122 protein-coding genes, 1 tRNA gene and 1 pseudogene (1 of these 124 running past the window's edge) are annotated in these 112,703 nt (G+C 52.4%); 59 read left to right on the top strand and 65 right to left on the bottom strand.

The genetic code is table 11. The features are described 5' to 3' along the window. Both ilvC and cbiB read left to right on the top strand, forming a co-directional pair. On the top strand, positions 1-332 hold the final stretch of the coding sequence (gene ilvC / locus BL107_RS05980; RefSeq protein WP_009789382.1) for a ketol-acid reductoisomerase. Its footprint begins 664 nt before the window's first position; only the last 332 of its 996 coding nucleotides appear in the window; the start codon falls outside the window, past its left edge; its stop codon occupies positions 330-332. Position 333: 1 nt separating this feature from the next. Beyond that, positions 334-1,341 carry an adenosylcobinamide-phosphate synthase CbiB gene (gene cbiB, locus BL107_RS05975; RefSeq protein ID WP_009789381.1) on the top strand — a complete coding sequence of 336 codons (1,008 nt, stop codon included), beginning with the start codon at positions 334-336 and terminating at the stop codon, positions 1,339-1,341. Between the two features lie 27 nt (positions 1,342-1,368). Here cbiB and BL107_RS05970 read toward each other — a convergent pair whose 3' ends face one another. Together BL107_RS05970 and BL107_RS05965 are read right to left on the bottom strand one after the other, a co-directional pair. Then, positions 1,369-2,127, bottom strand: coding sequence for a sugar transferase (locus BL107_RS05970; protein ID WP_009789380.1), 759 nt, complete (start codon positions 2,125-2,127; stop codon positions 1,369-1,371). Between the two features lie 31 nt (positions 2,128-2,158). Further along, positions 2,159-3,388 (bottom strand): glycosyltransferase, encoded by a 1,230-nt coding sequence (locus tag BL107_RS05965; RefSeq protein WP_009789379.1) that lies wholly within the window; start codon positions 3,386-3,388, stop codon positions 2,159-2,161. A 63-nt stretch (positions 3,389-3,451) separates the two neighbouring features. Between BL107_RS05965 and BL107_RS05960 the strand changes: the two genes are divergently transcribed. Continuing rightward, positions 3,452-3,721 (top strand): hypothetical protein, encoded by a 270-nt coding sequence (locus BL107_RS05960; RefSeq protein WP_009789378.1) that lies wholly within the window; start codon positions 3,452-3,454, stop codon positions 3,719-3,721. Between the two features lie 220 nt (positions 3,722-3,941). Here BL107_RS05960 and BL107_RS12610 read toward each other — a convergent pair whose 3' ends face one another. The 3 genes from BL107_RS12610 to BL107_RS05940 all read right to left on the bottom strand — a co-directional run bounded on the left by BL107_RS12610 (position 3,942) and on the right by BL107_RS05940 (position 6,074). After that, positions 3,942-4,106 carry a hypothetical protein gene (locus tag BL107_RS12610; protein WP_232192801.1) on the bottom strand — a complete coding sequence of 55 codons (165 nt, stop codon included), beginning with the start codon at positions 4,104-4,106 and terminating at the stop codon, positions 3,942-3,944. Positions 4,107-4,561: 455 nt separating this feature from the next. Further along, positions 4,562-4,840: a hypothetical protein gene (locus BL107_RS05945; protein ID WP_232192799.1), complete on the bottom strand. Its 279-nt coding sequence runs from the start codon at positions 4,838-4,840 to the stop codon at positions 4,562-4,564. A gap of 193 nt (positions 4,841-5,033) precedes the next feature. Continuing rightward, positions 5,034-6,074 carry a transcriptional regulator gene (locus tag BL107_RS05940; protein ID WP_232192796.1) on the bottom strand — a complete coding sequence of 347 codons (1,041 nt, stop codon included), beginning with the start codon at positions 6,072-6,074 and terminating at the stop codon, positions 5,034-5,036. Between the two features lie 552 nt (positions 6,075-6,626). Here BL107_RS05940 and BL107_RS05935 point away from each other — a divergent pair. Further along, the gene (locus BL107_RS05935; RefSeq protein ID WP_009789373.1) at positions 6,627-7,166 is read left to right on the top strand and encodes a YqhA family protein; all 540 of its coding nucleotides are present in this window, start codon (positions 6,627-6,629) and stop codon (positions 7,164-7,166) included. A 303-nt stretch (positions 7,167-7,469) separates the two neighbouring features. Next, the gene (locus tag BL107_RS05930; RefSeq protein ID WP_009789372.1) at positions 7,470-8,231 is read left to right on the top strand and encodes a GAF domain-containing protein; all 762 of its coding nucleotides are present in this window, start codon (positions 7,470-7,472) and stop codon (positions 8,229-8,231) included. 99 nt (positions 8,232-8,330) lie between these two features. Here BL107_RS05930 and BL107_RS05925 read toward each other — a convergent pair. From BL107_RS05925 to glyQ, 3 genes are all read right to left on the bottom strand, one after another. Continuing rightward, positions 8,331-8,417, bottom strand: a tRNA-Ser gene (locus BL107_RS05925). 27 nt (positions 8,418-8,444) lie between these two features. After that, the gene (locus tag BL107_RS05920) at positions 8,445-10,277 is read right to left on the bottom strand and encodes a ComEC/Rec2 family competence protein (RefSeq protein WP_232192793.1); all 1,833 of its coding nucleotides are present in this window, start codon (positions 10,275-10,277) and stop codon (positions 8,445-8,447) included. A 96-nt stretch (positions 10,278-10,373) separates the two neighbouring features. Beyond that, positions 10,374-11,246: a glycine--tRNA ligase subunit alpha gene (gene glyQ, locus BL107_RS05915; RefSeq protein WP_009789370.1), complete on the bottom strand. Its 873-nt coding sequence runs from the start codon at positions 11,244-11,246 to the stop codon at positions 10,374-10,376. Positions 11,247-11,598: 352 nt separating this feature from the next. On the opposite strand from glyQ, the gene BL107_RS05910 reads away from it, so the two are divergent. The 3 genes from BL107_RS05910 (at position 11,599) to BL107_RS12195 (ending at position 13,336) form a co-directional block, all read left to right on the top strand. Further along, complete coding sequence (locus tag BL107_RS05910) at positions 11,599-12,111, top strand: hypothetical protein (protein ID WP_232192790.1); 513 nt, start codon at positions 11,599-11,601, stop codon at positions 12,109-12,111. 131 nt (positions 12,112-12,242) lie between these two features. Continuing rightward, positions 12,243-12,758, top strand: a complete 516-nt coding sequence (locus BL107_RS05905) for a hypothetical protein (protein ID WP_009789368.1) — start codon at positions 12,243-12,245, stop codon at positions 12,756-12,758. A 212-nt stretch (positions 12,759-12,970) separates the two neighbouring features. Continuing rightward, on the top strand, positions 12,971-13,336 hold the full coding sequence (locus tag BL107_RS12195) for a DUF2237 family protein (protein WP_009789367.1): 366 nt from the start codon (positions 12,971-12,973) through the stop codon (positions 13,334-13,336). On the opposite strand, the gene BL107_RS05900 is transcribed toward BL107_RS12195, so the two are convergent. Further along, on the bottom strand, positions 13,333-13,656 hold the full coding sequence (locus BL107_RS05900; RefSeq protein WP_009789366.1) for a Nif11-like leader peptide family RiPP precursor: 324 nt from the start codon (positions 13,654-13,656) through the stop codon (positions 13,333-13,335). The two genes, BL107_RS12195 and BL107_RS05900, sit on opposite strands and share 4 nt — an antisense overlap. A 313-nt stretch (positions 13,657-13,969) precedes the next feature. On the opposite strand from BL107_RS05900, the gene BL107_RS05895 reads away from it, so the two are divergent. The 4 genes and pseudogenes from BL107_RS05895 to BL107_RS05885 all read left to right on the top strand — a co-directional run bounded on the left by BL107_RS05895 (position 13,970) and on the right by BL107_RS05885 (position 17,912). Further along, positions 13,970-14,998, top strand: a complete 1,029-nt coding sequence (locus tag BL107_RS05895; protein WP_006169724.1) for a hypothetical protein — start codon at positions 13,970-13,972, stop codon at positions 14,996-14,998. Then, positions 14,998-15,954, top strand: coding sequence for a helix-turn-helix domain-containing protein (locus BL107_RS05890; protein ID WP_009789365.1), 957 nt, complete (start codon positions 14,998-15,000; stop codon positions 15,952-15,954). Before BL107_RS05895 ends, BL107_RS05890 begins: the two co-directional genes overlap by 1 nt. 208 nt (positions 15,955-16,162) lie before the next feature. After that, positions 16,163-16,342 (top strand): annotated as a pseudogene (locus BL107_RS12605) (hypothetical protein); the annotation flags it as partial. 340 nt (positions 16,343-16,682) lie between these two features. Further along, complete coding sequence (locus tag BL107_RS05885) at positions 16,683-17,912, top strand: HEAT repeat domain-containing protein (RefSeq protein WP_009789363.1); 1,230 nt, start codon at positions 16,683-16,685, stop codon at positions 17,910-17,912. A 4-nt stretch (positions 17,913-17,916) separates the two neighbouring features. Here the strand turns inward: BL107_RS05885 and BL107_RS05880 are convergent, their stop codons facing one another. From BL107_RS05880 to hisF, 4 genes are all read right to left on the bottom strand, one after another. Then, the gene (locus tag BL107_RS05880; RefSeq protein ID WP_009789362.1) at positions 17,917-18,786 is read right to left on the bottom strand and encodes a hypothetical protein; all 870 of its coding nucleotides are present in this window, start codon (positions 18,784-18,786) and stop codon (positions 17,917-17,919) included. 34 nt (positions 18,787-18,820) lie between these two features. Beyond that, complete coding sequence (locus BL107_RS05875; protein ID WP_037988164.1) at positions 18,821-19,171, bottom strand: hypothetical protein; 351 nt, start codon at positions 19,169-19,171, stop codon at positions 18,821-18,823. Between the two features lie 94 nt (positions 19,172-19,265). Continuing rightward, entirely contained in the window at positions 19,266-19,967 is a 702-nt protein-coding gene (gene ubiE, locus BL107_RS05870; RefSeq protein ID WP_009789360.1) for a bifunctional demethylmenaquinone methyltransferase/2-methoxy-6-polyprenyl-1,4-benzoquinol methylase UbiE, read from the bottom strand. Further along, positions 19,964-20,740 (bottom strand): imidazole glycerol phosphate synthase subunit HisF, encoded by a 777-nt coding sequence (gene hisF, locus BL107_RS05865; RefSeq protein WP_009789359.1) that lies wholly within the window; start codon positions 20,738-20,740, stop codon positions 19,964-19,966. Before hisF ends, ubiE begins: the two co-directional genes overlap by 4 nt. Positions 20,741-20,797: 57 nt before the next feature. On the opposite strand from hisF, the gene BL107_RS05860 reads away from it, so the two are divergent. Genes BL107_RS05860 through BL107_RS05850 form a run of 3 tightly spaced genes read left to right on the top strand, consistent with a single transcriptional unit; the run spans position 20,798 to position 24,053 of the window. Beyond that, positions 20,798-21,013 carry a DUF2862 domain-containing protein gene (locus BL107_RS05860; RefSeq protein ID WP_009789358.1) on the top strand — a complete coding sequence of 72 codons (216 nt, stop codon included), beginning with the start codon at positions 20,798-20,800 and terminating at the stop codon, positions 21,011-21,013. A gap of 11 nt (positions 21,014-21,024) precedes the next feature. After that, positions 21,025-21,978, top strand: coding sequence for a chlorophyll synthase ChlG (chlG, locus tag BL107_RS05855; protein ID WP_009789357.1), 954 nt, complete (start codon positions 21,025-21,027; stop codon positions 21,976-21,978). Next, on the top strand, positions 21,975-24,053 hold the full coding sequence (locus BL107_RS05850) for a transglycosylase domain-containing protein (protein ID WP_009789356.1): 2,079 nt from the start codon (positions 21,975-21,977) through the stop codon (positions 24,051-24,053). The genes chlG and BL107_RS05850 overlap by 4 nt, the downstream gene beginning before the upstream one ends. Here the strand turns inward: BL107_RS05850 and BL107_RS05845 are convergent. Together BL107_RS05845 and BL107_RS05840 are read right to left on the bottom strand one after the other, a co-directional pair. Next, a complete protein-coding gene (locus tag BL107_RS05845) occupies positions 24,029-25,366 on the bottom strand; it encodes a 16S rRNA (cytosine(967)-C(5))-methyltransferase (protein WP_009789355.1) in 1,338 nt (445 codons plus the stop codon). The genes BL107_RS05850 and BL107_RS05845 overlap by 25 nt on opposite strands. Positions 25,367-25,369: 3 nt before the next feature. Further along, a complete protein-coding gene (locus BL107_RS05840; protein WP_009789354.1) occupies positions 25,370-25,735 on the bottom strand; it encodes an MGMT family protein in 366 nt (121 codons plus the stop codon). Between the two features lie 119 nt (positions 25,736-25,854). Between BL107_RS05840 and trmH the strand changes: the two genes are divergently transcribed. Both trmH and BL107_RS12905 read left to right on the top strand, forming a co-directional pair. Beyond that, entirely contained in the window at positions 25,855-26,544 is a 690-nt protein-coding gene (gene trmH, locus BL107_RS05835; RefSeq protein ID WP_009789353.1) for a tRNA (guanosine(18)-2'-O)-methyltransferase TrmH, read from the top strand. Positions 26,545-26,609: 65 nt separating this feature from the next. After that, positions 26,610-26,783, top strand: coding sequence for a hypothetical protein (locus tag BL107_RS12905; protein ID WP_009789352.1), 174 nt, complete (start codon positions 26,610-26,612; stop codon positions 26,781-26,783). A 10-nt stretch (positions 26,784-26,793) separates the two neighbouring features. Here the strand turns inward: BL107_RS12905 and BL107_RS05830 are convergent, their stop codons facing one another. Beyond that, a complete protein-coding gene (locus tag BL107_RS05830) occupies positions 26,794-27,009 on the bottom strand; it encodes a hypothetical protein (RefSeq protein ID WP_009789351.1) in 216 nt (71 codons plus the stop codon). 31 nt (positions 27,010-27,040) lie between these two features. After that, a complete protein-coding gene (locus BL107_RS05825; protein WP_009789350.1) occupies positions 27,041-27,862 on the bottom strand; it encodes an ABC transporter permease in 822 nt (273 codons plus the stop codon). A gap of 81 nt (positions 27,863-27,943) precedes the next feature. On the opposite strand from BL107_RS05825, the gene BL107_RS05820 reads away from it, so the two are divergent. Next, positions 27,944-28,699 carry a HAMP domain-containing protein gene (locus tag BL107_RS05820; RefSeq protein ID WP_037988162.1) on the top strand — a complete coding sequence of 252 codons (756 nt, stop codon included), beginning with the start codon at positions 27,944-27,946 and terminating at the stop codon, positions 28,697-28,699. Between the two features lie 54 nt (positions 28,700-28,753). On the opposite strand, the gene lepA is transcribed toward BL107_RS05820, so the two are convergent. After that, positions 28,754-30,562 carry a translation elongation factor 4 gene (gene lepA / locus BL107_RS05815; RefSeq protein ID WP_009789348.1) on the bottom strand — a complete coding sequence of 603 codons (1,809 nt, stop codon included), beginning with the start codon at positions 30,560-30,562 and terminating at the stop codon, positions 28,754-28,756. Between the two features lie 67 nt (positions 30,563-30,629). Here lepA and BL107_RS05810 point away from each other — a divergent pair, with 67 nt between their 5' ends. Continuing rightward, a complete protein-coding gene (locus BL107_RS05810) occupies positions 30,630-30,956 on the top strand; it encodes a multidrug efflux SMR transporter (RefSeq protein WP_009789347.1) in 327 nt (108 codons plus the stop codon). Positions 30,957-30,971: 15 nt separating this feature from the next. On the opposite strand, the gene BL107_RS05805 is transcribed toward BL107_RS05810, so the two are convergent. Further along, positions 30,972-32,480 carry a malate:quinone oxidoreductase gene (locus BL107_RS05805; RefSeq protein ID WP_009789346.1) on the bottom strand — a complete coding sequence of 503 codons (1,509 nt, stop codon included), beginning with the start codon at positions 32,478-32,480 and terminating at the stop codon, positions 30,972-30,974. An 80-nt stretch (positions 32,481-32,560) separates the two neighbouring features. Between BL107_RS05805 and BL107_RS05800 the strand changes: the two genes are divergently transcribed. Together BL107_RS05800 and BL107_RS05795 are read left to right on the top strand one after the other, a co-directional pair. Next, positions 32,561-32,806, top strand: a complete 246-nt coding sequence (locus BL107_RS05800) for a NifU family protein (protein ID WP_009789345.1) — start codon at positions 32,561-32,563, stop codon at positions 32,804-32,806. A gap of 164 nt (positions 32,807-32,970) precedes the next feature. Next, positions 32,971-34,149: an aminotransferase class V-fold PLP-dependent enzyme gene (locus BL107_RS05795; RefSeq protein WP_037988795.1), complete on the top strand. Its 1,179-nt coding sequence runs from the start codon at positions 32,971-32,973 to the stop codon at positions 34,147-34,149. On the opposite strand, the gene BL107_RS05790 is transcribed toward BL107_RS05795, so the two are convergent. The 3 genes from BL107_RS05790 to yidD form a co-directional block, all read right to left on the bottom strand. Beyond that, on the bottom strand, positions 34,140-35,648 hold the full coding sequence (locus tag BL107_RS05790; protein ID WP_009789343.1) for a UDP-N-acetylmuramoyl-L-alanyl-D-glutamate--2,6-diaminopimelate ligase: 1,509 nt from the start codon (positions 35,646-35,648) through the stop codon (positions 34,140-34,142). The genes BL107_RS05795 and BL107_RS05790 overlap by 10 nt on opposite strands. A 246-nt stretch (positions 35,649-35,894) precedes the next feature. Further along, positions 35,895-36,170 carry a glutaredoxin family protein gene (locus BL107_RS05785; RefSeq protein ID WP_009789342.1) on the bottom strand — a complete coding sequence of 92 codons (276 nt, stop codon included), beginning with the start codon at positions 36,168-36,170 and terminating at the stop codon, positions 35,895-35,897. Continuing rightward, complete coding sequence (gene yidD / locus BL107_RS05780; protein ID WP_009789341.1) at positions 36,170-36,448, bottom strand: membrane protein insertion efficiency factor YidD; 279 nt, start codon at positions 36,446-36,448, stop codon at positions 36,170-36,172. Before yidD ends, BL107_RS05785 begins: the two co-directional genes overlap by 1 nt. Positions 36,449-36,523: 75 nt before the next feature. Here yidD and rpsD point away from each other — a divergent pair, with 75 nt between their 5' ends. From rpsD to BL107_RS05765, 3 genes are all read left to right on the top strand, one after another. Beyond that, a complete protein-coding gene (gene rpsD, locus BL107_RS05775; protein ID WP_009789340.1) occupies positions 36,524-37,132 on the top strand; it encodes a 30S ribosomal protein S4 in 609 nt (202 codons plus the stop codon). 102 nt (positions 37,133-37,234) lie between these two features. Continuing rightward, positions 37,235-38,620, top strand: a complete 1,386-nt coding sequence (locus BL107_RS05770) for a site-specific integrase (RefSeq protein WP_009789339.1) — start codon at positions 37,235-37,237, stop codon at positions 38,618-38,620. Positions 38,621-38,631: 11 nt separating this feature from the next. Continuing rightward, complete coding sequence (locus BL107_RS05765; protein WP_009789338.1) at positions 38,632-41,061, top strand: DNA-directed RNA polymerase; 2,430 nt, start codon at positions 38,632-38,634, stop codon at positions 41,059-41,061. A gap of 63 nt (positions 41,062-41,124) precedes the next feature. On the opposite strand, the gene BL107_RS12190 is transcribed toward BL107_RS05765, so the two are convergent. Continuing rightward, a complete protein-coding gene (locus BL107_RS12190; protein WP_071984231.1) occupies positions 41,125-42,462 on the bottom strand; it encodes a trypsin-like peptidase domain-containing protein in 1,338 nt (445 codons plus the stop codon). Between the two features lie 374 nt (positions 42,463-42,836). Here BL107_RS12190 and BL107_RS05755 point away from each other — a divergent pair, with 374 nt between their 5' ends. The 3 genes from BL107_RS05755 (at position 42,837) to BL107_RS05745 (ending at position 45,325) form a co-directional block, all read left to right on the top strand. After that, entirely contained in the window at positions 42,837-43,295 is a 459-nt protein-coding gene (locus BL107_RS05755) for a COP23 domain-containing protein (protein WP_050749832.1), read from the top strand. Positions 43,296-43,303: 8 nt separating this feature from the next. Further along, on the top strand, positions 43,304-44,074 hold the full coding sequence (locus BL107_RS05750; RefSeq protein ID WP_009789336.1) for a hypothetical protein: 771 nt from the start codon (positions 43,304-43,306) through the stop codon (positions 44,072-44,074). A 75-nt stretch (positions 44,075-44,149) separates the two neighbouring features. Next, on the top strand, positions 44,150-45,325 hold the full coding sequence (locus BL107_RS05745; protein WP_232192778.1) for a trypsin-like peptidase domain-containing protein: 1,176 nt from the start codon (positions 44,150-44,152) through the stop codon (positions 45,323-45,325). Between the two features lie 282 nt (positions 45,326-45,607). On the opposite strand, the gene BL107_RS12460 is transcribed toward BL107_RS05745, so the two are convergent. Next, the gene (locus BL107_RS12460) at positions 45,608-46,297 is read right to left on the bottom strand and encodes a J domain-containing protein (RefSeq protein WP_198002327.1); all 690 of its coding nucleotides are present in this window, start codon (positions 46,295-46,297) and stop codon (positions 45,608-45,610) included. A 452-nt stretch (positions 46,298-46,749) separates the two neighbouring features. Between BL107_RS12460 and BL107_RS05735 the strand changes: the two genes are divergently transcribed. Then, positions 46,750-47,187, top strand: coding sequence for a thermonuclease family protein (locus tag BL107_RS05735; RefSeq protein WP_083772468.1), 438 nt, complete (start codon positions 46,750-46,752; stop codon positions 47,185-47,187). Positions 47,188-47,203: 16 nt separating this feature from the next. Here the strand turns inward: BL107_RS05735 and BL107_RS12900 are convergent, their stop codons facing one another. The 7 genes from BL107_RS12900 to BL107_RS05700 all read right to left on the bottom strand — a co-directional run bounded on the left by BL107_RS12900 (position 47,204) and on the right by BL107_RS05700 (position 53,574). After that, positions 47,204-47,362 (bottom strand): hypothetical protein, encoded by a 159-nt coding sequence (locus tag BL107_RS12900; protein WP_006169881.1) that lies wholly within the window; start codon positions 47,360-47,362, stop codon positions 47,204-47,206. 131 nt (positions 47,363-47,493) lie between these two features. Beyond that, positions 47,494-50,232 carry a DEAD/DEAH box helicase gene (locus tag BL107_RS05730; protein WP_009789332.1) on the bottom strand — a complete coding sequence of 913 codons (2,739 nt, stop codon included), beginning with the start codon at positions 50,230-50,232 and terminating at the stop codon, positions 47,494-47,496. A 12-nt stretch (positions 50,233-50,244) separates the two neighbouring features. Further along, positions 50,245-51,087 (bottom strand): PD-(D/E)XK nuclease family protein, encoded by an 843-nt coding sequence (locus BL107_RS05725; protein WP_232192776.1) that lies wholly within the window; start codon positions 51,085-51,087, stop codon positions 50,245-50,247. A gap of 321 nt (positions 51,088-51,408) precedes the next feature. After that, positions 51,409-51,858: a hypothetical protein gene (locus tag BL107_RS05720; protein ID WP_009789330.1), complete on the bottom strand. Its 450-nt coding sequence runs from the start codon at positions 51,856-51,858 to the stop codon at positions 51,409-51,411. Positions 51,859-51,867: 9 nt separating this feature from the next. Continuing rightward, positions 51,868-52,479, bottom strand: a complete 612-nt coding sequence (locus tag BL107_RS05715; RefSeq protein ID WP_156779398.1) for a PD-(D/E)XK nuclease family protein — start codon at positions 52,477-52,479, stop codon at positions 51,868-51,870. A 252-nt stretch (positions 52,480-52,731) separates the two neighbouring features. Next, positions 52,732-53,013 (bottom strand): hypothetical protein, encoded by a 282-nt coding sequence (locus BL107_RS05710; RefSeq protein WP_009789328.1) that lies wholly within the window; start codon positions 53,011-53,013, stop codon positions 52,732-52,734. Between the two features lie 297 nt (positions 53,014-53,310). Beyond that, the gene (locus BL107_RS05700) at positions 53,311-53,574 is read right to left on the bottom strand and encodes a hypothetical protein (protein ID WP_009789326.1); all 264 of its coding nucleotides are present in this window, start codon (positions 53,572-53,574) and stop codon (positions 53,311-53,313) included. A 289-nt stretch (positions 53,575-53,863) separates the two neighbouring features. Between BL107_RS05700 and BL107_RS05695 the strand changes: the two genes are divergently transcribed. From BL107_RS05695 to BL107_RS12600, 5 genes are all read left to right on the top strand, one after another. After that, entirely contained in the window at positions 53,864-54,976 is a 1,113-nt protein-coding gene (locus tag BL107_RS05695) for a hypothetical protein (protein WP_009789325.1), read from the top strand. A 410-nt stretch (positions 54,977-55,386) separates the two neighbouring features. Beyond that, on the top strand, positions 55,387-55,539 hold the full coding sequence (locus tag BL107_RS13070; RefSeq protein WP_009789324.1) for a hypothetical protein: 153 nt from the start codon (positions 55,387-55,389) through the stop codon (positions 55,537-55,539). Next, complete coding sequence (locus tag BL107_RS05690) at positions 55,536-56,402, top strand: hypothetical protein (protein WP_009789323.1); 867 nt, start codon at positions 55,536-55,538, stop codon at positions 56,400-56,402. The genes BL107_RS13070 and BL107_RS05690 overlap by 4 nt, the downstream gene beginning before the upstream one ends. A 776-nt stretch (positions 56,403-57,178) precedes the next feature. Beyond that, complete coding sequence (locus BL107_RS05685; RefSeq protein ID WP_009789321.1) at positions 57,179-57,373, top strand: hypothetical protein; 195 nt, start codon at positions 57,179-57,181, stop codon at positions 57,371-57,373. Continuing rightward, positions 57,366-57,725 (top strand): hypothetical protein, encoded by a 360-nt coding sequence (locus BL107_RS12600; protein ID WP_156779396.1) that lies wholly within the window; start codon positions 57,366-57,368, stop codon positions 57,723-57,725. The genes BL107_RS05685 and BL107_RS12600 overlap by 8 nt, the downstream gene beginning before the upstream one ends. A gap of 3 nt (positions 57,726-57,728) precedes the next feature. Here the strand turns inward: BL107_RS12600 and BL107_RS12595 are convergent, their stop codons facing one another. Continuing rightward, positions 57,729-58,460 (bottom strand): hypothetical protein, encoded by a 732-nt coding sequence (locus BL107_RS12595; protein WP_156779395.1) that lies wholly within the window; start codon positions 58,458-58,460, stop codon positions 57,729-57,731. Positions 58,461-58,677: 217 nt separating this feature from the next. Between BL107_RS12595 and BL107_RS05680 the strand changes: the two genes are divergently transcribed. Beyond that, positions 58,678-59,163 carry a hypothetical protein gene (locus BL107_RS05680; protein WP_198002326.1) on the top strand — a complete coding sequence of 162 codons (486 nt, stop codon included), beginning with the start codon at positions 58,678-58,680 and terminating at the stop codon, positions 59,161-59,163. Positions 59,164-59,810: 647 nt separating this feature from the next. Then, complete coding sequence (locus tag BL107_RS05675; protein ID WP_009789319.1) at positions 59,811-60,416, top strand: DUF4079 domain-containing protein; 606 nt, start codon at positions 59,811-59,813, stop codon at positions 60,414-60,416. Positions 60,417-60,480: 64 nt separating this feature from the next. Here BL107_RS05675 and BL107_RS05670 read toward each other — a convergent pair whose 3' ends face one another. Beyond that, positions 60,481-61,077 (bottom strand): nucleoside triphosphate pyrophosphatase, encoded by a 597-nt coding sequence (locus BL107_RS05670; RefSeq protein ID WP_009789318.1) that lies wholly within the window; start codon positions 61,075-61,077, stop codon positions 60,481-60,483. Between the two features lie 112 nt (positions 61,078-61,189). Here BL107_RS05670 and BL107_RS05665 point away from each other — a divergent pair, with 112 nt between their 5' ends. The 4 genes from BL107_RS05665 to BL107_RS05650 all read left to right on the top strand — a co-directional run bounded on the left by BL107_RS05665 (position 61,190) and on the right by BL107_RS05650 (position 64,797). Next, the gene (locus tag BL107_RS05665) at positions 61,190-61,510 is read left to right on the top strand and encodes an Npun_F0494 family protein (protein ID WP_009789317.1); all 321 of its coding nucleotides are present in this window, start codon (positions 61,190-61,192) and stop codon (positions 61,508-61,510) included. Between the two features lie 13 nt (positions 61,511-61,523). Then, positions 61,524-63,014, top strand: coding sequence for a cobyric acid synthase (locus tag BL107_RS05660; RefSeq protein WP_232192774.1), 1,491 nt, complete (start codon positions 61,524-61,526; stop codon positions 63,012-63,014). Between the two features lie 219 nt (positions 63,015-63,233). Then, entirely contained in the window at positions 63,234-63,473 is a 240-nt protein-coding gene (locus BL107_RS05655) for a 2Fe-2S iron-sulfur cluster-binding protein (RefSeq protein ID WP_009789315.1), read from the top strand. A 499-nt stretch (positions 63,474-63,972) separates the two neighbouring features. Further along, positions 63,973-64,797 (top strand): DUF3598 family protein, encoded by an 825-nt coding sequence (locus tag BL107_RS05650; RefSeq protein ID WP_071984229.1) that lies wholly within the window; start codon positions 63,973-63,975, stop codon positions 64,795-64,797. A 13-nt stretch (positions 64,798-64,810) separates the two neighbouring features. Here BL107_RS05650 and BL107_RS05645 read toward each other — a convergent pair whose 3' ends face one another. Continuing rightward, complete coding sequence (locus BL107_RS05645; RefSeq protein WP_009789312.1) at positions 64,811-65,494, bottom strand: response regulator transcription factor; 684 nt, start codon at positions 65,492-65,494, stop codon at positions 64,811-64,813. Between the two features lie 55 nt (positions 65,495-65,549). Between BL107_RS05645 and BL107_RS12590 the strand changes: the two genes are divergently transcribed. From BL107_RS12590 to BL107_RS05635, 3 genes are all read left to right on the top strand, one after another. Next, a complete protein-coding gene (locus tag BL107_RS12590) occupies positions 65,550-65,807 on the top strand; it encodes a hypothetical protein (RefSeq protein ID WP_156779393.1) in 258 nt (85 codons plus the stop codon). Further along, entirely contained in the window at positions 65,807-66,949 is a 1,143-nt protein-coding gene (locus BL107_RS05640) for an acyltransferase (protein ID WP_071984228.1), read from the top strand. Before BL107_RS12590 ends, BL107_RS05640 begins: the two co-directional genes overlap by 1 nt. Before the next feature lie 129 nt (positions 66,950-67,078). Further along, on the top strand, positions 67,079-68,374 hold the full coding sequence (locus BL107_RS05635) for a chloride channel protein (protein ID WP_009789310.1): 1,296 nt from the start codon (positions 67,079-67,081) through the stop codon (positions 68,372-68,374). Here the strand turns inward: BL107_RS05635 and cbbX are convergent. The 13 genes from cbbX to BL107_RS05570 all read right to left on the bottom strand — a co-directional run bounded on the left by cbbX (position 68,271) and on the right by BL107_RS05570 (position 81,638). Continuing rightward, complete coding sequence (gene cbbX / locus BL107_RS05630) at positions 68,271-69,176, bottom strand: CbbX protein (protein WP_009789309.1); 906 nt, start codon at positions 69,174-69,176, stop codon at positions 68,271-68,273. The two genes, BL107_RS05635 and cbbX, sit on opposite strands and share 104 nt — an antisense overlap. Next, positions 69,160-69,411: a 4a-hydroxytetrahydrobiopterin dehydratase gene (locus BL107_RS05625; RefSeq protein ID WP_009789308.1), complete on the bottom strand. Its 252-nt coding sequence runs from the start codon at positions 69,409-69,411 to the stop codon at positions 69,160-69,162. Before BL107_RS05625 ends, cbbX begins: the two co-directional genes overlap by 17 nt. A gap of 32 nt (positions 69,412-69,443) precedes the next feature. Then, positions 69,444-70,580 carry a CO2 hydration protein gene (locus BL107_RS05620; RefSeq protein WP_009789307.1) on the bottom strand — a complete coding sequence of 379 codons (1,137 nt, stop codon included), beginning with the start codon at positions 70,578-70,580 and terminating at the stop codon, positions 69,444-69,446. Further along, entirely contained in the window at positions 70,577-72,067 is a 1,491-nt protein-coding gene (locus BL107_RS05615) for an NADH-quinone oxidoreductase subunit M (RefSeq protein WP_009789306.1), read from the bottom strand. The genes BL107_RS05620 and BL107_RS05615 overlap by 4 nt, the downstream gene beginning before the upstream one ends. An 8-nt stretch (positions 72,068-72,075) precedes the next feature. After that, positions 72,076-73,920, bottom strand: a complete 1,845-nt coding sequence (locus BL107_RS05610) for an NAD(P)H-quinone oxidoreductase subunit F (RefSeq protein WP_009789305.1) — start codon at positions 73,918-73,920, stop codon at positions 72,076-72,078. Between the two features lie 112 nt (positions 73,921-74,032). Further along, positions 74,033-74,557, bottom strand: a complete 525-nt coding sequence (locus BL107_RS13295) for a BMC domain-containing protein (protein ID WP_009789304.1) — start codon at positions 74,555-74,557, stop codon at positions 74,033-74,035. Between the two features lie 52 nt (positions 74,558-74,609). Beyond that, on the bottom strand, positions 74,610-74,861 hold the full coding sequence (locus tag BL107_RS05600; protein ID WP_009789303.1) for a carboxysome peptide B: 252 nt from the start codon (positions 74,859-74,861) through the stop codon (positions 74,610-74,612). Next, complete coding sequence (locus BL107_RS05595) at positions 74,861-75,175, bottom strand: carboxysome peptide A (RefSeq protein WP_009789302.1); 315 nt, start codon at positions 75,173-75,175, stop codon at positions 74,861-74,863. The genes BL107_RS05600 and BL107_RS05595 overlap by 1 nt, the downstream gene beginning before the upstream one ends. Positions 75,176-75,177: 2 nt before the next feature. Further along, entirely contained in the window at positions 75,178-76,926 is a 1,749-nt protein-coding gene (locus BL107_RS05590) for a carboxysome shell carbonic anhydrase (protein ID WP_037988152.1), read from the bottom strand. Positions 76,927-76,933: 7 nt separating this feature from the next. Continuing rightward, positions 76,934-79,279, bottom strand: a complete 2,346-nt coding sequence (locus BL107_RS05585; RefSeq protein WP_009789300.1) for a CsoS2 family carboxysome shell protein — start codon at positions 79,277-79,279, stop codon at positions 76,934-76,936. Positions 79,280-79,383: 104 nt separating this feature from the next. Further along, positions 79,384-79,725: a ribulose bisphosphate carboxylase small subunit gene (locus BL107_RS05580; protein WP_006853347.1), complete on the bottom strand. Its 342-nt coding sequence runs from the start codon at positions 79,723-79,725 to the stop codon at positions 79,384-79,386. A 119-nt stretch (positions 79,726-79,844) separates the two neighbouring features. Then, positions 79,845-81,257 carry a form I ribulose bisphosphate carboxylase large subunit gene (locus BL107_RS05575; protein ID WP_009789299.1) on the bottom strand — a complete coding sequence of 471 codons (1,413 nt, stop codon included), beginning with the start codon at positions 81,255-81,257 and terminating at the stop codon, positions 79,845-79,847. A gap of 69 nt (positions 81,258-81,326) precedes the next feature. After that, entirely contained in the window at positions 81,327-81,638 is a 312-nt protein-coding gene (locus tag BL107_RS05570; protein ID WP_006169870.1) for a BMC domain-containing protein, read from the bottom strand. Between the two features lie 346 nt (positions 81,639-81,984). Between BL107_RS05570 and BL107_RS05565 the strand changes: the two genes are divergently transcribed. Further along, a complete protein-coding gene (locus BL107_RS05565; RefSeq protein ID WP_006169869.1) occupies positions 81,985-82,566 on the top strand; it encodes a non-canonical purine NTP pyrophosphatase in 582 nt (193 codons plus the stop codon). A gap of 5 nt (positions 82,567-82,571) precedes the next feature. Here the strand turns inward: BL107_RS05565 and BL107_RS05560 are convergent, their stop codons facing one another. Next, positions 82,572-83,360: a hypothetical protein gene (locus tag BL107_RS05560; RefSeq protein WP_009789298.1), complete on the bottom strand. Its 789-nt coding sequence runs from the start codon at positions 83,358-83,360 to the stop codon at positions 82,572-82,574. 113 nt (positions 83,361-83,473) lie between these two features. Here BL107_RS05560 and BL107_RS05555 point away from each other — a divergent pair, with 113 nt between their 5' ends. The 4 genes from BL107_RS05555 (at position 83,474) to bchL (ending at position 88,491) form a co-directional block, all read left to right on the top strand. Beyond that, positions 83,474-83,863, top strand: a complete 390-nt coding sequence (locus BL107_RS05555; RefSeq protein ID WP_006169802.1) for a hypothetical protein — start codon at positions 83,474-83,476, stop codon at positions 83,861-83,863. A 660-nt stretch (positions 83,864-84,523) separates the two neighbouring features. After that, the gene (locus BL107_RS05550; protein ID WP_037988787.1) at positions 84,524-85,762 is read left to right on the top strand and encodes a ferredoxin:protochlorophyllide reductase (ATP-dependent) subunit N; all 1,239 of its coding nucleotides are present in this window, start codon (positions 84,524-84,526) and stop codon (positions 85,760-85,762) included. Positions 85,763-85,819: 57 nt separating this feature from the next. Next, on the top strand, positions 85,820-87,442 hold the full coding sequence (locus tag BL107_RS05545; protein ID WP_009789296.1) for a ferredoxin:protochlorophyllide reductase (ATP-dependent) subunit B: 1,623 nt from the start codon (positions 85,820-85,822) through the stop codon (positions 87,440-87,442). Positions 87,443-87,600: 158 nt separating this feature from the next. Then, entirely contained in the window at positions 87,601-88,491 is an 891-nt protein-coding gene (bchL, locus tag BL107_RS05540) for a ferredoxin:protochlorophyllide reductase (ATP-dependent) iron-sulfur ATP-binding protein (RefSeq protein ID WP_009789295.1), read from the top strand. A 380-nt stretch (positions 88,492-88,871) separates the two neighbouring features. Here bchL and BL107_RS05535 read toward each other — a convergent pair whose 3' ends face one another. From BL107_RS05535 to psaM, 3 genes are all read right to left on the bottom strand, one after another. Then, positions 88,872-89,828: a protochlorophyllide reductase gene (locus BL107_RS05535; RefSeq protein WP_009789294.1), complete on the bottom strand. Its 957-nt coding sequence runs from the start codon at positions 89,826-89,828 to the stop codon at positions 88,872-88,874. A gap of 68 nt (positions 89,829-89,896) precedes the next feature. Beyond that, positions 89,897-90,253: a hypothetical protein gene (locus BL107_RS05530; RefSeq protein WP_050749830.1), complete on the bottom strand. Its 357-nt coding sequence runs from the start codon at positions 90,251-90,253 to the stop codon at positions 89,897-89,899. A gap of 77 nt (positions 90,254-90,330) precedes the next feature. Beyond that, entirely contained in the window at positions 90,331-90,435 is a 105-nt protein-coding gene (psaM, locus tag BL107_RS05525) for a photosystem I reaction center subunit XII (RefSeq protein WP_009789291.1), read from the bottom strand. A gap of 83 nt (positions 90,436-90,518) precedes the next feature. Between psaM and BL107_RS05520 the strand changes: the two genes are divergently transcribed. Next, positions 90,519-90,989, top strand: a complete 471-nt coding sequence (locus tag BL107_RS05520; RefSeq protein ID WP_009789290.1) for a CRR6 family NdhI maturation factor — start codon at positions 90,519-90,521, stop codon at positions 90,987-90,989. A gap of 7 nt (positions 90,990-90,996) precedes the next feature. Here BL107_RS05520 and BL107_RS05515 read toward each other — a convergent pair whose 3' ends face one another. Further along, on the bottom strand, positions 90,997-91,764 hold the full coding sequence (locus tag BL107_RS05515; protein WP_009789289.1) for a sulfite exporter TauE/SafE family protein: 768 nt from the start codon (positions 91,762-91,764) through the stop codon (positions 90,997-90,999). Between the two features lie 14 nt (positions 91,765-91,778). Here BL107_RS05515 and BL107_RS05510 point away from each other — a divergent pair, with 14 nt between their 5' ends. Continuing rightward, positions 91,779-92,546, top strand: a complete 768-nt coding sequence (locus BL107_RS05510; RefSeq protein ID WP_232192772.1) for a lipoate--protein ligase family protein — start codon at positions 91,779-91,781, stop codon at positions 92,544-92,546. Here BL107_RS05510 and BL107_RS05505 read toward each other — a convergent pair. Continuing rightward, on the bottom strand, positions 92,489-93,757 hold the full coding sequence (locus BL107_RS05505) for a site-2 protease family protein (RefSeq protein WP_037988783.1): 1,269 nt from the start codon (positions 93,755-93,757) through the stop codon (positions 92,489-92,491). The genes BL107_RS05510 and BL107_RS05505 overlap by 58 nt on opposite strands. A 72-nt stretch (positions 93,758-93,829) precedes the next feature. Between BL107_RS05505 and BL107_RS05500 the strand changes: the two genes are divergently transcribed. Next, on the top strand, positions 93,830-94,501 hold the full coding sequence (locus BL107_RS05500; protein WP_009789286.1) for a phosphoribosylanthranilate isomerase: 672 nt from the start codon (positions 93,830-93,832) through the stop codon (positions 94,499-94,501). 31 nt (positions 94,502-94,532) lie between these two features. On the opposite strand, the gene folE is transcribed toward BL107_RS05500, so the two are convergent. The 6 genes from folE to BL107_RS05470 all read right to left on the bottom strand — a co-directional run bounded on the left by folE (position 94,533) and on the right by BL107_RS05470 (position 99,838). Continuing rightward, positions 94,533-95,288: a GTP cyclohydrolase I gene (gene folE, locus BL107_RS05495; RefSeq protein WP_009789285.1), complete on the bottom strand. Its 756-nt coding sequence runs from the start codon at positions 95,286-95,288 to the stop codon at positions 94,533-94,535. 9 nt (positions 95,289-95,297) lie between these two features. Then, complete coding sequence (locus BL107_RS05490; protein ID WP_009789284.1) at positions 95,298-96,005, bottom strand: SDR family oxidoreductase; 708 nt, start codon at positions 96,003-96,005, stop codon at positions 95,298-95,300. A gap of 24 nt (positions 96,006-96,029) precedes the next feature. After that, positions 96,030-97,019: an acetyl-CoA carboxylase carboxyltransferase subunit alpha gene (locus BL107_RS05485; protein WP_009789283.1), complete on the bottom strand. Its 990-nt coding sequence runs from the start codon at positions 97,017-97,019 to the stop codon at positions 96,030-96,032. A gap of 16 nt (positions 97,020-97,035) precedes the next feature. Further along, the gene (locus tag BL107_RS05480) at positions 97,036-98,076 is read right to left on the bottom strand and encodes a long-chain acyl-[acyl-carrier-protein] reductase (protein WP_009789282.1); all 1,041 of its coding nucleotides are present in this window, start codon (positions 98,074-98,076) and stop codon (positions 97,036-97,038) included. A gap of 111 nt (positions 98,077-98,187) precedes the next feature. Next, positions 98,188-98,907, bottom strand: coding sequence for an aldehyde oxygenase (deformylating) (locus tag BL107_RS05475; protein ID WP_037988145.1), 720 nt, complete (start codon positions 98,905-98,907; stop codon positions 98,188-98,190). Between the two features lie 85 nt (positions 98,908-98,992). Then, positions 98,993-99,838, bottom strand: coding sequence for a creatininase family protein (locus BL107_RS05470; RefSeq protein WP_009789280.1), 846 nt, complete (start codon positions 99,836-99,838; stop codon positions 98,993-98,995). Between the two features lie 48 nt (positions 99,839-99,886). On the opposite strand from BL107_RS05470, the gene BL107_RS05465 reads away from it, so the two are divergent. Genes BL107_RS05465 through pgeF form a run of 3 tightly spaced genes read left to right on the top strand, consistent with a single transcriptional unit; the run spans position 99,887 to position 102,827 of the window. Next, positions 99,887-101,125 carry a S1 RNA-binding domain-containing protein gene (locus BL107_RS05465; protein WP_009789279.1) on the top strand — a complete coding sequence of 413 codons (1,239 nt, stop codon included), beginning with the start codon at positions 99,887-99,889 and terminating at the stop codon, positions 101,123-101,125. Further along, complete coding sequence (locus BL107_RS05460) at positions 101,122-102,003, top strand: Tab2/Atab2 family RNA-binding protein (protein WP_009789278.1); 882 nt, start codon at positions 101,122-101,124, stop codon at positions 102,001-102,003. The genes BL107_RS05465 and BL107_RS05460 overlap by 4 nt, the downstream gene beginning before the upstream one ends. Next, on the top strand, positions 102,000-102,827 hold the full coding sequence (pgeF, locus tag BL107_RS05455) for a peptidoglycan editing factor PgeF (protein WP_009789277.1): 828 nt from the start codon (positions 102,000-102,002) through the stop codon (positions 102,825-102,827). The genes BL107_RS05460 and pgeF overlap by 4 nt, the downstream gene beginning before the upstream one ends. On the opposite strand, the gene BL107_RS05450 is transcribed toward pgeF, so the two are convergent. The 5 genes from BL107_RS05450 to hemH all read right to left on the bottom strand — a co-directional run bounded on the left by BL107_RS05450 (position 102,806) and on the right by hemH (position 108,222). After that, positions 102,806-104,461 carry an NAD(P)/FAD-dependent oxidoreductase gene (locus BL107_RS05450; protein WP_009789276.1) on the bottom strand — a complete coding sequence of 552 codons (1,656 nt, stop codon included), beginning with the start codon at positions 104,459-104,461 and terminating at the stop codon, positions 102,806-102,808. The genes pgeF and BL107_RS05450 overlap by 22 nt on opposite strands. Positions 104,462-104,526: 65 nt before the next feature. Continuing rightward, on the bottom strand, positions 104,527-104,748 hold the full coding sequence (locus BL107_RS05445; RefSeq protein ID WP_009789275.1) for a GIVxVP protein: 222 nt from the start codon (positions 104,746-104,748) through the stop codon (positions 104,527-104,529). After that, complete coding sequence (locus tag BL107_RS05440; RefSeq protein WP_009789274.1) at positions 104,749-105,057, bottom strand: hypothetical protein; 309 nt, start codon at positions 105,055-105,057, stop codon at positions 104,749-104,751. A gap of 134 nt (positions 105,058-105,191) precedes the next feature. After that, a complete protein-coding gene (gene ilvB / locus BL107_RS05435; protein ID WP_009789273.1) occupies positions 105,192-106,955 on the bottom strand; it encodes a biosynthetic-type acetolactate synthase large subunit in 1,764 nt (587 codons plus the stop codon). A gap of 91 nt (positions 106,956-107,046) precedes the next feature. Next, positions 107,047-108,222: a ferrochelatase gene (gene hemH / locus BL107_RS05430; protein ID WP_009789272.1), complete on the bottom strand. Its 1,176-nt coding sequence runs from the start codon at positions 108,220-108,222 to the stop codon at positions 107,047-107,049. Between the two features lie 72 nt (positions 108,223-108,294). On the opposite strand from hemH, the gene BL107_RS05425 reads away from it, so the two are divergent. Genes BL107_RS05425 through cobO form a run of 3 tightly spaced genes read left to right on the top strand, consistent with a single transcriptional unit; the run spans position 108,295 to position 110,759 of the window. After that, the gene (locus tag BL107_RS05425) at positions 108,295-109,449 is read left to right on the top strand and encodes a site-specific integrase (protein WP_009789271.1); all 1,155 of its coding nucleotides are present in this window, start codon (positions 108,295-108,297) and stop codon (positions 109,447-109,449) included. A 3-nt stretch (positions 109,450-109,452) separates the two neighbouring features. Then, positions 109,453-110,082 carry a class I SAM-dependent methyltransferase gene (locus BL107_RS05420; protein ID WP_009789270.1) on the top strand — a complete coding sequence of 210 codons (630 nt, stop codon included), beginning with the start codon at positions 109,453-109,455 and terminating at the stop codon, positions 110,080-110,082. Next, positions 110,079-110,759 (top strand): cob(I)yrinic acid a,c-diamide adenosyltransferase, encoded by a 681-nt coding sequence (cobO, locus tag BL107_RS05415; protein WP_006169836.1) that lies wholly within the window; start codon positions 110,079-110,081, stop codon positions 110,757-110,759. The genes BL107_RS05420 and cobO overlap by 4 nt, the downstream gene beginning before the upstream one ends. A gap of 10 nt (positions 110,760-110,769) precedes the next feature. Here cobO and BL107_RS05410 read toward each other — a convergent pair whose 3' ends face one another. Further along, positions 110,770-110,961, bottom strand: coding sequence for a hypothetical protein (locus tag BL107_RS05410; RefSeq protein WP_009789269.1), 192 nt, complete (start codon positions 110,959-110,961; stop codon positions 110,770-110,772). Positions 110,962-111,044: 83 nt separating this feature from the next. On the opposite strand from BL107_RS05410, the gene pyrH reads away from it, so the two are divergent. From pyrH to BL107_RS05395, 3 genes are all read left to right on the top strand, one after another. Further along, entirely contained in the window at positions 111,045-111,758 is a 714-nt protein-coding gene (gene pyrH / locus BL107_RS05405; protein WP_009789268.1) for a UMP kinase, read from the top strand. A 35-nt stretch (positions 111,759-111,793) separates the two neighbouring features. Next, positions 111,794-112,342 (top strand): ribosome recycling factor, encoded by a 549-nt coding sequence (gene frr, locus BL107_RS05400; RefSeq protein WP_009789267.1) that lies wholly within the window; start codon positions 111,794-111,796, stop codon positions 112,340-112,342. Continuing rightward, a partial coding sequence (locus BL107_RS05395; protein ID WP_009789266.1) for an NAD(P)/FAD-dependent oxidoreductase occupies positions 112,339-112,703 on the top strand: 365 nt, incomplete at its 3' end. The genes frr and BL107_RS05395, both read left to right, overlap by 4 nt.

The raw sequence follows: 112,703 nt of genomic DNA, 5'->3' as shown, positions 1-112,703 counted from the left end.
AATTGGCTTACTTCGAGTGCATGCATGAAGTGAAGCTGATCGTCGACCTGATGGTGAAAGGCGGGCTCACATCCATGCGGGATTCCATCTCCAACACCGCCGAATACGGCGACTACGTGAGTGGACCTCGCCTGATCACGGCCGATACCAAAGCCGAGATGAAGCGTGTCTTGGCGGACATTCAAGACGGCACCTTCGCGAGGAACTTCGTCGCCGAGTGCGATGCAGGAAAACCTGAAATGAAAAAGATCCGGGAGCGCGATGCCCAGCATCCGATTGAAAAGGTTGGAAAAGGCCTTCGGTCGATGTTCAGCTGGCTAAAAGACGCTTGATTTGATCGTTGTTCAGCCCGGAATTTGGCTGGTTGCGGCCGCCGCCGGGCTGGATTGGTTAATCGGAGATCCCGCCCGGGTTGTGCATCCCGTCGTCGTGATGGGCTGGTTCATCAAAACGCTGCGGTCCCTTTTGGAATGGGTGGTGGGTGACGATCCCTTTGCCCTCAGGCTGGGTGGTGGGCTGATCACCATGACAGTGGTGCTGGGTAGCGGCACGGTGGGCTGGGCGATTGAGCGCTTGTGTTTTGCTCCAGCACCCATCCATGCATTGGGCTGGAGCCTGCTATTGATTGGGTTAGCAAGCGCCCTGGCCGCCCGTAGCTTGCGATCCAGCGTGCGTGCTGTGATCTACGCATTGCCAACGACAATCGGGCAGGGGGATCTCACGACGGCGCGCCAACGACTCAGCTGGATTGTGGGTCGCGATGTCAGCGAGCTGAATGAGCAAGAGATCCTTCGAGCAACAGCGGAAAGCGCTTCGGAAAATGCAGTGGACGGTCTGTTTGCACCGCTGTTTTGGATGCTGCTCGGATTAGCCCTTTGGAGAATCAGACCAGATCTCCCCGGTCCATTGGCCCTGGCTTGGGCCTTCAAAGCAAGCAGCACCCTGGACTCCATGCTCGGGTACCGAACGGGTCGCTTGTACTGGATGGGCACCGCTGGAGCTCGTCTCGACGACCTGCTCACCTGGATTCCCTGCCGAATCGTGATGGTGACGTTGCCGCTCGTGGCGCAACCATGGAGCCAATGGTTTGAATTCGTTCGAGCCGCAGAGCGCGATGGAGCTCCAGATCCATCGCCAAATGCAGGACGCTCGGAGGCAAGCTTCGCCCACTGCGCCGGCATACGCCTCGGAGGCCGCAATCGCTACGGGGCCAATTGGGTGAATAAACCGATCTTGGCTGAAAACTGCCCACCACCCGATCGAACGGCAATTATGAGGGTGTTGAACCTCAACCTCAAGCTCGAACTCTTCTGGCTACTTGGAGTGATCTTGATCTGGTGAGCTCGAAAAACGAGTCAGGCGAATGCCCTAATAGGCACCGCGATCCATGGGGAGCAACAACACCCCAAAGGTGCGAAGAATAATGGCAACATCAAGGACGAATGAACGACCACGGGCGTAAGCCAAGTCGAGTTTGACTCGCTTTTTATAACTGAGATTATTACGACCACTCACCTGCCAGAGGCCAGTGAGGCCAGGGCGCACAGCCGCCACTTCATCCATATAAGGGCCGTAACGACTCAATTCTTTATCGACAATCGGTCGAGGTCCAACGACACTCATCTCACCGCGCAAAACGTTGATGAACTGAGGTAATTCGTCGAGGCTCGAACGTCTTAAAAACTTTCCAACCCAAGTAATGCGCGGGTCGCTCTTGAGCTTGAAATCACGTTCGTATTCAGCTCTCAGCTCGGGATCTTCAGACAACACCTTGGCAAGGACGACATCTGCATCAGGGCGCATTGTGCGGAACTTGATGCAACCAAAACGTTGGTAATCCCGACCCACACGCCGCTGAACGTAAAAGACAGGGCCGGGTGAACTGAGTTTGATCAAACAAGCCAAGAGCAGAAGCACCGGTGAACCCAAGCCCAAAACGGCCAAGGAAAAAACCACATCTCCAGTGCGCTTCAGTCCCCGACCAGTCCTGCTCTGCTGGCGAATCAATGAACCAGCGGTGAGGGTGGAGGGCGGGGCCGATATCACAGCCAAATGGGGGCGATAAGAACCCCGCCCGATTCCCAAACCGGTGGTTTTACGCAGAGAGGGCCGGGGGGCCGTGGTCAAAGGCTCAGTTTGCGTCTCAACACACTCAACGTCAGGAGAACAGCCCTGACACCTCGGCGGGGTCACTCGCCGCAACGGCACAGCGCATCTGGTGGTCTGCCCACGACCGACGCATGGACGCCTCAAAGCGGGCCGCAAACGCCTCCGGACGAAAACGTTCAGCCCAAGACCTAATGGACTCTGCGTTGAACGACTCAAGCCGCTGCTGCTGCTGAAACCACTGAACGGCCTGCATCACCGACTCCACCGATTGGTCGGGGAAAAGCACGCCAGTGGGCTTTGAGCAACCTTTGGCAGCACATCGCACCGTGTCGAGCAAACCACCACGACCGAGGCCGATAACCGGAGCACCTGCCGCCATGGCTTCGACCGGAGCAATCCCAAAATCTTCAAGCCCTGCATACACAAAGGCGCGACAGCGCGACATCAACGTTTCCACCTGCTGCTGGGACTGACGCCCCAACAGGGTGACGTTGCCCCCTGCGAGCGCCTCCAAGCGCGATCGCTCTGGGCCATCGCCAACAACCAATAAAGGAAGACCAAGCCGATTAAACGCCTCAACCACCAAATCGACGCGTTTGTAGGGAACCAATCGACACACACATAAAAAGGTGTCGTCACGGCTGGACTGCCAACGGAACCGCGCCACATCGACGGGGGGATGGATCACTTCAGCATCACGTCCCCAGAACTTACGAATCCGGCGAGCAGTAAAGCGAGAGTTTGCGATGAGGTGATCCACACGCTGAGCGCTGAGTTGATCCCATTGCCTCAACGCATGCAATTGCCAGCGAATGAAAGGGCCTAGCCCCCGTCGAGCCAAGGCTGAACGATGGAGGTAGGCATGCATCTGATCCCAGGCGTAACGCACCGGCGTATGCACATAACTGATATGGAGTTGGTCGGGCGACGTGAGCACCCCTTTGCCCACAAGGTGACTACTGCTGATCACCAAATCAGCATCCCCAAGATCAATTTGCTCGATCGCCATCGGAAGGAGTGGCAAATATTGCTGCACATGGCTCACTCCCCACGGCAAATTCTGAATCGGACTGGTACGGATTGAACGGCCCGACAACCAACTACCTCGGCGTTTGCTTTCACCATCAACAAGAGCCGCCAGGGTGGGTTGCCGCTCGAGATCGGTCAGCAAGCGATCCAAAGCCTCAACAACAAGCTCCGCTCCACCGGTTGATCGGGGAGTAAACCATTCATGAACGAGAGCAATGCGCCGGGGCAACGCATCGGAGGCCGGCGACATGATCTTTGACGAAGTATCCATACAAATTCTCTCAGCTCGTTGCAGGGTCCTTAGGAGCTCACGATGCTGGTGGACATGTACAGCTCGAACCTAACGATCAACACCCTCCTTGAGGAGGCGTTGAACGAACCGGACATCGGCACAACCAGCCGATTCCGATGGCACGCAACTGCCATCGGAATCGCTGCGCTGTGGACGGAAACCAATACGCCAAGCACTCCCCCCTTCGAGGATGCACTCCAAGAAGGTTTAACCGTGGGCTTAGACCTCAGCCGCGAAGAACGCGAATTTCACCAAGTGGAACAAGGACTTGTGCTTCTTTTTCATTCTTGATCAAGTCCGTATAAGCCAATAGTCCATTAAGGACCCTTGTTCAATCGACCAAGCAATCCCAGCATTCACTCCATTCCACTAACAGCTCATCAAACGTCAACGAGTTATAAAAGCCTCTCCATTTCTTTTCAGAATTAGCGTCGAAGGCCACAAGAGAAACCAGCAATGCAATGGCTTGCTCTCGATCAAGGCATTGATTGGATTCAGTGAGAAATTCCATTCATGACTTTCCGGCAGAAAGATTCACTTTTGCCACTTTTAAAGCCTCTTCACAGGCCTTGCGATCATCTGAATCAATATCCCCCTGACTACCGTTCAGACGAGCCTCAAGAAAAGCAATTTCATCCATCCAATACTCCTTACCCTTGGGCGAATCAGCAGTCATTTCATTAAAAACGGTCAACACAATTATTGTGACTAGTACCGTCTAGATTTACAATAGACGCGTCGACAAACAGAGACAAATCTCTGACGAGCGTCAGCAATGATCAACACAGAAGAACTGCAAAAATGTTGAAAATTTTCATTGGACTGGTCCTTGGATATCTACTCTTCACGTCCCCCCAAGCAAGACGCATCACCGCAGATCTACTTCGTAGTGCAGCCGAAACGATCTCACCAGAGACAGAACAGCATCAGCCGCCAGCCTCAATCGATCAACCAACCAAACCAGCCCTGAAAGAGTTCGACGCAAATACAAACAACACACCACTCAGAACTGAACATCCTGAGATTTAATGAAAAAGCACTTGCTCTTTGTTGCAACATTTTGGCTTGGAGGATTCACTACACTCATGCTGACTTTTTATCTGATCATCTCCTTAAGATAAGCATATTATTTCAATCTCTACGCTTTACAAATCCTTCCCATAGCGGGCTTGACAGCACGTTGCTTAGAAGATCAAGAAGATCCAATCCAGAATTCGTTAGGCGATCAGCTTGAATGCCAAGAAGGTACTCATGTTGAACTCCCCGACCACGCTGACGAGAACAAACAATCATTACATCATCATATTGAATCGGGAAATCGCTTGTAAATCTCACGTCAAGAATCCCCTCTGCAATAAAAAGGAGGAAATCACAAACAACTTGATTGATGTATTCCTCATCATCTTGCAAGTCGCCACAGCGAATCATTTGATCCCTTGTTTGCGGCGTATACGTAACAAATGAAAAGAACAGTCGAGATTGCGTTGGTTGCAGGTAAATCCGATGAAATGGTTTATTTGACATTACACAATTTCATACTTAAAAGTCTTTTATGCAATAGCAATAAGTGATTGAATTTCAGGATATGCATCACAATAAATTACTACGAACTGGAGCGGGTCTTCAAATCAAGCCACTCCTTACCGTAGGAATCTGTAAACCACGATGAATTATATTTACGAAGTCCAAATGCACAATAGGCAGTACTAAGACCTTCACCCAGACGTTTTGAAAACATCTCACCCTCAACATCCTTGGTTGTGAACTCAGCAGAGACAGCATCCATCACCCTTTGCTCAAACTCAGCTTTACCGAGAAGGAAACGCTCCGACTCAACACAAACCTTGAGCTGGCGCAGCGCCTCATCAATCGCTAATAAACGCACGGGCTGTCCTCTCTCATAGAGGCGGTAGTTCGAGGAAACAGTCTTGGGTTTACTTTTACGTTGATATTTTTTCTTTGCTTTGTCTGAATCTTTTTTGAGTTTCTTGAACTCTTTATGAAACTCTTGCAGGTCATCCAAACCAGGCTTGATTCGAAATGAAGGATCAAGCAAATCCTGTTTTAATGCATTTACAACAGGATCTTTCGCGGGATCACCCAGCATCGCCTCAGCGATAAACAGAATCAACTCTTCACGCCTGAACTCAAGATGAGGGGTGTATCGAGTTTTTTGCAAAGCACCCACACAAGAGTGATAGGTACTGGTAGTGACCTTGGTATCACCAATCGCCCGCTCAACAATCTCCTCAACATCACCGCGCTTTTCCAAGGGCAATGTTTGAAGAAGCGATAACGCCCTCGGTTTACCAAGAACCCAACGAACTAAGGCACGCCTCTTCGCCCCTTGAACAAATCGCTTGTCATAGCTCTTGTGTCCTGATGATTTCATCAGGGAGTTAATCGCAATCGGAATTTCTAGAGAGCTGAGAGTGAGAACCTCATGGGCAACGTTTCCAGGATCCAACGACGAGGCTTTCTTAAGGCGGCCCAGCAAGTCACCGATCGGTTCTTGAGTAAATGCATCCCAACACGACTGAATCCGAGAGCTAACGAATGTTCGGTAATCTTTTCGGAGGGAACACCAAGCCCTTAAAACAAAAACTCCATCGTCATATTCATAGACCTCCTCGGTACGAATCATCCGAGAGGATGATTGACCTACCTTGCTCACATAATCGATCTGAAGAGTGTCTGTGGCAAGAAACTTACTGCAGCAGATCGGGCTGTTCTTGACCGTCTCACTTTCAGGTGTTTTGGGCTGAGTCGCCGAGACCCGGGGCAGATCAGCAGTGGAGCCCTTGAATCGCTTCAGAAAAGGTGTGGCATTGCTGCTTAAGGACCATGGGATTGGACGCCCTCCTTTAAAGGCGCCATCGGGCCCGTCTCGCAAGGCATGCCGAAGAGTTTCATAGGACGACTCCCCAATCACACGTTTGAGCAATTGACGCGCAGATGCCCTTAACCCCATCTCAGATCAACAACTTTTCCAGAGTTTAAACCGGACAAAATGATTCGGCTTAGCAGGGTGAAACCTATCGAAGCGCCAAAAGAGGGTCCCTCCCACAAAGAATTCATTCAATCAAGCAAAAAGGTTTGAAATTTGGTCTAAATTTGACTCAATCATCAAGCATCCAGAAGCAACAACGTATGAGTAATAATCCACTAAAGAGCAGTAATTAGAAACGAGCTATCCATGAGTTCAAACGCCTCACAGAACAGAAGAAATCGCATTGAAGCAAACTTTGAACGATGGCTGTGGCGCTTCAGGCTGATCAGTATCATTCCGGTTCTAATGAGCCTTTTAGGCAGCATAAGCTGTTTCATCTTAGGAACTCATGAAGAATTATCTGCACTCCATAAGCTCTTTAACGGGCACTTCGACTCCGATAAAAGCATCCTCCTTCTCGGCAAAGTGGTGGGTGGAATTGATTACTATGTGATTGGAATAGCATTGCTTATTTTCGGCTATGGCGTCTACGAATTAATCATCTCTGATATCGACCCACGCTTGCAAGACCTAACGGACGACAGAAGAAACATCCTTAGTATCAATTCACTCGAAAGTCTCAAACAAAAACTGACTAACGTTATCATTGTCGCCTTAATTGTTACAGCATTTAAGTTGATGATCAGCTTTGAAGTCGATTCAATTATTGAGGTTCTTCAATATTGCGGATGCGTTCTAATGCTTTCGTTTAGTGCTTGGCTTGTTAGCCAGAACAGCAACCATTGAAGCCTAGTGAATACAAATGATCAATGAATGAAAATTGACGGAGCAAGCGCCGTGTGCAGTGTCTACATCGAAACAAGTAATATTCAACAAAATCAACACAGTCTCTTTTTATTGAGCAACTCCAAATCAGGCAGATTTCACAAGAGAGCTCTAAACGGCATTTAAAGCCAGTGATGAATGGATATTAAATCAATACAAATCTTCATGGCTCGACACTTAAACAATTTAAAATGAATTTTTATTCTCCTTTTTGTCCAATAACTAGATTCCGTCCAAGATTTAAAGAAATAGATTACCGCAACGGTGAAGACCCCGGAAATCCCTGTAAATGAATCAGAACGCCTGAAAGCACTCAGTGAATACAGGATTCTTGGAACGAAACCCGAACAAAACTACGACGACATTACAAAAATAGCTTCTCTCACCTGCGATACGCCCATCGCTCTCCTCAGCCTGGTCGATACGAATCGCCAATGGTTCAAATCAAAGGTGGGCGTTGATGTGGAAGAAACAGTAAGAGACTGGTCATTCTGTGCCCATGCAATTCACTCCCCTGAGCCATTAATCATTGAAGACGCCCTTCAAGATGAGCGTTTTGTCGATAATCCACTCGTTCAAGGAGAGCCTCAGATCAGACTTTATGCAGGTTTTCCCCTACAAAATGACCAAAACCATCGGATAGGAACCCTTTGCGTTATTGATCGAAAGCCCCATGGCCTCACAGATGTTCAGTGCAAAATCATGGAATCACTTGCGAGGCAAGCGGTTTCTTTCCTTGAATTAAGGAAGCGATCAATCAAGCTCATCGAATCCTTTTGCTCGCTAACAGAGGCAGGAGGAATTATTAGTACTTGTTCTTACTGCAGAAAAGCAAAAGACACGAATGGTCACTGGATGCATCTCGATAAATATTTATCATCACGAACAAATTTAAACTTCAGCCATGGGATTTGCGATACATGCATTGAAGAGCATTTTCCTGATGTACTTCAAGCCTGGAGAGCAGAAGATCAAGCGAATACCAAAGGCATAGCATCTAATAGAAGCAATTATTCTTGCGGTTGATTTCATCTAATTCAAAGCAAATCAATAACCCTTCATCGGCTTACTGCCAAACGCCATGGTGTTGACAGTAGCGAAAGAGCTCCTGATCATTTTTTAAAACGGAGAGGGAGGGATTCGAACCCTCGAGGGTGTTACCCCTACACGATTTCGAGTCGTGCGCGATCAACCGGGCTCTGCCACCTCTCCATAACGTCAAAGAGACGCTCGTCGATTCTAAAGGTCCATCCGCATGGCGTCTTTGGCCTCTAGACGACGCAGCCAACGTTGCTGACTCTTCGTGGGTTGGAAACCCAGCCATGTTTGCGTCCATCTCCCGGGTCGAGCAAGAACCGAATGGCTAAGAGCCCAAAGAGCCTGGGGCTTGGGCAGCAGGCGCCATCGTTGCTCACCAGCTTGGAGCTGAAAAGCCTGCCCCTTATCAGTCAGCAACGAGAGCACCAGGCCGTCGCTACGCAAGCGTTGTCCCTTCACCAGGGGGAGTTGTCCCTGATGCGGAGCCTGGACATGCTCCGCCATCAAGGTCCAGCAGCCCATTGCCTCCGAAGCCACAGGATCCAAGAGAACAAGCCAATCCAAACGACGATGTCCGTGGGCATGGGCCAGTTGCTGAGCAATACGACAACTTTGCGAATCGGCATGGGTGCTCACCAGAGCAGCCCGACCCCGATGGCGGGCCAGTAGCCAGTGCCGTCCAAAGCGCGACGCAACCACAACGCCATCCCCCAGCTGCACAACGGCATGGAGAAAAACGGCACTCAAAAGAGTCACCACGCCAAAACCACGTAGTCCGCGATGGGAGTTGATAACCCAAGGGATCAAACCAAAAGCCATCATCAGCACCACCCAAGGCTGCGGATGACCGGTCAGCAATTGGGCTGCGGGCCAATGGCTAATCCAGTGCACCAAAGCGATCAAAAGTGCCGCAAGCTGCTGCACGGGCCAGGCCAACACCACCAAGAAAGGGTGGGGAAAGAGCAAAGCGATCACCGCTAAGCCCATCGCCGACAACGTGAGGGGAGCCAACAGGGGCGCCGCCAGAAGATTGGCAACGAGCGCATAGAGCGGTGTGGATCCGAAATGAAGCAGTTGCAGCGGCAGGGTCCAAACCAAAGCCGCCCAAGACACCGCAAACGCAGCAGCAAGCCAACGCATCCGCGATGGACAGCACCGCAGGAGTTGTTGTTCCAATCCGGGGGCCGACAGGGTGAGACCAGCCGTGGCAGCAGCACTGAGTTGAAAGCCAACGGAGTGGGCCCAATCGGGACGAATCAACAACATCAGAATCAACGTGAGTAACAACACGCCCGCTCCCCGACTGCGCTGATCTGACTCGCGGATAAGCAGTGCGGTCGCCCCCATCAACACCGCACGAACCACCGATGGTTGCCCCCCCGCGAGGGTGAGAAACAAGAGCAAGGCACAACATCCGAGCGACACCCGAAGCGGACGGGATACGTTGCGGCCAACGGCCAAGACGGAGCCAAGAACAACCGACAAATGAAATCCAGACGCCGCTAAGGCATGCGATAAGCCAGCAACACGGAAGGCTTCGCGCAACTCGGCCGGAAGTTGAACATGGGCACCACCGAGAACAAGGGCCGCAAGCAGACCACCGCGTTGGAGACCCGCCACCTGCTGAAACCGTGCGGCAATCGACCGACGTGCATCCGCAATAGGAGTCCAGGATTTGTGCAACACCTGCCACTGATTAGCCCGGAGCTGACTCCAACAGCCGAGCCGATCAAGACGGCTAGCAGGCCCAGATACAAGAGGATGAACACTGGACTGCGGTGCCTTCAACGCACCGGTGAGCTTTAACTGCCAGCCATGCTGGGGAGGGTTTGGGCAAGGTCGCAGGACCGCCTCAGTGAGACCGCGAAAGCGACGACCATCGATGCGGTCGACAGCGATCAAGGCCGAACAGCTGGTGTCGAAGACCCGGGCATCAGCGTGCAACCGACCGATCAGCTCAACGGTGCGGCCATTCAGCAGGGATGGATCATGGGTGCCTGGTGATGGCACCCCCCACAACAGACCCTTGATCAACAACAACAGGAACAGACCGAGGGCGATGTAATCAATGGATCGGCGCGTTGGCAGGGCGATCCCAGCAGCTAACGCGAGTGTTCCCCCAGCTGTTGGTTAGTCACTGGGAAGCAACGGGAATCCCAAGGCCTCACGCTCCGCTAACCAGGCCTCTGCCACCTTGCGAGCCAAGTTGCGGATCCGGCCGATGGTGGCGGTGCGTTCCGTCACCGAAATCACGCCACGCGCCTCGAGCAGGTTGAACGTGTGGCTGCACTTGAGTACGAAATCAAGGGCTGGTGCGGGTAACTGCTGATCAATTAGATCCGACGCCTCAGCCTCATAAATGGCAAACAATTGCTTGAGCCGTTCTGAATTGGAGGCCTCAAAGTTGAATTTGCATTGACCTTTTTCAAAGGGAAGCCAAATGTCGCCGTATTTACGGTCGGCATTCCAGCTCAGATCCCAAATGCTCTCCACATCCTGGAGATACATCGCCAAACGCTCCAACCCGTAAGTGATCTCAATCGAGACAGGCTTGCAATCCAATCCGCCACATTGCTGGAAGTAAGTGAATTGGGTGACTTCCATGCCATCCAGCCATACTTCCCAACCCACACCCCAAGCGCCAAGGGTGGGGGATTCCCAATTGTCTTCAACAAAACGAATATCGTGATCGGCTGCCTTGATTCCCAACGCCTCAAGGGAAGCGAGGTAGGTCTCCTGGATCGCATCAGGAGACGGTTTGATCAGAACTTGATATTGGAAGTAGTGCTGCGCCCGGTTGGGATTATCTCCATAGCGGCCATCCGTCGGACGTCGGCAGGGCTCTGGATACGCAACAGCCCAAGGTTCAGGCCCAATGGCACGAAGCACCGTATGAGGACTCATCGTGCCAGCCCCTTTTTCCGTGTCGTAGGGCTGCAGCAACAAACAGCCCTGGTTGGCCCAGAAGCTGTTCAGCGTGCCGATGATGTCCTGGAAGTGCATATGTCGGTCTTTTCAAGTGGTGGTGGGGTGTTTGGGCAGCAAGCATTGTTGTTTGCTTGTTGATCCCGCTGGAACAACAAGGCTATTTTCCCAAATGATGTGCAAGTTGAATTGGAAACCACCTTCAAACAAAACCAAGTCACAGGACGAGAACCCACAGCTAGCCTGAAAACTTTTCAACTGTCTTGAAACGGTGCAAAAAATCAGACCAACAACAACATCAAAAGAATCATTGAGAGTGAGCCAGAAACTATAAGAGCCGGAACTGATACAGTGAGAATATACAAAAATAATTTGAATTGAGTTTTTTCAACAAGTAACTCACTTCAGCCCCTACTAAACCATGCATTACATGGCAATAACAAGAGGAACAATTCTTCTTTTAGCAATACTTACACTGACGTCTTGCCTCAGACCAAATCGTTCAAAGGACGAGGCTCAAAAGGCATCAATGGCGTGGATCAAACAAGGTGGGACAGTCACTGTATTAACGCCACCGAATGAAAGTGAGATCAAAGCGCAGTGGAGACGAGAGCGAATCGTAAAAAACAATAAGTGTGAGTTTGCAAAACAGGAGATAGAAGATCTCGAACGGTCTGTCCCACCAGATAATTTCGAAGAAAACGAAATACAAGCGAAGTACAAAGACCTGATTGCGACAAGAGGCGACGCTTGCAGTGACCGCGAAATCCGAGTCAAGACAATAGACTTAGTACTAAAACAAGAAGAAAAAAAACGCCAATGCAAGGACGATAAACAATCAATGCAATTCATTTGCACAGAAAAAAATATACCGATCGCTAAGATTTCAAAAAAAAATTGGGATAAATGGCCACAAAAATTAAGTTTCTTTGCATATCGATAATACGCAATAAACGAACGCAAATAGCGCAAAACACCTCAAAAGTCAGCGCGAGTCACTACACACTTGTACATCAATCATCACATTTTAAATAGTGTGCTTTGACACAACTATCCGAACGATCAAGCCATAATATGTCGGAAGAACTCAGCTTAAAATCCTCAATGAAATGGCTAACATCTAAATTACATGCTCTTAAGAAGTATTTATCTGCCAGCGGCATAAATGGCAGAGAGGACAGTCTAAATTACAAAATCAATTATGGCACGATTCAATGCAACTGGACGATCAGAGAAAGCTCAAAAAGATTAATAGACGAAAATTTTAATTCAGCTTTATTTCTAAGAATTAGAGATATATCAGGAGATGGAACCAACGCTTCTGTGACGCTCGAGACAACAACAAGCACAAACCATGCAGACATTCATCTTCCAACAACTCAAGGCAAGATCTTATTAGAGTTAGGATATAAAGCGTTCAAAGGTGATTTCATAACACTGGAATATAAAATTTTCAATTTAGGCGAGAAGAAGATCAAAGCGATAAGGTATATCGATTGGTTTAACATTGAGGCAGAGAACATTCATCAACGAATGTACGAAATAGCCACTAGAGGAGTTCCAGCTGGCGGCTCAGAACAGCAAGCCTAAAAAAAGACATAACTCAAAAAAATAATCTCATTAGGCTCAACCAAATTCCCTACCGATATAATTACAACAGTCATGCACATCAGCAGCATTGTGCAAAATTCATATATGAATACTGTGGGCATTATTGCCGATTGAAAATAGCGGTTAGCCAAAATTAGGCTTATTCAAAGCCTGACTTGGATAACCAAACCAAGCTATTTCAAACGTTGAGAATGCTCGTCAACTTACTAGGAAAACCATTGAAAATATGTGGATGCAGCCCAAAAACAGGATGGTATTTAGATGGTTACTGCAAAACAGACTCCTCGGACTTAGGCAATCATTCTATATGCAGTGTCGTAACAGATACCTTTCTTAAATATACAAAATCACAAGGTAATAACTTGATTGATCCGAACCTATTGATGGAATTCCCGGGCCTTAAAGCCGGGGATCATTGGTGCTTATGTGCTGAACGATGGGAACAAGCCAGAATTGACGGAGTAGCACCACCCGTCATTATTGAATCGACAAATCTCTCTGCAACTGAAGTCGTACCTTTAGATATTTTAAAATCATTTGCATGTAAGGTCGTCTAATATTTTATTCCAGACCTGAAATCCCGCTCCTCCTCTGAAAGAGTGCTAGAACTGCAGGTCGATTGAGCATAATGAATCAGATTTTTATAACCTTCGGGAACTAAAGCAGGACAGAGCTGTCCAACCTCGATGGCCTGGGGGCAAAAGTAAACACCGCTCCATCGATTGATAAAGCGCCCTTTAATTTCATCCGAGAACATAAAACCATTCTGCCCTGCAAATTCAATAATTTGATTGGGGTCAAGGTGTGCAAGCTTTGAGCGAAAATCCTCATCAGCTCGAGCTCTATCGATGAATGCATGCAATGCAGACTTAGACATCGGACAATTGTCGCTTTAAACTAAATACAACAGATTCTCCAAAAAAAGCGGCGAAAAATACGTTTCTGGATTAATAAATTTGCCGTTTAACAAATATGTTTTTCGCTAATATCAAATTTCGCCAAATCACATAGCGCAAGCGCACAATTGAGAACTGCAATAATGAAGGAAAGTGAATAATGCGAAAAATATGGGAGAAGTGTGATTTTCCTGGGAAGATGAAATGTAAAGGCACACGACAGCAACTCCTCACGACTGCATAAACAACCTAAAATAATTTGAATTATTGCCAAGAACTCACCAATACACAACAATGAAGGCAAGGAAAGCTAAGGAATTTGTCTTCAACGATCTCCTCTCGATGGAGAGCTATTGCATAGATCACTATTCAGATTATTATTCAAAATCAAATTTTTCATGCAATGTAACACAACTAAGCAAAGGTGAGTTGGTCACTAGTTCAATTTGTGCACCAATCAATGATGCGCATCTTGAAATTTTCAAATCAAATCAAACTATTCTGTATGAAGAAGAAGCCAACCAAAATTCAGTGGCCTTCTGCTGGATAAATAGCAACGGCGAACAAGCTCAAACCAATACAATCATCAGTGGCCATAAGATGATGGATTTAAGTATTGCAGGATTTAATCGATTAAACAAAACAGGAGGAAACGTATGGGATATCGTTGGCGCAAATACTCAGCTTTGCTGCATGAGTCTTAAGTGGGAAAAGATGAAAAAAAAGATTGATCAAATGAATGCATATAATGCATTCGCGAAGCTTGAAGAATGTATTGGAATTGATTCAAATAGCTCAGCAAGCATTCAACTAAAGAGCCTATTTGATCGTCATTTTACAAAAGGATTGCGCGAGTCAGAAGCTTTTTATGATTTAGCGATTGCAACATTAGAAGAACCTTGCGATCTAGAAATTCTAACCGAAAGATCAGATAAAACAGAGCTCATCGAAGATCTTGTTAAGCTACTTTATGAAGATAGGGAAGGAATGCCACCCCTAACAATTAGTGAGATTACCAAATATTTGAACACAGAAAAAGAGTCCTTAAGCATTGCCTGTAGAACAAATTTTGATATGCCCATTCTCGATTTAATAAAAAGCATCAGACTAGAGCAAGTCAAAAAATCCTACCTAAATCCGCACGTACCAAAAGGACTTAAAAATTTCACAAAGAAGCAAAATGCTTTGTACTATGGATTTAAAAACTGGATAACATTTCAGAAATTATACTATCAAACATTTCAAGAGAGCCCCGATGAGACTATTAATAAATCAAGTAAGGCCTCTGTATTGGTAACAGATCTATTTACGAGGCGTAGTTAATGAAATTAGAACTCGCTTATTCAGATCATATCCAGCTCTCAGAATCTCTCAATGAGTTGGGACAGACAACCCGCATCACTCAACTTGAGCCGGGTGAGGGGAAATACACGATGTCGTTCAAACAATCTGCTGGAATCGCTTTAGCTGAAATACAATCAACACAGCCACTTTTATATGAGGGCTGGGGAACAGCTTGGTCGGTTGACTTCAATTGGATTACACCAACCTGCCAATTCAACGATCCTTTCGGCTATTGCGAGGGGTATGAAATGAAGGAAGCTAGTCTTGGGGGATTCAATACTCTCAATACTTCACCAGGGAACTCGTGGGGTAAATATTCAAATAGTTGCTCATCGACAGCTTGCATGCTTGATAAGAATATTTTGATGAAAATGCTTAAAGAATGTAATGCAGCACAAGCCATCGATAACCTCTCAAAAGCAAGGGGTCTCGATATAAATAATGAGTCTCTGCATCAACTTAAGAAATTAACAAGGAAGGACTTGGCAAGAGGAATAATGAATCCGACAAAATATTATGACCTAATCGTTGCATGCCTGGAAAGTGGAAACAAACGAGGCTATAAGAAGGGATTGACAAAAAACTATCGATTGCTTGGCGAAATTGTGGAGCTTTCACATGACAGCAGTCGAATGATCTCTCCAATGACACTTTCAGATGTATGTCAGCATCTAGATACTGGTCAAGCATCACTTTACAGAGTTTGCCAAGATTACTTCGGCATGGGAATCATTGAAATGATGACGCAAATAAGACTTGAAGAGGCAAGAAGATCACTATTAATGCTCAAGCAAGATGAAAAAAATCATACCTTGACAGTTCGTGATGTCGCTATTAGCTACGGGTTTAAACACCAAGGACGGTTTTCAAGGAGATATTTCACCAGTTTTGGCGAGCTCCCCAGTCAAACACTGGACAAAAACAAAGGGCTTTAACGCTGGCTGTGCTGCTTGAGATTAGAGAACATCTCGGGAGGTGTCCTGCCACTTTGGGTACCAACAATTGAGAGAGGTGCCAAGCAGCTTGACGCATTGAATGCTTCATTAGATTAAGCTTCGTAAAGCAGTATCCATTTCTTATCAAAGAAAGTAAAATGAGCACATAATTCATTCATGCAACTGTTGACCAACTGCATCCCTTTCTGAAGAAAAAATGAAAAGAGTAACCTTTGAGCTAAGTGATGAGCTCCATAAAAAGCTCAAACTGCTTTGTTACACAGAATCTGTGTCGATTGGCCATATTTTAAGGCAATGCGTATCAGATTTTTGCGATAAGCATGATGCACATCTCATCGAACTAATCGATAATAGGTCGCAAAAGTAGCCCATAAGATTCAAGCTATTTTTGATTAATATTTTGATCACTTTTAAATAATTTCTAACCACAAATAATCAATATCTTCGTTTGCAAGAGCTATGAGTTGGGCTCAATTAAAAGCCCTGATCAATAGCTACGAACGACCTCTGCATATCTATGCAACTTACATATATGCATATACGCAAAATGTATATATGATCCATGAAGACTACTTGATGCGCAGGAAAGCAAAAGAGCAAAACTTCAATGAAGGCTTCTAATACCTGCTTAGAGCAAATATTATATGTAGATAATCAAATAGAAGGATATCAATTGTTTTATATTCTCATAAGCCTATAAAATAAAGATGGCTGAACGATTTGATGTTCTTGTCCAGGGAATAAGTGAGCAAGAGGCACTCTCCCTATTATTGGCTCAAACGTCAACTGTTCAAAGGCCTGCAGATCGCTATTTCGCTGCCACTCGACTTGGCTTGAGCAAGACCGAAGAATCTCTAGATGCACTATTAACAGCAACAACTAAACTAAATATTGATGAATTATACGATCGAATAACACGAAGAAAAGCTATCGAATCCTTAGGAAGGAGAAAGGACAAACGGGCAATTCCAGCCTTAACTAATGTTTTGACCTGTACAGATACGGAGGCCGTAATTAATGCAATCAATGCCCTAGTACGCATCGATTGGGATCCAAGTGAGAAAGACAAAGATCTGCTCTTATCGCTTTTGAATGGGGAATGTACCTTGGTTCGAGCAGTGATTCAGGCTCATACAAGACTCAATATTCAACATTCAAAAGCCGAAAAATTGATTGCGGAACTTTGTGATCATGAACAAGCCTTGATCGCTGGAGCCGCACGAGCTTATCAAGCCAAACTCTATGGAAAAACTGAACTTTTAAATCTACTCGAATCACAGTTACTCAATCTCACTGCAGGAAAACGACGTTCAGCAGTGATCGATCTAGGCGATGCGAGAGATCCAAATCGAATCCAGAGCTTGGTAGATGCACCGATCTCGATGTCACTAAGAGCGAACAGTTGTTTTCAGATTATTGATGATCAGAGTGCACTACAGCAAAAAAATTTCAATTCACAACTTGAAGTTCTTTTAACTGACAATCCAAAACATCTAAAGATTAGATCTGAATGGCAGTGCGATCCTAATCCTGAGGAGATCGAGCGATGCCTTAGTCATCGAGATGAAGCTATTCAATATGGAGCCGCATTGAGTCTTATGAATCTTAATTCAGAGGATTGTCTTCAGATCATCAACAGCATGGAAGAACGACTCTGGTCGGACTATGTGACACACTATTACCTCACTTGCATTGTAGGGTTAAGACAATTCTCCGAGAAAAGTTACTTGATAAGATCAGCTCTTGCAGAGACCACTCCTCAATACACGAAGTCGAGGGTTGCAGCAGCTTGGGCTTGTTTGAAGCTCAATCTTTATGATCAATTAGACCTTCTATACCAGTTATCAAGTTCCGCATACTGGAAGCCACTGCGATGGTCTTGCCAACAAGTATTTGCCAGAATGATTGATCAGCAACAATCTCAAAAAGAAATATAGATTTTCAGTTACTCGACGTAGATTGTTTTCTTGGAATGAATCCACGCAGACGCGACAAGACTCTTTGAAGAAACTGCTCAGAACGAGATAAGCGACTGTCGTATTCAGGACGGTTCCACATCCGTTGCCGCCCCGCAAATTCTCCGATGATGTTGATGCTGCGGCGCCGTTCGATCGGTTTCAAACGTGGCGTCACGCTGTGGACCGCCCCCAACACATTGAGGAATAAACAAAAGGTATTGGGTCGATAGGCGATGGTGCGCACCGGCGTGTGCAACTCAGACGACAGCTGTCGGCCGATCGCCTTGTCGAGTCGTCGGATTGGCTGAGTCAGCCGATGAACCGTGAAGTCACCTCCCGCAGCTCGATCTTCAGGCTTCCGCATGTAAAGCAACCCGGCATAGATCTCCTTCGGATTATCCACATGGGCGGGCTGCGTCGTGGCATCCCCACCGACTGGCTCATTGAGCACGAATTGGCAGTCGGTCACCAGGTCACCGCGTGGTCCGATGCGACGTGGCGTCACCGATCCAGTCATTAACTGGTGCAGTTGGTCGGATCCAAGCGCTTCTAACAACTGCGGTTCAAACAAACGAACAACATCTCGCAGGTAGTCGGGGCTGGTATGAAAACGCAAAAAGTCGACCCAAATCGGGGCTAAATCGTTCCACTGCAGGGCCTCTGCCACCTTCAAGCGCCGGGTCGGACTCCCAGCATCAAGCCGCTGAATCCGTTCCAGCATCCATTGCTCTGGAAACGTTGCCTCGAGCTCCTCGTAGAGGGCATCCGGGAGTGCTTGTTCCACACAGGTATGGGGATAGGGATCGGTCTGAATCGATCGCACCGCCTGTAGACAGCTCAGACGCTCCACCACGAGATCACGCCGTAAACGGGGAGCTTCGCAAAGCTCAGGCCGGCAGCTCTAAGCAGCGATACAAATGATCAATGGCGTTGTGGCGATGACGCTGCATGGGGCTAAGGCCGATCATCCCCAACCAGAAACGTCCATTCCCCTGACACACCAATACGGGCTTTGCCGCTCCTTTGCCATGGGCCTCCAGCAGCGACATACAGAGCTTTTCGGCCACCTCAGCCCCCCGGGGGCGCTGGCGCAACCGTCGCAACAAGGGGTCGACCTGGGAGAACGACACAAAACTGGCTCGCTCGGAGTCGGTCACCAGGATCAAGCCATCGAGCCACTGCACGTCTTGCAGTAAATCCTCAATGTCGGACAACAAATTCGGGAGAGGAAAAGCCAAGAGGAATCCTCCTTCTTTATCTTTTCTTCAGCTTCTTTAAATCGTTTTGGCGGCTTAGCGCAAGCACCGCAAGCAAAGCTTCACTCACGGAGCTTTAGGCGCGGAGCATCAGGCAGCCCATTTGCCCTCCAACCATGGGCTGATGCTGGACCTCCGAAAACCCAGCTTGACGGGCCATCGCCTCCTGTTCATCACCCATCGGGAAGCGTTGCAAGCTCTCTTCGAGGTAGGCATATTCATCCCTCAAGCCCACCGAAGCGGCGATCGGAACTACCAGGCCTCGGAGGTAAAGGCGCTGAAACTGGGCTGCTGCCGTGCCAGGGATCAAACGATTGAAATCGAGCACCGCAGCGCGTCCGCCTGGTTTCAAAACCCGGCGCATTTCCGCAAGGCCAAGGGCGGGATCAACCAGGTTTCGCAGGCCATAGGCCATCACCAAGCCATCAGCAGTCGCCGATGGCAATCCCGTCGCCAGGGCATCACCTTGCTGAAACCTCACCGGCAACCATGGCTGACGCCGCTGACGTGCCGCAGCCCCTTGCAGTGGGGCGGCAGCGGCATCCATACCGATCACCGTTCCTCCTGGACGCACGCAACGGGCAAGCTCCAGGGCCAAATCCCCTGTACCGCAACACAAATCAAGCCAATTCTCGCCAGAAACGGGCTTTAACGAACGCACCACTTGCCGCTTCCACTGCCGATGCAAGCCAAAACTCAAAACATCGTTGAGACGGTCGTAGCGAGGAGCAACGGCATCAAAAAGCTGCTCAACAGCAGCAGCATCTCCAGGTTTCATGGTCGAATTTTGAGACCACGGGCCAGTAAATCGGCCTTGATTTGCTCCACGGTGAGCACTCCGTCGTGCAGCAACGATGCCAACAACGCAGCCGAAGCGTGCCCGCCCTCAGGGCCGGTCTCCAACGCTGCCGCGATGTGATCCAGACAACCAGCACCTCCAGAAGCAATCACCGGCACTGCAACGGCAGCAGCCACAGCACGGGTGAGCTCGAGGTCGTATCCGGCTTGGGTTCCATCTCCATCCATCGACGTGAGCAGAATCTCGCCTGCCCCTAACTCGGTGACCTGTTGCGCCCAGCTCACCACATCCAAACCGGTGTTGTCCCGTCCGCCTTTGACGTAGACATCCCAGCCATCCGTGCCGTTGTTACGACGTCGCGCATCAATCGCCACAACAATGCATTGACAACCAAAACGCTGCGCTCCTTCCCGAACTAGCTCCGGCCGGCCCACAGCGGAGGAGTTCAGACTCACCTTGTCGGCGCCGGCCCGCAGCAATTCGGTAATGCCTTCAACCGAAGAAATCCCACCTCCAACCGTGAATGGGATCGTCACAGACTCGGCGGTGCGTCGCACCAAATCAACCAGCGTTGCTCGTCCTTCATGGCTTGCAGCGATGTCGAGAAACACCAATTCATCAGCGCCAGCACGGCTGTAACGGCAGGCCAACTCGACGGGATCGCCGGCATCGCGGAGGCCCACGAAGTTGATGCCCTTCACCACCCGGCCACGGGCAACATCCAGGCAAGGAATAAGACGAAGGGCGACCATGGTTCTGTGGGCAAAAGCGACTGTTAAGGTTGCGCCACTCTCCAAGCCTCGCAGGCCATGTCCCAGGCTGCATCGATCACCATCGGTTCCAAAATCCGAATTTCCCGTGTCAGGGATCGGATTCCCCAAAACTTGGTGGATCTACTCAAGAAAGACCCCACTGGAACCGTGAAAGAGTTCCGGACCGTTGACGGCAAGGGAATTGGTGTGGTGGTTGACCTGAGCGACGGCTCCACCAGCTGGTTTTTTGAAGACGAAATCACCGCTGCCTGAGTTTTGATCCTGTGAGCGACGCACGTCAGCTACTGGGCATGAAAGGTGCCTCAGGCACCACCAACATTTGGAAGCTGCGGTTGCAGCTGATGAAACCGGTCACCTGGATCCCCTTGATTTGGGGTGTTATTTGCGGAGCAGCAGCCAGCGGCAACTACCACTGGCAGTTGGATCACGTGCTGGCAGCATTCGCTTGCATGTTGATGAGTGGTCCTTTGCTGGCTGGGTTTACCCAGACCATCAACGACTACTACGACCGAGACATTGACGCCATTAATGAGCCGTACCGGCCCATTCCCTCTGGAGCAATTTCTCTCGGGCAGGTCAAGCTTCAAATCTGGATCTTGCTGCTGGCAGGCCTCGGTGTGTCCTACGGGCTGGATTTGTGGGCCCAACACACCACACCCGTGGTGTTCCTGCTGGCTCTGGGTGGCTCCTTTGTGAGCTTTATCTACTCAGCCCCCCCCCTAAAGCTGAAGCAGAACGGCTGGCTCGGGAACTATGCCCTCGGCGCGAGCTACATCGCTTTGCCTTGGTGGGCCGGCCAAGCCCTATTTGGGCAGCTCACCTGGACGACAGCATTTCTCACCCTGGCCTACAGCTTGGCTGGGCTGGGCATTGCGGTGGTGAACGATTTCAAAAGCGTTGAGGGCGACCGTGCCCTTGGACTTCAGTCCCTTCCCGTGGTGTTTGGCATCAAACGTGCCAGCTGGATCAGTGCAGGAATGATCGATATTTTCCAACTGGCGATGGTGGGCGTATTAATTGCCATTGGCCAGCATTTCGCAGCGGTTCTTTTGGTGCTATTGATCATTCCCCAGATCACATTTCAGGACATCTGGCTGTTGACTGATCCCGTTGAATTTGATGTGAAATATCAAGCGAGTGCGCAGCCTTTCTTGGTTCTTGGCATGTTGGTGACAGCATTGGCTGTCGGCCACAGTTCTCTGACCCAGGTGATGTGAATCGCACTCGTCTCCATTGGGCCCTGATCGCAGGTACAGCAGCTGCTGTTGGCGTCGGCGCAGCCCTAGGAACCCGTGCTGTAACGGAACTAGTGGATTCGACCCTTCCCGATGCAAGGGGAATCGCCAGTTTCAACCGACCCGGAACCATCACGCTGCTCTCGTCCCAGGGCAAAATCATCCAAAAGTTGGGTCCTGCGACTCGAGAAAAAATCAAACCAGGCGCCATGCCGCCGCTGGTTCAAAACGCTTTTATTGCTGCGGAAGACCGCAGGTTTTTTCAGCACAATGGCGTCGATGTTTGGGGCATTGCACGGGCGGTGGTCACCAACGTGCGACAGGGTGCCGTGCGTGAGGGGGCGAGCACGATCACCCAACAATTGGCTCGGATTGTTTTTCTGAGCCAAGACCGCACCATCACCCGCAAACTGAAGGAAGCCGCTCTGGCGCTCAAGCTTGAGCGGCAACTGAGTAAGCAACAAATTCTCGAGCAATACCTGAACTACGTGTATTTGGGGTCCGGTGCCTATGGCGTGTCAGATGCCGCATGGATTTACTTCTCAAAAACCACCGATCAACTGACGGTTGCTGAGGCTGCGTTGATCGCAGGGCTCCCACCAGCTCCATCGATCTATTCACCCTTGGTGAATCCAGATTTAGCCCGAAAGCAGCGGGCCTTAGTGCTTGATCGCATGGCCCAGTCGGGGGCGATCAGCCGCGTGGAAGCTGAACGAGCCAGCGCCTCCCCCCTCGCCCTGAAGCCGGCCACACCCAAGTATTTCAACAGCTCCGCTCCGTACTTCACCACCTGGGTGGCTCAGGAATTACCCAATCTGGTGACCCCAGAACAATTGGAGGTGGGCGGGATCAAGGTACGAACCAGCTTGAACCTTGATTGGCAAACAAAAGCTCGCAATGTGATTCTCAAGAACGCCCCCTTCGATACCGAGGGCGTGATGGTGTCGATCGAACCAGGGACCGGCCTGGTTCGAGTGATGGTGGGCGGTCGCGACTTTTACGAAAGTCAGTTCAACCGAGCCACCTTGGCATTGCGCTCACCGGGCTCCACCTTCAAGCTGTTCCCCTACGCCACAGCCATCGATCTAGGTGTGAAACCGGAAACCATTGTTCTCGATAAAAAGCGCTGCTGGAAAGGATATTGCCCGAAAAATTTTGGCAATAAGTATTACGGGAAAGTATCGCTGGCGAATGCCCTGAAGAACTCCCTCAACACCGTGGCTGTGCAATTGCAAGACATCGTGGGGTTCGACGCCATCATCAAAACCGCCAACAAATTTGAAATTGGAACCCAACGCCCGCTCGGCAAGTACTACCCGATGGCGATTGGTGCCTATGAGCAAACCGTCTTGGATATGGCCGCGGCCTATGCCGGTGTCGCCAACCGTGGAGTCTTCGTTAAGCCCACTCCCTTTGAAGAAATCCGAGGGCCAGAAAGCAACATTCTCTGGAGCCGGCGGGTCGATGGAGACCGGGGACGGCGGGCTCTCGACAGTGATGTAGCCGATGCGATGAACTGGATGTTCCAGCGCGTGGTAACCGGAGGAACAGGCATCGCAGCAAAACTGGATGATCGTCAGGTGGCTGGCAAAACAGGCACCTCAGAGGGTGCGCGGGATCTCTGGTTTATCGGTTCCATCCCCCAACTCACCACCGCGGTGTGGTTCGGCTACGACGACAACCGTGAAACCAAAAGCAACAGCGGCGAGGCGGCATGGACTTGGAAACAGTTCATGCTTCAAATCACAGAGGAACTTCCCGTTCAGGCGTTCCCACCAAAGCCTGAGCTGAACCGTCCTTGGCGAGTGCCTGGCAAAAAGAAACCGAAGACAACCGACAAAAAGGCTGAGTACCTCGGATATGAGCACGAAAAAGAATCTCTAGAACAGGTCGACGCCCCAGATGGGAGTGAATATCCAGCAACGGACAATCCATTCCCTCCGGAGTTTGCACCGCCCGCACCGGTTCCATCCCCAAGGGAGAACCTGGCACCTGCTGCGAGCCCACAACGGAATTGGATGAAGCCACGCATTCAGGAGCGGCGCTGGACCCGCTGAAGAACGGCGGCATAAAAACCATCACCACCTTCTTCCGCATCCGGCCAACGTTGTTGTTCCCGCTCCAGGGTCAACTCAGAACAACGTTTGAGAAGGTTGGCCATTTGTTCACCATTTTCAGCTGGGTGCATCGTGCAAGTGGCATACACCAGCCGTCCTCCGGGAGCCAATAAGGGAACGAGGCCGTCCAACAACGCCTGCTGCTGAGGAAGCAAATCTTGAATGGCTTTCGGTGTCATCCGCCAACGCGCATCGGGATGGCGCGCCAAGGTACCCAACCCCGAACACGGTGCATCGATCAGGATTGATTGAAAAGCTTCACGCCACTCGGGACGCTCCTTCGAGAGCAACGCCGCATCAGCGGCCAAAGCCTGAATTGAACCGAGTCCAAGCCTCGCCGCATTCACTGCCACCCGTTTGAGACGCCCCGCTGAACGGTCAACGGCCCAGATTTCACCCACATCACCCATGAGTTCTGCAAGATGTGTGGCCTTGCCGCCGGGAGCTGCACAAGCATCCAAAACTCGATCCCCAGGATTGGGATCCAGTAAGGGAGCCACCCACTGAGCCGCCCGGTCTTGAACACACCAATATCCCTCCGCATACCCCGGCCAATGCCGCAGATCACCGCTGTGGCCCAACACCTGCAACCCATTCGCGCAACCTGCAATCGGACACGTTTCAATTCCAACCTCCGCTAAGTCACGACCCACCTGCTCGGGCGTCGATCGCAACCGATTGACGCGCAGATCAAGATCCGGAACGTGATTACAGGCAGCGGCCACCGCTGCGGCTCCCTCTGGGCCCCGCCATTGAATGAGCGATGCAGCCAACCAATCGGGCAGTGAAGCCTGCTGAGCCAACTGAATCGCAGGGTCGGCGGACAACTCCAGCGTTTCGCCGGATTCATGGGCCCGCAGCACCCCTCGAAGCAGCCCATTCACCACCGGTGCCAAGCGGGCAAGGCCGCTCACCTTGGCCAGTTCCACCGTGGTATTAACGGCTGCTGCGGAGGGAATCCGCTCCATCATCAGCAATTGATAGAGACCAACATGCAGCAACCAGCGCAATTTTGGTGGTTGCTTCGCGGCAGGCACCTTGCCCATGCGATCGAGCCAGCCATCCAAAATGCGACGCTGACGAATCGCCCCATAGGCCAGCTCCGTTGCCAAACCTCGATCAGGACCCTGCAGAGGGTGGTCCCGGAGGCAGCGTTCGAGCGCCACATCCGCATAGGCCCCAGCGGCAACCGCTTGCAACACCTTCCATGCCAGCTGGCGTGGCGCAATTCCGATGCTCGCAGAGGTGGTCAAGGGCTATTGGCTTGATGCACCAGAGATAGCGACTGGACGCCAAAGAAACCGCTTCAAAGGCAAACGTCCCTCTTGATCCACAGGAATTCCCTCCGTGATCAGCAAGTCTCGTTGCATCCAGTCGCTGCCTTCACGGCTCGGGCTCATCGAAATTTGCCCTTTGGCATTCACCACACGATGCCAAGGCACTTCGGAAGGCAAATGAAGCCGCCGCAGCGCCCAACCCACCTGCCGTGCACAGCCCCAAGCACCAATGAGATCTGCGATCTGACCGTAGGTGGCAAGCCGGCCATGGGGGATTTGCTCAACAACGGCCCAAACGCGTTGATCGAAGGTTGGGTGAACCAAGGATTCATCACGTTTCGGCATTGGCCATTGCTGTCTTGAAACGATGGGGTGGTGCTCTCAATGGAACAGCCTGGGACGTACGGTTTAACCAGGGATCCTTCAACACGGATCACGACACTCTTTGACGATCAACTCTGTCGATGCCCCTGCTGCCTCGTCGGTTTGAACGACTCAAGTCCGTCTTAAACCACCGCATGGCGGATCTCACCGTGCTGCTCGAGCACGTGGAGAAGCCCCATAACCTTTCGGCCATCCTGCGTAGCTGCGATGCCGTTGGAGCCCTGGAGGCCCATGCGGTGAGTTTCTCGGGACGGCCGCGCACCTACAACAGCACGGCCCAAGGGAGCCAAAAGTGGGTGCCGTTGAACGATCATCCCGACATCGAAACGGCAATCAAGGTTCTGAAGGCCAAAGGATTCCGCTTGTATGGCACCCATCTCGGCACGAACGCCCGGGACTATCGCGATTGCGATTTCACCGGACCCACCGCATTTGTGCTTGGAGCAGAGAAATGGGGCCTGAGCGATCAAGCTCGGGATCTAATGGATGAAGCCCTGTTCATTCCGATGCGAGGGATGGTGCAGTCCCTGAACGTGTCCGTCGCCACAGCAACGCTGCTGTTCGAATCGCTGCGACAACGACAAGCGGCAGGGGTGGCCCCCAGTCGTGGGGAAGGGCTCACAGCTGAGCATTACCAACGACTGCTGCTCGAATGGTCATACCCCGAGGTGGCTGCCTGGTGCCGTGAGCAGAACAGGCCCTATCCAGACCTCAATGAACAGGGGGAACTGATGGAAGAGTTGCCGCGCACGGTGAAGCTGCGCTGCTGAAACTTCATCGAATCTTGTTTCCCACACATCCTTGAGCCATAACTCAAACAGTTGCTTTGTCAGGGATGGATCACAAACGGATGCATCAATACGCGGTGACGTATCACTGCGGCAAGGACTGGGGTGAGGAAATGGTCCAATCTGTCGATCTTGGCCATGCCGTGGAAGCAGCCCATGCGATCTTCCCGAGTTCCTGCAGGATCTCCATTCGGGAAGTGAAAGCAAAGAGCCAGGATTAAGCCGGCAGCTTCAGGAGGGGGTGCGACGCGCTTTCGGCAAGACAAAGGCGATCAACAAAGCCACCCCCTCCAACAGCACGCTGCGATTGAGCAGCAACACAAGCATCACGGCGGTGACGGCGATGATCTTCTCGAGAAGACCGATCACATCGTCCGAATTATCACGGGCAAGCAGCCAAAGCAGAGCAGCAGCCGTTAAGAACAGAGCGCTGACTCCCCAAGACATCAAAACTCCTCTGCCAACGCCAGTGTGACGCTCAGTCTGATGCTGGACGTGCTTCGCCGCCGCTCACCCACGCTTCGATCCCCTCACCAAGGAAGGAGAGACCGAGCACAAGGATGAACATCGCCAGCCCCGGGAAGAGCGCCGTCCACCAAACGCCCGTGGGGACCGCTGCCAGGGCAAGGTTCAAATCCCCTCCCCACTCCGGCACCGTTTCAGGCAAGCCAAGGCCGAGAAAACCAAGACCACCCAACACCAAAACGGCATCGGCAGCATTCAAGGTGAGCAACACCGGCACCGACGTAATCACATTGCGAAATAGGTAGCGCCGCAAGATCCACACCGGTCCGGCCCCAAGCGACTGGGCCGCTTCCACAAACAACTCACTTTTGACCTGTGCTGTTTGGTTGCGCACCACCCTGAAGTACTGGGGCACGTACACAACACATAAAGCCGCGGCGGCATTGGGGATGCCCTTACCGAGCAGGAAAGCCAACACCACCGACAACAACAAAACCGGCAGGGTGTAGAGGGTGTCCATCAGCAGCACCAGCGTTCGGTCGATCGCGCCGCCGAAATAACCGCTCACCATTCCCAGGGGCACACCCAAGACAAGAGCAAAGCCCACAGCGAGCATCACCACCTGGAGAGCTACACCACTCCCGGCCATCGTGCGAACACACACATCCCGACCCAAGCGATCAGTGCCACACCAGTGGCTCCAGCTCGGGCTGTTGTAAATCGGGTTGGACAGACCGGCATTGGCATCGGGAAGCAAGCCCAAATGGATCAAGACTGGGGTGATCAAGGCCACCAGCAAGTACAGCCCAACAATCACAAGCCCCCAACGGGCCATTCGAAAGGAGAGGCTGCGGATCACAGGCCTTAAACGGTCCGAATGCAGTGCATTGTCCACCGAACTGATGAGAATGGGGTGATGCCATCCCAACGTCGCTGGCGACAACGGCTGCTCGGAAGCCTTCAGGGGCAGCTTCAGCTCGCCACCTATCTCGTGGTGTTTGCCGGTTTTACTGGCGCCTCAACGGCCGGTTTGTGGGTGGGTCAACGGACCCTGATCCACAACGAAACACAAACACTTCGCAGCAGTGCCGGCGCGATTCAGACATCGCTTCGGTCCAATCAGAGCGCTAGGGCCAATGCCGATGCTGCCCATGCCCTTGAACATCTTCAGCTCGAGCTCCTGGTCCACTCCAGCCATCGCACTCGGCTTTGGATCGAACAGCCCGATGGACGCCTGATCCTTCCTCAAAGAGAGCATCTAAAGAGTTCGGACACGGCGCTTCGCGCCGCCATGCGAAGCAATCCCGGAGGCGTGGTGGGTCGCCAAGAGCAGATCAGCCTCGACAACACGCGCTACCTCAGCGAGTTGGTGGAAGAGCTTCCCGGTGGAGGGCGGCTCTGGATCTTGCAGGACGTGGGAGCCAATCAACAGGCCCTCGGCAACTACTTGCAGTTGATGATTCTCACTTGGGGTAGCTGCTTGGCGATCACCTTGTTGGCCGTGAGCTGGCTGGTGCGACGCATCGTGAAACCACTGGAACAGCTCAATGCCACCACGTCTCAAGTCACGGCTGACAACCTCAACACAGCGCGGCTTCAACTCACCATGGCTGGAACATCTATCACAAAAAACACATGGTTACTACAATCAAATCGACAAAGAATCGATTGAGAACAATCAAGACGATTTCGGTTAAATTAATCAATCAAAAGGATAAAAAGACTATCAATCATTCAACTTGAGCACCGCCATGAAGGCTTCCTGGGGCACATCCACCTTACCCATCGCCTTCATCCGCTTCTTACCCTTCGCCTGTTTCTTCAGCAATTTCTTCTTCCGTGAGATATCACCGCCATAACACTTGGCTAACACATCTTTGCGGATCGCACTGATGCTGGTGGAGGCAATAATGCGGCTACCAATCGAGGCCTGAAGCGGAATCTTGAACTGTTGGCGCGGAATCAGTTCTTTCAACTTATCCACTAAGGCCTTACCCACGTTGTAGGCCTTGTCTTGATGAACAATCGTGGTGAGTGGATCAGCGCGATCGCCATTGATCAACACATCAAGGCGCACCAATTGGTTTTTGCGATAACCGATCAGGTGATATTCCATCGAGGCATAACCCTGGGTGCGGGTTTTCATCTGATCAAAGAAATCCGTCACCACCTCAGCCAGCGGCAACTCATAGATCAACGTCACCCGATCTTTGGTGATGTATTTCATATCGAGGTATTCACCGCGCCGCTCTTGGCAGAGCCCCATCAGGGCACCGTTGTAATCATTGGGCGCAAAGATTTCCATGCGCACATAGGGCTCTTCGATCGATTCCCGCTTCTGCGGTTCCGGCAGCGTGGCGGGGTTATCCACCAATTCCTCACTGCCATCCACCATGTTCACCTTGTAGATCACCGATGGCGCGGTGACGATCAGATCAAGGTCGTATTCACGCTCAAGCCGTTCTTGGACAATCTCCATATGCAGAAGACCCAAGAACCCACAACGAAAACCAAAGCCCATCGCGCTGCTGGTTTCCGGCTCAAACTTCAGCGCCGCATCCGACAACTGCAGCTTGTGCAGTGCTTCCCGTAGGTCGGGATATTGATCCGCTTCGGTGGGGAACAACCCGCAAAACACCATTGGCTTGGCTTCTGCATATCCAGGCAGCTCTTCGTCGGCTGGCGCATTTAACAGCGTGATCGTGTCGCCCACCCGGGCATCAGCCACCGCTTTGATTGAGGCGGCGAGGTAGCCCACTTCACCGGCGTGAAGTTCATCCACCTTGCGCTCATTGGGCGCCATGATCCCAATTTCATCCAGCTCATAGGTTTTCTTGCTGGCCATCAGCAGCACTTTGTCTTTGCAACTGATCCGGCCACTCATCACCCGGAAATACACAATCACACCCCGATAAGGGTCGTAATAGGAATCAAAAATCAGCGCTTTGGTGGGTTCATCCACCGCATCAGCAGGGGCCGGAACCCGATCCACCACCGCCTGAAGGATCTCCGGCACCCCTAGGCCTGTTTTGGCGGAGCAGTTGATCGCGTTGCTGCAATCAAGGCCGATGATCGCTTCCACCTCTTCCTTAATCCGATCTGGATCGGCGCCGGGAAGGTCGATTTTGTTCAGCACAGGAATGATCTCAAGATCATTTTCCAGAGCCAGATACACGTTGGCCAGGGTTTGCGCTTCAACGCCCTGGCTGGCATCCACCACCAACAGCGCCCCTTCACAGGCCAACAAGCTGCGGCTCACCTCATAAGAAAAATCGACATGCCCAGGCGTGTCGATCAGGTTGAGCACGTATTGCTCACCATCCGCCGCCGTGTAGTTCATCCGGGCGGCCTGAAGCTTGATCGTGATCCCCCGTTCTCGCTCCAGTTCCATGTTGTCGAGGAACTGCTCTTGCATGTCCCGGTTGGCCACCGTGCCCGTGTCCTGCAGCAGTCGATCAGCCAGCGTCGACTTGCCGTGGTCGATATGGGCAATGATGCAGAAGTTGCGGATCCGTGAAACGGGGGCGTCGGTCATGCAGCGGCGAACTCCCTTCCTTGGGGCAACGATCTGATCTCAACTAATCCTAAGGAGATGCGCTCGGTTGCCACTGAATAATCCCTGGATCCTGCTCCTTCTCGCCATTAGTGCTGAGGTGATTGGCACCTCATGTCTCCGACTCTCTGAGGGCATGACCAGGCCGCTGCCCACCCTCCTGGTGTTCAGCGCTTACGCCATTGCCATGGCCCTGCTCTCGAAAGTGGTGATGAGCATTCCGCTTGGCATCACCTATGCCCTCTGGAGTGGCATCGGCACCGTGGCGATTGTTTTGGTTGGTCGCTTCGCGTATCAACAAACAATGGGAGCTGGGCAACTCTTCGGGATCGTCCTGATCACAGCGGGAGTGGTGCTGGTGAACCTCAAGCCGTAACGCCCAAGGAAGTCATCAGCGGCTGAGGCCCAGCAGGCCGTCGCTGCGCTCCCGCATCCCCTTCAACACTTCCGGGTCGTTCTTGGGATCGCTGTAGAAACTTGGCAGCAATGCCAAAAGTCGTTCTTGCCACTCAGCATTGGCGAGCCGTTCTGGAAAGCAGCGCTGCAACACCTCCAACATGATCGTCACCGCCGTGCTGGCCCCCGGCGATGCCCCCAGCAACGCCGCCAATGAGCCATCGGCAGCAGCCACCACTTCCGTACCGAGTTGCAGGCGACCGCCCTCTTTGCTGCGTTTGATGATCTGCACCCGCTGGCCCGCCACCGACAAACTCCAATCGTCTTGCCGCGCTGTCGGCAGAAAATCCCGCAGCGCATCAAAGCGTTGTGCTGGGGTCTGACGCAGCTGATTGATCAAATACCGCACCAATTCAACGTTGGTGGCTCCCACTTGCAGCATCGGCAACAGGTTTGTTGGCCGCACCGAAGCCGGCAAATCCAGCAGAGATCCCTGCTTTAGAAATTTGCTGCTGAATCCCGCGAAGGGGCCAAACAACAGGGAACGACGCCCATCCATCCAACGGGTGTCGAGGTGGGGCACCGACATTGGTGGAGCCCCCACCGCCGCCTTGCCGTACACCTTGGCCCGCTGCTGTTCCGCCAGGGCTGCGTCGTTGCACACCAGCCAAAGACCGCTCACCGGAAAACCAGCAAAATCGTCGCCTTCAGGAATCCCAGACCGTTGCAACAGCGGAAGGGCACCACCGCCGGCCCCAAGAAACACAAAGGGCGCACGGACCTCACGCCGACCGGAAGGCCCCTTGGTGATCACCCGCCAATCCCCTTCAGTCATGTTGGGGCGACGCAATCGCTTGAGATTGCTCACCTCGGTGCCGTATTGAACCGTGAGAGCACCGCTGCTCTGCAACGGCAGAAGGTAGGCCCGGGTGAGGGCACCGAAGTCCACATCGGTGCCGCGCTCAATCCTGGTGGCAGCAACCGCCTGGGTGGGATCGCGGCCCTCCATCACCAGGGGCATCCACTCCGATAAGTCCTGGCGATCTTCGGTCCAGCGCATCTCAGCAAAGGCTGGGATGTCTTTGAGCTGCTCAAAGCGCTGCCTGAGAAAAGCGATGTTGGCAGGAGTCCACACAGCACTGATATGAGCTGCTCGATGCAGAAAATCGGTGGATGTGAGCCGACCTCGCTCGAGCAGAGACCCCCAGAACTCAAGGCTGCGCTCAAAGGCGGCATTGATGGCCACGGCTTTATCGGTGGCGACCCGACCATTCGGTTGCATCGGGGTGTAGTTCAGCTCGCAGTTGGCTGCATGGCCTGTGCCTGCGTTGTTCACCGCAGCGGAGCTCTCTAATGCTGGGGCCTCGAGGCGTTCCACGAGCAGCAGACGCATCTGCGGATCCAGCTCATGCAGCAGCGCCGCGAGGGTGGCGCTCATGATTCCAGCGCCCACCAACACAGCGTCGTAGCTGGCTTCCGGATCGAACGTGCCGTCGTTTTGCACCAGTGCCTTGGGTGGAAACCGCTCTCGTCAGCCTATGGGGGCACTCCGTAGGCTGGGATCAAAGTTGAAGTGGACATCCGATGAGCACCGAAACCAAGGCCTTGACACTCGAGAACGTGGAAACCGTGCTCGACGAATTGCGCCCATTCCTGATGGCCGACGGCGGCAACGTGGAGGTTGTTGAGATCGACGGTCCGATCGTGAAGGTGCGCCTCCAGGGAGCATGCGGCAGCTGCCCCAGCAGCACCATGACGCTGAAAATGGGGATTGAGCGCAAGATGCGCGAGTCAATCCCCGAGGTGAGTGAAGTGGTTCAGGTGCTCTGAGGGCACCACCCCCTTCATCTCTGGATGGCGACCGATGAGAGCCATCAATCCATCAGGACGGTCAGCAATATTTCGGCATTGATGCCCAAACATCTAGATGAGAGAACTGTGATCACCAGGGTTTGTTGTCGGCCATCAAGATAGAAGCCACCGGTCTGAGCACGATGCAGCTTCGCCAACAGATGCCGGCCCTAGCGAACAAGACCTACTTCAACTACGGCGGCCAAGGCCCGTTACCTACAGCATCCCTAGAGGCCATCACCGCGAGCTGGCACCGCATTCAGGAGCTTGGACCCTTCACCACCGATGTTTGGCCGTTTATTGCCGCGGAAGTAAATCGCACCCGCCGTCTCCTGGCGCAATGGTGTGGGGTCCCCCCCCACCGCATGGCACTCACCGAAAATGTAACCAGTGGCTGCGTTTTACCGCTCTGGGGACTGCCGTTTAGCAGCGGAGACCACCTGCTAATTAGCGACTGCGAGCACCCGGGGGTGGTGGCCGCATGCGTCGAGCTGGCCCGCCGTGAACAGCTGGTGATCGACACCCTTCCGGTGAAGCATCTGCGGGGAACAGCGAGCGATACCGATACAGGGGTTCTCCAAAGCCTGGAAACATCTCTCGATCCCCGCACGCGCCTCGTCGTACTCAGCCATCTGCTCTGGAACACCGGCCAAGTGATGCCGATTGAAGCGGTGGCCAATCAGCTCAAGCAGCACCACCAACATCCATTTCTGCTCGTGGATGCAGCCCAGAGCATGGGGCAGATCCCCGTGCAGGCGGCAGCTGCCGCGTCCGACATCTATGGCTTTACAGGCCACAAATGGTGTTTTGGACCCGAGGGGCTCGGCGGGGTTGCCCTCTCCCAACGGGTCCTCGAGCAGGGCCAGCCCACCCTGATCGGCTGGCGCAGCTTGAAGGATGAAAGCAAAGCCGTCTTCGATGCAGAGGATCCCTTTCATCACGACAGCCGTCGTTTTGAAGTGGCCACCAGCTGCGTGCCGCTGATGGCAGGGTTGCGCTGCTCACTCGAGCTCATGGAGCAACAAGGATCCGCCGAAGAGCGGCTGGATCAGATCCGCCAACACAGCGAAACGCTGTGGCAGAGCTTGGATGCGATGGATGGGGTCACACCGCTGCTCTCGGTGCCACCCACAAGCGGCCTGGTGAGTTTTCAACTACACAATGCTCCTCCACCGGCCGACGTCGTGACGGGACTCGGCAAACAAGGGATTTGGATTCGAGACCTGGCCGACCCGGCTTGCCTGAGGGCTTGCACCCACATCACCACCTCAAATGAGGAACTCGTCCAGCTGAGTGAGGCCCTCGCTACCCATCAAGGTTGAAGCCGACGTCGCAGTGCTTTTTGCGCTTCCTCTCGGTCGTCGAAGTGCACCTTCTCGATGCCGAGAATCTGGTAGTCCTCATGGCCCTTACCAGCCACCAGCACCAGATCAGCGGCATCAGCCTCGGCAATCGTTTGGGCAATCGCTGCCCCACGGTCTGGATCCACCACCCGATCAACGCCGTCCGGGATGCCCTTCACCACATCCTCAAGGATGCGCAGGGGATCCTCGGTGCGTGGGTTGTCGGAAGTCACTACAACCCGATCGGCCAAGCGTGCGGCAATCGCAGCCATCTGAGGACGCTTGCCCCGGTCGCGATCACCACCGCAGCCAAACACGCAGATCAACTTGCCCTCAGCAAAGGGGCGTGCTGCAGCCAGGGCATTCTCCAAGCCATCCGGCGTATGGGCGTAATCCACCAGCACCGTGGGGAGCGTGGTGGTGATTGCGTCCTCCAACAGCACCCGTTCCATCCGTCCAGGCACGCCACGGAAATCACTCACGGCCCGCAGCAGGTCTGGCAGAGGCAACTGCTGCTGGAGCAGAACACCCACTGCCTGCAACAGATTCATCAAGTTGAAGCGACCCAATAAAGGCGACTGAAACGCACCCTCTCCCAACGGACTGATCAACCGTCCTGACACCCCATGGCTGGTCATGCAGAGATCCTCCATGCGCAACTCAGCCGTTGGATCGGTAAGGGAGCTGCGCCAGCACTGCGCTCCAAGCCGTTCGGCCAGCTTTGCCCCCCAGGGGTCATCGCCATTCACTACCGCCCGGGCGGGGCCGGCCTGCAACAACGCCTCTGAAAACAACAGGGCTTTCGCCTCGAAATAGTCCTCCATCGACAAGTGGTAATCGAGGTGGTCTTGAGTGAGATTCGTGAACACAGCGCCAGCAAAGCGGCACCCCGCCACCCGATGCTGTGCGAGGGCATGGGAACTGATTTCCATCGCCGCGAGCAGGCTCCCAGCCGATGCCGCCTCCGCCAGTTGGGCCTGAAGGCGATCGGCAAACGCCGTGGTGTGGGTGGCGGTGATGCTGTGGCCAGACCAACGATTCACGAGGGTGCCAAACAGCGCAGTGGATCTCCCGCAGGCCAGAGCCAGATGTTCGATCAGATAGGTAGTGGTGGTTTTTCCATTCGTCCCGGTCACACCCAACAGCGCCATGCGCTCACTCGGTCGGCTCCAGAACGACGCCGCCAGCTCACCAAGCGTGCTGGCCAAAGGATCGGCCACCACCACCACTTGATCGCTATCCCCTGGTGGATCCACAGCTGCAGCAGCAGGACCAATCACCGCCGCCGCGGCTCCCGCGTTTAAGGCTTGACGCCAAAACAAACCTCCATCGACCCGATCACCAGGCAATCCCACAAACAAGCTGCCTGGACCAGCCAAGCGGGAGTCGCTGGTGACGGACTCGATCTGCGGATTGCTCCCACCGACGGTGGGCGTGAGGCCCACGTCTCGAAGAAGCTCATCCAGGCGCTGACCCATCGAAAACTCCGATCAACCTGAACCCTGATGCCGTTCTAAAGCGATCCGAGCAAGAAGAAAAGTGGCTGGCCTAAAAAAGTATTTATCCCATCAAAACCCTTGACAGCAATGATCCAAAACAACCACAAGCTTTCTTGAAAGCGATCGTGTCAATCAATACTTAAAAATCAAATATCCACCACAAAAAAACTCAGTAGCCATACAAAGCGAACGAGTTCATTGCAACCAAAGCCCAGAGCAAAAAGCTCATGAACTCTCAAGCAGGCAATGTTTAACCAGCCACTTCAACAAACCATCCCCCGACAATCTTGGCGAAACCCTCGGCAATTCCTTGTGATCCAGGGCTAAAACGGGTACTTCGAGGTCGTAACGGGCTTTCCACTCGGAGGGAGTCTCAGGATGGTCGATATCTACTGTTGTCAGTGTCAGTTGAAGGCTGTCTAAATCCAACTGCCGCAGGCGCTCCTCGAGGCCGGCACAAAGGCAGCAGCCTTGACGGCTGTAGAGGCGTAAGTCGCGCATCAATCAGGAACCGGATCGCAACCGCAAGGCGTGAAGGGATGGCAACGCAGGACACGTTTCAGCGTGAGCCAGCCACCGCGCCACGGTCCGTGGCGTTGAATCGCTTCCAGCCCATAGGCGCTGCAGGTGGGCGTAAAGCGGCAACGCGGGCCGAGCAAAGGCGAGATAAAGGCTCGATAAAAGCCAATCAAAGCCAGGAACAGCGCCGCAACACGACGATTGAAGCCAGCCCAGCGAGTGGGTTGGTCTTCATTGGATAAGATGGGAGATTCGTGCATCGATGGATGCGCTGATACCTGTAATGGGTCCAGCATGCCCAAAGATCGCGCGATTTGATCTAACACCTTCTCCTTATGTCTCGCTACCGCGGCCCTCGCCTGAGGATCACGCGGCGCTTGGGAGACCTCCCTGGTCTCACCCGGAAGGCCGCAAAGCGGTCCTATCCCCCCGGTCAGCACGGCCAAGCCCGTCGCAAGCGCTCCGAATACGCAATCCGCCTCGAAGAAAAGCAAAAACTTCGCTTCAACTACGGAGTCTCCGAGCGCCAACTCGTGCGCTACGTGAAAAAGGCCCGTGCCCAGGAGGGTTCCACTGGAACCAACCTGCTCAAGCTTTTGGAAAGCAGACTGGACAACATCTGCTTCCGCCTCGGCTTCGGCCCCACCGTTCCTGGATCCCGTCAGCTGGTGAACCATGGCCACGTGACCGTGAACGGTCGTGTCACGGACATCGCCAGTTATCAGGTGAAGCCCGGCGACGTGTTGGCCATCCGCGAAAAGAAAGGCAGCAAACAGCTAGCCGAAGGCAACCTTGCCTTCCCCGGCCTATCCAACATCCCTCCCCACTTGGAGTTGGATAAAGCCAAGTTGAGCGCCAAGTGCACCGGTCGCTGCGAACGCGAATGGGTTGCCCTGGAAATCAACGAATTGCTGGTGGTGGAGTACTACTCCCGCAAGGTCTAAGCTTCGCTCACGGCAAGGAATTCGAGCTTTTTTCGAATCCCTACTCAAACTTTACTCAAACTCTTGCTACCGTTTTCTTGAACGGTCAGCAGGAGTTTTTTTATGCCTGCCATTGCTCAAAAGGCCAAAGCGCTAGGCGGCAAAGGGGTCGTCTTGTCGTACGTGGATAAGCCCGAGAACTTCTACTGGCGCGAAAAGGTACCCAACACCAAGCGGTACTTACATCGACTGCTGCCTAACTCCTCCACCATTGAGGACGCTTTAGAAGAGTGCATCGAGGCTTATACGGCGCTCAGAAAAGATCAAGCCATTCCGCACGGAACTGATGGAACGACTCAGAAACATGCCTTAGGGAGTCAAGGAAGAGCCACTAGAAACTCAAACACCGGCAGATACAAGAACAGACCAATAGAGGCTTGTGTCACTGAGTTTTTAGAAGCCGAACAACGAAAGGTCGATGCGGATCTACTCAAACCCCGAAGCCTTTTGAACAAGAGCCAGGCACTGCTTAAGCAGTTGCTCCCTTACCTGGCAGAGAAGGGAGTGACACACACACGACAGATCGACATCAATACGTTCGAGGACTATCCGACATGGCGAGATGCCGCCAAATCCACAAGAAAGCTTGAGCTGACGTACTTCGGAAATTTTCTCAACGAATTCTGTAAACGGCGTGGGCTACTAGACATCGAGGTTTCACCCCGCGAAGCCCTTCCAACCATTGCGATCAAAGATTCCGAAGTCGTTGCCAATCCACCTTTGATCGAACAAGGCAATTGGCAGAAGGTGGTCGTTGCATTGAGCAACAACCGGGATCGTGCAGCGAAGCTACGAAACCATCGGGGCTTGTACTTCGCACAGTTGTTTTATCGGTGGTGCATCGTTTGCAGAAATGCTGGACTCCGACCGGACATTGAGCTGAACAAGCTTCGGTGGTGCGACGTACGACGAGAGAACGTCGGTCGATGGTCCAAGTCAGAGGAAAAGAAGAAGGACAAGTGGATTGCAGTCCTCCATGTCCGTGACTCAAAGACAGGCAAACAGCGCATCATCCCGACCAATGGAGTGGACAGTCAACTCATGCAATGGAAGGAGGAGCAAAGGCAATACATCGAGAAATATTGCACTGGAATAGAGATCACTGAAGAAACTCTGATCTTTGGTAATCCTCACAATGAAATGAAGCAATACGCCTATAACGGTTTCAACAGGACATGGAGAAAAGTCATTGATGGGATTAACCCCAGGCTCAAACCTTATGTATTCAGCGACAGAAACTATACGCCTTATAGCCTGCGAAGTACTTACATATGTAACCTAATTTTAGACAACAAAGATATTTACACAGTGGCAAAGCTTGCTGGACATACAATTGCTGTTTGCGAGAAGTACTACGCCAGGATTGACATGAGCAAAAAGGCAAAAGAGATAACGGATTTCAATTATGGATCTTCAAGTGTAAGAAATATCGAAACCGAAAGTTATTAATCCAATCAGCCATGAAAACCAAACAACATCAACACGAAATAGACACAACGATCGAAGCACTGCGTAAGAGGGAGAATCAGGTCAGGCAAGCAATCGAGCGCGGGTATTTCTCCAGCACTGCAGAAGGACAACAACTCACCCGATACATCTTCATCGAGTACAGCAAAGCGGTCGAATCCCATGTCACGCATCTGGTGGGACGCAACGGAAGGTTTGCATCAGCAGCTTCCCATTTGTACTTCCAGCTCAAGGATTTAGAGGTCTCGTTCGAACACGTGGCATTTGTTGCTCTGCGGAAGCTGATCGATTGCATCCACACCAAACAGAACCAGCGCACTCACGTCTGCACTGCCATCGGGCGAGCCATCCAAGAGGAGTTGAGGAACCAGTTCTTCACCTTGAACTTGGATGAGAACGGAAAGAAGATCCGAAACAAACGGCTGAAGAAGCCGCGTTCAACACCCAAGTATCGAAACCTCGGTGTGAAGCTGGCGATGGAACGCCGACTGCTGGAAAAGGGGTGGGCTAAGGACGATCTCTACCAGGACTGGCCTTCAGTACTGCATACCCAGGTGGGATCACTGCTGCTGGATCCAGCAATTAAGGAGAAGTACTTCGATGCGCAGACAAGGTGGGTCGCCAAGAACCGATCAGAGAAGTTTGTCGTCCCAACGCCTGCGCTGGAAGAGCATCTATCCAAACGAAAGGAACAAATCGACGACCTAGTGACGACAAAGGATGTCTTGATCGAACCGCCATTGGACTGGCAGCTACAAGACGGTGAAGCCCGGTTCAACTTCAGTGGCGGCTATCACCTGCCGTACACACGCAAACCAAACAACCCGTTGTGCAGGGGTCGGCACTACGAAACCCGGTTTGGATCTGATGCGATCAACCTTCTGAACACCCTTGGGAGAACTGCCTTCCAAGTGGATCCACTTGTCTTTGAGGTGATCGACGACTGCTGGGAAACGCAGCGCAGCATCGCCGGGTTCAACAGTCCCTTTGAGAACCCAGAGCTGAACCAAGAGATGCCAGATCATTTGAAGGCTCTGGATAAAAAACACCCGGACAGAGTTGCCTGGCGCAAACGGCAGGCATACCTCCACGACCAAGAGCAGGAGCACATCGAGAAAACGCAGAGTGCTCAGGCTGTCCTTATTTCCGCGCGGAAAAACGAGACCCGTCAACGCTTCTGGCTGTCGTGGAGCTGTGACTTCCGGGGACGGATCTACTCGCAGCAATCGTGGCTGGACCCACAGTCCCGAGACTTCGAGCGTTCAGTCCTGAGGTTTGCCGATGGCTGCCGACTGGACGAACAAGGAAAGGAGTGGGCAGCACGGGCAGTCGGTGCGGCGTTCGGCGGTACAAAGCAGAGCTACGCAGCAAGAAGCCAGTGGACCTACGAAAACACTGAGTTGATTGCTGCCATTGCTTCTGACCCAATCAGACACAGCAGCCAATGGGAGAACGCCGATGAACCCTGGCAGTTCCTTCAGATGGCAATGGAGTGGAACGCCGTTGTCCTTCAACAGACGAAGCCGCTTTGGCAGGTGCCGGTGAGTGTGGACAGCACTGCATCGGGGTTGCAGCTGCTGAGTGCGATGCGTCGTGACCCAGTCGGCATGAAGTGGACGAACCTCATCCCTTCAGAAGACCCCGACCAACCACCGCGTGATGCGTATCTGGAGGTACTCCGTGTAGCACGGGAGATAGCGGAAGCCGATCCTCAAACCGTATGGCTTGCAAAACATCTGACGGATCGAAGCCTGGGCAAACCTGTACTGATGATTGCAATCTACGGAGGGTCATATCGAACCAACAGAGGCGACATCGTCGATGCGCTGAGAAAGTTGGGCTCATATCCAGACATGGTCAGCTGGGATGACACCAAGGTGATGACAGACATCCTGCAGAAAGCCAGCAAGCAGGTTTTCCCGGCCGCCTTTGAAACCCTTGATTGGTTAAGACAGCTATGCACCAAAGCCATCGAAAACGGTGCGACATCACTCTGGTGGGAGACACCATGTAGTGATCAGATCCATCAATCCGAATACGAAGTCGACTCAATTGAGGTGGACACCTACGGCCACGGACGGATGCGAATCGCTGTGGGCTCGGTCAATGAGCCAAACGAGAAGAAGCTAAAGAGTGGATTCGCACCCAACTTCGTTCACAGCTACGACGCATGCCTGCTGAAGACAGCCTTTCAGCAGTGGAGCAAGCCATTGGGGACCATCCACGACTGCATCTCAGTGCTGCCAAACGATATGGACCAAGCTCATGAACGTGTACGCAAGGCTTTTATAGAAATTTGTCATGGCGACCCCTTAGCTCGCCTTGCAAATAATTTGAAAGTTCCCTCTAAAGAGCATCCAAAACTCGTTCAAGGAAAGGGTGATTTACAAAAAATATTGAATAGCCAATATATGTTTAATTAAGCAGTGCGAAGAATCAGCAAATACAGAGAAGACACAATTTAAATTATTTACTTTAGGAACTAATCAAAAGTCTGAAATGTACTCATGCAATTTCCACTGTTTTCCATCTCGCCCAAGCACATAGGTGACGGTCAAAGCTCCTGCAGGTGTCTGATCAATGGTGGTTCCGGAGCGATCAAGTGTTTGATCGGAGTAAACCACCTCAACCTTCACAGCAATGCGCCGTGGGGTTCGGCTCACCACCTCAACACTGGTGACAGAAGACTTGATGATTTTTGTATAGCCCAGCGCGGCATCAGCGGCGCGCTCTGCTTGCACCCGTTGCAACAACCGATCGCGGGCAACGGTGGAAATCTCCTTCGAAACTGCATAAGGCACAGCATTTGTCTGACCAGCAAGTGCTTTGGCTGTGGCGTTCAGCCAGGCTTGGACGAGATCCCCTAACTGCTTATCCGTTGGTATATCACTCGTCAGTGGCTCAATTGAACTATTCAGAGGCTGCTTCGGCTGCTCAACACCACCATCTTTCGCAAAAGATCTAATGCGTTTGCCAATAGGAGCATTAGCAGAACCAATTGTTGACTTGGAATAAATATTTGTATATTGACCAGCACTATCTTGAAGGAATAATGGAATACCTTGATTCTGCCCAGTTTTAACCGCTATTCCTGTTTGACTTGTCAAAGTAGCTTCCACTTCACCTCTTCCATGCATAGCAACAACTTGGCCAGAACTATTAAATACAGGCGAACCACTCATGCCTGGAAGTGTTGAATTTGAGTATAAAACTTGATATCCACCGACAACTTTCTCATCAAGAACTGCAATTAACTTACCATCGGTAAATCGGAGACTTCTATTAGGAACTGCGGTAGTCGCAAGTGGGAAGCCCGAAACATACAAGGTTTCTCCTACTTGAAGTGGAGATTCAACAGAGCCTCGACTTACTTTAGACGAATTTAAAATATTCAAAGAAGAATACTTAGGGACTTCGATATTAAATGTCAGTCGAGCAATATCAAGACCTGATGAATTGATTTCCACAGAAGTAACACCATGCGCCGCCCCATCAAAAGTAATAACGGATAATTCATCATCACTCCGCAAATCTTGGACAACATGCGCAGCCGTTATTACCTTATATTCGATATTGCAATAAGGTTTACTAAAAGGTGATCTACTTATTCCGCCTGCGCAAGAAATACCTTCAATAAATCCACTACCTTGTGTAGAGCCTTCAATTTTGACAGAGCCTGATCTTGCCAGTTTCGCAATATTTTCTGGATCTAGCGTAGTCTTGGTATCAGAACAACCAGACAAACCAACAACAAGAATTGGGACCAGAAAAGAAAGAGCCTTCCTTGCATCAAATATCAGGAATTCCGAAAAAGAACGTTTCAACTGTATTCATGCCAGCGAGCTAGCAACAAAGAAAACAACATCCTAATAAAATGGATATCATCCAAGGTAACACATCAAAAGCAAAGTCTTTTTAGAGCAAAAGGAGACACCGAAGGAGGCTGTAAAACAAGAAGAGATAAAGTCTCTTAAAAAGGATTTAGCAAATAGTTGATCGACAATGCCAAAAGAATTACCAAAATAAATGCGGCATTCTTAACTATGACTAGAAGTACGCCAAGAAGGTATTACTATTGGGTAAATAATCTAATCTGATGGCAAGAGGATTCGTAATTGCTACAGCCATCGTTGCTTGTGTAGTTCCTACAGGACTCCGAGTAAATGCGAGTTCTGCCCTAGCTTCATCAATCTCCTGCATGAACGCTGACGGAGTGCCAGCCACCGTCGTCCAAACCAAAACGGATAAGCAAGTACCAATCATCTACTGGAAGAGCACAACCTTCTCTGGTGCTGGTTGGACGCCAGAACGTAGATGCCAAGAGGTCTCAAGCCGTTTCCAAAGTTTCCATGCAGCTGGCAATCTCGATTACATCACCACTGGACGTATGAATGGCATGCCGGTGATCTGCGTCGCCAAATCAGATGGTGGTGCGTGCGCTGGACTGCTTTACACCTTGAAGCCTGGTCAGAACGCCACGGCTACCTTGCAAAAGCTGTTCGACATTCGCTCTAAGCCAGGAGCTGCACCACTTGAAGAAACAACAGCACGGATGTACGTGAGTGTGGACTCGATCATTAGGAATAAGTCAGGTGCTGTCGTTGCTCCAATGCCTTCCGCCACACCAAGCAGCACTTCACCACTACCCCTGTTCTGAATACTCATATGAGAGCTCGTCAGCTACTTGCAAGCCTGCTTATCCCTACCCAGCTACTTGGTTTCCTATCTCTGACGACGCCTGCAATCGCTGACTCTTGGAAAGATGTCGAAGACTTGATAGAGCTTGTAAAAGGCACAGGTACCAAGGTCCAAAAGCTGGACACCTGTGACGGACAGACGATGGGGTTCTATCAACCACCTCGTAAAGACGGCAGTGGCGATCGCCTCGTCTTCTGTACGAACAACATTGATATGGAAGACGTCAGTGCAGTGTGGGAAGTCCTCGCACATGAAAGCGCTCATGTCATGCAGGCATGTAACGGTGGTCTGATCTGGAAAGCGGAATACCACCCACGCTTGCTGAGGAACTTGAAATCAAGAGCTCCCCACTACGCGTCAATCCTCGATCAATACAGAGGAAGGGACAAGATGATGGAGTTAGAAGCATTTGATATGGAGCTGAAATCACCTGAACAGGTTGTGGATATCTTTTTGAGAGCTTGCTCTAAGAACGAAGGTTCTTCTAACAACTCTGGTGCAGGCGATTCAACAACTCAACCGTCAGAGAGTGAAGAGAGCATCCTTTCCATTGTGGGGGGAGAGGATTCCTTCAAGGTTCTATTGGCGTGGGCAAAAGAGAATTACACCAGAGAGGAGTTAGTTGAATTAGGGGAGATACTCCAGTCAGGCGATGCACCCAAGATCAAGAGAGCACTGATTGCACTATTGCGCAGATTTAATCAATCACAATCATATGAAAACTATCGTTTGTTTTAGAGGATGAAAAAGGACATAAACGGAGCAGCGCCGAATCTCCTACCAATATTCCAGCACCTTCTGGTTAGTAGATCTTTGGCAGTTGGCCTTGCAGCCTCAGCAGTAGTACTGGCTCCGAATGCAGCAGTAGCGCAGGATGCTTCAAATATTGCTCGTATCGCGAAGGAAATCACTGTTCGCGTAGAAGGCGCTACGCAGGGGTCAGGGGTAATTGTCAAAAAAGATGGGAACACCTACACGGTGCTTACTGCTTGGCATGTACTCAAATCCAATCAACCAGGAGAAGAGATTACTTTAGTCATTAACGATAATCAGTATTTTCATCTTCCCTCCTCTGTAAAGAGGGTTAAAAATGTTGATTTAGCTACTATTAAATTCACATCTACCAATAACTATAAAACAGCACGCATTGCAAGTATTGATAAAAATATGATTGGCTCGAGCATATTTGTTGGAGGCTTTCCATTGCGAACAGATTCGGTTAACTCTAGAATTTTTAGATTTTTGGATGGCAGAGTTATTGCATATGACCCAAATATCCAACTTCCTAATGGCTATAACTTTCTATACTCTAATAATACTTTGCCTGGGATGAGTGGTGGACCTGTGCTTGGCACTCAAGGAGAATTATTGGCAATTCATGGCCTTGGAGAGATCGATGTAGAAATGACTTCTAATAAAAATATTTTAGTCAAGACTGGAACGAATCAAGGGATCCCCCTTTCCTTTTTTAGCTCAGAGATAAAAGAAGTACCTTCTAGTAATCGAAATACTGGCGGGATGATCAGCAGTGCCGATAAGTATTTACTCAAAATAGAGTCACTACTTAGAAGCGGCAACTCGGACCCCGTAGAGATTATGATCTTGGCTGATAAGGCTAGTTTAATCGAAACAAGTGCTCGAAGTGAATATTATCGAGCTGTTGGAATGTATTCGATTAGATCCTTTAGATCTGCCTTGGCTGGTGCAGAGAGAGCGATAAGCCTTGATCCATCTTTTTCGAAGGCTTATAGATTAAAGGCGACTATTAATATCATAAGGAGAGACCATATTTCAGCGTTAGTCGACCTTACGGCAGCAATAACGTTAGATCCTAATGATTTCCAATCACTCTTAAATCGAGCTTCAATTTATTATGATACTTATAAAAGCATTGACGCTGCCAAGCGAGATTTAGAAAAAGCTCTTTTGATTAAGCCCAATGATTCCGCTACCATTAAAATGCTGGATTACATTAAAAATAATTCTTAGCCATTTATTTATATAAATAGTGATTTCAACGGCAATTCTTAGTATTTTATACAATTAGGTTCTCAGGTAACTTTCCATAAATATACTTCCATCCGTGCATATTTAAAATTGCTTGCCTAGGAGACTCTCGAAGTCATTTAGGTCATGAACAACGTGTGCTTCCTCGCCTGAACTCCATGAATTTGCAAAGCTTGTAATAGCAAATGGCATAGCTCGAGTAGCAATGAAGCCAGAGAAAAATCAAATAGCCACGATCGACAGACTACAAACAAGTACCATCAGCTAAACACTAAATTTTCTAATGAGCTGCTGATAGGACTCTGAGATCATTTTAAATTTCTCAGCAGCTTTAACATCATTTGGATTCAAGTCAGGATGACAGGATTTAGCTAAGGTCCAATAGGCATGTTTTATTTGCCGAGGTCCGGCATTTTTTTCAAGACCTAATACATCGTAGTGATCAACACTCTTTCCGCTTGCAGAGGAAACAAAGTCATTAATGTCAAATTCAATCCTATATGTATTTCTTTTAGACCATTCGTTACTTTGACGCCTATCCTCAGCCGCTTGCTCTACTCGTGCCCTATATCTTGCCTCATATTCCTCAGTAAATTGGTCAAAATACACGGCATAAATCCAAGGAACTTCTATGTCAGGACCCTCAATGAATTGCTTTAGAGATTTCCGAGTTGCTCCATATGCAAAACGTCCAGTCCTTCTTGCAGAGGCCGCTACAACCCAAAAATTTGACTTATCATCACAATCATCACCTGGAATGTATTCACTACATTCCCACGTCGTGTATTCACCTCGGCTTTTCTTGCCTTTCATATACATATCAATAAATAAGTACTCATTCTTCTTCTCACTATTTTTGGCTGCTTCCTGAAGAGGCCGGGGAGGGTCGCCATATTGTCCAGTAATCACAAAAATATAACCATCATTTCTAAAGTAAAAAGTCGAAGACGTCATGCTATTTATTCTTAACTTCTTCGTGTCCCGGATATCAACAAACCATCGCGGCACAGAAGACCTCATCCCTGGACATTCATTCGTGCCGAAACCCTCCTCCCAAAACATTCGCCCCGAGACCGTCTTTACGACCTCGCGAGACTGAGTTACTAGTATCACTTTCTCCTCTTGATCGAGATCTTGATCATTTACTTCGTCAGAAATTTTTTTATTTAACCCTGCTTTATTTCTATTCGTGATTTGATAATTTATCGAATCATCCGATAAATCCTTGGACCTTATGACAAGAATCACTATGAGAAATATCATTATGATGAATAGGAAAGTAGCCACAACTTCACCGGCAAGTTATCTCTATTCTCGCACTTCACTTATGTATTGATGAGGTGTCAAACCCTTAGAACGACGCGGTCAGGAAAATGGTCTTAACTCAATGGAACACAAATGAGCCAATGAAGCGCTCAAGAGTTCACCGGCAGCGGGGATGGTCACACTCACTCAAGGCATACCTTGGGCTATGCCTCTTTGCGACGCTTCTGCTCCCGAAGGTCGCACTGGGACAAACCTCAGAACAGGTTGTGATAACCAGTTGCTACGACGGAGACACCTGCACCAGCAGCACCGGCGAAAAGATCAGGTTGGCTTGCATTGATACCCCTGAGTTACGGGGTAAACGCGCAGAGCCTGTCCAGGCAATAGAAGCGCGCGACTATCTGAGGGAACTGGTAGTTGGTCGCAAGATCACCATTCGGCGTATTACCACTGATCGTTATGGACGAACCGTGGCAGAGCTCTTTGTAGATGGATCCAATGTCCAGCAACAGCTAGTAGCAAGTGGACACGCCTCGATCTATTGGCGTTATGCAGATCAATGTCCCTGGATCCGGTAGCGCTGCAAAGAAGGATTCAGTCCTTACCTTCAACAGGTTCCTTCGTCATCCAGTCGAGGAGGCGGTCAATGACCTCACCTTTACTTTTCAGCCCCCACTGCTTACGACGTCCTTCAATGGCTGCTGATAGCTCAGGCGTGATGCAGATAGTCGTCATCTTCCTGACGCTGGTCATGAGGTGCTCCTGAGTAGTAATTAAATGATGCTGCTTAATGCAAGCGAGGCAAGGAAGATCAAACGAGGTGCTTTTAATGGACTTAATTTCTTTTCAGAAAACCAGTTTCGAACTTTTATTCCGTTATTTTGTTATTTACCGCATCCCCGCGGTGGGTCCCAGATGAATCCAATTTTATCAAGAAGTTGGATGCGCTCTTGTGATAATTGATCTACCCTCTTTGTTCTTCGTTGAGTTCTAACCCAAGTTCCAAGTGTTGGATGTTTATCGGGAACTTTGGCATCACCATTGTGATTAATATATTTTTTGAGAAGTTGGTACTTTTCTTGCCATCTTTCTTCTCTTACACCCCAGATGAAACCAATTTTATCAAGAAGTTGGATTCGTTCTTCTGATAATTTCCCTTCCTTTCTTTCAGATCTCTGCGAACGACACCATACCCTAAGTACTGAATGATTGGAAACTTCATTACTGCCATTATGCTCAATGAAGTTCTTAAGTTCTTGATATTTTTTTTGCCAAGGTTCTGCAAATGGTTCCCATATGAAACCAATATCATTCAGCATTTGTATCTGATCTTCCGACAACTGTCCATTTTTCCTCTTTGATCTCTGCTTTTTAACCCATCTCCCAAGTACTGGATAATTTTCAGAAACTCTTATACTCCCATTGTCCTCTGTATATTGCTTTAGTTCTTGACATCTTATTTTCCATAAATCTGCGAATGGATCCCATGAGAATCCAAGAATGTTAAGAAGTTGAATTCGTTCTTCTTGTAACTTGTCTCTTTTCTTGTGTAATCGTTGCACCTCCACCCATCTTCCGAGTTCTGGATGAGTTTGGGGAACTAAAGCATTGCCATTCACCTCAATATATTGCTTAAATTGACCATACTTTTCCATCCAGTTCTCTGTCGTTTCTCTTACAAGTATGGTCGTCAGTGAATCCGCAAAAGTAGTTGAAATACTAGAAGGTAGGTCAAAGATAATCTTGGATAATCCTTTGACTGATTCCGTTGGAGCATTCCTTCTGCCGAGTTCTACTCTCAATTGATCCAACTCGTCACGCATACAGTCATCTTGGGATTTTAGAGCAAGAATAATGCTCCAAATATCTTTAAACCTGCTTTGCAGGATCTCATCTTCGACATTGGTAGTATCACCAAGATAAACAGGAAGGATGATGTATCCATCGGTTTTATTCTCACTCTTTCGGATTGCACGACCAACTGCCTGAATGATGTCGACCTGACTGCTCCTGGGATCGAAAAATGCAATTCCATCAAGAGTCGGGACATCAACTCCTTCAGATAAGCATCTTGCGTTGGCAAGTATTCCAAACTCTTGCTCACTGACATTTTTCAACTTATTGATTTCAGTATTTCTATTTTTTGCGTTCATCTCTCCTGAAACGTATGAAGTCATTGCCGACTTCGATGATTTGGATGCTTCAGGGATCCAATCAAGGATTAAAGGGTGGTCCTCAGAGAATTTCTTTGCTGACTTGACCCGACTATGAAAGGTGATCATTCGACTCAGGTCATAATCTTTAATTGCCTTTGCAAGAGCAATATGATTCGCAAGTGTTTCTGTATCGATATTGCATTCATTACCTGTATCTACAATCACTCTGTCCAGTATTTTGGCCTGAACAGATGGGTCATCAACGCCTACGATGACAACCTGATAATCGCTTAACAGATCATTCTCAATTGCCTCTGAGAAATTGAGTTGATGGAATACTTCACCGAATTGTGAACTGTCATCCATACAGGCAAGATTGATATTCTCTTCATCTGCTTTGTTCTTAATTTGCTTTGACAGCACTCTTGGTGTTGCAGTCATGAACAAGCGTTTTTTTGACCTAATCTTCTGGTCATCAAGGATGCTGCCAAAAGCACTTGAAACTTTTCCTGCACAACGATGTGCCTCGTCTGCAAATGCAATATCAAATGATGGGACTTCTGGTGATCTCTGCGACTCTTCGACTAATGGAGAGGATTGATATGTCGAGAACACAATTCCACCGTCATTGCCCAGAAGGAATCTTTTGATTTCATCTGGGTCGCTTGTGACGGGAACACCAAGTGCACTGACACGCTCAATCATGCTGTCAGTGGTGTTGTCCTGCTTTGCGACTGACTTGTCAGAGCAGACACAGATCCAGTTGAATTTCTCCTGACTCGTTGCTGACCACTCCCTAAGGGTCTGAGACAGAAGACTGAGGGACGGGAGAAGAACAAGTGTCCGCTTGACCTTCAGTGCTTCTTTAATCCAAAGCGAAGTCAGTGTCTTTCCTGTGCCACACGCCATTAGGAGTTGACCCCTGTCTTCCTGCTGGAAACCCTCTACGACGTTGTTGATTGCTTCCAGTTGATGGGGGAGTGGTGTGCGCTTCTTCCTTCTCTGACCCCCTGAAAGATCTTCTGAGGACGTTGGGTACTCGACCTCTGATTGCCTGAACTGCTCAAGCAAGAAACAGACAACTTGCTTTTCCTGTCTATCAAGGACTTGTTGTGCGTTCTTGCCGATGCCATCCGTTGAGGCGATCAGCAGTCGTCCATGAATCCTGGAATCACTTGACTCACTGAGGAAACTATCGATTTCTGCCTTGGAGATCTCACGCTCAGGCGCAACACACTTGCTTTGAATTGCCCAGTGCTTTCCCTCAGTATCCTCATAAACGAGATCAATTCCACAATCCTTGCCCCATCGTTGTGGATAGTCGTCCCATAGCCAGACCTGATTGACCTTGGATGACCACACAGGGTCTGTCTTTAGGAACCAAGGAATGAATATCTTCTCGAAATACTCCCCTCTCTTATTACTGTCCTCTGGTAGAGATCTATAAAAATCGTCAAAAGTTACCATCTTTAGTTCCTCCTAGCTAGCCAAATCGAAAGCACTTTGCTCATCTGCAACTTCTTCACCATGAACTTCATACCATTCACCAAGTAGATCGAGCCATTTCTGTTGATACTCAAGAAGAAGATTTCCTTGTGTCGATACAACAGTCACAGGTTTACCCTCTTCAGGATGAGCAAATAAAAGACTTGTCCGTGTGATTGGTGATGGAAGCTGGTCTTGATAAAGATCACTTATTGCAAGGGAATATGCAGCTAGTTGAAGTCTCTGCTGCTCACAATATTTGGGGCTGACATACTTTCCAGGACGCTTGGTCTTGTAGTCAATAAGCACTACATCGCCTTTGACAAGCATGACTCCATCACAACTCCCTGCATATGAGCCAACACCAGCAATCGAATAGTGGAGAGGAATCTCCACAGCCAAGGTTTTGGTGGCTCTTGAGACAAGGCTTTGAAGTGGGTAAATCCACTTCAAATGCTTTTCAATAGGTGTGTGGTCGTGGCTTTGTAACCACTTCTCCATAGCTAAGTGAACTGCAGTGCCTCGTTGGGCTGATTCTCTGGTAACAGCATCGTGATCAATATCAGGCTCAGACTTCTTCCACCTCGACTTATCAAATGGGAATCTCCATCCCAAGATCGAAGTCACATTGGGTGCAACCCTTCCACCGGATTCATAGAGACCAAATGACCGTCCCTTTGGGAACCAACGCTCACTAACACGTTTAGGTGTGATTGGTTCAAAGACGGGCGGCTGCATCTCGCTAGAGGTGAGTAAGAAACGAGACGCCTGTATTTTGGCTGGACTTTGGATTGATGTCATGAGATTGGGTCCTGAGGCTTTGCTGTTCGCAATCAATTGGTTCGTATCAGACCTTATTTAGTTGTAGGTATTGACGTAATATTTTGAGTTTTTACTTCTCCATCCATACCTTAAAAATAAGATAGGTGCCTGGCAAAGCCACAAGCAATGCAAGTATTGGTGAGAGTGTCGCTCTATATAAATCGTATGACATGACATCACTAAGCAAGATGTATGTGCGAACTGATAGCCATGGAGAAAATCGCATACCAAAGACCAAGTAAAGGCAGCTAAAGGCAATAGTCCAAATAAATTTTTGATTGTCTGTCATTTCACGCTAGATCAAACGGAGGACAGAACTTCCTAGAGACAGAATATTCAAACAGTATCATTCTCGCCCTTCTCTTCGATTTGATTGGCACTATCAAGCATGTACATCTTTTCCAAGAAATCAATCCTAGGATCTGACTTCTCAGAAATAAGTCGGACTGCTTCTGCATTCAGACGATCAACAGATGCACTCTCACGCATAAGATGCCGAGCTATTGTTGACTGAATTGCTGCTGGTTGATAATGCCATGGCACAATCTTTGCATGACGCTTGCCATCTACCAAAACAAACATTGTGGCAAGCATCTTATGGCGAAAAATGCTTCCCAGTAACCCAAGTGGAAACTCTAATTCGTGGCAATGACAATCATAGATAGTGCCATTTCTCCGTAGCTTTACCCTCATGACCATACCGGTTCCATTAGGGTCATCTATTAACTCTGGTATAGCCTCAATAACTCTGGCCATTTGGATAGATGCGGCAAAGGGTTTATTCATGTCTCAGATTTAAAATAAGTCCGTAGTCCCTTTGTTCGAATCAGACTCAACCCTTGACTTACAGTCGGCAGAAGTAAGATCGCAGAAGCGGCACTCCCCATAGCTTGCGCATGTAAGGGTTTCAACTTCATCACCGGGAGGCAAAGAGGTTATACCCATCACACTATTTAATGTATTGATTAAGTCAATATCATTAATAGCTTCACTTGGTACAGGAATAAGCTTATCCTTGTACTGAACTTCACCCCTAAAGAATAACCCCCTATGCCTTTCATTTGCTAATGGTAGTGCAAGCATATAGAGCTTGACTTGTGTCACATCTGAATTGCGTTGCTGACCTGTTTTGCAGTCAATAACGAGAGCATCACTCCCTTTGATTGCAACAATATCGGCTTTACCAGAAAGGGTCGCGCCACTCTTGCCGGTCAGAGCAAATGAGTTTTGATCCTCTAGAAAGACCTTATAACCCTGAGATATAAGCTCTTGCTTTCTTTTTTCGATCAAGGCTGTATGGTCTTCGCACCATTTCGCTAAGTTAAAAGTTTTAGGAACCTTGGAATAGCCAAGATTATTAGCCCTGAACCAAAGCTTGTATTTGCAGGACTCTTCACCTGAAATCAACTTAGTAACCCAAGTGACCCAGATGTAGGGGGAGGTTCTTGGCTTGGCTGTGCTTTTTGTTTGGAGCATTGTTTGAGACTGATACTGTTTAAAATTTGGAGTGTTAACGCTTAAGGCAGCGTTCTAGATAGTCGTCACCTCTTCGTGACTCCAGTTCATTGACCTTCTCTTTGATGGCATCAATTTCATGAGCCTGAGTATGGAGAAGATCACTTAATCGACTAATCAACTCATCAATAAGCTGTGTATATTTCATAGCTGCGAGGCGATCTGAGCTAACAACCTTTGTTGACGCTTACGTTTTCGTCCTTCAATCCGATTCTGTACAGACTGCTGCCACCTGGCCTCATCCAAGGCTTCAGCTGCTTTCATGACATGTTCTTCGGTCATTAACTCAAGCCAGTCATAAATTGCCTGACGTGCAAGAGCCGTTGTCTTTATACCTTTGTCCTTAGCTATTTGCTGAAGGATTACTCCTCTTGCTGGATCTAAAAGGAGTTGAAGATAAATCTTGTTGCCGTGTTGAAGTGCCATTTCAGTTTTCCTCTAGATGCTTAGATCCAGGATGTCGATCTGAGATCTTGGCGCCGTTCCAAGTAGCTAAGACCCGATTTTCCATCGCAGCAATCTGATAAATCCCTGAATTCTCGATTTGCTGAAGCACATCGTCGAACCTGAGTTCGTTCGCCAAACTCGAGACAGGTTGTTGCTCATGAGGATTCACGTGCCAGAACCTGACCGTCAGTTCGACGGTTGTTTCCCGAAGACCTTCCCTGGAAATCAAGGGAATTTCTGGTTGCTCTGATTTTGAAAAATTCATTTGATTCGACATCAGTAATTTCCTTTACGGCTGTCGAAGTCATATGCAGTAATCAGTACGCCATCACTGGCGACGACTACAACACCGCCTTTATCCAAGGCAGTACATAGGTTTTTGCGGATCTGGTCGAACTCTCCCATGAGGTTTTTGATCTGCTTCTTACCAAGGACGAATTTCTCGCCGTGGCGAATGCCATGACGAATAGCCAGTTCAACGGTGGCTTCCCGTATTCCTCTCTTGCTGATGCGTGATCCGTAGTGATGCGTTTTTGCCATGGGAATGAATTAGACTCAATAAGTATTGACCCACTAGTGGCCCAATGTCAAGCAATTCCCTGCGCTCGGATCCGCGCACGCGACGCAAGAAAGGCTCGACGTTGTCCAAGAATCCAGTCCTGGCTTGTTATTACGGCTATCCAGAAAGACAATAGGTATAGGGACTCGTGAATGCATGCTCAGGGAGGTCACAGTGATATTTGAGCATCAAAGGTTTGCCGGCCAGAGCATTGTTGACCCACTAGTGGCCCGATGGTAAGCTTCAGTTGTTCTGACTTAGGTACCCCGCATGCCATCAGATAAATTGATGGAATCGGCCAAGAGGGCAATTGAGAAAGGCGATCGCCCTGCAATTAAAGATCTATGGCTATTAGCAAGACAGCAAAATAATTTCGAGGTCGTAGGATTAATAGATGAATATGACTTTGTTGAGTCGAGCCGATGGAAAGAGAAAGAGCAGCTGCTCGATGCCACTCACCGTGCAATAAAGGACAACAATAAAGAAGATGCCTATTCAATACTTCAAAAGGCGAAAGAGAAAGGACACATTGAAGTCGTCAAACTAGTTGAGAAATCAGGACTCTCAGATTTATATAGAACTAGCGAAGATTATCTAAGGCAAGTCGAAGAAGCTATTAATCATATTGAATCACTTACTGTTTATAGATACAAAGATATAGACAGGCAGAATGTCCATCACCATCACGCCAAATCAATAACATTCCATTGCCCTGAGCACGGCACTTTTGCTATTAGCTCGACGTCAGCCTTAAAAATATTGCAAAAAACAGACCCGGCTGAGCTTGAGATCTGCCCTAATTGCAAGGGATTCAAACGAGCACGCGACAGACTTCAAGTCAATATCAAGCTGAGCCTTGACCACTCAAAAAAAATATCCGAATTACTATCTTTTTATCACAATCAAAATTTATCCTTTTTAGAAACCCAGTGCGATACAAGCGCGACTTCAAATGCTACGTCTCTTGGACGATTCATTCTGGAAACTGCAATCGAAAAAATTTACTACGAAATGCTCAATGAGCGACAAATCAATGAATTGGCTGATTGGATTCAACTTGATGAATTCCAAGAGGTCAGATCTGCCATTGAGTCTCTAGGGAATGATCCAACCAAGCATATCGCTCTATATACGCCAGAATACATAAAGTTTCTCACTGTGGCTGATGCCAAACTTTTTCAAACTTATTTGAAACGCGCACGATCAGAATGGAAAGAGATGGCATCGAGCAATCTCTTCGAAAAGCTATTCGAGGGGCTTTGGCACGAGGCCATCGGCGTTGCCTTAAGCAGGTATCAGTCAAATCCAAGTTTCATTGAGCAAGACACCGAGATTCTGAAGCGTTTAGAGCAGATGAAATCAAGAGATGGTGGACTAAGTTAGCAATTGGTTTCGCTCAGAACAACTGCCTTGCAACACATTTACCCTTTTTACACCTACTATTGTGAAGGGAGAAAGACTCCCTAATGCTGGCTGGATGCCAGGATAAAAAAACAGTCTTGGATGAATGGCTAAAAGCAGTAGTTACAAGATTGCGTTAATACGCGCCTAGGAACACAAACGGTAGTGGCTGTTGTGGTTGGTCCCAATACGTATGCCTGACGTGACGTCTCGACAGCGGCACTGAAACCTCTCCCAAACATCTCAAAAGGTTCTGTCAATAGTGGCGGAGCCTTCGGCATACAAGCCTTTCTACATCCCAAACATCTCTGTATCACCATTAGCCAGGACAAGTCACCAGCTAGTGGTGGAAGCTTTTTCCGTGCGGAAAAAAACCAATAAATACCATCTACATGAAATTAACAATCGAAATCCCAAAGCAGTATTACGACATCACTAGAGATAATCCTGCCTCACTAATTCTTGAGGTTGCCCAAACAGACTGGAAGGAGTTTGCATTTGATATGGCTGATGCTGTCGAACGAGCCCTGGAGGATCAGACATGAGCCTTAGACAGCTAATTACGCCCAAGAATGACGATGGAAGCATCGATCACCGATACGTTCTAATTGCCAAAGAAATTGCTGAACTAGCAGGTGAAAGAGTTGAAACTCAACTTCGAAAGCTATACGTCACAACAAACAACCTTGAAAAAGAATCTGCCTCTGCAGGACTACAACTTGTGATCGCCTTGTTCAGCGTCCCAATGGATGAACGCTACGAAAGGTCTAAGCTGAAAAAACATATTCGTGAACAGCTTCAAGAGATTGGATTCAAGCCATCAAAGGTTAGTAAGTTGATGAAGGCTGGAGAGTTTTATGCAAGATTGCATGGTAGGCGTTATGACGAATTTGAGTATTTTACAGAAACGGAGTTAATCAAAAGACAAAACAGTTTCCTTGACGAATACTTCAAGAATGTCTCCAAGCTCTACGAGCTGTCTCGCATGAGTGATGGAGCTATAGATCTAGTACGAAGAGAATTTCTCGACGACAACAAGGTTTATTCACAAGCTGAGTTAGAGACGTTGTGTCAGTCAAGTCCGAAGGATGAACATGAAAGGAGGGGACGTAAACGAAGTGCTACCAACTTTCACGAGATACGTCCAACGTATGCACTAGCCGCGCATGAGTCATTGGCTGTCATGGACGATGCCGTAGACGAATCCGTCATTGAAAAGCAAGAGTCCGGCCAAAGACTGATCAAGCAATTCTTCCAACTGTTTGTGTCAGGTGAAATAGAACACCGCCTCGACGGATTCACACCTGCTGCACAAGCTGACCTCATCGACGAAATCAAGGCGGGTATCCCTTTGCTTGAAGAGTTCGTTGCCAAAAATAAAACCATTGAAGTCATTCCTTTCCATTGATTTATGAATCAAGAACCACGCAGTAATTATGTACGACCACACATCAGGTTCTGGTGTCGTGGTCAGATTGCAGTTAGTGCACGACTACGTATCGACAGCATCCTCAAGTCACACCCCAGAGACGCTCAGGCGATGATCAGCGAATGGGTAATCGAATAATTAGCGGGTGTTTAAATTTCGAATTTGAAATCTTTTATTCAATAAAACAACAATGATCAAACCTATAACTAATTTCAACGAAGCCATTGAGATCTACTTCAAAGCAGGCAGTGCTCACCTACGTTTTAAAGAGGGGGTAAGTCTTGAATCTCTGCTTAAAGTGAAAATAGATGAGTCCAGGAATTTGTTTCCAAAAGACTTTTCTTAACTACCTCTTTCAATTGAGGCAGGGGTTCCGAAAACTCAGTGGGAGTGTGACACTATGCCTGGGTCAGCTCGACAAGGACCTTTGGATCCCTTATCAGGGGTAGACCCTGCAGAGCATCCGCTGTCTATACGGTCTGTCTACGTTTTGCTCGTCGTGCTCCTCAGTGCATGGGTTCTGGGTGCTGCTCTCCGGTTGAGCGCTGAGTTCGCCGGATGATGAGTCCGCTGAGCGATGGCGGCTCTTTATTCGAGTGTCCTTAGAGGCACCTGCATCCTTGGCGGTGCGGAGGCGAGGGATCGACCTGCTGCCTGATCTATCAACACAGACGTGACAGAGGAGAGAGATGGAGTGCTCAACGATATGGACGCATAACTGGATAGGGTCCGCAGAACTTTGGTCCAGCTCAACCGTGATCAAGAACCCCTTTCTTCAGAACGCTTGGAAGGTAATCACATGGCGGTGGAGGTTGCAGCTGGCAATCAATGCTCCCTTTGGACTGCTTTGGTTGGCAGATAAGACCAACCCTGCTGTGCACACCTTTGACATGGCAGTGCTTGCAGCACTTCATGCTGAGTGGTTGGCTCCAATGATGGGGATTGCTTGAGTCATCTCGTCGTCTTAAAGCACTACAGATTCAAAACAATGAAGAGGTACCAGCTAATGATGCACGCAACGCAGCAATGCGTCAGCAACGTCTAGAAGACGCTAGAGAACCTCTTAGAGAAGACGAAGCACCAGATGCTCCCATACTTCCTCCAATGGCTTCAGAGGTGATTACACAGCAAGCACGAGCCATTCCAATTACACATTCACAATCATCTAATGAAGTAGATAGAAATCGTGAATACAAGATTCGACGTGCTGCATTAGGAGATAACCCAACACAAGAGGAAATGGATGCTGTTGTTGCTTATGGGTTAGATCAACATCGAATTAATTTTCCAAATCTTTATTAGAAACTAGTTTTGATATGGTAATTTTTCAATTCTAGGGCAATATTTATTTGCTACAGCACGAGCAGTCTTGTCGTAGTAGACATCCTGCCAGCCTTTTTTAAAGGCACCAGCACTAATGTCACCTTTCCGGTTATAGGTGCGATCACGACAATCTAATTGGTACTCAAACCAACGCTTCTGAGTGCCACCTTGTGTTCCTGGTGAGTAGCTTGGAGCAATATATCCAGTGCGATTGCAAGAGGTTGTGGCAGTAGAACCGAATGAGTTTGTACTACAATTAATACTCCCAGGAGAGCCAGAATTGTAATAGCCAGGAGTGCCTGAGTAATCATTAATACTTCTGCCCCAAAAAGTTAAGTACCTTCCGTAATTTTCTCTAATCTTGAGCTGTTTGATTGTGCTCTTTCTGTAGGTATACCCTTCCGCAACTTCAACATCATCATTTTTTTTGCATTCCTCGCGGCTTGGCATATTAGTGCATATGAATTCTGTATATTCATTGTCATCCATGCAGAAAGTCCCAAATATATTTTTACGTAATTTCTTTCCGTTTCCTTTCTTACTGCAGGGATCTTTGCTGTTTTCCTGACTTGACTCAGTACTTTTCTCGTTGTTTTCTCTTATACAACCTGAGTAATCCTTTGCTTCGATGCATAGCTTGTGAATCTTACTATCTACTTCAGCAAACGCTGGCAGTGAAACGGCAAGAAGAAGTGGTGCAAGAAGAATTCTCATATACTAATGACTTGCCTTTCTAGTCTATTACGGGTTTAGGTAATCAGCAAATGACTACGTCTTTGCAAGAAAAAGTGGATGCAGCTGTTGCTAAATGATTAAAAAAGTCTTGGATAAATTTCCATAATCCTTATCAATAGTATTTTTTCAATATTTGATTGTCATTGTTTATTATCCTAGGCTAGTTATAGTGGTGTGGATAAGTTTGGTTTCTTTTATGAAAAAGACATTTCTTCTTGCTGCCTCTGTCTTTTCACTCACTGCCACTCTGTTCCCAATCGCACGAGCTGATGAGGCGACGCTATTCGTCTGCATCAAAAAATATACTGCTTTAGGCATTACTCCTGATACGGCGCTTTCTGAGTGCAAACAAAAGTCTCTCGCTGGCTGTATTAATACACTTCTTGGAAAGGACAAAGAAATCATTTCGACTGTCAAAAAGAATGATGGATATTTAATTGACTTAGGTGAAAATCAAGACAACTGGTTAGAAGGTGGTGGTTGGCGCGATAAAGGATGTAAACCTTATGTCAATGGAGCAAGTAAGACAACAAGAATAGGTGATCCTTGGAATGGCGAAGTGAAACTTGAGTGGTTTGCTCAAGGAATTTGCCCATCAAATACATACAACACTGGTATAAAGTATTCATTGGCAAGTGCAGAGTTAGCTTGCAAGCTTCGTGCCATTAAGGAATCTGAATAACTATTTAAAACCTTAAAAGACTAGAAAAAATCCCAAAAAAAATAATTTAAATATCTGAAGCCGTATTCGTATAAGCAAGGACATAAAACTCCCCCTGCCCCCTTGCTTCTTCGCTCTACAGCTCCTCAGACGCTCCCAAATAGGGCTCCACCTGTTTCCAGAGCTGTTCTGAAGCGTCACTCGGCGTGGCTAGCTCAAACTTTCAACAGAACCTACTCAAACTATTCCCAAAAATGATTGGCATGACTAAATAATCAGGACTACATAAACAAGTACCGCACCTTCAAAGTGACTTTCCAGCTGCTCTAGCTGCTTCGAGGCTTACAGAGACGTCTCGCAATCTGTCTTTGTTTAGCTCTGGTCAACAACGAGCCAACGGCCTACTCAAACTTTACTCGAACCTTTAAAACTAGCCTAAACCGCAGTCATAGGCTGAAAGCAGGTACTACTCCCGCAAGGTCTAAGTTCAAAGTTCATATCAAGAGCAAGAGATACCTTTTGCTCAACCTTTGCAAGCCTTGCCTCCTTTCTTTTGGAGAGCAAGGCTTTTTTGCGGTCCACCCTTTGGAGTGATTTCAGCAGGACTCGACCAATTGCAGGCTCATTGATGGGACATAGTCTTTGAGGCCTCGAGATTGTTGTTAGGCATGGAATCCATAAGCCCCCACGACTGGCTGAGCTTGGTTCATCCGGTGTTGATGATTCTGTTCGTCTACCCCGTATTCGGGGCCACGGTGCGTCTCGGAATCCTTGCCCGCGAAAAACGCCTAGATCTCAACCCCATCGCCGACACGGTGCCGATTGAACATGCCCAACATGCGGCCTGGGCCGTGGGAGGGATTCTTGTTGCCATCCCGATCGCCCTGAGCGTCAGCCTGCTCAAAACCACATCTCCATTCACGCTGGTGTTGGTCGCTGGGGTGGTGCTGTTCAGCTACAGCAAAGTTTTAAAGACAAAGCTGATTGGGCAACGCCTGGCCTGGGCCGCCACCAGCTGGATCGGACTCTTACTACTCGGACTCCAACCAGCAGTGGAGCGACTGAGCGATCAGCCATGGACCGTGTTGTTCTGGCAATCCCACTTTTGGATGGGCATGGCTCTCATCGCGCTGCTGCTTGCAACGACAGCAATGCAACCCAGCATTGGCCGCAACATGCAAATCAGGCGCCTGCATATCAGCGCCAATGTGATCGTTGCACTTCTTCTTTTCATGCAAGCTGTGTCTGGAGCCAGGAATTTATTGCTGCGCTAGTCGACTCAATTCCGCAAAATAGATGCGTTTGATCATACTTTTAATAAGCCTCTGAAGATAGCAATCACTGGCTCGAAAGAACCAACCCTTCAGTCGTCAAAGGCAACACATCTCGCAACCAAGGAAGGCTTAAGCCAATCACATTCGAATAACAACCATTTAATCCACGAATGAACAACCCACCGCGACCCTCCAGGGCAAACCCTCCCGCACAATGAAGCGGTTCCCCACTCGCCACATAGGCTTCAATTTCGCTCAAACCAAGCTCCGCAAAATGCACCGCGGTGCTGATGCAAGCCATCACCGTCTCCTGCTCCTCTGCGATCAGGCAGTGACCCGTCAGCAACTCGCCGCTATGGCCAGCCATACGTTGCCAGCGATTGATCGCCTCCTTGGCATCGACTGGCTTTCCAAATACCTCACCCTCGAAAACAAACACCGAATCGCATCCGAGCACAGCTGTGATCTCGGCATCGACAGAGGGTTCCAGACAACTCTGAACAGCTGAAGCCTTGGCAAACGCGAGCTGTTGCACGAGTGCGCTTGGGTCTCGAGCATCAATCGTGCTCTCATCAACACCGCTAACCCGAACACGATGGGGGATCGCCGCCTGCTCCAGCAGACGGCGACGGGCTGGAGATGCTGAGGCGAGGAGGAGCACAGAAACACAACGCTGAACAACGGTTCGTAGGCTGCCAGGGTTAGGCCTCAATGCCATCGCCCACCCCACCGACCTGCTTGACCAACGCAGCCGCAACAGGGCCAGTAGGGCGATGCGCTGCCTGCCGTTTTCTGAAGCTGTTTATCGAGGCCTTCAGGAACAAGGCCTCGATGCGGGCCAACTCCTGAATAATCCCAGCACGTATCAACGCAAGGGGAGTTGGTATCACAACAGTGATGCACTCGAGAACGATCTGCTTTGGCTGATTTGCGTGGGAGTCCTGCGCCGGGAAGTGGATGGCCAAGGCCTCACCAGCAGGTTCCGCCTAACCCCACTCGGCCGCCAACTGCTCGACGACACCCCAGACCTGCTGCACCTGCCGGTGTCTTGGACCGAGGCACTTCAACACTGGCTTCGGCGCAGGATGTCTTGAAACGATGCTTGCGATGCAGCGCCCACTGATGGTGCTCGGCACCTCCAGTGGTGCCGGCAAAACACTGATGACGGCAGCCCTCTGCCGGGTGCTGAAACGTCAGGGAGAGCAACCCCTGCCTTTCAAGGGTCAGAACATGAGTAACAACGCCTGGGTGGATGGCGCGGGAGGCGAGATGGCCTACTCCCAAGCGATGCAGGCCTGGGCCGCTGGTCTTGAACCCTGCTGCGCCATGAACCCTGTGCTGCTCAAGCCGAAGGGCGACAGCACGAGCGAGGTCATCCATTCAGGCCAAAGCGTCGGCACCGCCCGTGCCGAGCATTACTACCGCGATTGGTTTCGTCCAGGCTGGCAAGCCATTCGCAGCGGATTAACCGAGCTGCAACAGCAATGGCCTGAAGGACGTTTGGTTCTAGAAGGGGCCGGCAGCCCTGTGGAGGTGAACCTGCAACGGCGTGACCTCACCAACCTCAGGTTGGCGCAATACCTTCGGGCCAACTGTCTGCTCGTCGCCGACATCGAGCGGGGCGGCGTCTTTGCCCAAATTGTTGGCACCCTCGCCTTGCTTCGCCCCGTGGAACGACCGCTGATCAAAGGAATCTTGATCAACCGTTTCCGCGGCCGCCGTGAATTATTTGATCAGGGGAGAGTCTGGCTGGAAGACAACACCGGAGTGCCAGTGCTGGGAGTGATGCCCTGGCTGAATGAGTTGTTCCCCCCCGAAGACTCCCTCGACTTACTCGAGCGAAAGCCCAGCCGTGGTGCCACCGACCTGGACATCGCCGTGTTGCGATTGCCGTCGTTGAGCAACTTCTCCGATCTCGATCCTCTGGAAACGGAAGCCACAGTGCAGCTGCGATGGGTTGCTCCAGGGGAGGATCTTGGCGTGCCCGATGCCGTCGTGATTCCGGGCAGCAAGCAAACCCTGCGCGACTTGTCCGCCATGCGCAGCAGTGGACTTGCAGAAGCGCTGCAGTCCTACAGCTCAGGGGGAGGCCATGTGTTCGGCATTTGCGGTGGCATGCAGATGCTTGGCCAAGAGCTCGAGGATCCTCAGGGCCTTGAAGGTGGCGGCCCCTCTAGCGAAACCGGACTCGGCCTCCTTCCGCTTCACACCATCTTCACGGACAACAAAGCACTGCGGCAGCGCAGCAGTGCAGCTCTCTGGCCCGAAGGAAACTCACCCCTTCAGCTGGAGGGCTTTGAGCTGCACTACGGCCGCACCACAGCATCTGCCCCCTGCGAACCGTTGTGCGATGGGGAAGGACTGGGCTGGGCCAAACACTTCGGAGAGGATGGTGGCCTGGTGGCAGGCACCTATTTGCATGGAGTGTTTGAGAACGGTCCCTGGCGGCGACGCTGGCTGAACCAACTCAGAGCGGCCAAAGGATTGCCGCCGCTCACCGAGCAGCAGCCGCATCACAGCCGGCAGCGGGAAGCACTGCTCGATCGGCTCGCGGATGCCTTCGAAGAACACATCAATCTCGAACCACTTTTACGCTAAATAATCTTCACCACGTCTGCTTAGAAACTGAGGTTGGGCATTGCGGCCATCCCTCCATGAACTGTTCATACCAAAATCAAGCGAACAGAAGTCTCAACACGATCCACTCCACAAAACATCAAATTGACCCGAATAAATTGAGATTGACAATGCCGACAGACAAGACCCATCGAATGAACCTGATCGTTCGTCCATAGTGTTCATCCCGATGACAGCTCGATGAGCAGCATTCCTGTGCGTTGGCCCCATGGCCAAACCACCGTGGAAACCGTTGGTGAGGACTGGTTGAAAGCCGCTAGCAACGCAGACGTTTCGATTCCAACTGGCTGCTTGGGGGGCAGCTGTGGCGCCTGTGAAATCGAAGTGAACGGCAAAATGGTTCGGGCCTGCATCAGCACCGTTCCACCCTCAAAATCAGGAGAGTTGGTGGTGACATTTGCCACCGACCCCTACTGGTAAATCAATTCAGCCAGCTTGCATCGGCGCAAGACATCCCATCACCTTTAAGGTTCGAATACTCTGGGCAAAGAGTAAAAAACTCTGCTTTATTTCTTTTAGTCAGACCCACCAAACAAAAGAAGTCAGCAAACGGGCTGGACCATCAAGAGGTTGAGCGATACCGTTCGCCTATCAGCCATCTTGAAATGCGGAGTTACACAAAAACATTAAGGAGCGCTGCTTTAACAGGATTAGCGATGCTCGCAGCAGTGGCGATCACCATCCACATCGTTCTCACATTCTTTTTCATGCACGGCTTGCTTCTCACGATGTGCTTCCTTGCAGCCTTGATTGTGGTGATGCCAAGAATTGGCCGGTGGCATAGCAAACGACAACTCCATTCATCGACAAATTAAAAAGTCTGATGCAACGATTGGTATCAGTCGACATCAAAAACAAATAGATCCTATTTGTCCGAATCAAGAGATGACATTGGTGCACACTAGACCATAAAAATAATATGACGAATCGATCCACAACTAATTGGAATTTATTTTGGCAGCACCATTTAGGCAGCTGGTTAGGCCAGTGGACGCGTTATTCCAAATCGGGTAAAATTCAGGAAACATTTAAAAGCACACGTTCATTTTCAGCCAATTCAGATCACTCTGAGATCGCTCAAATCAATCAACAAACGGGTGTCAACGGCGATACAAATACTATGCAATGGAATTACTCCATCCATGAACATAGTCATAACGATGGATTTGCCCACCCAGCTAGCACCTTGATGCGGGGCTTTGCTTTTGAGAATGGAGCAGCAGCATGGTTAATACCGCAGCTTGAAGATACCCAATATCAACCCTTTGAACTCTTTCTAATGCAAAAGGATATTCGCCATAGCGTAGGAGTTCTATATGGAGATAGCGGGCAAATACTGCATACAGCAAGCATTCGCGAATACCGTGGCGACCTTTTAAATAACAGCTGGTCAACCAATATTGACCAAGTCAATCCCTGGAGCATTGAGGGAATGTGGCAAGGAGACAAACTCCAAATCAATTCGAATCTTTCCCGAAACCTCATTCAAGCCATTCAATGGCAATGGGATAAAGACGAACTTGAAGACAATCAATCCAATCACTTCTTCCCTGACAACATCATTCTTCGCTGCCCCAAAAAGCTATTAAAGGACAAGTTATTTAACATCACTATTTACTGGCAGACGAAAAACAATCAACTACAAATCATTCGATCAGATTACAACCAGCTCCACCAACTTATTAAAGTGAGCCAACAGACGATGCATCAAACAGCCACGCATCAGATAGCCAAAGAATCTTAAAGCAATGAATTTATTACATCCCTGCGCGTATGGCAGAAATCACTGCTTGGGTTCGATCTTTGACGCCCAGCTTACCAATTACAGTACTCACGTGGCTTTTAATTGTTTCGGGGCTGACGAACAAGACTTCGGCCATTTCCTTGTTACTCATGCCTTGGCACAAGGCTTCTAAAACTTCTGATTCACGGTCTGATAATCCTGCAAGCTCGATACTTTTCACATACCCAGCCATGGTTCTCACCTCTTTCGGATAGTAACTTGATCCATTCGCAATCGCTCGAATGGACTTTAGAAAATCACCATCAGCACTTTGACCAATCGAATGAACGAAAATAATTCCATCAACATTCGCCTCAATCGCTTCTCGCACAACGTCTTGACTTTCACGGTGCAAAAACAATAAAACCCTCGTTACTGGGGAAATATTTTTAACTTTTAAGGCAAGATTTATACCATAACCCTGCTCTAATTGTTCTGTGATATAAAGCAAATCTGGCTGCCTATCCTGACAAGCCGTCAACGCTTCTCGTTCTGTTGTATACGCACCCAGGAGTGAATGATTGATAGGAACAGCATGACTAAAGGCTGCCAGCGTGAGCATATCTCCCATACAAGCCATCGAAGTCTTACCTACTAACAGGCCTTTCACTTCCTCCAACGCTTCGCGCACGCGATCTGACTGAACCAAGTATTCCACGTTTGGGTAAGCAGTCCTTGCTGGTCATGATCCATTTTGGAGCTGAACTGGACCAATGTCACGGCAACGTGAACATGGAGCCAATGTCCACCAACCATTGGAGCTAAATCGTCAGTGGAGCTGCAGCACGATTTGTGATCTCAACAATACATTTCAACACTGCATCAAAATGACCAATCAAAATAATGAATACACTGGCAAAAGACAAACCATCAAAAAGCCTCCAGAGCCTTCTCCTTCTGACCACAAAAAAGCAGCCAGATCAAAGCAGGCAAGAACGTTAAAAACATCTAACTCAAAAACAATCGATTAATGGAATCACTGATTCAAAATAAACAACGACATAGGAGACTTTTTTTCGATCAGATCAAAGCAATCATGATCACTTTGGTGATCGCTTCCCATACTGTTCTACTCGCAAGCCTGTCGTCCAAAGGAGTCGGCCAACTCATCAAAGACGCACCACTATTCGAGGGATTCAATCTTTGGTTTGTCTGGGTATGCAATACATTTTTCATGAACATCTTATTTTTAATATCTGGATATCTTTTGCCGCAATCGATTCAAAAACAAGGCCTTAAGAAATTTGTCAAAAACCGTCTAATTCGCCTTGGAATTCCTTTAAGCTTAAGCATAATCTTGATCAACAATATTTTACCAATTGGCGGATTACTTGTACCCGATAGCCCTGCATTCGACCAGGTCTTTACAAGCCTCCCTCTCAACAGAATCGGACCACAATGGTTTCTACTGGTCTTGATTATTTTCAATGCGATGTATTGCCTATGGGCATGGCTACGCAACACTAAATTTTCAATCAATCAGAATACACCCGTTCCAGGATGGAGATCTTGGCTCATCAGTGCCGTCATTCTTGGAATAATAGAGATGGGAATGAGCCATTTCTCAAACCTTTGGATCAACCTGAAGGAGACGAACCTGGATGGGCTGGGATATCAAGGTATGCACCTCTTCACCTATGGATTTCTCTTTGCCGTTGGCTGCAAATCAGCATCCCATCGTTGGCTTGAACGGATCAATCAACGTTTGGCATATTCATGGTTTCAAGCCTCACTGTTAATTAGCTTGACCTTTCTTGCCGTCATGGTTGCCACAATTCTGATGGGCAACAATTCCTACTTTCTTCAGCAGGCATGGCCAATCTTATCGGCCTTCATTCCATTCGTAGGCTGGGGGTATATGGCTATTTTTCTGACTTGGACTCAGCACCATGAGCACATTGGCGGAGCGTGGTTGGCCGAAGCAGGACGAGATGGCTTTGGCGCCTATTTGATTCACATGCCCGTCCTCTATGGATGTTTTATGCCCCTCTACCTGTCAGGTGTAACCAACATCTGGATCCTGGGCCCATCGGCCACGATTTTGGCCATCGTTCTGTCGTTTTGGGGAAGTCATCAATTACGAAACATTCCTGCCATCCGTCGCATCATCTAATCCTTATCACTGCCAACAGACCAATCAGATAACAAGACGCCTTCAAAGACAACACCGACTGAAAAGACAACTACCCGTCTGCGCAGGCATCAGCGACACTCAGACCAACACCTCTCTCACCCTCCTCTGGTGAACCGTCTCCTAGTCAACAAACGTCTGGTCAACCAACTGCGCTTCAGCCTGATGGCGTTGCTCGCCGGCGCGGCAAGTGGGGCTGGCGTGGCATTGATCATCAGGCTGATTGATCTCGTCACACAACAGCTTTGGGGCGGTCCGGTTGAACAGGCCCTCGGCCAAGCGCCACCCTTGGCCTGGTCGGTACTGGTCTGCGGAGGCGTTGGCTTGCTTCTCTCTTTGATCCATCGCGGTGGTCCTTCCACCTTGCTGCCCGAACTCCCAGAAACCATGGAGGACTTGCGGCATCCAGACCAAGCACCAAAACGGAACGAGCGCAGGGCCCTTCTTGGGGCAGCCCTTGCCCAGATCGGTGGCGGGAGCATTGGTCCAGAAGCCTTGATGACGCGCCTCGCCACATTGATCAGTCGGTGGATCTGGAAAGGCAAGGATCATGCTTTGCAGTCGGCCTCTGTGGCAGGCAGCTTGGGATTTTTCGGCGCTCCTCTCTTAGGAGGCATGGTTGTCGGTGAGCGGAAACAAGACGTTCTTCGCCGTTGGATCCCTGGAATTCTGGGGGGTCTTAGTGGTTTCGCTGCGTTCCACGGCATTAATGAAGCCAGCGGTGGGTCTCTCAAAAACTTGCCTTACGTCTGGCCCTCCAACATTGGTGAAAGTTTCGACACCCTTGTTGCAGCTGTTTTAGCTGGGGCCGTTGGTTGCGGATTAGGACTCATCTTCCTGAGATGGCGTCACTGGCTGAAACAACAGCGGCTCATGGCGCACTGGTGCTGGTGGCCTCTGATCACCGGAGTGCTACTGGGTGCCTTGATGCATTGGCTTCCCCTCGTGCCCTTTGGTGGCGAAGAGCAGATGCGGCCTCTGCTGGAACACCAACAAAGCCATCCCACCGCGCTGCTGTTCCTATCCGCCTTCAGCAAGCTATTGATACTGGGCCTTTGCCTCGAGACAGGCTGGCGTGGTGGGATCTTTTTCCCTGTTTTTCTGATTGCCTGTGCCACCGGCACGGGGTTCCATCAAATGTTTCCAGACCTAGGCAGTCTCGGGAGTTGGTGCGGTGGGCTCACTGGCGCCTTCTATGGAATGCTCTTGCCGTCGCCACTGGTGGTTGTTGTGCTGGGCCTGGCTTTACTTCAGGGGCATGGGGCCAGTGGTCTACTGGTGGGAGTCGCCATGGCTCACCTGATCAGGCAGGGGACAACCCTGGGTGATGTCCCTCCACCTCCCCAGCGAACACCCGACTCGCACGAATGTCCGAAGCCTCAATGGTCATCAAGTCGTCCTTTGTGAAGGCCTCTCCCATTCGCGCAAACAATCGATTGGCCTGACGCAGCCGTGCACGATCGATGGCATTACGAATCGATCGGGCATTGGCAAAAAAGGGCAGCTGGCGGCGTCGACCGATGTACTCCTCAAAGGCCTCGTTCGCTTCAGGACTAAAGCAGTAGTGCTGAGCTTCAAGCAACAAATCTGCAATAGCCATCAACTCTGGATCGCTGTAATCAGGGAAATCAAGATGGTGAGCCACCCGTGATGAAAGGCCTGGATTGGAGCTGTAAAAAGTCTCCATCTTGTCTTTGTAGCCAGCAAAAATCACGACAAAGTCCGTTCGTTGTCGCTCCATTTCCTGCAACAGGATCTCAATCGCTTCGGCGCCATAGTCCCGCTCATTACCTGGCTTGTAGAGGTAATAGGCCTCATCGATAAACAGCACACCACCCTGGGCCCGCTTGATCATCTCTTTTGTTTTTGGTGCTGTGTGCCCCACATATTGACCAACAAGATCATCCCGGGTCGCCGTCACCACATGCCCTTTTCGCAAATATCCCAGACGGTGCAGGATCTGCGACATGCGCTGCGCCACGGTGGTTTTTCCTGTGCCAGGACGCCCCGTGAAGGACATATGCAAACTCGGAGCTGTGCTGGGGAGATCCATCTGTTGCCGAGCCTGATCAACAAGCAACAGAGCTGCAATCTCACGAATCCGCGTCTTCACCGAGGTCAGACCAATCAGCTCACGGTCCAGCTGCTCTTGAACATCGGCGACCCCAGATTCGGCATAGGCCGCCGCTAAATCAACGGAAGAGGGCATCAATCTCTACCGCAAAACTGCGATCAGCATCCGTCAAAGCAGCATCAGTCGCGTCCGATTCGGGGCGGAGCGTGATGTTCACATACGTTTTTCCAAAGCTGATGTCGGGGAAGCGTTGGGTTGCCTCACTGAACTCCCCGAGGCGATCCAAGAAATCCCTGGTGGCGTCGTAACTCTCGAATTCATAGCGGCGCTCAAGACAGACCGGACGCTTGCGTTCCTGCCACTGATCCATGCAACGTACCGAGACCGAGCTCTCCCTAAAACCTAGAGGAGCGCTCCCCGTTGACAGCCCATCAACCGACCCGACCAAGCATCGGCATAGGCGCGGTTGGCAGCTTGTTCATCAGCGTCGGAGGTATCGAGGGGGTGGGGCATTGTTCCCGCAATCGCTCCGTTAGTGACACAGAACATCGACTTCTGGAAACTGACGCAAATTTGAACGTGCACATCGACTTGACCACGGCCGTGATCGTCGTACCAACGGCTGAGTTCCTCAGGCAGATGCCGGAACATGTCTTTCATGCAAAGACTGGGGGGAATTCCAGCTCCCATACTTGGAATCGGATCGGCATAGAGAGCGCCGTACTTGAAATCGCTGATGTCTGGTGAAATCTGACGAGCCTGGGCGTTGTACGACACGGTGCCGAGGAACGGCATTCCTCTGAAAAAAACCGCTTCCACATACGGAACGGCGACGTCAACCAAAAACGTAAGTCCGGCTTCCGGAGGCAACACCCAGATTTTTTCTCCCGCAATCTCCACTTCATAGGTGATTGGGTTCGCCGCAGCGGCGACAAGCCCATCACGGATGTGATGCACCACATCATTGACGCAGGTGACTTCCTTAATCGCATAGCGACGAGCCAAATCAACGAAGAGATCACTCATCACCCGCCAGAACAAGCCCAAGCAGTAGATCGTGGTGAGAGAGCGGATCGACTCCGGAGCAAACCCTGGATACAGCTTGTTGGTGAGGGCCAACAAAGGATCGCGCTGGGACTTTCGCTGGATAATCCGCTGGCAAACATCCTGAAAAGGCTCACTATCGAGATAGGCATCCAGCCCCCCGGTGCCATGCCAGAACATCGCTTTTTGGCAATATTCGGCGTATTCAAAATTAATTCGATCACCGAGAAGGTGATCCCAGAGCCGCTGTGGCGTTAACCCCTCGTGGAAAAAACGGAAGATCGGGAAAGGGTTGAGCAACTGCTTCTCTCCTTGATCCACCAAGTTCTTGCTGTAAGCGTCAAGAACGATTCCATAGGTCTCCAAGACATTCACCACCTGAACGAGATGGTCTTGCGTATCCGCCAACAACGGGGTGTCGGACAACAGGCGCTTGATTAACTCCTCTTGATTGGGGAGGACAGGGGCGGTAAGTGGTTTCACTGTTGTGGTCATGACAGTCCTCCGCTGAGTTGACTCAGTCCCGTCGTGGCCGCCTCGCTGAGGTTAGACAGCAACTCCGGAGCCAAACCAAGAGCAAGAACACCAAGGCTCAAGGCAATCGCTGGCACCTGCTCGCGCAGGGCAACGGGATCCAAGATGCGTGGATTGGCGACCTCGCCTGGAGCAATGGCCAGACGGCCAAAGAAGGCGCGGTTCACCAACAACAGAAAATAAACAGCGGTTAGGCCCGATCCAACCATCGAGAGAAGGGTTGCCACGGGGAACGGTTGCAAACTGCCTCGGAAGATAAGGAATTCTGAGATAAAACCAGCCATACCAGGAATACCCGCACTCGCCATCACGCCGATGATCATCAGGGACCCCGTCAACGGAAGGCCCCGTTCGGGGTTGAGAAGGCCCCGTAAAACATTGAGATCTCGCGTTCCGGTCCGGGCGTACACCACGCCCACCAAAAGAAACAACACGCCTGAAATCAATCCGTGACTGATCATCTGGAACAGCGCTCCCATCAATCCCAGCGGAGTCGCCGCTGCTGCTGCCAACAGGACATATCCCATATGGCCAACGGAGCTGTAAGCCACCATCCGTTTCATATCCGTTTGGGCAATGGCTGCCAGCGACCCATACAGCACTGAAATGGCTGCCCAAGCAGCCAGCCAAGGGGCTGCGATCTGCCAAGCCTCTGGGAATAAACCCAAGCAAAAACGCAGCAGACCGTAGGTTCCCAACTTCAACAGAACACCGGCCAAGAGCACGGAAACTGGTGTGGATGCTTCCGTGTGGGCATCGGGTAGCCAGGTGTGGAAGGGGAACAGCGGGATCTTGATGCCGAAACCAATCAGTAGAGCTCCCATGAGCAGGAACTGGGCTTTCAATCCCAATTCACCGCTCAGGATCGGCCTCAGGCTGAAATCCATCGTTCCGGTGACAAAAGCAAGCCCCAGGAACGCGCCAAGAATCAACATTCCCGACACAGCCGTAACGATCAAGAACTTGGTTGCGGCATAGGAGCGATTCGCCCCTCCCCAAACAGCAATTAACAGCCATAGAGGAATCAGCTCCAATTCATAGAAGAGGAAGAACAGAAGCAGGTTTTGAGAGAGAAACGCTCCATTCACCGCACCACTAATCACCAGTAGGAGGGCGAAATAAATCCTCGGTCGGTTGTCAATCGATCGCGAGGCCACGGCTGCCACCAAACACAGCACGGCATTCATCAGCACCAGTGGCAGCGACAAGCCATCCACAGCCAGGGCGTAGTCCAGACCGATGGAGTGCACCCAGCGAGCCTGCTCGACTAGTTGAAGGGCTGCATCCGTGGGGTCGAAGGGAAGCAACAGAGCAAAACTGGCAACGCATTGCAGCGCCAAGATCACAATCGCGCCGATCCGAATCCGTTCGCTGCTCTGGGCCGTTGGCCAAAGCAGTAATCCGAGAGCCCCTGTGAAAGGGATAAGAAGTAGGAGCGAGAGGAGCATCAGATCAACTAAGTGAGGAACCAACTCACTGCTGTGAGAAAAAGAACAATGGCCACCAGAACCGTGAGCACATAGGACTGACTTTGACCGCTCACACTGAGCTTGAGGCCTTCAGCACTCTGCAAGGACAAGCGAGCCACACCATGAAGGACGCCATCGACAACGTTGCGGTCAAACCAAGCCGCAAGCCTGGAGAAAGCACCGACGACGTTGACAATCGTGAGTCGATAAAAGCGCTCGGTATAAAAGTCGTAGGCCAGTAGATCCTGAAACCAGCGCAGTGCTGGATTCAACGACCGCGACCAAGCTTTGCTTAAAGGGATTAATGCGCCGGCCAGCAGGCCAATCAAGCCACTACCAACAACGAGTCCTGCCGCCCATAAGGGAAAGGCCAGCAAACCATCGAGGGATTCAAGCCGCACCAGAAGAACAGGCGTGAGAAGAACCACGACAGACAAGGCGACCATCGGCAGCGCCATCTGCCAGTTCACCTCGGCGGCTCGACGGGATTTGATCAAAGCATCACCCAAGAACACGTGCCGGAAGACGCGAACCAAGCCCAAGGCCGTTAGCGCATTGGTGATTAAAAACACCGCCATAAACGGTATGGAGCGGACACTCAACAATTCGATCGACTGGGCAAAAGCGAGAAATCCACCCAGAGGCAGGAAGGCGACCAAGCCAGCGCCACCGATGATGAACGACGTGGTTGTGGCAGGCATCCTGCTGCCCAAACCACCCAGTTCGGTGATGTCTTGGCAGTTCGTAGCTGCAATCACGCCTCCGATGCTCATCGACAGCAACGCTTTCGAGACGGCATGGGAGAACAACAACAGCAACGCCAAAACAGGAATTTGTAAGGCAATCGCGATAAAAACCAAGCCCAAGTGAGCCGTTGTGGAATACGACAGGGTTCGCTTGATATCCACCTGAGCCAAGGCCACCAAAGAGCCGCCAATCGCACTGATGCTTCCGATCACCAAAAGCACCGTCAATGCCACCGGAGAGTGCTGAAGGATGGGCATCACCTTGAGCAAAACGATGGCGCCACAGGTCACCACCACGGAATTCCTCAAAATGGAAGCGGGATTTGGCCCCTCCATCGCTTCATCCAACCAAAGATGCATCGGGAACTGGGCGCACTTCCCCATGGGCCCTGCGATTAAACCGAGACCCAAAAGTGTTGCTGCAAGAGGTGAAAGGGAATCAGTGGCAGCCCATGCATAGAGATCGTTGAATCCCATCCCTCCGGCAAAACTGCATAGGGCCACTACGCCCATGAGCAGAAGCACATCACCCACACGTTTGGTGAGAAAGGCGTCCCGCGCGGCAGTAATCACCAGGGGCTGGGCGTACCAAAAACCCACTAATAGGTAAGTCGAGAGGGTGAGCATTTCCAAGAGGAAATAGCTCTGGAAAAGTGAGTCGCTCAGCACCACTCCACTCATCGCTCCCTCAAAGAAACCGAGCAGTGCAAAGAAACGAGCCAAAGCCCATTCCTTATCCATATATCCAAGCGAATACACCTGGGAAAACAGGCTCAAGCCTGTGATCAGCTCGAGGGCGACAAGGTTCGTCAGCGACAAGCTGAAGCTAATGTCCAGCTCCAAATCCGCAACTGTGAGCCAGGGATAGGAGAGGTCAACAGGTCCGGACTGAAACACCTCTTGGAGAATCAGGCTGCCGTGCACAAAAGCCAGCAGCGTGAGCAGGATATTGAGATAGGCCGCTGGCCGATGAGCCACACGACGGAACAAGCCTGCCGCCCAGGGCAGGGACACAAGCATCCCGACGAATCCGTACAACGGAATCATCCAGGCGGTTAGCAGAGAGAACGAAAGCTCCTGATTCAAAACGGCAAGCGGGATCGCAATCGGGCAGGTCGTTGATCGGGCCGAGAATCTAAGTGTGGAAAGGCCAATTGGAGGCCTCTTGTTAAACCAGTTTCATCGGTGATTTGTGAGTTCAACTGCGACGGATCGCTCCTGAGCCAACAAGAGCTGGCTCAACACCATCGTTGGGGCGGGCAATGATGTGGGCAGCCACGAGGCCGTCGCCAACGCGCTCGCAAGCATCAGCACCGGCGCGCACTGCAGCATTCACAGCACCGGTCTCACCACGCACCATCACGGTCACATATCCGCCACCGACATACTCTCGGCAAACCAAGCTCACTTCCGCTGCCTTGGTCATCGCATCAGCGGCTTCAATCGCGGGAACCATGCCGCGGGTTTCAATCATCCCAAGGGCCACTCCACCCACCCGGCCGTTCGAGCCTGCACCGGATTGGGCCAAGCCACCACCCCTCGGTGGTGTTGTGGCTATGGATTTCGAGGCAGGGCTCGACGACTTCTGAGCGGACTGAGCGGCCTTCGCCTTTGTAGTCGCGCCGGTGGTTGCTGCAGCCGTGGTCGCAGCAACCGGCTTCACATCAACGGTCTTGTTAGCAGCAGTGCTGCGACGGCGAGGTGTGGAGGAAGGAGTAGCCATAGCTGGTAAAAATTGGATGCAGAACGGAGGCGGAGGAGAGGAGGGACAGTCCCTATCCGTCCGGCGTCCAGTGGTCGATGATCCCGCCGATGGTGAGATCGGTGAGCACGGTGTTGTCTGGGCAGGCATGGCGCGCAGCCGAACCGCTGGCGGTGAAAACCCAGTTGCCCTTCCTGGCGCCCACGGGATCAACGGCAACCAGTTTCTTGCCCTTGTTGTTCACAAGAATGCGCAAATGCATGTGATCCAAACCGGCAACGCGGAAGGTGCAGATCAACGTGTCAGATACCTGCATGATCTCCATCAGGCTGCTGGGCCTCCTGAGGATTTAGTGGAGGGGGAAGAACTGGGGGAAGGAGACGCTGTCTTCGGCGGATCGGGTTCCCAATGATCGATGATCCCGACAATGGTGAGATCGCTGGGATACGACTTACTTCCAGCCGCTTCTCGAGCGGCTGAACTACTCACACAAATCACCCAGTCGCCTGGCTTGGCACCGACGGCATCGACCGCGACTTTTTTGGTGCTGCCATCAAGCACAACCTGCAAGTGCTTGTGCTCGAAATCTGGAATGCGATTGGTAGAAACCAGTGGCTTAATGACCTTGACGATGAGCATGATCAGTGAGCCTCCTGAATCTGGGGGTCGAGCGTAGAGCCGATGACCTCGGCGGTTGTCGCTTGATGTCGGTCGCGAACGGTCAAGCACGTGTGCAGCAAACCGTCTTTGACCAAATCGGAATAACGATCTGCGATGGCTTGATTCACACGCCAACAATCGGCAATGGCACGATCACGAGCACCGGGAACACGCCCCGAATAATCGAAGCGAACCAGCACCGGAATCGGTAAATCTCGGGACACATTGAGTCCCCGAAAAATTTTGACGCCCACATCGAGATCAGGGGCACCTTCCTCGACGGTGTCGAGGTGGGCGAAATAGGTGAGATTTCGAAGGTGCACTTCTTTAAAGCCAATGCCCACACCAATAAACCGCTCGGCATGACCGGCATCTGGATAAGGCGCTCCATGCAAATCCTGCACGTAATCAATCTGTGAGCAGTTGTTGGCTAATAAACGGGTCACAAAAGTGACCATGCCAGGCTCCATCGGACCTGGAGCAGCAGATTCCAAAGCCTCGGCCAATTGGGCCATGGCCTGATCCGGAGACATCCCTGCAGTTGCGGCATGGAGCTCGCGAGCACAAACCCAACGATCCAGCACCATTTCACTGTCACGATTCGGTGGATGAACCCGAATCGCATCGGTATCGGTATCAAGACCGATTAGAAGAAGATCAACGGATGCACCACAACAGAAGCTGTTTTCAACGGCTTCTCGAAAATCCAAGAGACGCTGAAGACCTGCTGATGCCGCCAACGCGTCGTTACTGCCATGGGCAGCGCAACCTTGATGATGGGGATCAAGGGAACTGAAGTGGTACGTGACCACCTTGAGGTAACGAGTTGGTTCCGTGGATGGATTGGGCTTTCCCTCCCGATGGCGGCGATGCTCTGTTTTCACCCAGCGATTCACCGTGTTTTCCACGTCGAACATCGCTCCTGCGTGGGAACGGCGACGAACAGCGCTAAACGGAATCCGCAACGCATAGGCGACCGTGTGAGCTAAGCGACCATCAGCACAGGGCGTCACATCCAAAAGATGAATGCCGCAATCGAGCAAGAACTGCTCAAATTCTTGGGCAGCAGCACTTCCTTCAGCGCCCTGCAACGGGTCGTCCTGAAAAAAGCGATCACTAAACAGGCGGTGGCTTTCGAACACACACCAGGCGAACAAGCCGCGCATGTCGAGGGGACGCACCCAAGCCCGTTCGAGGATGTGGCTGGGCAAATCAAAGCCCAGCTCAGCCCGACTCAAGCGCTGTGCTTGAACCAGGAAATCGGGCTCATGCTGGAGAGCGGAGACTTGCTGGAGCAGGGGAACAATGCGATCAAAGCGACCCTTTACATCCTGTTCGTAAGTACGAAGACGTTCGTTGGCAACCTGATTGGTTAGGGGGTGTTGACGAGAATTGAGAGGCAGGGAAGAACGACTGAGGTTGAACGGCACTGAGCGAGATGGTGCCTGATCCCGTCTCACCCATCCCGGTTGCTGGGGAGTCGGACGACGCTTGTCGCGTCCAGTGCGAATACGGCCAGCTCCAAGGGAACCCTGCACCACAACCGCAGCTTTACCAGCCGTTGTTAAAGCGCGTCGACGTTCGAGGGCGGCACTGCGAGCTGAACCGGTTGGCGTATTGGAAGTGGGGGAGCGATCCGTTTGATCGGAACGCTCTTGCTGCAACTGACGTCGACTCGGAGCCGTAGGGGCCTGAGCTCGCCCGCTGCGGGAAGGCATAGAGCGAACCATCAGCAGATCAGCCCCTGGCTCCGCCGGAAAGCGTGATCAAAGAGCCCTTGTCAGTGCTGCCACTGGATCCAGTGACACGGCTCATCGGCCACTCGATTTCATCATTGCGCTTGTTGTCCTTCGGAGCCATGGCACTCATCGGACCGGGACGGGTGGGGTTACGACGACGGGCCGAAACGCCTTCTGTACCGGTGACGTGCTCTCCACGATCCCAGTCATCACCTGTCACCTTGGTGGATGAACCTTCACCAGTCACCCGGGACACAGGCTTGGCAGGTTCTTTGTCGACCTGGGGAGGCATGACGGTGGGTTGAAACTCGCGGGTTTTTTGCTGACGGGTCTGGAACTCACGGTTGTCAAAGCGAAATTGCTCTGTACCGGTCACTTTCCCGCCAGCCAGGTCAAAAGGGCCAGTAATCCGTTGGCCGTCCTCATAAGACGTACCGGTGACAGAAGACGTTGCATCCCTCTGGAGCTGAGCTGCCCGAGCTGGCGATACAACGCTGAAGCTTGTCCATGGAGATCCGCTATCGGACTGCCCATGGCTCTCGGCACCAGCGGGAGCATCGGCTCCGCATGCCGCGGCCAGCTGATCACCACCGATGTAAGGCGTACCAGAAATCACTTCACAAGCACCGCGCTCAGCGCCAGTCATCACACCACCAATACCGGGCTGAATCCCAGTCATGGGAGCTGCTGGCGTACCAGGACGCGATGGCGTGCGTTGGCGAATGGCTTGAACCGCAGGGGTACCGCAGTACTGACCGGCTTGCTCAAGACCTGCGTAGGGCGTCCCGGTCACGGCTTTACAAGTACCGGGTTCATCTCCTGTGACGCGCTCCGACCGTCCTGTTTGGGTTCCACTCACCACCAGGTTGCGGTTGGTGACGCTGAAACCCACTTTGGGAGCTTCGGCTTGTGGCTTCGCACCACAGAAACCATTGACCTGTTCGGCACTGATGTACTGGTCACCAGTGACGCGATGACAAGATCCGAACTCATCACCGGTGACGGCGGACGAACGGCCGACCATCGTGCCGGTCACGCCTGTTCCAGAGAGGGTTTCAGACAAACCAACTTTGGTCGCTGGGCGTCCCTCAGGCAGGGGTTCAGACCCCAGGTATTGATCACCGGTCAGGCTGCGATTGGCGCCGGCCTCATTTCCGGTGACGTTGGACGACTGGCCGACCATGACGCCACTGATGGGTCTGCCCTGTTGGCTTTGGCTATGACCCACCTTGCGAGGGGAAGGGTTCGAACCGCCGCAATAGGCAGCGGATTGGTTGGCGGAGATGTACTCGGTACCGGTCACGCTCTTGCACGTACCGGGCTCATCACCCGTCACTTTTTCAGAACGACCAACTTCATTACCGGTGACCCGATTGCCATGGGTTGTGGCAGAGACACGAACCTTGGCAGGAGTGGTGGATTCCGGAGTGGTCTTACAGAAGGTCTGGAAGACCTCGGCCCCTAAATATTCAGTTCCCGTAATCGAACGGCAGGTGCTGGCTTCGTTGCCGGTGGTCTTCACCGAGCGATTGGCTTGCGTGCCGGTAACAACTTGTCCAGCGGAGGTCTCACTTTCACCAACTTTCCAATGGGCATCAGCAGCGGCTGCCTGCTTAGCGCCATGACGATTGGGTCCAGATGGACGCGTGATCCCCGCACTTTGTTTGGTGCGAGAGCCGGACTTGGCACGAAGTTCACGAACCTGCTGGGCGAGTTCGCGGCTGGTGAGGTCTGGATTGGCCTGGCGGGCCACTGCTGCAGCGCTCGTGGGCTGCTTACCAGCAGTTTTTCCATGCTTCGACATGGCATCACGACGAGCCAGAACCAAAGCGCGACTCGGATTTTCAATCGCACGACGCTTTGGTGTGGATTGACGCCTCTCGCTGGAGCGTCCACTCAACTGAACGGTGGCGGCAGCACGGGATGGCGGAGCAGATGACTCAGTCGTGGCTGCTGGCGCAACAACTGCTGAAGTAACAACTGGGGTCTGGCGAGCAACGTCAGCACGATTCCGATCACTGGTCTTGTCGGCCGTTTTCCCTCGGCGTGAAAGTGCTTCTCGACGGGCAAGCACCAATTCACGACTGGGATGACTGACAGCCTTAACGCGGGATCGCGGAGCTGACGATGGCGTCAATGTCTGCTGACGTCGCGGAGCTACAGCGACGGCAGGTGTTGACGCTTCAACAACGGCATCCGATGCATTGGCATTGGTACGTGTTGAACGAGCGTCAGCCGCTATGCGAACACGACCCGAACCGGAGGCAACCGAAGCCTTCTTCCCGGAGGTGGTGAGGGCCTTACGGCGCTCAAGTGCTAATTCGCGACTAGAAAGTCTGGCCATGTCCGCCCGAGAGTGTCGTCAATAAGTGAAGGGAATCTTTCCCTTCGAAAAGTCTTGAGCCCTGATCAAAAAGATCAGGGCTCTTTCGTTGTGGGAACGAAAGATCAGCGTCCTTCGAACACCACGAAGCAGGAGCCTTGGCCCTGGGTGTAGGCGTCGTAACCAACGATGCGAACGTGATGATCGGGGTATGCGCGGTGGCAAGCCTCGAGCTCACTAACAACAACGTTTAAATCCTTCTCGCCAAAGAAGGGAAGCTTCCAATACGACCAATAAGTGGCCATGGAATTGGAGGGGTGGACGTGCTCAACGAGCGGGCTCCAACCCTGGGCAATGATGTACGCGATCTGGTCATAGATCTCGTCCTGGGTCATCGGCGGAAGAAAGCCGAAGGTCTCCAGGGTGGCGACTGTTTGATAGTCACCCACGGTGCTCTGAAAAGGCATGGGGATCCTGGTTTAAGGAAAAGTGAGTGACCGGATATCCCAAAGAATTGGATTGAATCCGGTCGGAGTTATGACAAAAGGCGGTGGTTGGACGACGTTGATGCCGTCCAACCTGCCGATCACTGGACGTCGAGCTTGTCGACGGTGTCGAACTCGAACTTGATCTCCTTCCAGGTCTCGAGAGCGATAGCCAGCTCGGGGCTGTGCTTGCCGGCTTCCATAAGGATGTCGCGGCTTTCTTTCTCGATCTCGCGACCGGCGTTACGTGCCTTGACGCAGGCCTCAAGGGCGACGCGGTTGGCAGCAGCACCAGCTGCGGAGCCCCAGGGGTGACCGTGGGTACCACCACCGAACTGCAGGACGGAATCGTCTCCGAAGATCGCCACCAGTGCGGGCATGTGCCACACGTGGATACCACCGGAAGCAACGGCGAACACACCAGGCATGGAACCCCAGTCCTGATCGAAGAAGTTGCCGCGGCTGCGGTCTTCAGGAACGAAGGATTCACGCAGTTGGTCGATATAGCCGAGGGTGGTCTGACGATCACCTTCCAACTTGCCGACCACGGTGCCGGTGTGAAGCTGGTCACCACCGGAAAGACGCAGGCACTTCGCGAGAACGCGGAAGTGGATGCCGTGCTTGGGGTGACGGTCAATCACAGCGTGCATGGCACGGTGAATGTGCAGCAGCATGCCGTTCGCACGACACCACTTCGACAGACCGGTGTTGGCGGTAAAGCCACCGGTGATGAAGTCGTGCATGATGATCGGCTGATTGAGTTCCTTAGCGAACTCAGCGCGCTCATACATCTCTTCGGGAGTGTTGGCGGTCACGTTGAGGTAGTGACCCTTGCGCTCACCGGTCTCCTGTTCGGCCAGCTTGATGGCTTCCGCAACGAATTCGAAGCGGTTCTGCCAACGCTGGAACGGCTGGGAGTTGATGTTCTCGTCGTCCTTGGTGAAGTCCAGACCGCCACGCAGGCACTCATAGACAACACGGCCATAGTTCTTGCCACTCAAGCCAAGCTTTGGCTTGATGGTGCAACCCAACAGAGGACGGCCGTACTTGTTCATACGGTCACGCTCAACGGCAATGCCGTTTGGTGGGCCTGCGCAGCACTTGATGAATGCAATCGGGAAGCGAATATCTTCCAGACGCAGGTGGCGCAAAGCTTTGAAGCCGAACACGTTGCCGACCAATGAGGTCAGAACGTTGGTGATGGAACCCTCTTCGAACAGGTCGAGGGGGTAAGCGATGAAGGCATAGAACGCCTCCTTGTCACCAGGAACGTCTTCGATGCGGTAGCAACGGCCCTTGTAGAAGTCGAGGTCGGTGAGGAGCTCGGACCACACAGTGGACCAGGTGCCGGTTGAGGATTCAGCAGCCACAGCAGCGGCAACTTCTTCCTTGGGAACACCTTCTTGGCCGGTGCACTTGAAGCAGGCCAGGAGGTCGGTGTCTAGGGGAACGTAATCAGGAGTCCAGTAAGTGTCCCTGTACTCCTTGACCCCAGCGTCGTACTTCTTGCTCATGGGAAATCTCCGTTAATCGGTGAAGAGGGGGGTGAGACGTGATGGCCTCAATTGAGGCTCAGCTAGGTCTCAGTCCTTTTGACCAAGGAAATTGCCATTGCCCAATGCAGGCTCCACTTCGCGGTGGGGGCGAGCAATGATGTGAGCAGCAACCAGGCCGTCGCCCACACGCTCGCAAGCATCTGCACCTGCACGCACTGCAGCGTTAACAGCGCCGGTTTCACCGCGGACCAAAACGGTCACATAACCACCGCCGACGAACTCACGACCAATAAGACGCACTTCGGCGGCTTTGGTCATCGCATCAGCGGCTTCAATTGCGGGAACCAGGCCGCGAGTCTCGATCATGCCGAGAGCGATACCCATGGTTTCGTTAGCCATTGCCTACCGGAAAGAGGTTTGGAATGTTCGCTCGGGACATTGCTCTGCCAAGACCCTCGCCGTCAAGCGTTTCCAGAGTCGATCTCGATCACTGTCCATACTGAACTTAATAAGCTTTGCTTATCAGCCTGTCCCTGACTGTTCCGAACTGCTGTGGGAAGTCCTGTATGGACTTCCGCATAGTTCGTTGCCGACGCCTTTGTAACGGCATAGCTTTACAAATCGCAGTATTTCTTGGTGCTTCGAGCGGCCTGAAATTTCACGTCTTTTTCACTGTTGCTGCCAACGGAATAATCGTTCTCAGCTCTCCTAAGCACAGAATGGGTATCTCATCCCTGGGTCACCTTTGAGCCAGCTTTTGACCATCGCTAGCGGCAACCCGAGCAAGGTCGCAGAGATCGAAGCCATGCTCGGTCCGCTTCCCCTCGTTGTTCAACGCCAACCCGACGATTTGGACGTTGAGGAAACAGGTGACACCTACAGAGACAACGCGGATCTGAAAGCAACGGCCGCAGCCCTACGAACCAAAGGTTGGGCCCTAGCCGATGATTCCGGCCTGGAAGTGGATGCTCTTCAGGGAGCACCGGGCCTCTATTCAGCCCGGTATGCAAGCGGCGATCAGGCCAAAGTTCAACGAATCCTCGATGAATTAGGCAACAGTCCCTATCGAAGCGCCTGCTTCAGAAGCACGATGGTGCTCAGCGATCCGGCGGGCAACTGCGTTGCATCCGCTGAAGGGGTGTGCTGGGGAGAGATTCTTAAATCGCCTGCCTATCTCAATGGCGGGTACGAGTCGTTGCTCTGGGTGCGCGAAGCCGGCTGCACCTATGGCCAACTGAATGGATCACAACTCAGTCGACTGGGAAGTCGAGGCAAAGCAGCTCGCGCCTTGGCATCACACCTAAAACAATATTTGAACCTTCACTGAGAAACTCAGCGATAGGACGCGCTGCGATTGACCGTCTCAATCGCACGCATGGCGGCAGCGGCAGCCTCCTCAACATCGCCCTCACGTCCAGCCAGAGTCAGTCGCCCAAAAGCGCCGACAGCCTTCACATCCACAAGAGTGATGTTCGATGATTTTTCAGCTTCATTCGCCGCGATCAGCACGTAACCAGCCGGCTCTGTTTCGAGAATGAACATGCTCATGCCCGCCTCGATCATCGATCCGCGGCGGTTTTGGCGATTGATCAGTACGGCGTGATCAGGCGTGATCGCACGAATCACCTCAGTCCAGCTCACCTCAGCTGGATTGCGCTGGGCAATGGTGCTGCCGATGGCTTCGAGAACGACATCGCCGGAATGCAACACCGTGCTCTGGTCACGGTGGTAGAGGGCCATCGAGCCGAAAGCCCGTTCCACAATCATTTGGCCCAGACGAACGTTGCTGGCCTTAAGGGCAATATCCGTGACGCGGTGAACAGCCATCCCTGGCGACACTTCCATCCAGAGGCAGGCATCGCCGGGAATTGGAAGAAATCCCTGACTCACCGTTCCCATGTAGGCCGCCAGTTGCGGCTGAAGCGAGTCGATAAAAACGTATGTACGCAGCTCGATGGACTGAACATGGCTGTTTTGACGCAACAACCGCGGCGATTCTGAGTCGGTTGTGACCACGCAACTTGCACCGGCAGCAGAAATCTTCTGCACCTCTGTTCCAGTGACGAGCGAGCTACCACCAAGCCGCCGCTCCCGTTCCTCGAAGCTGGCGAATCGGGTCATCGCGAGAGTGTAACGGACGATTTATTACCCAAACCGGCCGTCAATGGTTCGACCCTGCGGTCTTGCGTGTTGGAACCCAAGCGATACCGTCCAATTAATCGATCCTTTGACCAATGGCGACCGCGGATCAAACCCCTACCAATGCCCTTGAGATCAATGCCGATCAAGCCCTAGGCATGGTGAGCTTCGGCTTGATGCAACGCTTGGCGCAAGATGGGCAAGTTGACTTGCCTTGGCTCGAAACGGGCGTCAACAGCACCACAGAACGAGCCCGTCAACTGCGTCAACGGCTCGAGCTGACAGCCCTGGCCATCGATACTGGTGCCCCATTAACGACAGCGGAAGTGACGATGTTGCTGGGAGCACGACCCGGCACAGAACGGGTGGAACGCGGCGGGCTGGTCGCTCGCCGCGTGAGTCGCAATGTTTGGAATTTGAGTCGGCTTAACAACACAGGGCGTTCGGAGAATGAGCGTTATGACGGCTTTCGGCGCCGGCTCTGATCAACACACTGACGTCGCGCCTAGATTTCACGATGATGGGCAACATCAATCTCACCCAAACAAATTGATTTGGGTGAGATTTTTTATGCACAAATTCATACCCACTTTGCGGATAGCACTAATCGGCAAACACTCGCCATCCGATTTCCATCGCCAAATCTCTCGACCCCTTTACATCAAGATTTCAGCACTAGAGTGATCAAAATTACAAAATCAATGAACCACAAATTCAAAGCGTCCTCGCCTTGAAACCATGATATCACAGGAGATTTTGATCTAGAACTCAACGACTGTAATCAGTGATTGATCATCAAAAAGAATTTATTTTTTAATCCGACATGCGCCAAGAGTAAAGCTTAAAAAGATCTTAGCCCATCAATAAATCGAGACAAACTCCACTCTCTACACAACACTATTACAACAAGAACGACGACAATGCCCATAGGCCGGAAAGCATCTTTGATCGCTCTCGAGCCTGAAGGGGTTATCAACAGTGCTGCGGTTAAGCATCACCGTCGACAGATCTTGTCTTCAATCCAAATTAATTAATAGAAGAGTTGCTGCCCACCCAGGCAACCGATCCCAAAGAGTTTGAGAACTATTGGGCCAAACAGCCTTTTCCTCATCACATTGAAGTCAGGTTCTTCGATGGAGCGGCCGATGTCCGGCCCAACCCTGCTTAAGGAGAGTGGACCGCGGGAGGTGTTCTGCGGTCTCACGTCGATTGTTTGGCTGCATCGGCGCATGCCAGATGCTTTTTTTCTGGTTGTTGGATCACGCACCTGTGCTCACTTAATCCAGAGCGCAGCGGGCGTGATGATTTTCGCTGAACCACGCTTCGGCACAGCCATCCTGAATGAGCGCGATTTGGCCGGTCTGGCCGATGCCCAAGAGGAGCTGGATCGCGTCGCCAAAGAGCTGCTGCAACGGCGGCCCGAAATTCGAACGCTGTTCCTCGTGGGCTCATGCCCAAGTGAAGTGATCAAGCTGGATCTCTCGCGAGCTGCGGAACGCCTGACCGACGAGCTGCAGGGTCGTGTGCGGGTCGTGAACTATTCCGGCAGCGGAATCGAAACCACCTTTACGCAGGGGGAAGACGGCGCACTTGCGGCTCTAATTCCGTTCCTTCCGTCGTCTGATGAACGCCAACTCCTTTTAGTGGGAACGTTGGCTGACGCGGTGGAGGATCGGCTTGTTCATCTGTTCAACAAGCTCAACATCAACGCGATCAAGAGCTTGCCCCCAAGGCAATCCACAGACCTTCCCGCCGTTGGCCCTGGCACCACGGTGCTGCTGACGCAGCCCTACCTCACAACAACAGCTCGGCTGCTCAAAGATCGCGGTGCTCGTGTGCTGACTGCTCCCTTCCCCCTCGGTGCCGAGGGCAGTCGGCGGTGGATGGAAACAGCAGCACGAGATTTTGAGGTAGATGAGGCGCAAATCGACAGTGTTCTTTCCCCCTTAATGGAGCGCGCTCAGATTGCCCTGGCTCCCCATCGCGAGGTGTTGAAGGGGAAGCGGATCTTCCTGTTACCTGAATCACAACTCGAACTTCCCCTTGCCCGCTTTCTTCAGCGGGAGTGCGGGATGGAACTCGTTGAGGTGGGTACGCCTTATCTCAATCGCGACCAAATGGCAGAAGAAATTGCCCTGCTACCGGAAGGCACACCGGTGATGGAGGGACAACACGTGGAGCTGCAATTGGACCGCGTTCGCGACAGCAAACCGGACCTGGTGGTTTGCGGCATGGGTCTCGCCAATCCCCTTGAAGCCGAGGGGATCGCCACCAAATGGTCGATCGAACTGGTGTTCAGCCCAATCCATGGCATCGATCAAGCCGGTGAGCTGGCCGAACTGTTCTCAAGACCTCTGCGGCGACATCAACTCCTCGCGCATTAACGACGACGAACACCGCATCGTTACGCCTTTTTTTAGCCCCCTCGTTTGTGATCTCCCATGGAATTAACGCTCTGGACCTATGAAGGCCCCCCCCATGTCGGGGCGATGCGCATCGCTGCATCGATGAAAGGCGTGCATTACGTCCTCCATGCACCCCAGGGAGATACCTACGCGGACCTGCTCTTCACGATGATTGAACGGCGCGGAAAAAGACCGCCGGTCACCTACACCACATTTCAGGCTCGGGACTTAGGCGGCGACACGGCAGAGCTGGTGAAGCGCCACATCCGTGAAGCCGTTGAACGCTTCAAGCCCGACGCCCTGCTTGTGGGTGAAAGCTGCACAGCAGAATTGATCCAAGATCAACCAGGAGCCCTTGCGGGCGGGATGGGCTTCGAGCTTCCAATCGTGAGCCTCGAGCTTCCGGCCTACAGCAAAAAAGAAAATTGGGGCGCATCGGAAACGCTGTACCAATTGGTACGAGGACTCCTCAAAAATCAAGAGGTCAACAGCGAAGGCCATAACCCAAAGGCATGGAAGGACCAGGGGCGTCGCCCCCGCGTCAACTTGATCGGTCCATCGCTCCTCGGATTCCGATGTCGCGATGATGTGATCGAAATCAGTCGACTTCTCGCCAGTCATGGCATTGATGTCAACACTGTTGTGCCTCTCGAGGCCACGGTGGCCGACATCATGCGGCTTCCAGAAGCCGATCTCAATGTCTGCCTCTATGCAGAAATTGCCGAATCCTGTTGCAGCTGGATGGAGCGGCAGTTTGGGATTCCATTCACCAAAACCATGCCGATCGGCGTGGGCGCGACAGCTGATTTCCTCGCAGAAGCGCACAACCTTCTTGGCATGGAAGCACCCGATGCCCGCGAAGGCGAGCACAGTTCCAAGTTGCCTTGGTATTCAGCATCGGTTGACTCGACTTATCTCACCGGCAAACGGGTGTTCATCTTTGGAGATGGAAGCCATGTGTTAGCCGCGGCCCGAATTGCCAGCGAAGAGCTGGGCTTTCAGGTGGTGGGGCTCGGCACCTACAGCCGAGAAATGGCACGGCCAGTCCGGGCGGCAGCCAAAGCTCTTGGCTTAGAAGCCCTGATCAGTGACGACTACCTGGCGGTGGAAGCTGCCATGGCAGAAGCCGTACCAGAGCTGGTGCTTGGAACACAGATGGAACGCCACAGCGCCAAACGGCTGGGCATCCCCTGTGCCGTGATCAGTACCCCCATGCACGTTCAAGATGTGCCCGCACGTTTCAGCCCTCAAATGGGCTGGGAAGGCGCCAATGTGATTTTCGACAGCTGGGTGCACCCATTAATGATGGGTTTAGAGGAACACCTGATTGGCATGTTCCGCCACGACTTTGAATTCGTCGATGGGCATCAAAGTCATCTTGGACACTTGGGCGGACTGCAAAGCGCCCAGGTGGACGACGTTCCCTCGATTGAGGAGAACGCTCCTGAGAGCAGTGCCACTGAGTCCAATGGATCATCCGTGGCTGTGGCGACAGCCAGCCTGGAATGGACGGTTGATGGCGAAGCGGAATTGAAAAAGATTCCCTTCTTTGTGCGGGGCAAAGTGCGCCGCAACACAGAAGCCTTTGCCAAAGAGAAAGGGCTCAATCGGATCAACAGCGAAACGCTCTATGACGCCAAGGCGCATTTCAGCGCTTAGCTATCAAAAGAAACCGTTTATTGCATAAGTATTTATCACCAACATTGCGGAAAAAACTGTGAGCGAACACACACTGTTCAACCACTTATGTCAAAACAACTCCGAACAATGCAGACGGGTCAACGCTGACCTTGAATACAAGTAAATAGTTGACCTCAATGACAACAACACTGTCGCGTCCGACGGACGGAGAGGGAAGTGTTCAGGTCCAACAGGACCCGTCGATGAAGATTGAAGAGGGTGCGCTAGTTATTGCTGTGTATGGCAAAGGTGGAATCGGTAAGTCCACCACGTCATCCAACTTGTCAGCAGCATTTTCCAAGCTGGGCAAGCGCGTTCTACAGATCGGCTGCGACCCCAAGCACGACAGCACCTTCACCCTCACCCATTCGATGGTGCCCACGGTGATTGACATCCTTGAGGAAGTCGATTTCCACAGCGAAGAGCTTCGTCCCGACGACTTCGTCTTCACTGGCTACAACGGTGTGAAGTGCGTTGAAAGTGGTGGCCCCCCAGCCGGAACAGGCTGCGGTGGCTATGTGACCGGCCAAACGGTGAAACTCCTCAAAGAGCATCACCTCCTGGAAGACACGGATGTGGTGATTTTCGATGTGCTCGGCGATGTGGTTTGCGGAGGTTTCGCAGCCCCGCTGCAGCATGCCAACTATTGCCTGATCGTGACGGCTAACGATTTCGACTCCATCTTTGCGATGAATCGGATTGTGCAGGCCATCCAAGCCAAGGCAAAAAATTACAAAGTTCGTCTTGGCGGTGTAGTTGCCAACCGATCGGCTGACACCGATCAAATCGACAAGTTCAACGAACGCACTGGCTTGCGCACCATGGCCCACTTCAAAGACGTGGATGCCATCCGTCGCTCACGCTTAAAAAAATGCACCATCTTTGAGATGGACGACGACGACGAGGCTGTTGAAGCCGTTCGTAACGAGTATCTACGATTGGCCCAGAATATGCTCGACAAAGTCGAGCCGCTGGAAGCTGTTTCCCTCAAAGATCGCGAAATCTTTGACCTACTTGGATTCGACTAGGCAAAATTCCGGCAAGGCATGGATTCATCGCCACGACCCCAATGCAAAGACTTTTTCTAAGCATTGGGGCGAAAAACCTGAACGACTTAGGCTGACTCATTTATATCTCGACATCCCGAAAACTTGCTCCAGAAAAAATACATTATTTGGCAGATTTCTATATATCCTTTTATTGCCAACCCAAGGACGCCTAAACCAACGTTTGAATAACGACTTCAAGACAGTAGATTTAAGGCAAAAAATAAACGCCACCTCTAACAGCGAAACACTGAATAAATCCCGTCAAACTTATAAATCAATAATACAAACATGGATTGAAGGATCAGGCCACAACGGAATCCAAATCCCACAACATTGACTTACCCATCAATCGATTCTCATTATGGAAGGCCTACAAGTTGTTTGGACAAGTCCCAAACACTTGATGCAGTCTCTGGATCTGTAGCCTTGTCTGATAACTCTTGACTAAATTGCTGACCATCTTTCTTCTGGCGATTTCCCCAACTCCAATGCACACCAGACTCTGCAAAATCTGGATCCGCCACAACTTGAGCAACGCGATCTCCAGCTAATGCTTGGGTGACATAGCCGCCGGTGATATTTTTTTGGAACCAAGGAAAAATTGTTTGAAAGGCCCTCGGGGTATTGCGAAACAATGGTGAATCTGCAACACAGCCTGGATAAAGCGAACTAAATGTAATTCCCGTGTCTTGATGTAGTCGTTGGTGTAGCTCCTGGGTCGTAATCATGTTGCATAGTTTGCTGTCTTTATATGCCTTACCAGGCTTGAAGGGTTGGCCATTCGCCATCGCGATGGGATCCAAGAAACCCTGATAAAAACCAGAAAGATCTCCCAAGTCAGCTGGAGCAGGAATCGGAATCTTGCCACCCAATTCTTTGGAATTTGCTGTAACAGTGCCAAGGATCACTACTCGACGAGAGGGATGTTTGGAACCCTTCAAACGATCGAGCAATAAGTGAATCAGTAGAAAGTGGCCAAGATGATTTGTGGCCATAGACAGTTCATATCCTTGCGGCGAACGTTCGGGCTGCTTCAACTTCGGCTTGTAGACCGCGGCATTACAAACAACGGCATCAAGGGTGGCAGGAAGACTTTGCACAGCCCGACGCACACTCTCCAAATCACCGAGATCCATCAGAACGTGCTGGAGACGTTCTTTCGGGATCCCCAAATCATCTGCCGCTGCCGCTGCCCGCTGAGGACTTCGATTCGCTGTGATCACCTGCCATCCACGGGAGGCCAAAGACTTGGCGGTGTTTAGGCCAACACCCGAGGTGGTGCCCGTGATCAGAACAATGCCAGGAGTACTGGTCATGGCAGAACCTCAATAGAAAAACAGTCTGAATGCCGTCGAAAAATCACTCACGCCAACCGTTACGAAACTCAGCGCCAAATAATCCGAATCCGATTGGGGGCAATCCACTGATCCTGTTCACCCATTAGACGCTGCTCCCCACCAATGCTGAACACATGGTCGAATCGTTTTTGAAGCGCTTCTAACTTCACCGTCTCCACGGCCACAACAGCAGCCAGCTCACCATGACGGTCGAGGCGCTGTTGATACGCACCAGACAGGCGGATCAAACTCACACCCCCCAAAATCACCAAACCAACTTTCACGGCCAAAGCCATGACGCTGCACTGCATCTCGCGTCGATCGTTCTGCAGCTGAATAGCGGCTGCCAGAGATGCTGCATCAAGCCGAGAGGATGACTGTGCTCGAACTTGAGACGAAGACAAGGGACAAGGCGCGTTATCCGCTTGTAACGCACCTCAATACCAATGCCAAGGTCATCCCCTTCATCAACGACTGATGTTCAGGCGCGATAGAGACTCACCGACAGGCGTAAGGCCAAGATCGCTGCGTGGGCGGCCACCACAAGAGCAATGAAGATCTCAGGGGAGGAAATGGCGGAGTCCATGGATGACATGCATCAAACGCATTCATTCTTCTCCCTTAAGGGCTCTAGAAGCCATCATTCGCAAAGGCCTGTCACACCTGCTCATGGATCCAGTTCTGATTGATGCTGAATCCATCCGCCGTCTTGATCTCAGTCCGCTGCGGATCTGCACTGATCAACCGCTCAATGAACTGCTGGAACAGGGGCCGATCCTTGAGCTCAACTTTCACTGGCCACGGGACCAAGACGACCCGCGGGAACTCGCGGAATGTCCAGAGCCTCGGCTGTGGGCCTTAAGGGCTGATGCCCGTTATCCCTGGCTTCCACTGATGCTGGAGCGGGATCGAGGCAGCCTGATTCGCCACGTTGCCATGGTGGTGCCCCACAGCTTTAACCGCACGGAAGGACTTCGCTTTGACCCCCAAGCCCTTGAGCTTTGGATCACGCATCGTTTGATGCAGCTTGATGACCTTTGCCAAGAACAACTCCACCGATCGATGCGCGGCAATCTCTCGCAAATGTCAGCAGCGCTCGGTTACGAGCTCAACGACAGCTTTTGGTCTCTCTTGAGCTGAAGCGCAATCAGCCGAATAACAATTGGGCGGCCCTTCGGCAGCTATCGATGGCCAAAACGATGGCCAATCCGCGCAAGCAGCGCACTAAAACCAACGGATCAAAGCGATCGAGACGGCTTGCGGTCCACTGGGCAGCCAACGCAGCCACTCCACCCAGCAGGAGTCCCATTAAGGGGATGCCGCGGCCTTCATGCACGAATTGCAGCGAAGCAGCACTGGCTGAACACAACACCGCCACGGTGCTGAGTCGGACGGCCTGATGGATGGGAACAGACAGGGGGCCACTCATCAGGGGCACCATCACCAATCCGCCACCAAGCCCCAGCATGCCGGCCGTCCAACCAGCGATACAGCCCACCCCGGCCAACCAAGACACAGGGGTCGACACCTCATCGGTGGAGTCGTCCGTCGCGGGTCGTTCACGCACGCAGAACGCCAACACGACATAGAGCACCGTCTGCATCGCCAGCAACATCCAACCGGCGGCTCGATCGGCCAATCCACCGAACAACAATGCCGAAGCAAAGGCCGCCACCCCGATCCCCGCCGCTGGTCGCAGGGGGATGCGGCCACCGCGCAGATGAATGATGGTGCCAGCTAACGCCGTTGGCACGATGGCAAAACTACTCGTCGCCAACGCCTGGTGAGCCGGTAAATCCAGCCAAAGCAAGAGCGGAGCGAAGATCAAGCCACCGCCAATTCCCAACAATCCCGCCAGCCCTCCGGCCAACAGACCAAGGCCGATCAAGATCGGTAGATCCCACCAGGGCAGCATGGCAACCGACTCCAATGCCTAACAACGCGACAGGAGACTCCAGCATGGTCCCTACAGGACGGTTGATCCCCACCCTGCAGGCGGATGGTTACACCCAGATGGCGTTGGATCAGATGTTGCTGGAGCAGTGTCAAACAAGCCAAACAAGCGGTCCCATGCTGCGTTTCTATCGCTGGGAGGGTCCATGGCTCTCCTTAGGACGGCATCAACAGCACTGGCCCAACTCCTGGGATGAGCTTGTCCGAAGCAAGACGATCGCCATGGTCCGTCGGCCGAGCGGCGGCCGGGCGGTGTTGCACGCCGGTGGTTTGACCTACGCACTGGTCTGGCCTGATGCACCCCGTCGGCGCAAACAGGCCTACCGAGATGCATGCCAATGGCTCATCGATGGCTTCAGCAGCCTGGGACTAGCCCTGCGGTTTGGGGACGAAACCGCCTCTGTGGCACACCCCAACTGCTTTGCACGATCCACGGCAGCCGACCTGGTGGACCAGGAGGGCATCAAACGCATTGGCAGTGCTCAGCGCTGGCAACACGGTTGCTTACTGCAACACGGAGAGATCCTGCTGGACCCTCCCCAGGAGCTATGGCAGAGCATCTTTACTGAATCCGCCCCTCCACCTGCTCCTGGATCCATTCCGAGAGAAGGCTTAGATCAACATCTCAGCAACGCCCTACAAACCGTTTGGAACCATGTGAACTGGTCAACAGACGCCTTAACGAATCAGGAAGGTGAGGCGCTGGCCTCATTGGTGAGCTCCTCATCCTCAACAGTCTGTTGAGCTTTCATCGAAGCCACCACCTGGGGAAGCATCACCAATCCCATGGGATAGGTGTTTTGTTGACGCGCCGCGGATATCACTGAAGGGGGCAAGGTGACTCCAAGCTGTTTGAGCACGGCATCACCCACATCACTGCGGTCCACCGTTCCATTCGGCAAGCCCGCTGCACTCAACACGAGCAATCTCCCCTCAGTCGATGCCTCAAGGGCTTCCACCGCCTGCCAAAGAGGGGCGGTGGAAGCGATGGACGGGAGCTCATTCAATGGCTTCATATGGTCTTCGACCGACTGTTGGTCCCACTGCTGAACGGGCAAATCCCTTAGGGGGCGATCATCAATCCAACCCACCCAGCGGCCCTGACGGCACACCAAGACCCAGTCCGCCGCTCCAGCGGTTTCGCTGGTCTGCAAGCGCATTTGGCTCATCCGGCGCAGGGGCTGGTCGGCTTCGAGCACGCGGAAGGCACGGCCCGCTGCTTGCTCAACCTTCAAATCCTGAAGAACCTTCTGCAGAAACAACATCTGAGACTCACTGCGGTTGGCTCCCAAGCCAAACCAACCGATCAGCATGAGCAACAGGCCATTCATTCCGGCGCCTTGCCAGAGCAAGACACCACCCATCACGATCATCAGGGTGGCGAGCACACGGCCTGAGGCGGAAGCCACCTCAACTCCCCGTTTCTTGCTGCCCGAAGCCTGCCAGACCAAAGATTTGAGGATCAAGCCGCCATCCAGTGGTAGGCCGGGCAAGAGGTTGAACAGGCCAAGCATCAGATTGAGCAACCCCACCTGAGTGAGCAACACCGTGAGCTGGGGTTGCTGTGTTGCAAGGCTTGCTGCGGCAAGCAACATTCCCAACGCAAGTGTGAGGCTCACCAAAGGGCCAGCAGCGGCAATCCGCAGGTTCCCCATCGCCGTAGGGCACTCCTTCTCGACCCGGGCGATGCCACCCAGGTGGAACAGGGTGATGCTCACCACTTTCACCCCCTCCCGCAGCGCCATCAGGGCATGACCCAGCTCATGGAGAAGCACCGATGTAAACAGCAGCAGCGTTGTCAACAACGCCAAGCCCCAACTCAGGGCAGCCGGCTCAACGCTGGCGGCATATCGAGGCTGAAACAGGGTTGTGAAGATCGCAACCGCAAACAACCAGGTGGGCTGAATCCTCAGAGGGATCCCAATGATCTTGAACAGCTGCCAACCTTCTCCCACCACTCATTCCGACGTGTGTGTCGCAGCAACGACTGTTATCCATGATCCTAGGGAGAGAACACGGCAGCCTCTGTGAGCGACACTCTCACCACGCCAGCCCTCAAGATTTGTGGGCTCACGGACGTTGAACAGGCCTTGGCGATCGCCGCCATGGATGTTCAGGCCATCGGAGTGATTGGTGTTGCAAACACCGCGCGGTTCGTCGAATCCGCAAGACGGCGAGAGATTTTTTCGGCCCTCGCCTTGCACCACCCATCGATCAAACGGGTGTGGGTTGTGGCCGATCCCAACCCCACGGATCTAGAGGACGCTTTGGCTAGAGAGGGTCATCCCACGGTTGTTCAGCTGCATGGCAACGAAACGCCCGCACGGTGTGCAGCGCTTCGAGAATGGCGACCAGACATTGCCTGGTGGAAAGCCTTAAGGCTGCGTGAAGCTAACGATGTAACGACTGCAAAGCATTACGTGGGCTCGGTTGATGCCCTACTTCTTGATGCTTGGAACCCCAAGCAACTCGGTGGTACGGGCCATCGCATTCCGTTGGACTGGATTTCAAACCAAAACCACGACGTTGCCTGGTGGCTGGCTGGTGGCATCAGTGCCGAATGGATTCCAGAGCTTTTGAAGGATGTTTCACCCGATGGGCTCGATGCCTCCAGCAGGCTTGAAATCAAACCCGGCTGGAAGGATCTCCAAAAAGTAAAAGACCTTGTGGAAGCTATACAGCATTCACAAGGTCTTTAAAAAGGGGCCTTAGAGGCGACGAGAACTTGAATTAAGAACTCAACAAGGCTTCTTGCTGACGAACCAATTCGAAGAATTCTTGCTTAAGGCTGGAATCGTGACGGAAATCGCCGCGAACCACAGAATTCACCATGCTGGTTTGAGGCTCTTTCACACCACGCCACTTCATGCAGTAGTGCTGAGCTTTGATGATGATGCCGAGACCCTGGGGCTCACAGAGCTTTTCGATCTCATCGGCGAGGATCATCACGGCCTCTTCTTGGATGTGAGGACGTGAGAAAACCCAATCAGCCACCCGGGTGAATTTGGACAATCCGATAACGCGAACTCCAGGCTTAATTCCAATCCAGCAATTACCCATGATGGGAACAAGGTGGTGTGAGCAGGCGGATCGAACCGTGATTGGTCCCACGGTATAAATCTCATCAAGCTGCTTCACATTGGGGAAGCTGGCAACTTTTGGCTGAGGGTGATAACGACCTTTAAAAACTTCGTGGAGATACATCCGAGCGACACGCTCAGCAGTCTCACTGGTGTTGTGATCGTTATCGATATCAATCACAAGAGTGCGCAGCAAATCACGCACCTTGTCGGCCACCTCAATCTCAAGAAGAGACAATTCACCCGGCTCTAAGTGATCGGAGATGTTGTCATTCGCGAGGAATGGAACGCCAGCGTTCTGGAGACGTTCGCGGATCTTCGAAGCAAGATCGGGATGGAGTGATGCGTTGCCATTGCCGTTGCTGAGAGCAGCGCCGCGGGAAACGAAGGGGACGGTTGTGGTCATAACGATCGTTTAAAAGGCGCCGGCAGCCGGCATAAGTGTTAGGTCTTCGATCACTTGGTTCGAGGGTTGCTCTGCCAAGTTCACCAAAGCATCAGCCGCTTGATCGACGGTGAGCATGGCACGACGATCGAAATCGCTTTGTACGGTTTCTGCATCCCACAGAGGGGTATTCACCGCACCGAGGGTGAGCGTGCAGGCACGAATGCCTTGATCACGCTCTTCTTCAGCTAAGCAGCGCGTGAAACTGGCCAGAGCGGCCTTGGTAATGCAGTAAGCACCCCATTGAGGGAATGCATTACGAGCAGCATGGCTACTCACGTTGATCACCAAGCCTCCCCGCGAACGCATGGAAGGAACCACAGCCGAACAAACCTGCATCACGCTGGTGAGATTCAGCTGAAGCAACCATTGCCAACGCTCTAAGGGCATTGCCAAGAGATCACCGGTGTAGGCAGCACCTGCATTGTTAATCAACACAGAGGGCGGCTCGCCCTCCGAAATCAACCTTGCAAATGCAGGCTGGATCTCGGAAGGGCTGGTGAGGTCAACTGCAGCAGTTGCAACAACCTGACTCGAAGTTCGCAAGCGAGTTGCGAGGTCTTCAAGGTCATGACCGCTGCGTGCCGTTAACAACAGGTTCCAGCCTCGCTCAGACAGGAGCTCCGCGGTGCGGCGCCCAATGCCTCGACTGGCCCCAGTGATTAATGCCGTTGGCAAACGCTGTTAGCGAACGAAGATATCCTAAGCGATATCATCAAATTCCTGTGACATTTCCTCAGCAAAACGCCCCATTGCGCGGAATTTCGTGTAACGCGCGTCTCGAAGCTCTTGTTCTGAAAGCATGAGCAGTTCGCTGAGGTGGCGTTCGAGGGCCGCGCGAAGGGTTTGACCAGCCTCCAACGGCGCCCAATTATTTCCTCCGGATGGCTCGTCAAGCACTTCATCCACCACACCCAGTTCCAACAAATCTCGGCCCGTAATCTTTAGGGCAGCAGCAGCATCAGGGGCCTTCGCCGCATCTCTCCAAAGGATGGATGCGCAGGCTTCTGGACTGGCAACGGTGTAAACGCTGTGCTCAAACATCAGCAAACGATCGGCAACGCCAATTCCCAAGGCACCACCAGAGCCGCCCTCACCAATCACCGTGGCGATCACAGGAACGCGCAAACCAAACATATCCCGCAGATTCACTGCGATGGCTTCCCCCTGCCCTTGCTCTTCGGCCTGGAGGCCTGCATAGGCTCCTGGAGTGTCGATGAAGGTAAGAATCGGCAACCGAAACCGATCGGCATGTTCCATCAGGCGCATGGCCTTGCGGTATCCACCGGGGGTGGCCATGCCGAAGTTGCGTGCCACATTTTCTTTGGTATCGCGCCCCTTCTGATGCCCAAGCAGAAGGACAGCACGATCCCCTAATCGACCCACGCCACCAATCAGGGCCTGATCATCGTTACCCCGACGGTCTCCATGGAGTTCAACGAAGTCGTCGCAAAACATCTGAATGAAGTCCAGCGTGCTCGGCCGATGAGGGTGACGAGCAACTTGAATCTTCTGGGCTGGGGTTAATCCCTGAAAAATCTCCTGCCGTCGTCTCGATGCGAGGGATTCGAGCTGTTGCAGCTGTTGGGTGACGTCGACTTCGGAATCGCGTGCAAGCTGGCGGATTTGTTCGATCTGCTGCTCTAGCTCCACCAGAGGCTTCTCGAACTCGAGTAAGGGACGACGGGGCATGGGATTGGGGAGGAGTTCAGGCGGCAGCGGCCTGAAGGTTCGTTTTGAGGTTGAGGGTTGAGAAGCCGTGGCGGACGGAGGCCGCGCCAATGAAGTCCATCTTTTCCAGGGTGATGTTGTTACGACCCCAGCTGAAATTGGTGTGGCAACGCTCGAACTCGAGCAACATCGCCTCCGCAAAACAAGCAAACATTTGTCGCTGAGGGTTTTCCATTTCAGCGATTTCCATCATCGACCAACCGATATCCCTGCAGAACTCCACGATCCCACCCTTGAGAACATGGATCCCTCCCCCAGCCACTTTTGAATCGAGGTTTTTGGGATACCCGCCATCAATCATCAAGCACGGCTTCTTCAGGCTGTTGTTATCGATTTCCAAGGTGCGCGGCATACTCGCCACCCAAACCACCACATCAGCCTCCGAAAGGGCATCGCTCAAGGCAAGGATGCGACCACCACCAAGTTCCGATTGAAGATCGGCCAGGGGTTGAGGCTGTCGGGCCACGAGGAGAAGTTCGCCCACATTGGTGCGAGCTGATAACCAACGACAAACTGCACTGCCGATATCTCCCGTCGCCCCGACAACAGCAACCTTGGCCGTCTTGAGATCGATCCCCAGGCTGGGTGCATTGTTCTCAACCTGACGGCAAATCACCCAAGCGGTATGGGTATTACCGGTAGTGAAACGCTGCCAATCCAAGGTGGTGCTGCGAATGGTTTGATGCTGCAGCAGGTTGAAATTTTCGAAAATAATTGAGGTAAATCCCCCTAGAGCCGTGATGTTGATGCCCTTTTTCTGGGCCAACTCCATGGCATTAAGAACCTTGCGACGGGCCGTTTTAAAACGACTCAGCATTTCGGGAACGAAGCAGGAATCGATGTACGCGCCTTCGATCGTGATGCCTGCAGGACTTGTGACCTCCACATGCTCCACAAGCTGTGGGGGAGCACTACACCAAACATCAAGATCACCATCGGCGATGTGATCGAACCCGAGCTCCAACGCCTTGCGGCGAGCCGCCTCAAAACTCGTTGAATGTCCGATCAGACCAAACATGTCCTGTCTCTGAGTTCCCGAAGGGACGCTTGCTAGATCCCATGGTCCCACGGCAACCGGTATCAATCACAACGAACGTGACTGATCACCGGTCACAAAAGACGGGGAAGGTCAAATCGCCAAAGCGGCAGCAGCCATTTTGGCGATATCTCTGGAACTAAAACCGATCTCGTTCAGAGCTTCCTGATACGCGATCAAGAAGTCTTCGATCAAGTCCTCTTTCTCCATATGGAGCACTGCAGCGTCTGCAGCCACGCCTTCAAGCATCGAGCGAATCAAGGGAAGATTGGCCTTGTTGGCTGCAAACATTTCGTCCTTGCTGGCCTCAAAGTTGGCTTTCAACCATTCCTGCCCGTAATTGAGGTGGGTGTACTCATCCTTCACAACCCCTTCGGTGATTTTGCGGGCGAAAGGATCTGCCACCGGGATGTAGATGTGATAAGCCGAAATCGCAAACGCCTCAATTAAGAGAGCCTGGATCAAAAGACAGGTCACAACCTTGCCTTCCTTTAAAGCAACTTGGAAGTTGCCGTGTAGAGGGCCAAAAAATTCCTTGGCAAAGGGCATGTCAGCCTCAACACCAAGGTTGCGCGCGCACGCCGTGAAGCCCTTCATGTGCTTCATTTCCATCCGGGCAAGACGGCTTAATTCCTCTGCTTGCTCTGGGATCAAAGTGCCTAGAGAGATGTAGTTGTCGTGAGCCTCTTGCTCACCCTCGATCACGATGGCGTTGATACGGCTGTAAGCGTCTTTGTATTCAGCTGTCGTGAAGTCCGGCAACGCGTCCTGGCCCTCCAGCACTGAAACTTCTGGTGCATTAAGGGTAGGCATAAGAAGTAATTCGACACATTGAATCCGATAGACAATAACCAGACCCTCAGGATTTCTGGACACTTGGGTCCAAACTTCAGGATTTTCAAGGCCGATCCATAACGCTCTCAGTCGGCGGCCAGTCACTGCTGAGCAGGCTTTTGAAGAGCTGCGTCCAATGCGAAATCAAAGCTTGTTCCAACTCCAAACCCAGCTCAGCGGACGCCAAACGAGCATCGCCAATCACCCCTGATTGGCTCAAATCGCTCGTCAACCAGGCACATGGAGCAGCCCCTTCCAAGCTCCAACCGTCCGGGGGGGCAAGGGGGGAGCTTGGTCCATGGTCCCCATCCACCGGACGCGACGGACCAACCAACTCCGGGGCCATATGCAGCATCAAACTTGTTTCCGCCTGACCGGCATGGAGTCCTTGGGCAAGTTCTTCCGGGGGCAGAAGGGACGACAAACCATCTACACCGCTCCAGAGAAAGCAGGGAAGGACGCCCATCGATGGACAGCGCAAGCGCAGCTGTCGTGCAGCAACCTGAAGCAAGCCGATCTGGCCGCCATGGGCGTTCAACAACACCAACCGTTCCACCCCCATGGCCGCCAACTGACCGCCGACCTGATCCACAAGCTGCAGCATCAGTTCAGCGGAGAGGCTCAACGTGCCTGGGAATGGCTGGTGTTCCGGCGAAAAACCAATCGACTGCAGCGGCAGTCGCCAGATCGGCCACTCACCATCGAGGTGTTGCAACACGGAATTCAAAATCCGATCAGCGAATAACGCATCGGTAGCCAAGGGCAACTGGGGGCCATGCTGTTCGCAAGCTCCAAATGGCCAAATAACCGTGGCGCCAGCCTGTTTTGCCGCTTTTTCGGCCTCCGGCCATGCCAGTTGATCGAAGTGTCGTCTTAAATCATCCATCCCGGTTCCCTTGCAGAGAGGCATTCGCAAACCTTCCCTGTCAGACTGGACTATCGATGATCCCGTTGGTTCATGGCCGCAGCCGGCAGTCCTCAGCCCAACCGCCCCAAGGCGCCGCAACAGGCTGCGAACAAGCCTCTGCAGGTGATGAAAATCAACCGCAAAGACGAGCAAGAACAACTGCAACGGGAGGCGGCAGAAGCCCGCGCGGCCGCTGAAGCAGCCGCCGAAAAAGCAAGAATGCTGGAGGAGCGCGCCGGACTCGCCGCTCCGCCACGGGCCCGTCAAGCCGAAGCTTCCAGCCAGAGCGATGAGGAGCGATTTGACATGGGTGCCATGGAAGGGATGTCCATGGCAGATCTCATGGGCTCACCCGACGACAAACCCAAACGAGAGCAGCGCAGCGAACCTCGCAGCGTGGACGATTTCGATTTCGACGAAGAAGCTTTCCTCGCCGCTTTGGATGAGAACGCCCCCGTCGGTACGACGGGTGAGGTAATTAAGGGCACTGTGATTGCCCTCGAGAGCGACGGTGTGTACGTGGATATCGGGGGCAAAGCCCCTGGTTTCATGCCCAAAAGCGAGGCTGGACTTGGTGTGATCACCAACTACCAAGAGCGCTTCCCCAAGGGCCTCGAAGTGGAAGTTCTCGTCACTCGGGAACAAAACGCCGATGGCATGGTCACAATCAGCTGTCGTGCACTGGAGTTGCGCAAGAGCTGGGACAAGGTGAAAGTTCTTGAAAAAGAAGGAAAGGTGGTGCAAGTGATCGTGAGCGGCTTCAACCGAGGTGGCGTCACTTGCGATTTGGAAGGCTTACGCGGTTTCATTCCCCGATCCCAACTCCAAGACGGCGAAAACCACCAAGAGCTTGTAGGCAAAACCCTTGGCGTGGCTTTTCTAGAAGTGAATTCAGGCACCCGGAAGCTTGTGCTGTCCGAAAAACGAGCATCCGTTGCAGCTCGCTTCCAAGAGCTCGAGGTGGGCCAGCTGGTTGACGGTCTTGTGGCCTCCGTAAAGCCCTACGGACTGTTCATCGACCTCGGCGGTATCAGTGGATTGCTGCACCAATCAGCCATTACGAATGGAAGTCTCCGCTCCATTCGTGAGGTCTTCGACGAGGGCGATCGCGTTTCGGCTCTGATTACCGATTTAGATCCAGGTCGGGGGCGGATTGGCCTCAATACAGCACTGCTGGAGGGCCCCCCCGGTGAGCTCCTGATCGATAAGGACAAAGTGATGGCAGAAGCCAGCGACCGAGCAACAAGGGCTCAAAACACGCTCAAGCAAAACGAACAATCAGCCGGATGAAAGCGGCCGTAAGCAAAGGCTCTGACTGGGAATTGGATTTTTACTCCAGACCCATTCTTGGTGCGGATGGACGCAAGCGATGGGAACTTTTAATCACCACAACGCCGTCCTCGGAGGATGGAGACAGCCCGTTTCGTTTTGCCAAGGTCTGCCCATCCACTGAGGTGAACTCGCTTTGGCTGAGCAGTGCGCTGTCTGAGGCACGCGAGCAAGCACTTCAGGCGGGTTATGGCGCCCCCGTTCGCCTGCGCTGCTGGCGCAGTTCGATGCGAACCATGGTGCAACGAGCCGCCACCGAACAAGACATCGAAGTGATTTCCAGTCGCCGCACATTTGCACTCCTCGATTGGCTGGAACAACGGGAACGCGAGGTATATCCCAAAGAAGAGGGCTTTATGGCGGGGCCTCTTGCCCCTCCTCCCGCCCCGGTGCAAACACCGCCGATCCCCCTTCCAGAGGAAGTGCAGGGGGATGCCTGGTCTTGGGCCACCCTTCCCGCCGGACTTCTGCGCGATGCGGACGACTGGCCCATGAGCTTCAGCGGGTTGCTTCCCGTTCCCACCAATCTTGAGGATGAGGCCCAAGTACCCGGCCTGCGCCTATTCAGCCAAACCCGTTCCCTCGCCATGGCGGGATGGCTAGGGGGCTTAGAACCAGTTCGTTTGCTCGTTGAGGGTCGCCAACTGATCCTTGAAGCCGGTCAGGACGACCGTTGGTTGGTGAGTGATCTCGATGGAGAGGCCTCAAAAAGCATTGCATCGGCCCTCGAAACCTCCCAAACCTCCGTTCGTGGCCTTCAATTCATCGCCATTCAAGCCAGCCCAGACGAGCAAGCCTTCGCAGGTTTCTGGATGATGCGCGACATTCCCATGGCATGAACGGAACCAGCATCGATCCGTTCGATCGCCCTGATAACCAGTTCAATACGCTCCGAGACTGGACCTGGATTGGTTGCTATGGCGGCTATTACCTGCAATCAGACCTGCTCCAAAAAGCGGGATTCGAACATGGTTTTTTCACCCGTTTGTGGCAAGGCCGCGAACCCGATGCTCTGGCCGGCTACATCAGTGCAGGCGTTTCAGTTCACCGCCCCCAGCAAATTCACAGTGGACGGGTTCTGTCGGCCAACGAGGCCAATGGATCTCCCTGGCCTGAGGCCGATGGTTTAGTGAGCGACCAAGGCGGGCAAAGCCTCTGGGTGTGCGGTGCCGACTGCACCCCCGTACTGATGGCTGATCCCGGCACTGGGCATGCGGCTGCATGCCATACCGGTTGGCGTGGCGTGGCCGCCAGGATTCTTCCCGAAGCGATCCGGCAGCTGGAAGCCTTGGGAGCTGATCGGTCTGACCTGTTGGTGGCGTTCGGCCCCGCCATCAGCGGGATGCATTACCAAGTCGGAGACGAGGTAGTGGAGGCGATCAGCAACAGCTTGAAGGCAGACCCATCCGACGGCATGTCCAACTCTCGGCTTCTCCACGACGCGCAGGCGCTGCTCCCCGACGATGAACCCGGACGGCACCGACTCGACATCCGTGGCGCAGCGGCACTCCAACTTCAACAGTACGGACTCGATTCAAACCAGATCAGTGAATGCCCGTTATGCACGCTGAGTGAACCAAACTTGTTTCATTCCTGGCGACGTGATCACGTGAAAGCCGTGCAATGGAGCGGGATTGTTGCTCAAGCACCTTCCACAATCTGAAGCGCTACCGCCTCCGCAGCTCGGATCCCATCGATACCAGCCGAAAGGATGCCACCGGCATAACCAGCGCCCTCTCCAGCAGGGAACAAGCCCCGCACATTCACCGACTCCAGCCCCAAATCCCTGGGGATTCGCACCGGAGACGATGTTCGTGTTTCCACGCCAGTGAGCACCGCATCAGGGTGGTCGTAACCGCGCACACGACGGGCAAAGGCAGGGAGAGCCTCCCGTAACGCCGCAATCATCGCTGGTGGAAGAAGCGCATGTAAATCAGACGGCTGAACTCCCGGCTGATAAGACGCTGCAATCGATCCAAGGCTTTCGGAGGGTTGATTGGCGAGGAAATCTTCCAAACGTTGGGCGGGAGCGGCATAGGTGCTACCACCGAGGAGATAGGCCCGATGTTCTAGATCCCGCTGCAGGGCAACGCCTGCCAAAGGGTCTCCGGGATGCCGTTCATAGGGAGCGAGATCCTCGGGTTCCAGCTGCACCACTAACCCGCTGTTGGCATTGCGCTCATTGCGAGAGTGCTGACTCATCCCGTTGGTCACGACCCGACCCACTTCTGAGGTTGCGCCGACCACAAACCCACCTGGGCACATGCAAAAGCTGTAGACGCAGCGACCATTGGTGGCGTGATGCACCAGCTTGTATTCCGCAGGCCCCAGACGGGGATGGCCGGCAGACGGGCCCCAACGGGCGGCATCGATCAAAGGCTGGGGATGCTCAATCCGCACTCCAACCGAAAACGACTTGGCTTCAATTTGAACGCCGATTTGTTCGAGCATGGCAAAGCAATCTCGAGCCGAGTGGCCCGGTGCCAAAACGAGGTGGCGGCAGGGGATGGCATCGCCATTGGCCAACTCGAGGCCAACCAGTTGATGGCACTTCTCCCCCCCATTGGGTTCCAAGCGCAGCCACTCGACGCGGCTGCCAAAGCGAACTTCTCCACCCAAGGCCTCAATACGAGCGCGCAACCCCCTCACCACCGTGGCCAACTTGAAGGTGCCGATGTGGGGGCGTTGCAAGGTGAGAATGTCCTCATTGGCCCCAGAGGCCACCAATTCCTCGAGCACCTTGCGTCCGTAGTGCTCAGGATCACTCACCTGGCTGTAGAGCTTTCCATCCGAGAACGTTCCGGCGCCACCCTCTCCAAATTGGGCGTTGGACTCTGGATCAATGCCTGTTTCCCCACGCCAGAACGCGAAGGTCTGCAGCGTGCGCTGTTTCACAGGCTCCCCGCGCTCCAATAACAGCGGTCGAAACCCCATTTGCGCCAACAGCAACGCAGCGAAATAGCCACAGGGACCAGCCCCCACCACCACGGGTCTGTGCTCACCCCGAGCGAAACCAGCCTGGGGAAGATGGGTTACGGGTTTGTAGGTGGTGTCTGGCGCCTGGCGAACGCGCGATGTCTTGCCAAGACGCCGCAATAAAGCGGCCTCCCCACGCACCCGCACATCAACGGCGTAAATCAGCTGGATTTGATCGCGGCGACGCGCATCGATGCTGCGTTTCACCAGCCGTTGCTCAAAAACATCGTCAGGAGGAACGCGCAGCCGCTTAAGGACTGCCTTTTGAAGGGCATCCTCGGGGTGATCCAGCGGCAGCTTCAACTCACTCAGGCGCAGCATGGAAATCTCTTGCCTCGAACGTCTTGGATGCGTTCATCAAGTCTGTCGAGCCTGAGAGATCCCGCTCAAGGGGCATCGTCCAGCTCCTCCGATTCGTTTGCTGTGGCGTCATCCGTTCGCACCTGCGACAACAACCCCGCCACCACCAAACCCAACCCGATTCCAACCGCGAGATTCCGGTTTTCAGCTGCAGCACCTTGTCCCCATACAGCCGTCGCTAAAAAAGCTGCGCCGAGAAGGAGACAGGGCACTAAAACAATGCCTCGAGCAATCCTGTTGTCCGCCATTCAACCAAGCTCCGCGGAACAGCGATCGGTGGCCAAACCAGCGGCAATCAAACCATCGTTTAGGTCACTGTCCTCTCCCAATGGCGTCACCCGGGCGACCAATTGACCATTGCTGCTGCCCACGGGGCGGAGATTCACCCGACGGCGGCGGGGCAGCTGTTGACGCAACCAAGCGATGGCATCCGATTCTTGGCCTTCACCAACGGAAACACAGGCCAGCTCAACGGTATAGGTGCGATTGCGATCGCCAACCTGAAGCAGCGATCCACTTCTCACCTGAAGCACTTCAGCCGCGGAGGCCGGTGCCACTGCACAGCAAACCAAAAGAAAGCAGAGACAACAAAACCGGATCAAAGGGATGCGCCGCACTGGGGACAGAACCGGTGTTCATGGGCAGTGACGGTACCGCACTCTGCGAGGTTCCGTGTGGCGTCAATCGCCGGCTAATGCTGAGCAGGCAAACCCACCATCTCGGCGTTGCTCTTGCCAGGTGGAACCATCGGATAACAATTCTCACCCCGACGCACATGCACATCGATCAGCATCGGCTCGGGCGAATTGAGCGCAGCCTCGAGGTCTTGATGCAAGGAACCGCGCTCTGTGATTTTGACGCCGTTCACCCCAAAAGCCTTTGCCAAAGCAATGAAATCAGGCATTCCCCTCAGCATGTCTGAGGAGGAATAGCGCTCGTCGTAGAAGCTTTCCTGCCATTGACGCACCATGCCTTGCCACTGGTTGTTCACAATCACCACCTTCACAGGGAGGTTGTACGACGCGATCGTTCCCAACTCCTGAATGTTCATCAGGATGCTGGCATCACCGGCAATGCAGACCACCTGACGGCTGGGGCAGGCCACTTGTGCCCCCATGGCAGCAGGCATGCCATACCCCATCGTTCCAAGGCCAGCGCTGCTGATCCAGCCACGAGGTCCATTGCGTAAATACTGGGCAGCCCACATCTGATGTTGGCCCACATCGGTAGTCACAATCGCGTTCGGGGCAAGGTCGCGCACGGCCATCAGCACCTCCTGCGGATAAATCGCCCCTTCCTCTGGGGGAACCGAGAGCGGGTAACGCTGCTTCCAATCTTGAATTTGCTCCAACCAAGCGGCGGTGGATGGATTGGCCTGGCGCTCCATGCTCAGCTGCACCAGCCGCTCCATGCTCAAGCTCAGATCGCCCAGCACGGCCACCTCAGCGGTGCGGTTTTTGCCCACTTCGGCCGGATCGATCTCGAAGTGAATCACCTTGGCCCTTGGAGCAAACGTATCGAGCTTTCCGGTGACACGATCATCAAATCGCGCTCCCACTGCGATCAACAGATCGCACTCCGTGACGGCGAAATTGGCGTAGGCGGTGCCATGCATGCCGAGCATGCCCACGGCCAGCGGTGCATTTTCATCAAAAGCACCCTTACCCATCAGGGTTGTGGTGACGGGAATCTGATGGCGCTCAGCGATCACGCGCAGCTGGTCGTGGACTCCTGCGGAGATCGCTCCACCACCCACATACAACAACGGACGGTGGGATGTTTCGATCAAGTCGAGTGCTGCATGAAGCGCAGCATCAATCGGGGGTGCGGGCTGATAAAACCCGCGAGGCACAACGGAGCCTGGCTCCACAGGCACGTAATCGAACAGTTCTTGACCCACATCCTTTGGAATATCAATCAAGACAGGTCCGGGGCGACCACTGGCCGCAATCAGGAACGCCTGGGCAACGATGGAACCGAGATCGGCTGGATCACGCACCACCCAGGAATGCTTCACGATCGGCAGGGTGATCCCGAAAATATCGGTTTCTTGGAACGCATCGGTGCCAATGGCTGGACGCGGCACCTGCCCCGTAATCACCACCATGGGAACCGAATCCATCTGGGCTGTGGCAATCCCAGTGACGAGATTGGTGGCGCCAGGGCCTGACGTGCCAAAACAAACACCCACCCTGCCGGTGGCTCTGGCGTAGGCATCAGCTGCATGGGTGCCTGCCTGCTCGTGTCGCACCAAAAAGTGCTTCACCCAACCCTCACTCTCAGCGATATGAAGAGCGTCATAAATCGGGAGGATCGCTCCCCCCGGATAGCCAAATATCGTGTCGACCCCATGACGCCGCAGGGCATCCATCAGGGCGGTTGCGCCTGAAATCTGACCCGTCACCTCAGCAGCCTGACGTCCGCCAATTGCCGTTGAAGCGGAGGTGACTGTCACAGCGGCAACGGAATTACAGAGTCCAAGATTAGGCGTCAGCTGGTGGTTCGCATCCCCTGAAGGACGCGTCGTTCGACGATGACCCTCCGAGCTAGAGCAGGCCTAGGGCATGCAAGGGGCCATGCCCACTCAGGAGTTCAAGCAAAAACGCCGAAAAACCCACCATGGCGATACGACCATTCCAGACTTCTGAGCTGTTGTTCCAACCCCATTCCCATTTCTCTTGGGGATACAGCTTCACTTTCGTTGGCAACTCGGCAGCGGCATCAAGGCTCACTTCGGGGCCTTCCAGACTTGTGGTGACCAGATCGGCCAGACCCTCGATGAAAGGCTTGTAGGTATCGAGGGCGCGAACCCGCCGAAAATTCACAACCCCTGCTTCCGTGGCCAACTCTCGATATTCGATATCAATCTCTTCCAACGTTTCGATGTGCTCGCTGACGAAACTGATCGGTACAACGACGAGATCCTGAGTTTTGGCATGACCCAACTCTTCTAAGGCTTCTTCGGTGTAGGGCTGGAGCCACTCCACCGGACCGACGCGGCTTTGATAGGCGAGCGTATGGGGATTGCTATGGCCCACGAGTTCAGCCAGCTTCTCCATGATCAGTGCGGTGCATTTCTCGATCTCCTGTTGATAGGGATCGCCAGCCTCTTCGACGTAGCTCTTGGGAACGCCATGGGCACTGAAAAACACATGGGCAGCTTCCGGCACATCACTGTTGTGAATCTCAGTGGCGATCAACTCAGCCATCGATTGCAGATAGCCGGGGTGGTCGTACCAGCTGCGAATGCAACGAATCGGAAGCTGTTCAAACGCGTTATCTCCCTGCCTTAATCGCTGCAACTCGCGAAAACTCGATCCGCTCGTGCTGATCGAAAAATGGGGATACAGCGGAAGCACCACCACTTGGTCCATGCCGTCGGCCTTGATGTCGGCCACAGCCGATTCTGTGAAGGGGTGCCAGTAGCGCATGGCCACGTAGCTGGTGGCGTCAATACCCCGTTGCCGCAACAAGCTCTGAAGTTCACGGGCCTGTTGCTCTGTGATCCGTCTCAGGGGTGATCCGCCTCCGATCGAGCGATAAGCCTCCTGGGATTTGCCACTGCGCAGAGTGCTGATCAGCCAGGCCAGGGGCTTTTGCAGCGCCGGACTGGGCAATCGAATAATTTCTGGATCGGCAAAAAGGTTGTACAGGAACGGGCCGACGTCCTGGATTCTTTCTGGTCCTCCCAGGTTCAGCAGGATGACGCCGACGCGGGACATACGGACAAATGCGTTGTCGAGGGGTTGAGGCTAGCTGCCTCAAACGTCATCTTTGAAACGGATGACACAAACATGGAGCTGCAAAGCCAACTAATTGCCGCCAATGAACAGCTGGCGGCTCATGGTTCCCGCCTTCGTGTTGAGCAGCGGGGACACAAACTTTGTTTACGCGGCACCCTTCCCAACCGCGACGATTCAACGCGTCAATCCGTCCAAAGGATCAGCCTTGGATTAAATGCTGATCTCAGGGGATTAGAGGAAGCTGGCCAAACCGCCCGCATGGTTCAACGACAGCTGGAGCGCAGCACCTTCAAATGGGATGACTGGCAGTTGCGTTCCAGCAAACCAAAGGCGCCACCCAAAACGATGGCGCCCCAATCCGCCATCGAACGCTTCCGACAATCTTTTTTTGCCGACCCACGACGGCGGCGATCCCCGGCCGGAAGCAAAACAACTTGGACGGGGGCGTATCAGCCTTACTTGAGGCGATTGCAAGCTCTTGCAGAGCATCGGACGATCGATGCCGATCTGCTACTGGAAACCCTCCAGAGCTACGACGAAGGCAGCCGCAGCCGCCAGCAGTGCGCCACCGCGTTGGCTGCATTGGCCCGCCACTTAGAGATGGCCTTGCCAGAAGGATGGCGTCAAGAAGCGGGGGGATACGGACTGCATCGCGCCCAGTTCCGACAGCTACCAACCGACCGTCAGATCCTGGAGGCGGCCCTTCTCATTCCCAACCCCCGCTGGAGGCTGGCCTACGGGTTGATGGCCACCTACGGACTGCGCAATCACGAAGTGTTCTTTTGTGACGGTCATTCCCTTGCGGATGGCAGCGATCAAGTGCTGCGGATTCTTCCCACCACCAAAACCGGGGAGCATCAAAGTTGGCCCTTTCATCCCGAGTGGGTGGAGCGTTTTGGCTTATTGGAGCTGGCCCAAAACCCGAAAGCCCTACCGATGGTGACCACGGATCTCAAACACACCACCCTGCAACAGGTGGGGCGGCGGGTGAGTGAGCAATTCCGTCGCTACGAGCTACCGATCACCCCCTACGACCTGCGGCACGCATGGGCGATCCGCACCATCCACATCGGCCTCCCAGACACGGTGGCCGCCAGGATGATGGGGCATTCCGTGGCAATCCATACCCGCACTTACCACCACTGGATCACCCGCCGCGATCAGCAGCAGGCAGTGGATGCGGCCCTCGCCCGTCACCGTGCCTAATCAATGACGTCGTTTTTAAGACCGCTTGCTTACCGCCACCGTTGGATCTACGACAGCGTCACGGCCGTGTCGTCGTTGAGTGTGGGCGGCGTTGCGCGACTGCGCGGGCTAGGCCTTGAAAGCCTGAGGAACCGGCTCGAGCCCGATGCCGAGATTCTGGATCTCTGCTGCGGCAGTGGTGAAGCGGCGGCCCCTTGGATCAGCGCTGGCTATGCGGTCACAGGGCTGGATGTGTCTCCACTCGCTCTCGACTTAGCCGAGCAGCGTCACCCCTTAATGCAACGGGTTGAAGGGCTTGCTGAGGCGCCGCCGCTAAAGGATCAAAGCTTTCATGCCATCCAGCTCAGTGTTGCCCTCCACGAGTTCCCGCGAGCGGAGCGGGAGCAAGTACTCAGCAGCGCCTTGAAGCTTCTGAAACCCGGGGGCTGGTTGGTGGTAGTGGATTTACACCCGGCGGATCCACTGATGCGACTCCCGCAGCAGGTGTTCTGCGCTTTGTTTGAAACCGAGACCGCCACCGCCATGCTGGAGGACGACCTACCGGCTCAACTGTCGGCTCTCGGCTTCCTCCATGTGGAGCAGGAGCTGTTGGCAGGTCGGGCTCTGCAACGGATCACTGCCCAACGCCCATGACCAACAACGCTCCGGAAACGACCCAGCTCGACCAATCCGCCGCCGAGCTCGGCATGGGCGGACATCTGGCCCCTGAACAGGACGATGCGGGCTACCGCAAACGGATGGAACGGCGCCAGGAAGTGCAGCGCCAACGGGTAGAAGAGCGCAACAATGAAAAAGGCCTGGTGATGGTGTTCACCGGCCAAGGCAAGGGCAAAACAACAGCCTCACTCGGCCTCGTGTTACGCACCCTGGGCCATGGCAAGCGCGTCGCCGTGATTCAGTTCATCAAAGGAGGCTGGGAGCCCGGTGAGGCTCGAGCCCTGCGCACCTTTGGCGATCAAGTGGTGTGGCATGCCCTGGGAGAAGGGTTCACCTGGGAAACCCAAGACCGAGCCCGCGACCAACAACTCGTGGAGGCGGCGTGGCAAATGGCACTCACCTATTTGCGTGATGCAGAGATCCAGCTCGTGGTGCTCGATGAAGTGAATGTGGCGATGAAACTCGGCTATATCTCCAGCGAAACCGTGCTGGCCGGGGTTCGAGAACGCCCAGACCTTACCCACGTGGCCCTCACGGGCCGAGGCGCACCGAAGGAGCTGATCGAGAACGCTGATCTGGTCACAGAAATGACCCTGGTCCGCCACCCGTTCCGCGAACAGGGCGTCAAAGCGCAGGCCGGAGTCGAGTACTAATCCCCAGCACTTAGAGCTCAAGATCGTCGAGATCGTTCTGCAACAGCCGGGTTGCGGCCGTGAGCACCGACAATCCGCTCACCAACAGAGCGCGATACACCAGGGGATCGCTCCAACAAGCGGGATCATGGCTGGCGCGCTCGAGGGCCGACAGGGTGAGGCGGGCCATCACCGTGCTTTGACTCCCTTCGGCATCTGGCATGGCCCACAAGCAGTTGGGTTATCCAAGCGACAATCAAGACAGGTGGCCAGTGCTTGCTACTGTCAAAAAGATCTGGACCGTTGATGAAGTACACACGTGTCCTGCTGAAGCTCAGCGGCGAAGCCCTGATGGGATCTCAGGGGTATGGAATTGATCCTGCGATCGTTCATTCGATTGCGGAAGATGTTGCAAGAGTGGTGGCCAGCGGCACGCAGCTCGCGATTGTTGTGGGCGGAGGCAACATCTTCCGAGGACTCAAAGGATCTGCCGCCGGAATGGAAAGGGCCACGGCCGATTACGTGGGAATGTTGGCCACGGTGATGAACGCGATCACCCTGCAAGACGGTCTCGAAAGAGCAGGCGTTCCCACCCGTGTACAAACCGCCATAGCCATGCAAGAGGTGGCGGAGCCTTACATCCGGCGCAAAGCGATGCGACACCTCGAGAAAGGTCGGGTTGTGGTGTTTGGAGCTGGCTGCGGCAACCCCTTCTTCACAACCGATACCACCGCCGCCCTCCGCGCAGCTGAAATCAATGCCGATGTGGTGTTCAAAGCCACCAAGGTGGACGGCGTCTACGACAAGGATCCCGCCCAACATCCTGATGCCGTGAAACACGATCACCTCAGCTATCAGGATGTGCTGAGTGGGGAACTTGGCGTGATGGACGCCACGGCCATCTCCCTCTGCAAAGAGAACAACATCCCGATTGTGGTGTTCGATCTTTTCGAACCTGGCAACATCGGAAAAGCCGTTGCTGGCGAACCGATCGGCTCCCGAATCGGCAACCCAGCCTGAAGCAACCACCACCGACGTCGTTCCCCACCTCAATCATGTCGACCAAGGACCTCGAAGCCAGCATGCACAAGTCGCTGGAAGCGACCCAGCGCAACTTCAACACCATCCGCACAGGCCGGGCGAACTCATCGTTGTTGGATCGCATCAGCGTTGAGTATTACGGCGCAGAAACACCGCTCAAATCGCTCGCCACCCTCTCCACTCCTGATTCCCAAACGATCCAGATTCAGCCCTTCGATATCAGCGCATTGGCGTCGATCGAAAAGGCGATCGCGATGAGTGAGCTGGGCTTTACGCCGAACAACGATGGCAAGGTGATTCGAATCAACGTTCCACCGTTAACGGAAGAGCGTCGCAAAGAATTTTGCAAGTTGGCCTCGAGATACGCAGAAGAAGGAAAAGTGGCCCTACGCAATTTGCGCCGCGATGCCATCGACAAAGTGAAAAAACAGGAAAAGGATGGTGATTTCTCAGAAGATCAAAGCCGTGATGAACAAGATTCCATTCAAAAAGTGCTTGATAAAAACATCGTTGCGCTAGAGAAACAGCTTGCTGAGAAAGAGGCGGCCATCCTCAAAGTGTGAGCGAAATCGTTAAAGCCAGCTGCGATGTTCTCGTCATTGGAGCTGGAGCAGCGGGAGGAGCAGCAGCCATTCATCTCGCTGCCGCAGGCCACCGCGTCGTTCTGCTTGAAAAAGAGGCGGGCATCAGGGTAAAACCCTGTGGTGGAGGCATGGCGGCGTCTGTTCAAAACTGGTTCCCGTTTTCCCTTGAACCAGCCGTCGAACAGGTGATTCACGAGGTGGATTTCAGCTGGTGCCTCAAGGATCCGGTTGTGGCAGAGCTACCGGGCGATGCGCCATTTTGGATCGTTCGACGCGAACGGCTCGATCAACTTCTTGCCGAACACGCCGTTGAAGCAGGGGCTGAGATCAGCAGGGGGTG

The organism is Synechococcus sp. BL107 (assembly GCF_000153805.1).
Classification (GTDB): Bacteria; Cyanobacteriota; Cyanobacteriia; order PCC-6307; family Cyanobiaceae; genus Parasynechococcus.
This window is presented reverse-complemented; position numbering and strand designations above follow the sequence as displayed.

Excerpts from the sequence above, each read along its gene's own strand:
- BL107_RS05965 (WP_009789379.1), bottom strand. The coding sequence starts at position 3,388 with ATGTCGCCGGCCTCCGATGCGTTGCCCCGGCGCATTGCTCTCGTTCAT.
- BL107_RS05960 (WP_009789378.1), top strand. The coding sequence starts at position 3,452 with ATGCTGGTGGACATGTACAGCTCGAACCTAACGATCAACACCCTCCTT.
- BL107_RS12610 (WP_232192801.1), bottom strand. The coding sequence starts at position 4,106 with ATGACTGCTGATTCGCCCAAGGGTAAGGAGTATTGGATGGATGAAATT.
- BL107_RS05940 (WP_232192796.1), bottom strand. The coding sequence starts at position 6,074 with ATGATTCGTACCGAGGAGGTCTATGAATATGACGATGGAGTTTTTGTT.
- BL107_RS05935 (WP_009789373.1), top strand. The coding sequence starts at position 6,627 with ATGAGTTCAAACGCCTCACAGAACAGAAGAAATCGCATTGAAGCAAAC.
- glyQ (WP_009789370.1), bottom strand. The coding sequence starts at position 11,246 with ATGCACTTCCAGGACATCATCGGCACGCTGAACAGCTTCTGGGCCAAC.
- BL107_RS05910 (WP_232192790.1), top strand. The coding sequence starts at position 11,599 with ATGGCAATAACAAGAGGAACAATTCTTCTTTTAGCAATACTTACACTG.
- BL107_RS05905 (WP_009789368.1), top strand. The coding sequence starts at position 12,243 with ATGTCGGAAGAACTCAGCTTAAAATCCTCAATGAAATGGCTAACATCT.
- BL107_RS12195 (WP_009789367.1), top strand. The coding sequence starts at position 12,971 with ATGCTCGTCAACTTACTAGGAAAACCATTGAAAATATGTGGATGCAGC.
- BL107_RS05900 (WP_009789366.1), bottom strand. The coding sequence starts at position 13,656 with ATGTCTAAGTCTGCATTGCATGCATTCATCGATAGAGCTCGAGCTGAT.
- BL107_RS05895 (WP_006169724.1), top strand. The coding sequence starts at position 13,970 with ATGAAGGCAAGGAAAGCTAAGGAATTTGTCTTCAACGATCTCCTCTCG.
- BL107_RS05890 (WP_009789365.1), top strand. The coding sequence starts at position 14,998 with ATGAAATTAGAACTCGCTTATTCAGATCATATCCAGCTCTCAGAATCT.
- BL107_RS05885 (WP_009789363.1), top strand. The coding sequence starts at position 16,683 with ATGGCTGAACGATTTGATGTTCTTGTCCAGGGAATAAGTGAGCAAGAG.
- ubiE (WP_009789360.1), bottom strand. The coding sequence starts at position 19,967 with ATGAAACCTGGAGATGCTGCTGCTGTTGAGCAGCTTTTTGATGCCGTT.
- hisF (WP_009789359.1), bottom strand. The coding sequence starts at position 20,740 with ATGGTCGCCCTTCGTCTTATTCCTTGCCTGGATGTTGCCCGTGGCCGG.
- BL107_RS05860 (WP_009789358.1), top strand. The coding sequence starts at position 20,798 with ATGTCCCAGGCTGCATCGATCACCATCGGTTCCAAAATCCGAATTTCC.
- BL107_RS05840 (WP_009789354.1), bottom strand. The coding sequence starts at position 25,735 with ATGCCGAAACGTGATGAATCCTTGGTTCACCCAACCTTCGATCAACGC.
- trmH (WP_009789353.1), top strand. The coding sequence starts at position 25,855 with ATGCCCCTGCTGCCTCGTCGGTTTGAACGACTCAAGTCCGTCTTAAAC.
- BL107_RS12905 (WP_009789352.1), top strand. The coding sequence starts at position 26,610 with ATGGATCACAAACGGATGCATCAATACGCGGTGACGTATCACTGCGGC.
- BL107_RS05830 (WP_009789351.1), bottom strand. The coding sequence starts at position 27,009 with ATGTCTTGGGGAGTCAGCGCTCTGTTCTTAACGGCTGCTGCTCTGCTT.
- BL107_RS05825 (WP_009789350.1), bottom strand. The coding sequence starts at position 27,862 with ATGGCCCGTTGGGGGCTTGTGATTGTTGGGCTGTACTTGCTGGTGGCC.
- BL107_RS05820 (WP_037988162.1), top strand. The coding sequence starts at position 27,944 with ATGCCATCCCAACGTCGCTGGCGACAACGGCTGCTCGGAAGCCTTCAG.
- lepA (WP_009789348.1), bottom strand. The coding sequence starts at position 30,562 with ATGACCGACGCCCCCGTTTCACGGATCCGCAACTTCTGCATCATTGCC.
- BL107_RS05800 (WP_009789345.1), top strand. The coding sequence starts at position 32,561 with ATGAGCACCGAAACCAAGGCCTTGACACTCGAGAACGTGGAAACCGTG.
- BL107_RS05795 (WP_037988795.1), top strand. The coding sequence starts at position 32,971 with ATGCAGCTTCGCCAACAGATGCCGGCCCTAGCGAACAAGACCTACTTC.
- BL107_RS05790 (WP_009789343.1), bottom strand. The coding sequence starts at position 35,648 with ATGGGTCAGCGCCTGGATGAGCTTCTTCGAGACGTGGGCCTCACGCCC.
- BL107_RS05785 (WP_009789342.1), bottom strand. The coding sequence starts at position 36,170 with ATGCGCGACTTACGCCTCTACAGCCGTCAAGGCTGCTGCCTTTGTGCC.
- yidD (WP_009789341.1), bottom strand. The coding sequence starts at position 36,448 with ATGCACGAATCTCCCATCTTATCCAATGAAGACCAACCCACTCGCTGG.
- rpsD (WP_009789340.1), top strand. The coding sequence starts at position 36,524 with ATGTCTCGCTACCGCGGCCCTCGCCTGAGGATCACGCGGCGCTTGGGA.
- BL107_RS05770 (WP_009789339.1), top strand. The coding sequence starts at position 37,235 with ATGCCTGCCATTGCTCAAAAGGCCAAAGCGCTAGGCGGCAAAGGGGTC.
- BL107_RS05765 (WP_009789338.1), top strand. The coding sequence starts at position 38,632 with ATGAAAACCAAACAACATCAACACGAAATAGACACAACGATCGAAGCA.
- BL107_RS05755 (WP_050749832.1), top strand. The coding sequence starts at position 42,837 with ATGAACGCTGACGGAGTGCCAGCCACCGTCGTCCAAACCAAAACGGAT.
- BL107_RS05750 (WP_009789336.1), top strand. The coding sequence starts at position 43,304 with ATGAGAGCTCGTCAGCTACTTGCAAGCCTGCTTATCCCTACCCAGCTA.
- BL107_RS12460 (WP_198002327.1), bottom strand. The coding sequence starts at position 46,297 with ATGACGTCTTCGACTTTTTACTTTAGAAATGATGGTTATATTTTTGTG.
- BL107_RS05735 (WP_083772468.1), top strand. The coding sequence starts at position 46,750 with ATGAAGCGCTCAAGAGTTCACCGGCAGCGGGGATGGTCACACTCACTC.
- BL107_RS12900 (WP_006169881.1), bottom strand. The coding sequence starts at position 47,362 with ATGACCAGCGTCAGGAAGATGACGACTATCTGCATCACGCCTGAGCTA.
- BL107_RS05730 (WP_009789332.1), bottom strand. The coding sequence starts at position 50,232 with ATGGTAACTTTTGACGATTTTTATAGATCTCTACCAGAGGACAGTAAT.
- BL107_RS05720 (WP_009789330.1), bottom strand. The coding sequence starts at position 51,858 with ATGAATAAACCCTTTGCCGCATCTATCCAAATGGCCAGAGTTATTGAG.
- BL107_RS05710 (WP_009789328.1), bottom strand. The coding sequence starts at position 53,013 with ATGGCACTTCAACACGGCAACAAGATTTATCTTCAACTCCTTTTAGAT.
- BL107_RS05700 (WP_009789326.1), bottom strand. The coding sequence starts at position 53,574 with ATGGCAAAAACGCATCACTACGGATCACGCATCAGCAAGAGAGGAATA.
- BL107_RS05695 (WP_009789325.1), top strand. The coding sequence starts at position 53,864 with ATGCCATCAGATAAATTGATGGAATCGGCCAAGAGGGCAATTGAGAAA.
- BL107_RS13070 (WP_009789324.1), top strand. The coding sequence starts at position 55,387 with ATGAAATTAACAATCGAAATCCCAAAGCAGTATTACGACATCACTAGA.
- BL107_RS05690 (WP_009789323.1), top strand. The coding sequence starts at position 55,536 with ATGAGCCTTAGACAGCTAATTACGCCCAAGAATGACGATGGAAGCATC.
- BL107_RS12595 (WP_156779395.1), bottom strand. The coding sequence starts at position 58,460 with ATGAGAATTCTTCTTGCACCACTTCTTCTTGCCGTTTCACTGCCAGCG.
- BL107_RS05680 (WP_198002326.1), top strand. The coding sequence starts at position 58,678 with ATGAAAAAGACATTTCTTCTTGCTGCCTCTGTCTTTTCACTCACTGCC.
- BL107_RS05675 (WP_009789319.1), top strand. The coding sequence starts at position 59,811 with ATGGAATCCATAAGCCCCCACGACTGGCTGAGCTTGGTTCATCCGGTG.
- BL107_RS05665 (WP_009789317.1), top strand. The coding sequence starts at position 61,190 with ATGCGCTGCCTGCCGTTTTCTGAAGCTGTTTATCGAGGCCTTCAGGAA.
- BL107_RS05660 (WP_232192774.1), top strand. The coding sequence starts at position 61,524 with ATGCAGCGCCCACTGATGGTGCTCGGCACCTCCAGTGGTGCCGGCAAA.
- BL107_RS05655 (WP_009789315.1), top strand. The coding sequence starts at position 63,234 with ATGAGCAGCATTCCTGTGCGTTGGCCCCATGGCCAAACCACCGTGGAA.
- BL107_RS05650 (WP_071984229.1), top strand. The coding sequence starts at position 63,973 with ATGACGAATCGATCCACAACTAATTGGAATTTATTTTGGCAGCACCAT.
- BL107_RS12590 (WP_156779393.1), top strand. The coding sequence starts at position 65,550 with ATGTCACGGCAACGTGAACATGGAGCCAATGTCCACCAACCATTGGAG.
- BL107_RS05640 (WP_071984228.1), top strand. The coding sequence starts at position 65,807 with ATGGAATCACTGATTCAAAATAAACAACGACATAGGAGACTTTTTTTC.
- cbbX (WP_009789309.1), bottom strand. The coding sequence starts at position 69,176 with ATGCCCTCTTCCGTTGATTTAGCGGCGGCCTATGCCGAATCTGGGGTC.
- BL107_RS05625 (WP_009789308.1), bottom strand. The coding sequence starts at position 69,411 with ATGGATCAGTGGCAGGAACGCAAGCGTCCGGTCTGTCTTGAGCGCCGC.
- BL107_RS05620 (WP_009789307.1), bottom strand. The coding sequence starts at position 70,580 with ATGACCACAACAGTGAAACCACTTACCGCCCCTGTCCTCCCCAATCAA.
- BL107_RS05615 (WP_009789306.1), bottom strand. The coding sequence starts at position 72,067 with ATGCTCCTCTCGCTCCTACTTCTTATCCCTTTCACAGGGGCTCTCGGA.
- BL107_RS13295 (WP_009789304.1), bottom strand. The coding sequence starts at position 74,557 with ATGGCTACTCCTTCCTCCACACCTCGCCGTCGCAGCACTGCTGCTAAC.
- BL107_RS05600 (WP_009789303.1), bottom strand. The coding sequence starts at position 74,861 with ATGGAGATCATGCAGGTATCTGACACGTTGATCTGCACCTTCCGCGTT.
- BL107_RS05595 (WP_009789302.1), bottom strand. The coding sequence starts at position 75,175 with ATGCTCATCGTCAAGGTCATTAAGCCACTGGTTTCTACCAATCGCATT.
- BL107_RS05590 (WP_037988152.1), bottom strand. The coding sequence starts at position 76,926 with ATGGTTCGCTCTATGCCTTCCCGCAGCGGGCGAGCTCAGGCCCCTACG.
- BL107_RS05585 (WP_009789300.1), bottom strand. The coding sequence starts at position 79,279 with ATGGCCAGACTTTCTAGTCGCGAATTAGCACTTGAGCGCCGTAAGGCC.
- BL107_RS05580 (WP_006853347.1), bottom strand. The coding sequence starts at position 79,725 with ATGCCTTTTCAGAGCACCGTGGGTGACTATCAAACAGTCGCCACCCTG.
- BL107_RS05575 (WP_009789299.1), bottom strand. The coding sequence starts at position 81,257 with ATGAGCAAGAAGTACGACGCTGGGGTCAAGGAGTACAGGGACACTTAC.
- BL107_RS05570 (WP_006169870.1), bottom strand. The coding sequence starts at position 81,638 with ATGGCTAACGAAACCATGGGTATCGCTCTCGGCATGATCGAGACTCGC.
- BL107_RS05560 (WP_009789298.1), bottom strand. The coding sequence starts at position 83,360 with ATGACCCGATTCGCCAGCTTCGAGGAACGGGAGCGGCGGCTTGGTGGT.
- BL107_RS05555 (WP_006169802.1), top strand. The coding sequence starts at position 83,474 with ATGGCGACCGCGGATCAAACCCCTACCAATGCCCTTGAGATCAATGCC.
- BL107_RS05550 (WP_037988787.1), top strand. The coding sequence starts at position 84,524 with ATGTCCGGCCCAACCCTGCTTAAGGAGAGTGGACCGCGGGAGGTGTTC.
- BL107_RS05545 (WP_009789296.1), top strand. The coding sequence starts at position 85,820 with ATGGAATTAACGCTCTGGACCTATGAAGGCCCCCCCCATGTCGGGGCG.
- bchL (WP_009789295.1), top strand. The coding sequence starts at position 87,601 with ATGACAACAACACTGTCGCGTCCGACGGACGGAGAGGGAAGTGTTCAG.
- BL107_RS05535 (WP_009789294.1), bottom strand. The coding sequence starts at position 89,828 with ATGACCAGTACTCCTGGCATTGTTCTGATCACGGGCACCACCTCGGGT.
- psaM (WP_009789291.1), bottom strand. The coding sequence starts at position 90,435 with ATGGACTCCGCCATTTCCTCCCCTGAGATCTTCATTGCTCTTGTGGTG.
- BL107_RS05520 (WP_009789290.1), top strand. The coding sequence starts at position 90,519 with ATGGATCCAGTTCTGATTGATGCTGAATCCATCCGCCGTCTTGATCTC.
- BL107_RS05515 (WP_009789289.1), bottom strand. The coding sequence starts at position 91,764 with ATGCTGCCCTGGTGGGATCTACCGATCTTGATCGGCCTTGGTCTGTTG.
- BL107_RS05510 (WP_232192772.1), top strand. The coding sequence starts at position 91,779 with ATGCCTAACAACGCGACAGGAGACTCCAGCATGGTCCCTACAGGACGG.
- folE (WP_009789285.1), bottom strand. The coding sequence starts at position 95,288 with ATGACCACAACCGTCCCCTTCGTTTCCCGCGGCGCTGCTCTCAGCAAC.
- BL107_RS05485 (WP_009789283.1), bottom strand. The coding sequence starts at position 97,019 with ATGCCCCGTCGTCCCTTACTCGAGTTCGAGAAGCCTCTGGTGGAGCTA.
- BL107_RS05480 (WP_009789282.1), bottom strand. The coding sequence starts at position 98,076 with ATGTTTGGTCTGATCGGACATTCAACGAGTTTTGAGGCGGCTCGCCGC.
- BL107_RS05475 (WP_037988145.1), bottom strand. The coding sequence starts at position 98,907 with ATGCCTACCCTTAATGCACCAGAAGTTTCAGTGCTGGAGGGCCAGGAC.
- BL107_RS05470 (WP_009789280.1), bottom strand. The coding sequence starts at position 99,838 with ATGCCTCTCTGCAAGGGAACCGGGATGGATGATTTAAGACGACACTTC.
- BL107_RS05465 (WP_009789279.1), top strand. The coding sequence starts at position 99,887 with ATGGCCGCAGCCGGCAGTCCTCAGCCCAACCGCCCCAAGGCGCCGCAA.
- BL107_RS05460 (WP_009789278.1), top strand. The coding sequence starts at position 101,122 with ATGAAAGCGGCCGTAAGCAAAGGCTCTGACTGGGAATTGGATTTTTAC.
- pgeF (WP_009789277.1), top strand. The coding sequence starts at position 102,000 with ATGAACGGAACCAGCATCGATCCGTTCGATCGCCCTGATAACCAGTTC.
- BL107_RS05450 (WP_009789276.1), bottom strand. The coding sequence starts at position 104,461 with ATGCTGCGCCTGAGTGAGTTGAAGCTGCCGCTGGATCACCCCGAGGAT.
- BL107_RS05445 (WP_009789275.1), bottom strand. The coding sequence starts at position 104,748 with ATGGCGGACAACAGGATTGCTCGAGGCATTGTTTTAGTGCCCTGTCTC.
- hemH (WP_009789272.1), bottom strand. The coding sequence starts at position 108,222 with ATGTCCCGCGTCGGCGTCATCCTGCTGAACCTGGGAGGACCAGAAAGA.
- BL107_RS05425 (WP_009789271.1), top strand. The coding sequence starts at position 108,295 with ATGGAGCTGCAAAGCCAACTAATTGCCGCCAATGAACAGCTGGCGGCT.
- BL107_RS05420 (WP_009789270.1), top strand. The coding sequence starts at position 109,453 with ATGACGTCGTTTTTAAGACCGCTTGCTTACCGCCACCGTTGGATCTAC.
- cobO (WP_006169836.1), top strand. The coding sequence starts at position 110,079 with ATGACCAACAACGCTCCGGAAACGACCCAGCTCGACCAATCCGCCGCC.
- BL107_RS05410 (WP_009789269.1), bottom strand. The coding sequence starts at position 110,961 with ATGCCAGATGCCGAAGGGAGTCAAAGCACGGTGATGGCCCGCCTCACC.
- pyrH (WP_009789268.1), top strand. The coding sequence starts at position 111,045 with ATGAAGTACACACGTGTCCTGCTGAAGCTCAGCGGCGAAGCCCTGATG.
- frr (WP_009789267.1), top strand. The coding sequence starts at position 111,794 with ATGTCGACCAAGGACCTCGAAGCCAGCATGCACAAGTCGCTGGAAGCG.